80 protein-coding genes and 1 tRNA gene (1 of these 81 running past the window's edge) are annotated in these 115,343 nt (G+C 43.1%); 39 read left to right on the forward strand and 42 right to left on the reverse strand.

The window, feature by feature from the left end; genetic code table 11:
- Positions 1-355 precede the first annotated feature (355 nt).
- On the forward strand, positions 356-2,716 hold the full coding sequence (purL, locus tag NG798_RS17815) for a phosphoribosylformylglycinamidine synthase subunit PurL (RefSeq protein WP_261225042.1): 2,361 nt from the start codon (positions 356-358) through the stop codon (positions 2,714-2,716).
- Positions 2,717-3,013: 297 nt separating this feature from the next.
- Positions 3,014-4,504, forward strand: coding sequence for an amidophosphoribosyltransferase (purF, locus tag NG798_RS17820; protein WP_261225043.1), 1,491 nt, complete (start codon positions 3,014-3,016; stop codon positions 4,502-4,504).
- 70 nt (positions 4,505-4,574) lie between these two features.
- Here purF and NG798_RS17825 read toward each other — a convergent pair whose 3' ends face one another.
- From NG798_RS17825 to prfB, 4 genes are all read right to left on the reverse strand, one after another.
- Positions 4,575-5,186 carry a chorismate lyase gene (locus NG798_RS17825; protein ID WP_261225044.1) on the reverse strand — a complete coding sequence of 204 codons (612 nt, stop codon included), beginning with the start codon at positions 5,184-5,186 and terminating at the stop codon, positions 4,575-4,577.
- A 101-nt stretch (positions 5,187-5,287) separates the two neighbouring features.
- Positions 5,288-5,758 carry a hypothetical protein gene (locus tag NG798_RS17830; protein WP_261225045.1) on the reverse strand — a complete coding sequence of 157 codons (471 nt, stop codon included), beginning with the start codon at positions 5,756-5,758 and terminating at the stop codon, positions 5,288-5,290.
- 67 nt (positions 5,759-5,825) lie between these two features.
- Positions 5,826-6,803, reverse strand: coding sequence for a carbohydrate kinase (locus NG798_RS17835; RefSeq protein ID WP_261225046.1), 978 nt, complete (start codon positions 6,801-6,803; stop codon positions 5,826-5,828).
- 86 nt (positions 6,804-6,889) lie between these two features.
- Positions 6,890-8,009 (reverse strand): peptide chain release factor 2 gene (gene prfB, locus NG798_RS17840; RefSeq protein ID WP_261225047.1). Its coding sequence is split into 2 segments (ribosomal slippage): positions 6,890-7,936 and positions 7,938-8,009, totalling 1,119 coding nucleotides; the frame shifts between segments, so codons are not numbered across the junction.
- Between the two features lie 314 nt (positions 8,010-8,323).
- On the opposite strand from prfB, the gene NG798_RS17845 reads away from it, so the two are divergent.
- Complete coding sequence (locus NG798_RS17845; RefSeq protein WP_261225048.1) at positions 8,324-9,094, forward strand: RNA polymerase sigma factor SigF; 771 nt, start codon at positions 8,324-8,326, stop codon at positions 9,092-9,094.
- Between the two features lie 54 nt (positions 9,095-9,148).
- Here the strand turns inward: NG798_RS17845 and NG798_RS17850 are convergent, their stop codons facing one another.
- Entirely contained in the window at positions 9,149-9,568 is a 420-nt protein-coding gene (locus NG798_RS17850) for a DoxX family protein (protein ID WP_261225049.1), read from the reverse strand.
- 99 nt (positions 9,569-9,667) lie between these two features.
- Between NG798_RS17850 and NG798_RS17855 the strand changes: the two genes are divergently transcribed.
- Complete coding sequence (locus NG798_RS17855) at positions 9,668-10,843, forward strand: NAD(P)/FAD-dependent oxidoreductase (RefSeq protein WP_261225050.1); 1,176 nt, start codon at positions 9,668-9,670, stop codon at positions 10,841-10,843.
- Positions 10,844-10,858: 15 nt separating this feature from the next.
- Here the strand turns inward: NG798_RS17855 and NG798_RS17860 are convergent, their stop codons facing one another.
- Both NG798_RS17860 and NG798_RS17865 read right to left on the reverse strand, forming a co-directional pair.
- Positions 10,859-17,608 (reverse strand): CHAT domain-containing protein, encoded by a 6,750-nt coding sequence (locus tag NG798_RS17860; protein WP_261225051.1) that lies wholly within the window; start codon positions 17,606-17,608, stop codon positions 10,859-10,861.
- A gap of 221 nt (positions 17,609-17,829) precedes the next feature.
- Positions 17,830-20,706: a CHAT domain-containing protein gene (locus NG798_RS17865; protein ID WP_261225052.1), complete on the reverse strand. Its 2,877-nt coding sequence runs from the start codon at positions 20,704-20,706 to the stop codon at positions 17,830-17,832.
- A 269-nt stretch (positions 20,707-20,975) separates the two neighbouring features.
- Between NG798_RS17865 and rseP the strand changes: the two genes are divergently transcribed.
- The 3 genes from rseP (at position 20,976) to rpsN (ending at position 23,566) form a co-directional block, all read left to right on the forward strand.
- Entirely contained in the window at positions 20,976-22,328 is a 1,353-nt protein-coding gene (gene rseP / locus NG798_RS17870) for an RIP metalloprotease RseP (RefSeq protein ID WP_261225053.1), read from the forward strand.
- A 180-nt stretch (positions 22,329-22,508) separates the two neighbouring features.
- Positions 22,509-23,198, forward strand: a complete 690-nt coding sequence (gene nth, locus NG798_RS17875) for an endonuclease III (protein WP_261225054.1) — start codon at positions 22,509-22,511, stop codon at positions 23,196-23,198.
- Positions 23,199-23,263: 65 nt separating this feature from the next.
- Positions 23,264-23,566 (forward strand): 30S ribosomal protein S14, encoded by a 303-nt coding sequence (rpsN, locus tag NG798_RS17880; protein ID WP_261225055.1) that lies wholly within the window; start codon positions 23,264-23,266, stop codon positions 23,564-23,566.
- Between the two features lie 88 nt (positions 23,567-23,654).
- Here the strand turns inward: rpsN and NG798_RS17885 are convergent, their stop codons facing one another.
- Complete coding sequence (locus NG798_RS17885; protein WP_261225056.1) at positions 23,655-23,987, reverse strand: hypothetical protein; 333 nt, start codon at positions 23,985-23,987, stop codon at positions 23,655-23,657.
- A 179-nt stretch (positions 23,988-24,166) separates the two neighbouring features.
- Here NG798_RS17885 and NG798_RS17890 point away from each other — a divergent pair, with 179 nt between their 5' ends.
- Complete coding sequence (locus tag NG798_RS17890) at positions 24,167-26,287, forward strand: serine/threonine-protein kinase (RefSeq protein ID WP_261225057.1); 2,121 nt, start codon at positions 24,167-24,169, stop codon at positions 26,285-26,287.
- Between the two features lie 204 nt (positions 26,288-26,491).
- Here NG798_RS17890 and NG798_RS17895 read toward each other — a convergent pair whose 3' ends face one another.
- The 3 genes from NG798_RS17895 to NG798_RS17905 all read right to left on the reverse strand — a co-directional run bounded on the left by NG798_RS17895 (position 26,492) and on the right by NG798_RS17905 (position 29,758).
- Positions 26,492-27,922, reverse strand: a complete 1,431-nt coding sequence (locus tag NG798_RS17895) for a hypothetical protein (protein ID WP_261225058.1) — start codon at positions 27,920-27,922, stop codon at positions 26,492-26,494.
- A gap of 127 nt (positions 27,923-28,049) precedes the next feature.
- Positions 28,050-28,901, reverse strand: a complete 852-nt coding sequence (locus tag NG798_RS17900; protein WP_261225059.1) for a metal ABC transporter permease — start codon at positions 28,899-28,901, stop codon at positions 28,050-28,052.
- 41 nt (positions 28,902-28,942) lie between these two features.
- Positions 28,943-29,758 carry a metal ABC transporter ATP-binding protein gene (locus NG798_RS17905; protein ID WP_261225060.1) on the reverse strand — a complete coding sequence of 272 codons (816 nt, stop codon included), beginning with the start codon at positions 29,756-29,758 and terminating at the stop codon, positions 28,943-28,945.
- Between the two features lie 166 nt (positions 29,759-29,924).
- Here NG798_RS17905 and NG798_RS17910 point away from each other — a divergent pair, with 166 nt between their 5' ends.
- From NG798_RS17910 to serS, 4 genes are all read left to right on the forward strand, one after another.
- Positions 29,925-30,884: a metal ABC transporter substrate-binding protein gene (locus NG798_RS17910; protein ID WP_261225061.1), complete on the forward strand. Its 960-nt coding sequence runs from the start codon at positions 29,925-29,927 to the stop codon at positions 30,882-30,884.
- Between the two features lie 52 nt (positions 30,885-30,936).
- Complete coding sequence (gene modA / locus NG798_RS17915; protein ID WP_261225062.1) at positions 30,937-31,722, forward strand: molybdate ABC transporter substrate-binding protein; 786 nt, start codon at positions 30,937-30,939, stop codon at positions 31,720-31,722.
- A gap of 36 nt (positions 31,723-31,758) precedes the next feature.
- Positions 31,759-33,597 (forward strand): molybdate ABC transporter permease subunit, encoded by a 1,839-nt coding sequence (gene modB / locus NG798_RS17920; protein WP_261225063.1) that lies wholly within the window; start codon positions 31,759-31,761, stop codon positions 33,595-33,597.
- Positions 33,598-33,738: 141 nt separating this feature from the next.
- Entirely contained in the window at positions 33,739-35,016 is a 1,278-nt protein-coding gene (gene serS / locus NG798_RS17925; protein ID WP_261225064.1) for a serine--tRNA ligase, read from the forward strand.
- 159 nt (positions 35,017-35,175) lie between these two features.
- Here the strand turns inward: serS and NG798_RS17930 are convergent, their stop codons facing one another.
- Positions 35,176-36,927 (reverse strand): ATP-binding protein, encoded by a 1,752-nt coding sequence (locus tag NG798_RS17930; protein ID WP_261225065.1) that lies wholly within the window; start codon positions 36,925-36,927, stop codon positions 35,176-35,178.
- A gap of 241 nt (positions 36,928-37,168) precedes the next feature.
- Entirely contained in the window at positions 37,169-37,966 is a 798-nt protein-coding gene (locus NG798_RS17935) for a glutathione S-transferase family protein (protein WP_261225066.1), read from the reverse strand.
- Between the two features lie 104 nt (positions 37,967-38,070).
- Between NG798_RS17935 and NG798_RS17940 the strand changes: the two genes are divergently transcribed.
- From NG798_RS17940 to NG798_RS17950, 3 genes are all read left to right on the forward strand, one after another.
- The gene (locus tag NG798_RS17940; protein ID WP_261225067.1) at positions 38,071-38,676 is read left to right on the forward strand and encodes a fasciclin domain-containing protein; all 606 of its coding nucleotides are present in this window, start codon (positions 38,071-38,073) and stop codon (positions 38,674-38,676) included.
- 203 nt (positions 38,677-38,879) lie between these two features.
- The gene (locus NG798_RS17945) at positions 38,880-39,470 is read left to right on the forward strand and encodes a fasciclin domain-containing protein (protein WP_261225068.1); all 591 of its coding nucleotides are present in this window, start codon (positions 38,880-38,882) and stop codon (positions 39,468-39,470) included.
- A 128-nt stretch (positions 39,471-39,598) separates the two neighbouring features.
- Positions 39,599-40,174, forward strand: coding sequence for a fasciclin domain-containing protein (locus NG798_RS17950; protein ID WP_261225069.1), 576 nt, complete (start codon positions 39,599-39,601; stop codon positions 40,172-40,174).
- Between the two features lie 51 nt (positions 40,175-40,225).
- Here NG798_RS17950 and NG798_RS17955 read toward each other — a convergent pair whose 3' ends face one another.
- The 4 genes from NG798_RS17955 to NG798_RS17970 form a co-directional block, all read right to left on the reverse strand.
- A complete protein-coding gene (locus NG798_RS17955; RefSeq protein WP_261225070.1) occupies positions 40,226-40,783 on the reverse strand; it encodes an alpha/beta hydrolase in 558 nt (185 codons plus the stop codon).
- Positions 40,784-41,005: 222 nt separating this feature from the next.
- A complete protein-coding gene (locus tag NG798_RS17960) occupies positions 41,006-43,255 on the reverse strand; it encodes a serine/threonine-protein kinase (protein WP_261225071.1) in 2,250 nt (749 codons plus the stop codon).
- 425 nt (positions 43,256-43,680) lie between these two features.
- Entirely contained in the window at positions 43,681-43,869 is a 189-nt protein-coding gene (locus NG798_RS17965) for a hypothetical protein (protein ID WP_261225072.1), read from the reverse strand.
- A 142-nt stretch (positions 43,870-44,011) separates the two neighbouring features.
- Entirely contained in the window at positions 44,012-44,278 is a 267-nt protein-coding gene (locus tag NG798_RS17970; RefSeq protein ID WP_261225073.1) for a GlsB/YeaQ/YmgE family stress response membrane protein, read from the reverse strand.
- A gap of 428 nt (positions 44,279-44,706) precedes the next feature.
- Here NG798_RS17970 and NG798_RS17975 point away from each other — a divergent pair, with 428 nt between their 5' ends.
- Together NG798_RS17975 and NG798_RS17980 are read left to right on the forward strand one after the other, a co-directional pair.
- Positions 44,707-45,918, forward strand: a complete 1,212-nt coding sequence (locus NG798_RS17975; RefSeq protein ID WP_261225074.1) for a tetratricopeptide repeat protein — start codon at positions 44,707-44,709, stop codon at positions 45,916-45,918.
- 579 nt (positions 45,919-46,497) lie between these two features.
- Positions 46,498-46,674 carry a replication restart DNA helicase PriA gene (locus NG798_RS17980; RefSeq protein ID WP_261225075.1) on the forward strand — a complete coding sequence of 59 codons (177 nt, stop codon included), beginning with the start codon at positions 46,498-46,500 and terminating at the stop codon, positions 46,672-46,674.
- A gap of 141 nt (positions 46,675-46,815) precedes the next feature.
- On the opposite strand, the gene rlmN is transcribed toward NG798_RS17980, so the two are convergent.
- Together rlmN and NG798_RS17990 are read right to left on the reverse strand one after the other, a co-directional pair.
- Entirely contained in the window at positions 46,816-47,826 is a 1,011-nt protein-coding gene (rlmN, locus tag NG798_RS17985) for a 23S rRNA (adenine(2503)-C(2))-methyltransferase RlmN (protein WP_261225076.1), read from the reverse strand.
- Positions 47,827-48,004: 178 nt separating this feature from the next.
- Entirely contained in the window at positions 48,005-50,935 is a 2,931-nt protein-coding gene (locus tag NG798_RS17990; RefSeq protein ID WP_261225077.1) for an ATP-binding protein, read from the reverse strand.
- Between the two features lie 299 nt (positions 50,936-51,234).
- Between NG798_RS17990 and lgt the strand changes: the two genes are divergently transcribed.
- The 3 genes from lgt (at position 51,235) to NG798_RS18005 (ending at position 54,637) form a co-directional block, all read left to right on the forward strand.
- Positions 51,235-52,101, forward strand: a complete 867-nt coding sequence (lgt, locus tag NG798_RS17995; protein ID WP_261225078.1) for a prolipoprotein diacylglyceryl transferase — start codon at positions 51,235-51,237, stop codon at positions 52,099-52,101.
- A gap of 534 nt (positions 52,102-52,635) precedes the next feature.
- Positions 52,636-53,640 carry an RNA polymerase sigma factor, RpoD/SigA family gene (locus tag NG798_RS18000; RefSeq protein ID WP_261225079.1) on the forward strand — a complete coding sequence of 335 codons (1,005 nt, stop codon included), beginning with the start codon at positions 52,636-52,638 and terminating at the stop codon, positions 53,638-53,640.
- A 418-nt stretch (positions 53,641-54,058) separates the two neighbouring features.
- Positions 54,059-54,637, forward strand: coding sequence for a hypothetical protein (locus NG798_RS18005; protein ID WP_261225080.1), 579 nt, complete (start codon positions 54,059-54,061; stop codon positions 54,635-54,637).
- Positions 54,638-54,734: 97 nt separating this feature from the next.
- Here the strand turns inward: NG798_RS18005 and NG798_RS18010 are convergent, their stop codons facing one another.
- From NG798_RS18010 to NG798_RS18020, 3 genes are all read right to left on the reverse strand, one after another.
- A complete protein-coding gene (locus tag NG798_RS18010; RefSeq protein ID WP_261225081.1) occupies positions 54,735-56,027 on the reverse strand; it encodes a PrsW family glutamic-type intramembrane protease in 1,293 nt (430 codons plus the stop codon).
- Between the two features lie 111 nt (positions 56,028-56,138).
- Complete coding sequence (locus NG798_RS18015; protein WP_261225082.1) at positions 56,139-57,053, reverse strand: class I SAM-dependent methyltransferase; 915 nt, start codon at positions 57,051-57,053, stop codon at positions 56,139-56,141.
- 108 nt (positions 57,054-57,161) lie between these two features.
- Positions 57,162-57,665 (reverse strand): hypothetical protein, encoded by a 504-nt coding sequence (locus tag NG798_RS18020; RefSeq protein WP_261225083.1) that lies wholly within the window; start codon positions 57,663-57,665, stop codon positions 57,162-57,164.
- A gap of 281 nt (positions 57,666-57,946) precedes the next feature.
- On the opposite strand from NG798_RS18020, the gene NG798_RS18025 reads away from it, so the two are divergent.
- The 14 genes from NG798_RS18025 to rppA all read left to right on the forward strand — a co-directional run bounded on the left by NG798_RS18025 (position 57,947) and on the right by rppA (position 73,678).
- Positions 57,947-58,291 (forward strand): hypothetical protein, encoded by a 345-nt coding sequence (locus tag NG798_RS18025; protein ID WP_261225084.1) that lies wholly within the window; start codon positions 57,947-57,949, stop codon positions 58,289-58,291.
- 118 nt (positions 58,292-58,409) lie between these two features.
- Positions 58,410-59,918: an AAA family ATPase gene (locus NG798_RS18030; protein ID WP_261225085.1), complete on the forward strand. Its 1,509-nt coding sequence runs from the start codon at positions 58,410-58,412 to the stop codon at positions 59,916-59,918.
- Positions 59,919-60,059: 141 nt separating this feature from the next.
- Entirely contained in the window at positions 60,060-60,413 is a 354-nt protein-coding gene (locus tag NG798_RS18035) for a DUF1257 domain-containing protein (RefSeq protein ID WP_261225086.1), read from the forward strand.
- A gap of 108 nt (positions 60,414-60,521) precedes the next feature.
- Positions 60,522-63,953: a BREX-1 system adenine-specific DNA-methyltransferase PglX gene (locus tag NG798_RS18040; RefSeq protein ID WP_261225087.1), complete on the forward strand. Its 3,432-nt coding sequence runs from the start codon at positions 60,522-60,524 to the stop codon at positions 63,951-63,953.
- Entirely contained in the window at positions 63,950-64,123 is a 174-nt protein-coding gene (locus NG798_RS18045) for a DUF2283 domain-containing protein (protein ID WP_261225088.1), read from the forward strand. The genes NG798_RS18040 and NG798_RS18045 overlap by 4 nt, the downstream gene beginning before the upstream one ends.
- Positions 64,124-64,176: 53 nt before the next feature.
- Positions 64,177-64,461, forward strand: a complete 285-nt coding sequence (locus NG798_RS18050; RefSeq protein ID WP_261225089.1) for a hypothetical protein — start codon at positions 64,177-64,179, stop codon at positions 64,459-64,461.
- Between the two features lie 103 nt (positions 64,462-64,564).
- Positions 64,565-64,792 (forward strand): hypothetical protein, encoded by a 228-nt coding sequence (locus tag NG798_RS18055; protein ID WP_261225090.1) that lies wholly within the window; start codon positions 64,565-64,567, stop codon positions 64,790-64,792.
- The gene (locus NG798_RS18060) at positions 64,789-65,070 is read left to right on the forward strand and encodes a type II toxin-antitoxin system YafQ family toxin (RefSeq protein ID WP_261225091.1); all 282 of its coding nucleotides are present in this window, start codon (positions 64,789-64,791) and stop codon (positions 65,068-65,070) included. Before NG798_RS18055 ends, NG798_RS18060 begins: the two co-directional genes overlap by 4 nt.
- Before the next feature lie 58 nt (positions 65,071-65,128).
- Positions 65,129-68,398 (forward strand): helicase-related protein, encoded by a 3,270-nt coding sequence (locus tag NG798_RS18065; protein ID WP_261225092.1) that lies wholly within the window; start codon positions 65,129-65,131, stop codon positions 68,396-68,398.
- Positions 68,399-68,478: 80 nt separating this feature from the next.
- Positions 68,479-69,339 carry a 3'(2'),5'-bisphosphate nucleotidase CysQ gene (locus NG798_RS18070; protein ID WP_261225093.1) on the forward strand — a complete coding sequence of 287 codons (861 nt, stop codon included), beginning with the start codon at positions 68,479-68,481 and terminating at the stop codon, positions 69,337-69,339.
- Between the two features lie 272 nt (positions 69,340-69,611).
- Entirely contained in the window at positions 69,612-70,295 is a 684-nt protein-coding gene (locus NG798_RS18075) for a Crp/Fnr family transcriptional regulator (RefSeq protein ID WP_261225094.1), read from the forward strand.
- A gap of 117 nt (positions 70,296-70,412) precedes the next feature.
- Positions 70,413-72,197, forward strand: a complete 1,785-nt coding sequence (locus NG798_RS18080; RefSeq protein ID WP_261225095.1) for a M61 family metallopeptidase — start codon at positions 70,413-70,415, stop codon at positions 72,195-72,197.
- A gap of 217 nt (positions 72,198-72,414) precedes the next feature.
- The gene (locus tag NG798_RS18085; RefSeq protein WP_261225192.1) at positions 72,415-72,894 is read left to right on the forward strand and encodes a TerB family tellurite resistance protein; all 480 of its coding nucleotides are present in this window, start codon (positions 72,415-72,417) and stop codon (positions 72,892-72,894) included.
- Between the two features lie 76 nt (positions 72,895-72,970).
- Positions 72,971-73,678, forward strand: a complete 708-nt coding sequence (gene rppA / locus NG798_RS18090; protein ID WP_261225096.1) for a two-component system response regulator RppA — start codon at positions 72,971-72,973, stop codon at positions 73,676-73,678.
- A 124-nt stretch (positions 73,679-73,802) separates the two neighbouring features.
- On the opposite strand, the gene NG798_RS18095 is transcribed toward rppA, so the two are convergent.
- Together NG798_RS18095 and NG798_RS18100 are read right to left on the reverse strand one after the other, a co-directional pair.
- A tRNA-Ser gene (locus tag NG798_RS18095) sits at positions 73,803-73,887 on the reverse strand.
- Positions 73,888-73,928: 41 nt separating this feature from the next.
- Positions 73,929-74,891, reverse strand: coding sequence for a TIGR04168 family protein (locus tag NG798_RS18100; protein ID WP_261225097.1), 963 nt, complete (start codon positions 74,889-74,891; stop codon positions 73,929-73,931).
- A 154-nt stretch (positions 74,892-75,045) separates the two neighbouring features.
- On the opposite strand from NG798_RS18100, the gene nadA reads away from it, so the two are divergent.
- Positions 75,046-76,008 carry a quinolinate synthase NadA gene (gene nadA, locus NG798_RS18105; protein WP_261225098.1) on the forward strand — a complete coding sequence of 321 codons (963 nt, stop codon included), beginning with the start codon at positions 75,046-75,048 and terminating at the stop codon, positions 76,006-76,008.
- Between the two features lie 147 nt (positions 76,009-76,155).
- On the forward strand, positions 76,156-76,800 hold the full coding sequence (gene hisG / locus NG798_RS18110; RefSeq protein WP_261225099.1) for an ATP phosphoribosyltransferase: 645 nt from the start codon (positions 76,156-76,158) through the stop codon (positions 76,798-76,800).
- Positions 76,801-76,802: 2 nt separating this feature from the next.
- Here the strand turns inward: hisG and NG798_RS18115 are convergent, their stop codons facing one another.
- Positions 76,803-77,324 (reverse strand): GNAT family N-acetyltransferase, encoded by a 522-nt coding sequence (locus NG798_RS18115; RefSeq protein ID WP_261225100.1) that lies wholly within the window; start codon positions 77,322-77,324, stop codon positions 76,803-76,805.
- Positions 77,325-77,428: 104 nt separating this feature from the next.
- Between NG798_RS18115 and NG798_RS18120 the strand changes: the two genes are divergently transcribed.
- Complete coding sequence (locus tag NG798_RS18120; protein ID WP_261225101.1) at positions 77,429-79,276, forward strand: ABC transporter ATP-binding protein; 1,848 nt, start codon at positions 77,429-77,431, stop codon at positions 79,274-79,276.
- A gap of 62 nt (positions 79,277-79,338) precedes the next feature.
- Here NG798_RS18120 and NG798_RS18125 read toward each other — a convergent pair whose 3' ends face one another.
- From NG798_RS18125 to NG798_RS18140, 4 genes are all read right to left on the reverse strand, one after another.
- A complete protein-coding gene (locus tag NG798_RS18125) occupies positions 79,339-81,861 on the reverse strand; it encodes a PAS domain S-box protein (RefSeq protein WP_261225102.1) in 2,523 nt (840 codons plus the stop codon).
- Between the two features lie 590 nt (positions 81,862-82,451).
- Complete coding sequence (locus tag NG798_RS18130) at positions 82,452-86,264, reverse strand: PAS domain S-box protein (RefSeq protein ID WP_261225103.1); 3,813 nt, start codon at positions 86,262-86,264, stop codon at positions 82,452-82,454.
- Between the two features lie 225 nt (positions 86,265-86,489).
- Positions 86,490-88,760, reverse strand: a complete 2,271-nt coding sequence (locus NG798_RS18135; protein WP_261225104.1) for a PAS domain S-box protein — start codon at positions 88,758-88,760, stop codon at positions 86,490-86,492.
- Between the two features lie 147 nt (positions 88,761-88,907).
- Positions 88,908-90,719, reverse strand: a complete 1,812-nt coding sequence (locus NG798_RS18140; RefSeq protein WP_261225105.1) for a PAS domain S-box protein — start codon at positions 90,717-90,719, stop codon at positions 88,908-88,910.
- Positions 90,720-91,369: 650 nt separating this feature from the next.
- On the opposite strand from NG798_RS18140, the gene bchD reads away from it, so the two are divergent.
- The gene (bchD, locus tag NG798_RS18145; protein ID WP_261225106.1) at positions 91,370-93,397 is read left to right on the forward strand and encodes a magnesium chelatase ATPase subunit D; all 2,028 of its coding nucleotides are present in this window, start codon (positions 91,370-91,372) and stop codon (positions 93,395-93,397) included.
- Positions 93,398-93,672: 275 nt separating this feature from the next.
- Here the strand turns inward: bchD and NG798_RS18150 are convergent, their stop codons facing one another.
- Together NG798_RS18150 and holA are read right to left on the reverse strand one after the other, a co-directional pair.
- On the reverse strand, positions 93,673-94,176 hold the full coding sequence (locus NG798_RS18150; protein ID WP_261225107.1) for a DUF4168 domain-containing protein: 504 nt from the start codon (positions 94,174-94,176) through the stop codon (positions 93,673-93,675).
- 226 nt (positions 94,177-94,402) lie between these two features.
- The gene (holA, locus tag NG798_RS18155) at positions 94,403-95,389 is read right to left on the reverse strand and encodes a DNA polymerase III subunit delta (protein ID WP_261225108.1); all 987 of its coding nucleotides are present in this window, start codon (positions 95,387-95,389) and stop codon (positions 94,403-94,405) included.
- 37 nt (positions 95,390-95,426) lie between these two features.
- Between holA and NG798_RS18160 the strand changes: the two genes are divergently transcribed.
- A complete protein-coding gene (locus NG798_RS18160) occupies positions 95,427-96,212 on the forward strand; it encodes a DUF1868 domain-containing protein (protein ID WP_261225109.1) in 786 nt (261 codons plus the stop codon).
- A 264-nt stretch (positions 96,213-96,476) separates the two neighbouring features.
- Here the strand turns inward: NG798_RS18160 and NG798_RS18165 are convergent, their stop codons facing one another.
- The 11 genes from NG798_RS18165 to NG798_RS18215 all read right to left on the reverse strand — a co-directional run.
- Positions 96,477-99,743, reverse strand: coding sequence for a PAS domain S-box protein (locus tag NG798_RS18165; RefSeq protein ID WP_261225110.1), 3,267 nt, complete (start codon positions 99,741-99,743; stop codon positions 96,477-96,479).
- Between the two features lie 441 nt (positions 99,744-100,184).
- Positions 100,185-100,643, reverse strand: a complete 459-nt coding sequence (locus NG798_RS18170) for a response regulator (protein ID WP_261225111.1) — start codon at positions 100,641-100,643, stop codon at positions 100,185-100,187.
- 609 nt (positions 100,644-101,252) lie between these two features.
- A complete protein-coding gene (locus NG798_RS18175) occupies positions 101,253-103,157 on the reverse strand; it encodes a response regulator (RefSeq protein WP_261225112.1) in 1,905 nt (634 codons plus the stop codon).
- A gap of 145 nt (positions 103,158-103,302) precedes the next feature.
- Entirely contained in the window at positions 103,303-105,648 is a 2,346-nt protein-coding gene (locus tag NG798_RS18180) for a response regulator (RefSeq protein WP_261225113.1), read from the reverse strand.
- Entirely contained in the window at positions 105,645-106,040 is a 396-nt protein-coding gene (locus NG798_RS18185; RefSeq protein WP_261225114.1) for a response regulator, read from the reverse strand. Before NG798_RS18185 ends, NG798_RS18180 begins: the two co-directional genes overlap by 4 nt.
- Before the next feature lie 123 nt (positions 106,041-106,163).
- Positions 106,164-108,704 carry a PAS domain-containing sensor histidine kinase gene (locus tag NG798_RS18190; protein WP_261225115.1) on the reverse strand — a complete coding sequence of 847 codons (2,541 nt, stop codon included), beginning with the start codon at positions 108,702-108,704 and terminating at the stop codon, positions 106,164-106,166.
- 41 nt (positions 108,705-108,745) lie between these two features.
- A complete protein-coding gene (locus tag NG798_RS18195; protein WP_261225116.1) occupies positions 108,746-109,750 on the reverse strand; it encodes an aliphatic sulfonate ABC transporter substrate-binding protein in 1,005 nt (334 codons plus the stop codon).
- 51 nt (positions 109,751-109,801) lie between these two features.
- Positions 109,802-110,998: a response regulator gene (locus NG798_RS18200; protein WP_261225117.1), complete on the reverse strand. Its 1,197-nt coding sequence runs from the start codon at positions 110,996-110,998 to the stop codon at positions 109,802-109,804.
- A gap of 16 nt (positions 110,999-111,014) precedes the next feature.
- A complete protein-coding gene (locus tag NG798_RS18205; protein ID WP_261225118.1) occupies positions 111,015-112,379 on the reverse strand; it encodes a response regulator in 1,365 nt (454 codons plus the stop codon).
- 45 nt (positions 112,380-112,424) lie between these two features.
- A complete protein-coding gene (locus tag NG798_RS18210; RefSeq protein WP_261225120.1) occupies positions 112,425-114,428 on the reverse strand; it encodes a diguanylate cyclase domain-containing protein in 2,004 nt (667 codons plus the stop codon).
- Positions 114,425-115,343: the 3' portion of a PAS domain-containing protein gene (locus tag NG798_RS18215; RefSeq protein WP_261225121.1), read on the reverse strand. It continues 4,871 nt past the right edge of the window; 919 of the gene's 5,790 nt are visible here — the last part of the coding sequence; its start codon lies beyond the right edge, outside the window; it ends in the stop codon at positions 114,425-114,427. The genes NG798_RS18210 and NG798_RS18215 overlap by 4 nt, the downstream gene beginning before the upstream one ends.

Genomic DNA, 115,343 nt, shown 5'->3' on the forward strand with positions numbered 1-115,343 from the left:
TATAAAGGCGGTTTTCGGTGCTTGTAACCCAGCTACAGAACCGTTCCCAGACGTTAGAGCGCTCTGTGCGCTGTAATGTGGTCGTCATAGTTTTATGAGTGCTATTGATTTGTTAAGGTTCGGATGATGCTTTTATCTTAGGGGGATTTTTAAGTTTTGTAAAGGCTTGTTAATAACATTTAATATTATGACTCTCATAAGTCTGGCTTATCTTAAACCTAGGGACACGGCCCCCAAAACCTACCGGCCCCCAAAACCCACCGGCCCCATCCAAACCCGAATCCCCAGCCCAATGAGATATGCAGCCCACAGGAAGGTAAAATAGAGACCTTACAGGGATTAAAAAAAAGCCTCCATGTCTACCATCTCCCAATCGCCCTTTTCTCCAGAAGAAATCGCCTCAGAAGGCATAAAACCCGAAGAATACACAGAAATCGTCAACCGGCTCGGACGCCACCCCAACAAAGCCGAGCTTGGAATGTTTGGCGTTATGTGGTCAGAACACTGTTGTTACAAAAACTCCCGTCCCCTCCTCAAACAATTTCCCACCCAAGGCGAACGCATACTTGTCGGCCCCGGAGAAAATGCCGGTGTGGTAGACTTAGGCGACGGAATCCGACTAGCTTTTAAAATTGAATCTCACAATCACCCCTCCGCCGTCGAACCCTTCCAAGGCGCAGCCACCGGCGTTGGAGGTATATTGCGTGATATATTCACAATGGGAGCGCGGCCCATAGCCCTTTTAAACTCCCTGCGTTTCGGCTCTCTCGAAGATGCCCGCACTCGCCGGCTCTTTAGCGGAGTTATATCAGGCATCTCACATTACGGTAATTGTGTGGGAGTTCCCACCGTAGGCGGTGAAGTATATTTTGACCCCGCCTACACCGGCAACCCCCTCGTCAACGTTATGGCGCTGGGACTCATGGAAACCCCAGACATCGTAAAATCAGGCGCAGCAGGAATAGGCAACCCCGTCCTTTACGTTGGTTCCACCACCGGCAGAGACGGCATGGGTGGTGCAGCCTTTGCTAGTGTTGAACTCAGCGAACAATCCCTAGACGACCGGCCAGCCGTCCAAGTCGGCGACCCCTTCCTCGAAAAATCCCTGATCGAAGCCTGCCTTGAAGCCTTCAAAACCGGCGCCGTCGTAGCCGCACAAGACATGGGCGCCGCCGGCATCACTTGCTCAACCTCAGAAATGGCAGCAAAAGGCGGAGTTGGCATTGATTTTGACCTCGACAAAGTGCCGGCGCGCGAAACCGGCATGATACCCTACGAATATCTCCTCTCCGAATCTCAAGAGCGAATGCTATTCGTTGCCCACAAAGGACGCGAACAAGAACTAATCGACATTTTCCATAAATGGGGACTGCACGCCGTCGTCGCCGGCACCGTCATTGATGAGCCCATCGTCCGCATTCGCTACAAAGGCGAAATAGCCGCCGAAGTTCCCGCCACAGCCCTCGCAGACAACACCCCCATTTATGAACGGCAACTACTCAGCGAACCGCCAGAGTATGCCAAAAAAGCACATCAATGGCAATCTGACAGCCTGCCCGCTTGCAACAATAGCGGTATCCAAATAGGCGAACAGCAAAAAACCTGGAATGACATATTCCTACAACTGCTAGACACCCCCACCATCGCCTCCAAACGTTGGGTTTACCGGCAATACGATCACCAAGTACAAAACAACACCGTTATGCTACCCGGTGGTGCAGATGCCGCCGTCGTGAGGTTACGCCCTCAACTAACCGAACAATCAGACGGAGTACAGACGTTCTGGCAGAACGTCTCTACTAGCGCCGTAGCAGCCACCGTAGACTGTAACTCCCGTTACGTTTACCTAGATCCCTACGAAGGCGCAAAAGCCGTAGTCGCAGAAGCCGCACGCAACCTTAGCTGTGTTGGTGCTGAACCTTTGGCTGTTACAGATAACCTCAACTTTGGCAGCCCCGAAAAACCCATTGGTTACTGGCAACTAGCCTCAGCCTGTCGCGGGATAGCTGAAGCCTGCCGAGAATTTAACACACCAGTCACCGGCGGAAATGTTTCGCTTTACAACGAAACCCTCGACAGCAACCAACAACCAACCCCCATCTATCCCACCCCGGTTGTCGGAATGGTAGGTTTAATTCCCGACTTAACCCGAATTTGCGGTCAAGGTTGGCGCAACACTGGCGATATTATTTATCTGTTAGGCTTGCCTCCCACTTTGCCTGCTACCTTGGGTGCTTCTGAATATTTAGCCAGCATTCATGGGATTATTGCCGGTAAACCGCCTCAAATAAATTTTGACCTCGAAAGACAAGTGCAAAATGCCTGCCGAGAAGGAATCCGTCAAGGTTGGGTGCGCTCGGCTCACGATTGTGCGGAGGGAGGTTTGGCAGTAGCTTTAGCAGAATGTTGTATTGGCGGTGAACTTGGTGCAGAAATTCATTTAGGAGAAAATACCACAAACGCTCGCCTTGATGAAATTTTATTTGGTGAAGGTGGAGCCCGAATTGTCGTTTCTGTCAACCCTCAAAACCAAAATCAATGGGAAAACTTTGTTGAAAATCAACTAGGCGAACATTGCTGCAAAATTGGAATTGTCGGTAAGTCGGAAGAAAATTTACGGGTTTTCACGGTGCCGGAATTACCCCTAATAAACGTTAGCATTACAGATATGGGAGAACGTTGGCACAATGCCATAGAACGCCGGTTAGCTTTATAGCGATGTAGAGACATTTCTAGGGGCGAGGTTCGCCAAAATCAATGATCCTTCATACGATATTGGTATCCCCGCCCCTCCCCTCTAGGCAAAAAAACGACAAAATTTATTACACCAAACATCTCCCTTGCGTTACCTTAGAGGTGGAATATTAAGAACCCCTTAAGACTTCCTTATGTCTCTGTTTAAAGAGACAAATTTAACTTTCATCCAATCACCCCCACCCCTTCCACTCATCCGACCTAAAGCATGACTTCCAATCATCTCCAATTCTCTGTTAGTGAAACTTCGTCAAAGGTTATGGCATCTAGTGTTGACTCTGCGGTTGCCAAAAATGCCGATGTAACGGATCATCTTTTATCGCGTCCTGATAAACCCGAAGAAGCTTGCGGCGTTTTTGGTATTTATGCACCCGATGAAGATGTGGCGAAGCTTACCTATTTTGGATTGTACGCTCTGCAACACCGAGGTCAAGAATCAGCGGGTATTGCCACCTTTGAGGGCGATCAAGTTCATCTTCACAAAGACATGGGGCTGGTTTCCCAAGTTTTCAACGAAGGAATTTTAAAAGAAATGCCTGGGCGTCTTGCCGTTGGGCACACTCGCTACTCTACCACCGGCTCAAGTCGTGTGGTTAATGCTCAACCGGCAGTCGTCAATACTCGTTTAGGATTTTTAGCATTAGCACATAATGGCAATCTTGTCAACACCGCTGAATTGCGAGAAGACTTATTACGTCAAAATTGCAACTTAGTCACTACCACAGATTCAGAGATGATTGCCTTTGCCATTGCCACCGAAGTTAATAGCGGTAAAGATTGGTTAGAAGGGGCAATAAGTGCGTTTCATAAATGCGCTGGGGCATTTAGTTTAACCATTGGCACACCGGCAGGTTTAATGGGAGTACGCGATCCTAATGGGATTCGTCCTTTGGTAATTGGGACACTAGGAAATAGCCCAATGCGGTATGTTTTGGCTTCAGAAACTTGTGGGTTGGATATTATTGGGGCAGAATATTTACGCGATGTCGAACCGGGTGAGGTGGTTTGGATTACGGAAGAAGGTTTAGCATCGTTTCATTGGAGTGCAAAACCAGAGCGCAAATTGTGTATTTTTGAAATGATTTATTTTGCGCGGCCTGATAGTGTGATGCACGATGAAACATTGTACAGCTATCGGTTGCGAATTGGGCGCCGGTTGGCAAAAGAATCTCCGGCTGAGGCGGATCTTGTGATTGCGGTTCCTGATTCTGGGGTGCCGGCGGCGATTGGTTTTTCCCAAGCTTCGGGAATTCCTTATGCAGAAGGGTTGATTAAAAACCGTTATGTGGGGCGGACTTTTATTCAACCAACGCAAATGATGCGGGAATCGGGAATTAAGATGAAATTAAATCCGCTCAAAGATGTTTTGGAAGGCAAGCGGATTATTATTGTGGATGATTCTATTGTGCGGGGAACAACGAGCCGCAAGATTGTTAAGGCTTTGCGGGATGCGGGAGCAAAAGAAGTTCACATGAGGATTTCTTCGCCGCCGGTGACGCATCCTTGTTTTTATGGCATTGATACAGACAGTCAAGATCAATTGATTGCGGCAACAAAATCGGTACAAGAAATTGCGGATCAAATTGGTGTTGATTCTTTGGCTTATTTAAGTTGGGAAGGAATGTTAGAAACAACCCAGGAAGATACAAATACTTTTTGCTCGGCTTGTTTCACCGGCGATTATCCGATTGGCATTCCCGAAACGATCAAACGCTCAAAATTGATGCTAGAAAAAACGGCTAAAGTGTAAGTCTCTAGTGGCGCGAAAGGGGTTAATTCCTTCCCAGGCTAATAACTTGGGAAGGGAATTAAGCAGAAATTTAATCTTTTTGTGCCACCGGCCCTAAATACTTGCATAAATAGGGAGAAAAAACCTCATAAATGAGAGTGAAAGGTTTACCGTGATGCCAGAATAAATAATGCCGACCCCAAAATGGCCCCGGAAAACCAAAACCGGCTTCTAGCGCCGCTGAGTTGCCGTAATAAATACCTTGCACATCTCGATAAAGTTCTGTGCGGAGTCGGGCTAAACTGGCCCAAATAGGAATAGAGCGATTTTGTAAATATTCATCAACATGGCTGGCTTCCCACCAGGAAGTAGCGTAAGCTAAACGCTGGCCTGATGCGTTGCGAAGCCAGACTTGACGGCGGACTCTGGGCCCCGGTACAGCTTGAATGAGGGCCGGTGCGCTGTCAGTATCATTGCCGATGGGTGACATATCAATGACATCGACTTCAGTGGGAGAACCCGTCAGCAGTTGCAGGTGACGAGTGGGGGAACCATCACCCAAGAGCAAAATCTGCCAAGGAGGAGCCAGTTGGCGGTGGGGCAAACCTTGCTGGATGTGGGTTTCTGTACCTTCCCATAAGGGGGTGAGCCGGTGCCAGGTGGTGTGTGTAGTGGTTGGTTGCCGGTTGAAGGTTGCAGTCAAGAGACTTCACAAAAGTTAACATCTTTTCAATAATAGCTTGTTAAGAAGCAGGCAGGATGCCTGCTCCAGTTAAGATTAAGAGCGTAATATAAAGGTTGCTTTTACTCAGAGAGGGGATAGAAAAGATTGCCTTGCCGGTACCACCCTTTAGAGGCGGGATCTTTTTGTTTGCTCCATTGGCGGAAGTATTCATCGCTTTGGGATGAAGCTTGAACAACAGATTCAGGAGTGACACCAAGCCGTCTGGCTAAGTCGTTGCGGGTTTGGGGACGTAATACGGGAGTTGGCGGTGTAACGGCGGGGCGTTTGCCCGGTGAGCGGTTTGATCCGTTGATAACGGCGGTTTCTAAAACTGCCATGCGCCGGCTTAGTTCCGCGAATTCCTCTTGTAACTGTTGGATGGCTTCGTTGTCGAGGTGTGCCGTTCCATCTGAGGGGCCGTCAAAAAATTGTTTTATGATCCTCACGAGAGCCGCACTTTCAGTGAGGGACTGTTTTTGCATATACTCTCGGAGTTTGCCGTGATAGTCGGGTGGCAAATACCCGACGATGCGAATATTTTGGGTAGCCATTGATCAGGGAGCGCGTCGGTGTCACTTTCTAGCATACTTTATTGTGACGGTCGTGGCATCTTTATCATTAAGAGCCGCTGGATTTCAAAAAAGCTTGTACTTCTGAATGCGTTGGTTGTGATGCAATAGCGCCGGCTTTTGTGGTAGTCAATGCACCGACTGCACTGGCATAATTTATGACTTGAGCCGAGATTGTTGGATCTTTTAAACAAGAAATTCCCTGTAAACAAAGCTGGTGAATAAATCCTGCCAAAAATCCATCGCCGGCGCCGGTGGTGTCTACAACTTCAACGGAAAACGCCGGCATTTTTCCTTCTTGTTCTCCCAAACAATAAGCGCATCCCCCAGAACCTGCTGTTACTAAAACTCCCTCCATAGAACTTAAACGATAATTAATAGCACCGGCATCGGTTGTATCAAATAACCATTCGGCTTCCTCTTGGGATAATTTTAAAAAATCAATGTGTTTTAATAAATCTAAAATCAGCGGTTTAGCCTCGCTGAGTTCCGGCCAAAAAACCGGCCTCCAATTGACATCTAAAACAATTTTAACATCATATCTGTTTGCCAATTTTAAGGCTTTATAAATTGCCTCTCGACTGTCGGGATAAGCTAATTCTAAAGTTCCTATAACTAAAAAATCTGCGTTTTCAAATAAAGCCAAGGGCAACTGGGAACCTTGTAAATAAGTATCGGCAAATTCGGTGGTTTGAAACTTGCCAAATCCTGCAAACTCGCGTTCGCCGGTGGAGGAGCGCACCACATAAACTTGCCTTGTCGGGGCGGTGGGATGACGTTGGATAGCGGTGGTATCCACGCCAATATTGCCTAATAGCTGCACAAGATCATCGCCAGAGGTATCCCCACCTACACACCCGATAAACGCCGCTGATGTGCCTAATTTTACTAGGGCTGAGGCAACATTGGCCGGTGCGCCGCCGGGGTAAGGAGTCCAAGACTCAACGGTTTCTAAAGATCGCCCTAACTGATCGGCCAGACAATCAAACAAAACTTCACCCAAACAGAGAACACGGGGACTGTTCATAAAATTTTCTCGCCTAAAAAAAAGTGGGTTATGCAATAAGCGTAACCCAAGCAGGTAGAGAATTTAGTTAAAAATTTGTGTTGAAATTAAGCCGGCACAGTGGCAAGCTGATTTTCTTGCCGCAGAAAAGTCTCAATATAGGGGTCAAGATTGCCATCCATGACATCGCTGATATCCGTAGTTTCCACACCGGTACGCAGATCCTTTACCATTTGATACGGGTGAAATACATAGTTGCGGATTTGGTTGCCCCAGGCAGCCTCTACCATATCTCCGCGAATTTCCGCAATTTCTTTAGCGCGTTGTTCACGGGCAATAATTAACAATTTTGCTTTCAAAATTGCCATTGCTTTTTCTTTATTTTGGAGTTGGCTGCGTTCTTCGGTGCAGCGCACAGCAAGGCCGGTAGGGGTGTGAACAATACGGACAGCAGTTTCAACTTTGTTGACATTTTGACCGCCTTTACCACCGGCACGGGATGTGGTAATTTCTAGGTCTTTTTCTGGGATATCGAGGGTTACGGAGGCATCCAAAATTGGCATTACTTCCACACCGGCAAAACTGGTTTGGCGTTTACCATTGGCATTAAAAGGCGAAATTCTAACGAGGCGGTGAGTGCCTTTTTCTGCTTTTAAATAACCATAGGCATAACGTCCGTCTATTTCCAAAGTTACGGATTTAATACCGGCCTCATCACCTTCGGAAATTTCGGCAATATGCACTTTATAACCGTGTTTTTCTCCCCAGCGAGTGTACATACGCATCAGCATTTCTGCCCAGTCTTGAGCATCGGTACCACCGGCGCCGGCATTGATGCTTAAAACGGCTCCACTTAGATCATAAGGGCCGGAGAGTAATTGCTCTAACTCCCAGCGGTCAAGCGATTGAGAGAGTTGTTTAAGATTAATTTCGGCTTCTTGGAGTAATGCTTGATCTGCTTCAAGTTCAAGCAATTCGACAACAGCTTTGGCGTCTTCTAAGGTAGCTTTCCACTCCTCGAACTGCTGTACATGAGACTTTAAGGAGTTGAGTTCTTGGAGAGATTTTTGGGCAGTTTCTTGATTTTCCCAGAAAGCCGGTTGTGCGGCTATTTGCTCTAAATCGTGAATTTTTGCCGTTAATGCCGGTAAGTCAAAGATAGTCCTGGGTAATACCCAGGCGCTCAGACAACAGTTCTGCTTGACGTTTTATTTCTAGGACATCCATTGTGATCGTTTCGTATTTTTTTTAGGCTACTTAATTAAGTTTAACGTTTATTGTCCTTTGTCAATAGTCAGAACGTTAATGGTGTTGAGTGATCGCTGGTGGCCTTGGGAAGGATGAGGGCTGGCCCATCTCCGTATTTCCCCGTAGAAGAGGAAAACGCCATGATAAGAAATTCCGTATAAAAACGATAGTAGTAATCTTTGTGCAACCGCAAAATAGGATTAAATCAAAAAAAAACTAATTACTGCATCTCGCCTGTCTGCTTATTCAATTTTTTGAAATTAAGGGGTTTATACCCGGAGGGTTTTGTAAGGATGGCAACTTTAACTTCTGTTCGCTCTCGTTGTTTAGAGCTTTTAATTTCTTACCACCGCAATCCGTCTATTGCCATTCGCAATCAACTGGTGCAAATGAATGCCGGTTTGGTACGCAAAATTGCTCACCGCGTCTGCCATCAGTGTGCGGAACCTTACGAAGATTTAGAACAAATTGGCTATCTGGGTTTAATTAGGGCTATCGAACGGTTTGATCCTTCTCAAGGATGTGCTTTCAGTTCGTTTGCTGTGCCTTATATTCGCGGTGAAATGCTGCATTTCTTGCGCGATAAAAGCAGTGCGGTAAAAATTCCGCGCCGGTGGCAAGATTTACAGCGCGAAGGTCAAAAAATTAAGGAAGAACTTACCAATAAACTTGGTTATACTCCTAACGAGGCGATGATTGCTCAAAAACTTGGTGTTTCTGTGCAAGAATGGCGCGAAAGTTTAATGGCTTCTCAAAATTCTACGCTTTTGAGTTTAGATGCTACTGTGGGTCAACAAGTTGATACGCCGATCACTTTGGGCGATACTTTGTTGGATACAAATTATCAAGCTTTGCAACGTTCGGAAGAAGAACGCCAACAATTGCAAAGTGCTTTGAGTCTGTTGGAAGAAAATACACGAGAAGTTATTGAGTCTGTTTTTCTCAATGAAATTCCTCGCAAAGATGTTGCTAAAACAATTGGCGTAAGTCCGATGACTGTGACTCGCCGGTTGCAAAAAGGTATTGATCAATTGGTGACGCTGATGGCTCCTCAAATTGCATAATTTAGCAATGGGAAATCTGGGAATTTAAGAAAAGGTGATTTATGAAAAAATTACTCAACCTAGACGGGGATTTGAATTGTGCGTAGTGTTGCGTTCGTCTATGCTGAGGGGCCCGGCACCGAAGGCGGCTATCATTAATAAGCCTCCTATTAAGCCTAGGTTTTTTAAGAACATAATTTCTTGGATGCGATTAGAAAAATCTGTATGAAAAATAAGGGTAGCAGGAATTAAAAAGCCAATTAAGGCTAAGGCTCCATAACGTGCTTTGAAACCAAACAAAACTGATAAACCACCGGCTACTAATACAATAATGGTGGGAATTAAGAGGATACCGGCGAGGGGAATGCCTTTTCCTGTCATGGTGTCTTGGGTGCCGGCGGGGTCTAGTATTTTATCGATGCCGGCTTTGATAAATATTGCGGAAAGAAAAATTCGGGCTAAGAGGGGTAGAAATTTTTGGATTTGGTTTTCCATTTTTGCCTCGCTTTTGGTTTTGGGTAGGTGGCTAAGCCCAGATAAAATCATTAAAATCATTATAAAGATTTTATTAAAGTTACACCACTCCGTCTCCGTATGATCAATAAACAGGCTCATATTTGCATTCTTGGGGGAGGGTTTGGGGGCGTTTTTACGGCGCTTTACCTCAAGGGTTTGGGGTGGCGTACTTCACCGCAAATCACGCTGATTGATGAAAAAGACCATTTTTTATTTACGCCGTTACTTTATGAACTGGTGACGGGTGAGTTAAAAACTTGGCAGCTTGCGCCTTTGTTTTCTAAGCTTTTGGGGGGTAGGGGTATTAATTTTAAGCAAGCAAGGGTAGAAAATGTTGATCTGCAAAATCGCTGTGTGACTCTCGATGATCAGACAATTTTGAGTTATGACCGGCTGGTGATTGCGACTGGTAAGGAAACGTTGCTGGATGTGGTAGCGGGTGCTGCTGAGTATGCGATTCCGTTTCGGAGTTTAGCAGATGTGCGGCGGTTGAGGGAGAGGTTGAGATTTTTAGAAACAAGTGAATTGACAAAAATTCGGGTGTGTATTGTGGGGGCCGGCCCGAATGGCGTAGAATTGGCTTGTAAATTGGCAGATCGTTTAAAAAGTCGGGGAGAGATTGTTTTAATTAGCCGGCATGACAAAATTCTGAAAAATTTTGCTTTGGCTACTCAAAAATCTGCGTTGAGATGTCTGGGTAGACGGGGTATTTTGTTGGAGTTGCAAAGTAGTGTGGAGTCTGTTGATAAAGATTTTATCACGGTGGTTAAGAATAATCAACGCTGTCTTCAAAAAGCTGATTTAGTGGTGTGGACAACCGGCACTAAAACGGCTGATTGGGTTAAAAATTTGAGCCAATATCAAATGCAGCAAAAGGAATTAATGGTGCTTCCGACTTTGCAATTAATGGAGTTTCCAGAGGTGTTCGCGTTGGGTGATATTGCGACTGCAAATGTTAGCAAGGATGCGGCACCGGCGACGGCGCAAGCGGCGTTTCAACAAGCGAAAGTTGCGGCAAAAAATATTCGTGCTTCTTTGATGGGGAAAAATTTACAAAAATTTCGTTACCGGCATTTGGGAGAAATGTTAACTTTGGGGATTGGGGTTTCGGCTATTTCGAGTTTTGGTGTACATTTTTCGGGACGGGTGGCCGGTGTTTTTCGCCAGTGGTTTTATTTGTTGAGAATGCCTACTTTCCGTCACCGTTTTAAGGTGGCTAAGGCTTGGATTTTACGGCTTATTTCTTCCCCCTAAAATTATCAAAATACTTTACCAAGGGCTACCAATCATGGTAAATCCTGACCAAAAGTAAGGATGGGATAAATCAAGGTTTTGTTGGATTTTAAAGCTTGTGGAAAGATTATTTTCGGAAGCATCTGTAGGCTGTAAATTTTTATTTTGAATACCCACTTGTCCGCGTAACATTGCTAGTTGTGCTTGTCGCAATGCTTCGGCTTTGATGGGTACATTTTCTAAGTTTTTATAAAATTCACTCATTAATCCTAATGTGCCTTGATCGCTGACATACCATAGAGATGCTAAAGCTGATTTTACACCTGTTCTTACTGCAAGGCCGGCAAATCCTAATTCGGCTTTTTCATCGCCTACAGCGGTACGACAGGCGCTTAAGACTAATAACTGAACTTGGGGTTGATTTAAGCGTAATTGCCGCAAATCATTGAGGGGTAATTGTTCATCCCATAACTGCATAAATGAATTGTGGATGTCGTCAGCTATAAACTCGGCGTGGGTGGCAAAGTGTACAATTTGATAGGGGTTGTTTTGGCGCTGAGTTTGGATATTTTCGCGGGTGAATCCTTCATTTAAAAATACTTTTCCGCCTTGTTGTTGGGTGATTATAGCGAGTTCCACCGGCACTGAAGGTAAGGGACTAAGAGTTTGAAATTCTGAGGCTCCCATTGCTAAAACTGGTGAGTTTTGGATGCTTTGATACCGGCTATCCATTAAGCTGACGGATGGTATTAATCCGATGCTGTATTTTTCGATTAAAAATTGCTTGCCATCATGTAAAGCTGCTATCGGTAATCCTCGTAAACCGCTATCCATACTGAATAAAATGTTGTTAATTTTTTGGTTTTGTAATTCTGCTTCTATGGGAGAAATCAACCATGTATAAAGTTGTTTAGAACTTGGTAAATAACTGTTATTTCGTCTTAGGGGATCGGTGAGGAATAGACGAAAATTTAAAACTGTGATTAAGAGGTTTTCTTTATCTACGCCTGGAATGGTGCGGCGCACCGGCTCGCCTTCTGGTGTAAATAAGATTAGTTCTAATTCATTGTCTAAAGTTGTAACGTAAATAATACCACTTCGGGTGCCGGTTGTGGCAGCTATTTTGCTAAGGATATTACGGATGTTGTCAGTGGTGACTGGTTGAGTAGCGATGTCTTGGCCAAAATAATTGGTGTATTCTTCGGTACGATTTCTTTCTATTTGTTCGATTATTTGGTTTGTGTTTGTGGCGATTTGATTGTTGTTTCGGTTGGGGTTTGCTAATCCATTTAAGAGGTTATTTGCGGTGTTATTGTTGGAATTTTCTACTTTTGATGCAAAGACTTTTTCTGGTTTTAATTCTGAGTTTTGGTTGTCTGTTTGAAGGATTGTGCTGTTTTGATTTCCGCGAGAAATTACGGTGCCGGTGGTGATGCCGGTTTTGGAAGAAAGTGCAATTTGACCGGCTTCTCCAAGGTTAGCAAGACTTTGAATATCACCTGTGTTAACTGCGCCTTCTCTGCTGGTAACGGTGATGTTTCCGCTGTTTTGTTCGCCTATAGAACTTATGTTGCCGGTGGTTACGTTTTGTGCGGCTTCTACTGTGATATTTCCGCTGTTTTGTTCAGTAGAAATTGAGGTGATGTTGTTGGTTGTGACTGTTCCTTGTTGACTGGTGACGCTAATATCTCCTGAGTCGGTTCTGCCAGATGAAAGAATGTTTCCTGTGGTGGTGTTTCCTTGGGCGGCAACGTTGATGTTTCCAGAATTTCCTTCGGTTGAAACTGAGGAAAGATTGCCAGCGGTTAGGGTGCCATTTTCGCTGGTTAGGCTGATATTTCCGCTGCCGGTGTTGCCTGTGGAATTTATATCGCCGGTTTGGATATTTCCACCGGCATTAATAGCGGCGTTACCAGAGTTGCCTTGTTGGGAAATTATGGAAATGTTGCCGGTGTTGGCATTGTTGCCGGCATTTACTGTGGCGTTACCAGAGTCTCCTTGTTGGGAAGTTGTGGAAATATTGCCGATGTTTGCATCGTTGCCGGCATTTACTGTGGCGTTACCAGAGTTTCCTTGTTGGGAAGTAATGGAAATGTTGCCGGTGTTTGCATTGTTGCCGGTATTAATAGTGGCGTTACCAGAGTTGCCTTGTTGGGAAGTAATGGAAATGTTGCCGGTGTTTGCATTGTTGCCGGCATTTACTGTAATATCGCCACCGCCGCTGTTGCTTGAAGTTAAAATGTTGTCGGTTTGAATGTTATTAACGGCATCAACAAGTATATTTCCAGCAGTTCCTTGATTGGCATTTGAGGAAATGATATCGGTTTTAATATCGCCGCCACTGTTAACCGTTACATTGCCAGAGTTAATATTTCCAGCAGTGCTGATGTTGCCGGCATTTATATCATTACCGGCAGTTACGGTGGTATTACCAGAAGTGCCGGTATTTGAAGTTGAAGAAACATCGCCGAGGTTGGCATTGTTGCCGGCAGCTACGGTGGTATTTCCGCTGTTGTCAGTTGCGTTGGAAGAAATATCACCGGCATTTATCTCGTTACCGGCAGTTACGGTGGTATTACCAGAGTTGCCGTCATTTGCAGTTGAAGAAACATTGCCGGTGTTGGCATTGTTGCCGGCATTAACGCTGACATCTCCGCTGTTGTTACCTCCGTTGGAAGAAACGTCGCCGGTATTCACATCTTCATCGGCATTTACTATTACATCGCCAGAGTTTCCATTGTTAGAATTAGAAGAAACTGTTGTGCTAAAAACATTATTGGCGGAATCTATGATAATATTTCCTGAACCTTGAGAACCAGAAGATGTGATATTAGTGGTGGTAATGTTGCCGGAAGTTGTGAAGGTATTAAGGGTTATATTCCCAGCGGTTCCATTGGGTGCGAGGGTTTCTATTGCGGAGGTGGTAATGGCACCATTGTTGCTAATAATTGATACGTTTCCGCTTTGAGTTGGCCCCTCTGTGCGGATATTATTGGTGTTAATATTGCCGGTGCTTTGTAAGGTCACATCTCCGCCAATGCCGATGTCAGAATACGAGAGGATATCTTGACTAGCATTGATAATTCCCCCACTGTTAATATTGACATTTCCTGCGCTAATATTGACATTTCCTGCGCGTAAATAACCGTACAAGGAAAGGCTGCCTGTCGTGATATTCCCAGCCGGTGCGCTTAGTGTGATATTGCCGCCATTTGCGTTGGAAGAAAAGGATGTTAAAGCCGGTGAGCCTTCATTATTGATAAGTGGGATATTTGTATTAATATTGCCGGTGTCACTGGTAAGGCTAATAGATCCCGCCGTCCCATCATCAGAACTATTATCTATCACACTTACTTGAATATCGCCACCGGCATGAAGGGCAACATCTCCTGTCTTTCCAAAGAAAGTATAAGACGATATACTATAACCGGAGGCATCAATTTTATCGCTGGCGGTAATGTTAATATTTCCCCCTCTGGTGGAGATGAAATTTGAAATATTAATGCTTCCATCTGTACTGGTGAGACTAATATTTCCGCTATTGCCCCTACTAAAATCTGTATTAATTGCTTCTGTGATATTAATATCGCCTGCCGCTTTTAAAGAAATATCTCCCTTTCTAAGGCTTCTAATTCCTTCTAAAGAATTAGATGCACCTCCTATAGTAATTCCTTGGGTGGGAGAATATAAAAATACTCCACCATAATCGGTTTTTGCTTCTAAGTTATTGATGTTAATTTGCAGGGGAGATGCCTCACTACCAATTCCTCCTACATTACGGGTTTCAAAAGTAGCTGTATTGGCATTAATTAAAGAATTGCTATCAGTTTGTAAAATATTGCCGCCATTGGCATTTATGCTAACACTACCAGTAGTATTTAAGTTGTTGAGGGTGATATTTCCTATCTCTCCCAAGTTACCGAGTTGGAGGTTAATATTACCACTACCGGCATTTAATGATGTGCCGGCTGCCATTGTGATATTTCCGGGGCCGGGATCTCGTCTTGTGAAGAAGAGAGCGTCATTATTTGCTAGTAAACTGATGTTTCCGGCAGCGGCAGAGGTGTCGATATTAGCATTGATATTAATGCTGCGACCGGCTCGTAATTCTAAGCTAGAAATCGTAGAACTAATAATGGGTTCGCTGATGGTAATATCATTATGAGCGCTTAAGGACACTTGGCCGGTGGCATTATTAATAGTGCTGGTATCGGAGCTAATATTTCCACTAGAAGTGTTAATAAATGGGTTGTCACTTCCACCATCTACCAGGTTAATATTTTGGTAAATATTACCTAACAAAATACTTCCTGTATTGGCATTTATCAATAGTTTACCGTGTTGTCCACTTGTTGAATAGGTATCAATTATCCCATTGCTTGTATCAACATTCCCGTTAATACTGGTAAGGGTAACATTTCCAGCAATAGTTTCAGCGTAGGTAATAATATTTCCTGTTTTGAGACTATTTTGAGCAGTAATACTGATGTTTCCAGACGCACCACTGCCAGACAAAGAATTAATTTCAATATTTGCTGCATCTATGCTACCTTGCTGGCTGGTAATATTGATATTGCCTCCTTGCAAGTTACCGTTAGACCAAAAATAGCTATAACCTGTAGTGTCACTATTAATGTCACCAGCAACGTTGACATTAATGTTACCCCCCTGGTTCGCCCATGAATAAGAGGAGATGTTTGTATTATTAATACCTCCATTCCTGCTTGTTAAATTTATATTTCCGCCGTTGCCCATAGAGGAGTTAGACGAGAAAGAACTATTATTTAGATCCCCAGCAACGTCAATGGAAATGGCACCGCTATTTCCTTCGTTTGCGCTGGTTGTTATATGGGTTGTCAAACTGCCATTGTTACTGTTAACAGTGATATTTCCGCCTGCTGAACCTTGAGTTGAAGATGAATCAATGGAAGCTGCATTAATATTTTCCCCTGCATTGATATTAATTTGTCCGCCATTTCCTAAAATAGAAGAAGCCTTTATTCCCCCTGTCTGAAGTGCTCCACCGGCATTAAGTGTAACTGTACCACCGGCACCGGCACCTTCTGAATAGCTGTTAATATTGGCAGTGGTAATATCACCGGCACCATTGCTGGTATTTAAATTAATTTCTCCGCCATTATTTACTGAACTTGTATCAATATTTCCTGCTGTTATTGAAGCGGCATTTATGGAAATATTTCTCCCTTCAGCGCGGATAGTATCAGTGGAATTCATTGTGAAACTTCCCACGCCATCAATATCTGCATCTGCGGTAAAAGTTACTGTGCCGGTTCCCGGTGCAAAGGTTAATTTTCCATCTGTTAAAGGTTCGATTGTGATGTCGTTAGTGGCTTCTAATTTAATATTTGCTGTTCCGCTTAAACTTTCTAAAGCATTTTGGGAAATGGTAAAAGTGCCGGTGCCTTCACTAAATAATATTTCTCCGTCTGCAATTTCGCTATCTTCTGGTGCGCCACTTCCGGGGACAATTACTATATTTTCTGGATCTAATAATAGCGTTCCTGTGTTACCATTCTGTGCAGATAAATCAACATTACCCCGAAAAATTAGGTTTTGTTTCCCAGAGATTTCTACAAAACCCCCGGCTGTATTTCCCCGCGCATTAATATTGCCATAAAATTGCGTTGTATTATCTGCCCAAACTATAACTTTTCCGCCATTTCCTATTGACAAACTATCGGCATTTATGGTACTGTTTTTGCTGACAAATGTGTTAAAAGCGTTGGGAACTGTCCCTAGTCCCCGATAGTCTCCGCCGATTAAAATTGTACCGGCACCATAATTTCCCGATGCGTTTATTTGAGCGTCAATTACTGCTACATTTGTCCCCAGAATATTAACAGTTCCTCCCTGCGTTTGGGATGACGCATCTATATTTCCTGATGCTATGGATGTTGGCTGAGTAGTAGGAATTTTAACGTTATTGCTTAAAATTACTTCCCCTTTTTCGTTAACTGTTAAACTGTTGGCTTGTTCACCAAAATTCGCGCCGGTGAGTAGTTGTGGTAGTCTTAAAGGGTTAATTCCTGTATTTTCTGTTGTGGGTGTTATTTCTAAGCTTAATAAATGGCCGGTTTGGGAAATTTTAACAGAATTATTACCCGGAATTGATGAAATGGTAAGATTTCCGCCAGGGGAAGAAAGAGTGCCGGTGTTGATTACGTTTCCGCCTATTAAGGTTAAGTTATTGCCAGGATTTAAACTTAAGTTGCCGGTGTTGACAATTGAGCCTGGTTGTGAAACTGCAAAGTTAAATCCGCTTGGTGTTCCTACTAAAGCAGTATAATTATTGTTGCCAAAAGCGTTGAAAAATCCGTTAGTAAAACCTATGCCGGTGGCGGTGGTAACGGTGAAGGATGCCGGTACGTTTAAACTCGCATTTTGTCCGAACATTATGCCGGCAGGATTCATTAAAAATAAGTTAGAATTACCACCAGTTATTTGTATTAAACCGTTGATATAAGAGGGATTTCCGCCGTTAATTCTACCTAAAATATTGAGTATATTTGGATTTGAGGTAAAATTGGCTATTTGATTTTCCGAGAGATTAAACTGCGTAAAACTGTGGAATAAATTAGCGCCGTCTCCAGAAAGTGTACCGCCGGTGATGTTAATTTGGTTATTGTGTGGAGTAATGAGGGTGCCGGTGCCGTCAAGGGAGGGGGTAATAGGTTGAGCAAAAGAGGGGGAAATGAAGATAGCTGTGGTGGCAAGAATAGTGCCGGTGAAAGTTACTGTAGAAAATAGGCTTTTTACAAAGTTCATTTTTTTAGCCCTAAATAAAGAACAACGACCGGCCAACAGCAGCCTTTAAAAAACATCTTTTTTACATATTGTCACACCCCCAGCTAACTGTCATCCCCCTTAATAAAACTTCAAAAACTTAGATAATTATTAGATAATTATTTGTGGCGCAGGCATCTTGTGGCGCAGGCAACATGAGCTGCGACATGAGGTGTAATTTGCCATTGCCCGCCCTAAAATATTTACCAAGGACTACCAATCATTGTAAACCCTGACCAAAAATAAGGATGTGATAAATTAAGGTTTTGTTGTTTAGCTAACCCCGCCGGCAATACTATCGCCCCACGAGAATTTGTACCCCGCAACTCGCCATTTTCTATCCGCACTTCTCCTCGCAACATTGCTAACTGTGCTTGACGTAATGCTTCGGCTTTTATCGGCACATTTTCCAACTCTTTATAAAATTCACTCATTAATCCTAATGTGCCTTCATCGCTGACATACCATAGGGATGCTAAGGCTGATTTTACACCACTTCCAACTGCCAGGCCGGCAAATCCTAATTCGGCTTTTTCATCACCTACCGCAGTTTTGCAAGCACTCAAAACCAATAACTCCACCGGCGGCTGATTTAATCGCAAAGAGCGTATTTCATTAAACCCTAATTTTTCATTCCAGAACTGAATATAAGAATTATCTGCATCACCAGAAGTAAATTCAGCATGGGTGGCAAGATGCACTATTTTATAATCATTATTTTGACGTTGGTTAACGATATTATCACGGGTAAAGTTTTCATTTAAAAATGCCTCTCCTCCTTGTTCTGCCGTAATTGTTTTCAACTCCAAAGGCACTGCCGGTAACGCATTTAATTCTCTAAATTCCGATGCACCCATTGCCAAAACTGGCGATTTTTGGATATTTTGATAACGCGCATCCATTAAACTTATACTCGGAACTAAGCCCAAGCTATATTTTTCTACTAAAAATTGTTTTCCATCATGTAATGCTGCCACTGGTAAGGTGCGTAAACCGCTATCCATACTAAATAATAATGTATTGATTTTTGCCTTAATTAAATCAGCTTCTAGCGGGGCAATTATCCACTGATAAAGTTTTTGAGATGACTCTAAATAATTGGTGTTGTTGCGCTTAACTACATTGGTAAGAGATTGAGTAAATTTAGATGCTGTCTGCAACAAAATTTCTTTACCGGCATCTGGAACTGTCAGCCGCACAGGTTCACCCTCTGGGGTATATAAAATCAATTCTAATTCATTCGGTAATGCTGTTACATAAATGATCGCTGTTCGGTTTCCAGTTTCTTCTAAAATCTTGGTCAAAGCATCTCGCAAATTTTCCACGCTCATCATTTTAAAATCTGCTTTATTCCCAAAAAAGTTATTATATTCTTGGCTACGATTTCTTTCAATGGTATTGATAGCATCTCTCAGGTTTATTCCTGCGCCTGGTGGTGGGTTTGAGGGTAAATTTGCTAAACCGGCTATACGATTTTTATCTATGGGCTCAGCCGGTTTTTGTTCGCCATTTCTGTCTGGTTGCGAAACTCTTTCACCGGCTTGATTATTGTTAGAATTATTGTTAGAATTATTGTTAGGATTTCTCGGTTGAGGCTCATTAGGAGAATTGGCAGGAACGCGAACCCCCATTTGGTTTTGAGAATTTATCGCCCTGACTGAAACATTACCCCCTTGATTTATCACTATATTTCCAGGGTTCCCATTAGCGGGATTTGGAATATTTCCCGGTTGATTTATCCCTATATTTCCAGGGTTTCCATTAGCAGCCGGTGGAACATTACCCCCTTGATTTATCAGTATATTTCCAGGGTTTGTATTAACAGCAGATTGAAAATTACCCCCTTGATTAATAATGTTATTTCCAGGGTTTGTCTGGGATTCAATGGTTAAAATATTACCCCTTGCAGGACTCACATTTCTCGCCGCAATATTTCCAGCCGAATTGAGGGGATTGCTAGTTTGTATTGCTATATTTGTTTCTCGTGTGGGTGCCGGTAATGTACCACCCGAATTGATGTTATTATTAGGGTTAGCAACTTCTAGGATTATGTTGCCGGTGGCTGAGGTTCGGGTAACGTTTGATGGAGGTGGAGTTTCACCGGCCTGCTGAGCGTTTATTTGCTCTACATTGTTACCTAAAATATTTACATTACCGTTGCCATTTTCTGATAAAACGTTTAAATTACCAGGGGCAATATTTATCGGTGAATTTGCAGGAATTACAATATTTTTCTGAGTTAAAATCACATCGCCATTTTCATTCACGATTAAGCCTGTAGCAGAGTTAACAGCGTTTGAGCCGGTTAATAATTGTGGTAAACTTAAAGGCGTAATCGGTGCAGGAACTAAGCCAGAATTGGGGACAATTTCTAAATTTAAAATTCGTCCTTGTTGAGAAATCCTCACAGAATTATTGCCAGGAACAGCAGTCAGAGAAATATTACCGCCAGGGGAGGAAAGAATGCCGGTATTAATAACATTTCCCCCAATCAACGTAAGATTATTTTCAGGTCTTAAACTTAAGTTGCCGGTATTGACAATTGAGCCTGGTTGTGAAACTGCAAAATTAAAAGCGCTGGGAGTTCCAACTAAAGCCCCATAATTATTACCACCAAAAGCATTGAAAAAACCGTTATTAAATCCCATGCCGGTAGCGGTGGTAACTGTGAAGGATGCCGGCACATTTAGACTGGCATTTGAACCGAACATGATGCCGGCGGGATTCATTAAAAATAAATTAGAATTCCCGCCTGTTATTTGTATTAACCCGTTAATATAAGAAGCATTACCGCCGTTGATTCTACCTAAAATATTGAGGATATTAGGATTAGAGATAAAATTGGCAATTTGCCCTGGTGATAAATTAAATTGAGTGAAACTATGAAAAAGGTTTGCCCCATCGCCAGAAAGACTTCCGCCGGTGATATTAAATTGATTATTCTGAGGAGTAACAAGAGTGCCGGTGCCGTCGGGGGAGGGGGTGATAGGTTGAGCTAAAATAGGACTAGCGAACGTGCCGGCACCAGCAATAAATGCTCCGCAAGTTAGGGCAATAACCACCGTATCAAGAGAATTCATTTTTTTGAACCTTAAAAACAATAACCGAAGCTAAAATTATCGGCGTTCGCTACAGAAAAAGCTTACCTGTTCAATATTTGGCAAATTCTGCCCTTGTTTGTATGCTTCACTTATAATATTCCCGAAGAGCAGTAATATAAACACCCTTGGCAGTGGTGTGATGTTTCTGATGGCGGTTTTCCCTCTGAATGTGGGATTTATTACCATCTTAATTTCTTGCCATAATAATAAAAGTAGTAAAATAAAACACCAAAAGCAAAAAACCCTTCATGTCAGTATTAGCAGCCATCGGCGTCTTAGCCCTCCTGATCGTCATTCACGAACTTGGCCACTTTTTAGCAGCCAGACTTCAAGGAATCCACGTTAACCGCTTCTCTGTCGGCTTTGGCCCTATTTTGTGGAAATATCAAGGCCCGGAAACCGAGTATGCTTTGCGTGGTTTTCCCCTGGGAGGCTACGTCGGCTTTCCTGACGACGACCCCGAAAGCACTATCCCTCAAGACGACCCCAACTTATTGAGAAACCGGCCAGTCCTTGACCGCGCTATCGTGATCAGCGCCGGCGTTATCGCTAATCTAATCTTTGCCTATTTTCTCCTTGTCGCCCATGTTGGCCTGGTTGGCATCCAACAAATGCAGCCCGGAGTCCAAGTTTCCCAGATCGCCAACAGTCTCAGCGTCGCCGCCGCCGCTGGCATTCAACCCAAAGATATTATCCTCTCTGCGGACGGCCAAAACCTCGCCACCTCGCGTCCGGGTGTCCAAACTTTCCAAAAAATTATACAATCCAACCCCAACGAACCGATTACCCTCACAATTGAACGAAACACACAAAAACTAAGGCTCACAATAGTCCCCAAAGCAGATAATCAAGGAATCGGGCGGATCGGTGTTATCCTGAAACCGAATGAAACCGGCCCTGGTGTGACGGTAGATCAACTCACACCGGAACTCAGCCTCACTAGCACAACACCTATTCAGAAAGGCGACATCTTGGTTTCTGCCAATGGGCAAAGCTTAAGTGAATCAACCACCGGCCTGCAACAATTGCAGAAAGTTATACAAGATAGCAACAATCAGCCGGTGGAAGTTGTAATTAAGCGAGGCGATGAAAATCTCACAACTCAAGTGAGACAAGAAGGCGACCAAAGCAAGAAGCCGGTGGTTTTGCAACTGGCTCCTAATGTTCAGAAAAAGAAAACCAGTAATATTTTTGAAGCCTTTGGTGCCGGTGCCGAACAATTTGAAAAAATTGTGGTTTTAACTGTTCAAGGTTTCGGACAATTGGTGAGTAATTTTAGTTCTACTGCTGAACAAATTGCAGGGCCGGTTAAAATTGTCGAACAAGGTGCCAAACTCGCCGAAAACGATATTACAAATTTGTTTTGGTTTGCGGCTCTGATCAGTATTAACTTAGGTGTGCTGAATATTCTGCCTTTACCAGCCCTCGACGGCGGGCAACTTGCTTTTCTTCTCATCGAAGGTTTGCGCGGAAAACCCCTGCCTACTCAGATCCAAGACGGTGTTATGCAAACCGGCCTAATGCTGCTTTTGGGATTGGGTATTTTCTTAATTATCCGCGATACCACCCAACTTGAATTTATCCAAAAATTGTTTCAGTAGGGCGATGATCTGCTCACAATTTATATTATTTTTGTGGGCAGAGGTTTTGTTTTTTGAGGCTGGATCTGTTTTAGATTTTGTCTTTTGAGGTTATTCTTTTAACCGCAGCCTGTAGCAGGCAAGATGCCTGCTCCACAAATAGATTATTTGTTGTGTGCCGGATTTAGTATATAAATAGCAATGATTACTACGAAAAAACGTAAGCCTAGTCTTAAACAAAGAACTCTGGAAATACTGATTCGACTTAAAAATCTTTACCCAGAGGCTAAATGTAGTCTTAATTATGAAACTCCCCATCAACTGCTTGTCGCTACTATTCTGTCGGCGCAATGCACGGACGAACGAGTTAATCAAGTTACTCCTGCTCTTTTTGCTCGCTATCCTGATGCTGCCAGTCTAGCAGCAGCAGATATTACGGATATTGAAACGTTGATTCGTTCCACCGGCTTCTACCGCAATAAGGCAAAAAATATCCAAGGTGCCAGCCGCATGATTGTGGAAAAGTACAATGGCGAAGTGCCGAAGCGTATGGAACTACTGCTGGAACTCCCCGGAGTTGCTCGCAAAACTGCTAATGTGGTTTTGGCCCACGCCTACGGAATTAATGCCGGTGTGACGGTGGATACTCACGTTACTCGGCTTTCGCGTCGCTTGGGATTGACGCCACAGCGAGACGCGATCCGCATTGAACGTGATTTGATGCCGCTTTTGCCCCAAACTGACTGGGAAAACTTTTCAATCACTATCATCTATCACGGACGGGCTATTTGTACGGCCCGTAAACCGCTTTGTGACAGTTGCGATCTTGCCGATCTCTGCCCCAGTGCCGGTTTACCTTTGGCTCAAATGCTGGATGCAATTGAAAAATAGCTATTGCCACCGAAATGTAATATGATGGGAAATAGTGACTTTAATTCTAACTAGAAAAATTTTTCATGGCTAAAAAGAGCATGATTGAGCGTCAGAAAAAGCGCCAAGCACTGGTGAATAAATACGCTCAAAAGCGTGAAGATCTAAAAATCGCCTTCGAGCAAGCGGAAGACCTCGACGACAAAATCGCAATCCACCGGGAAATTCAACAACTGCCCCGTGACAGTTCGAGAACTCGTTTGCGGAACCGTTGCTGGTTGACTGGACGCCCCAGAGGCTATTACCGTGATTTTGGCCTCTCTCGAAACGTGATCCGCGAAATGGCACACCAAGGGTTACTCCCCGGCGTTGTCAAATCAAGCTGGTAGTCTCAACACACAATGAAGATTTGGCTTTTAGAAGACGTTGCATCTAAAAGCCAAAATCTCAACTTTTTGTCAAGGATAAATATTAAATTTATTGACCGCAACAGCGTGGGTTGATATCAAGACTTTGGAGCAGAAGATCACTCACAGCATTAGCGACGGCAAATTCGCCAAAAAAGCTTTTAGAAAAATCAAAGGCTTGCATTTCGGTAACGATGGCGATGACTAATTGGCCAACGTCATTTTCGCCTTCCATGCGATGTCGCACAAAAATTTGCGCTGCACGTTCGGCAATTGTCTCATTGACGGGCTCTGGGAGGAATTCTTGATCGAGCCATTCGTGCAGAGTTTTTTGTAACCATTGCCCTTCTTGTTGAGGGTTTTGGGCCGGTGGTAGTGTGATGGGTGGAATTGGCTCAGACATTTGCTCAACGCCAGAGGAAATCAAAGGTTAGGAAATATTTTAGCAGCCGGTGGGGAATTTTTTTTTGTGTTCAGTATTCTGGGGCTTATGCCGGTGGGCAGAGCAACGGCCTCCGGGCTATGTAAAAATGATTAATTGCAAGACGGATTGCTATTCAACCAAATACGGCACGAAATCTCATGCTGCAAACAACTCTTGGTGGACGCTATCAAATTATCAATCATTTGGGAGGAGGCGGTTTTGGGCAAACTTATCTGGCGGAAGACTTGCAGTTACCAGGCAACCCCAAGTGTGTTGTTAAAAAACTTCAACCGCAAGCAAGTGATCCGGCGACGCTAGAGACGGCTAGGCGGTTATTTGAAACGGAAGCACAAATGCTTTATAAGTTGGGAAGTCACCCGCAAATTCCTAAACTTTATGCTTATTTTGAGGAAAATAACGAGTTTTATTTGGTGCAAGAGTTTATTGAGGGGTGTAGTTTAATTGAGGAATTTAAGGGGAATGCTGGATGGGAGGAAGCTAAGGTTATTAGTTTGTTGCGAGAAATTTTAGAGATTTTAGAGTTTGTTCACAGCCAAAATGTGATTCACCGTGATGTTAATCCTCATAATATTATTCGCCGGGCAACGGATGGGAAGTTAGTTTTAATTGATTTTGGTGCGGTGAAACAAATTACGACGCAATCATTTAATGCTTTGGGGCAAACAAATTTAAGTGTGATTATTGGCACGCCCGGTTATATGCCAAGTGAGCAAGCAAATGGTTTTCCCAAACCGAGTAGTGATATCTATGCGGTAGGGGTTTTGGCAATTCAATCGCTGATAAATATTTACCCAAATCAGTTTAAAACCGATGCGAATACTCTGGAAATTATCTGGCGCGAGGGCGTTGGGGTGAGTGATGAGTTAGCGGTGGTTCTTGATAAGATGGTGCGCTATGATTTCCGCCAGCGTTATGCGTCGGCGGGGGAAGCTTTGCAGGCTCTTCAAAATATGAAATCTGGCAAGTTGCCAACAATGCCGGTGGGCGTTTCTTCGCCGGCTAAACTCCAAGTTAGGGGGAGGATGTTGATTAAGGCTTTGTTGGTTTTGGTGCTGGGGTTTGGGGTGAGTGCGGCTGGTTATTTTGCTGTTCAAGTTTTTAATAATTCTAGTGCCACAGGTTTATATAATCAAGCCAATACGCTGTTAAAGTTAAAGCGTCAAGAGGAAGCTATTAAGCTTTTGGAAAAGGCGGTAAAGCTGAAACCTGATTATGCGGAGGCTTGGGAAATTCAAGCGCAGGCATTTTATGGTTTAAAACGTTATAAAGAAGCGCTGGAGGCTTTTGATAAAGCTATTTATTTTCAGCCTGAGTTTTTAGAGGCTTGGGTGGGGCGGGGTTTGGTTTTGGCGCAGCTAAAAAAATATAATGAGGCGATTGATGCTTTTGAGCAAGGGTTGAAAATTCAGCCAAATTCTGCAAAAGTTTGGTATGAAAAAGGGGAGTTACTTTTGCAGTTGCAGCGTTATGATGAGGCTGTGGTTTCTTATGAGAAGGCGTCAGAATTTCAGCCTAATTTCTATGAGGCTTGGGAACGTCGCGGCTGGGCTTTACATAGTTTAAGGCGCTATGAAGATGCTGTAAATTCTTATAAAAAAGCGGTTGAAATTAAGCCGGATTATGCCAAAGCTTGGTATAATATGGGCAATTCTATGGCTCGTTTGGAATGGAAAAAAGAGGCGGTTAATGCTTATGAGAAAGCGGTAAAATTTGACGATAATTATTATTTGGCTTGGAAAAGTTTAGGGAATGCGTTAAGTAATTTGCGGGAATATAAGGAGGCGCTTGAGTCTTATCAAAAAGCGGTGAGTTTGAGGTCAGATGATGCGGAAAGCTGGTATCAGTTGGGCTGGGGATGGCATCAGTTAAGCCGGTTTGATAAGGCGCTTGAGGCTTATAATACGGTGCTAAATTTGCAGTCTAATTATCCGGGGGCTTGGTATAATCATGGCAATGTTTTATATACTTTAAGGAGGTATGAAGAGGCGGTTAAGTCTTATGAGAATGCGGTTGATTTGAAGGCGGATGATTATCAGGCTTGGTATAGCAAGGGTAATGCTTTGTTTCAGTTAAAACGCTATGAGGAGGCGAGAGTTGCTTATCAAAAAACGGTGGTGATTAAGCCGGATTTTAAAGAAGGAAAAGATGCTTTGTTGAAAATTGAAAATTTGTTGAATAAAGAGGGGGATAAGCAGGCTTTTAAGGATAATAAAAGCTGGTCTGGTTTTAATTTAGACTTGGGCCGTTTTTTTGATTGATGCAGGATTTTTTAAGAGACTGGTTGAGAAAAAAATGATTGCTTAGTCATTTGGCAAGATAAAAAAAAATGTGGATTGTTTGCGCGGCAATCAGGCGGGGAGATGGGAACTTTATATCTGTAGCGTAGGCGATGAAATTCCTTGAGGGGGTATTGATTTTTGGTTTCGGTTTTCGATGGGTGAGGAGGGGGTTTTGGCGGTTAATTAAGGGAGTGCTTCAGTCGGAGGAATGCGGCGTCTGGGGTTGGTGAAAATTGTTAAAGGATCGCCAATAGTTGTAATTTTCCAAGGTTCCATTTCAAGCTGACGAACAGCGATTAAAAAAGGCGAGGAACGCTGCAAACGCCGGGCAATTAATTTGGGGGGAATGAAAGCGGATAAGTAGGGTTCGTGAACGCTGCCAGTATAAAGATAAGCGCCATTTTCTAACCAACGACCGGCGATGGTATCTTTATCATCGGGAGTGGTGGCAGACCAACTGTGGAGAAAATGAATGGCGGAGGGATAATTGAGTTTGGGGATGTCTTTGACGGTGGCGTATTGTTGAGCACCGGCATTAAAATTTGTGGGACTGCCGGAGGAATTAACTAAGATTAAATCATATTCCCATTTTTTGGCGGCTAAACTTTGCCATGTTTCTAAATCAGAGGCCGGTCTTTCTACCATTGTGACATCAATTCCCATTTTTTTTAGTTCTTGGGCGGCTTCGATCATTTCATATTTTTTCCAGTTTCCTTGTTTGGGATAACTGTCATAAAGAATGGCGGTTTTTGGTTGCAAGAATATGGCAGACATGGCTTGATATACGCTGCGGGCCGGTGTTCCGTAAATCCAGCCAACAATGGCCCAGCGGCTCTGATTTAAATTTCGACTTAGGCCGTCTGTTACTGATAAAAATTCGCTGCTTTTGTTGGGAGATTGATATTTAACGGCGAGGCTACGGACAAGGGTGATGGTATCAATGGAGTCTGCCTGATCTTGATAGGAGTAGCCGGTGGTTTCTACGCCTTGTTTAATGGCATTTTCTAAGGTTTCCCACTGTTCGGTTGTGAGGGTGTCGTTAGGGTTGCCAAAATCATCTTCTAAAAACACTAAAGGCTGTCCGCGATCTGCTGCTAAGGCAACGGCTGCCGGCCATGCGGGGTCTGTGGGGGAGGTGAAAACTACCCCTGGCGGTTCCCAGCCTAAATCATCCCATTTTTTTTTCAAGGATGTATTATCTGTTGCTTCCCATGCGGTTGCAACGGCTTTTAACATGGCTTCTGGCAAGTTTTGATTGGGGGGAGATTGCACTGCCGGCATTTTAATAATTTGGGCCGGTTTAAATTTATTAATAAATAGGCGGGTGTATTGTTTATCTTCGATTAAAATTGGCCAGCGGGCTTTTAAACTCCATTTGTTAATGGCTGCTAAAAAGGTGGTTTCGTCGGGAACTATGACGACGCGATCTAGGGTGGGAATGCGCTTATTTAAAGTTGCTATTCGCCGGCCGGTTTGGACGGCCCAAGGTTCGGAGGCATCGGCTTCTAATCGGGCAAAAGGTTTGTTTAATTTTGGTTGCGTTTGTATTAAAATAATCGCCAGGGAGACGATTAAAATTATTACAAAGAATCCCCCAAATAAACGTTTTCCCATAACTGCCTCTATTGTTGCCTTTTGTTATTATACCCTTGGTTTTCTGATTCCCACAACTTTAAAAAGCCGATTTCTCTCAGAAACCGGCTTTTTATTCAGGGTTTAAATTGAGTTGTAGGGCATAGTTTTATTTGCTATTGGCAAAAAGTTTTTGCGTAAAAACTCCATAACTGGGGCTAAAAAATAAAGCTAAAACAAATAATCCTGAGACAACTAAGACAATAGCTGGGCCAGAAGGTAGGTTATAAAAATAACTGAGGTACATTCCGGCAATGCTAGAAAAAATGCCAAGAATTGCGCCTAAAAACATAACTTGATGCAGGCGAGGGACGAGTAAATAAGCTGTGGCACCAGGGGTGATTAATAGGGATAAAACTAGCACCACTCCGACTGCTTTCATGCTGGCAACAACGGTGAGGGCGATTAATACCATTAAGCCAAAATTTAGCCAATTAACCGGCAATCCGACGGCTTTGGCACCGGTGGGATCAAAGGTGTAAAACAGCAGTTCTTTATACAGAAAAACTACTACTAATAAAACTAAACCGGCGATTAAGGCTGTATCTCTAACTTCTGCCGAAGAAACGCCTAAAATATTTCCAAACAAGAAATGATTAAGGTCAATTTTATTGTCTTTTTGCACAAGGGTAATTAAGGTGATTCCCAAGGCAAAAAACGCGGATAAAACAATGCCCATTGCGGCATCTTCTTTGATAGGTGAATGGGTGCGAATCCAAGCAATGGCAACGGTGCTGAGGATACCGGCAATAAAAGCACCGATGAAAATATTTCCCCCTAAAATAAAGGAAATTGCCAGTCCTGGTAAGACAGAATGACTAATGGCATCGCCAAGCAAGGCGAGTCTTTGTACCATTAAATAACTGCCGACAACAGCACAAGTTAATCCCACCAAAATTGCAATAATTAGGGAACGCTGCATAAAGCCGTATTGCAATGGCTCAATTAAGGATTCTAACATAATAGGGAGTGGGAATTTTTGAATGGTTGATGGGGATAATTTTAGGCAGCTTCTGAGAAAAACATGACATGACCACCATAGGCAAGGTAGAGGTTTTCTGGGGTGAGGACTTGTTGACGAGTGCCGGTGGCGATGACTTCTTGATTGAGTAAAATTAAGTCATCAAAATGGGTAATGGATTGGCCTAAATCGTGGTTAACAACTAAGACAATTTTTCCGGCTCCTGCTAGTTCTTGAAATATCTTAAAAATGATGCTTTGGGTTTTTTGATCGATGCCAACAAAGGGCTCATCAAAACAGAAAATTTCGGCTTCTTGAGCGAGGGAACGGGCTAAAAAGACTCGTTGTTGTTGTCCGCCGGAAAGATCGCCTATGCGGCGGTTACGATAGTCGAGCATTCCGACGCGAGATAAAGCATTTTCGGCAATTTTGCGGCTGACTGTGGAAAATCGGCGAAAGAGGCCGGTTTTTCGGACTCTGCCCATCATCACGACATCCCAGACGGTGGCGGGGTATGTCCAGTCTATTTGTGAGCGCTGGGGAACATAGGCGATGCGGTGGAGTTGTTGTGAGAGCGGTGCTGTATCGCACAATACTTGGCCGGTGTGGCTAGAAACTAAGCCTAGCATGGCTTTGAGGAGGGTACTTTTACCGGCCCCATTCGGCCCAATGATGCCGGTGAGCCGGCCACTACGGATAACACAATTAACATCGCGTAAGGCTTCGACGTTGCGGTAGTTGACTCCCAAATGGCTGACGGTGATGCTGGGTGCCGGTTCTGCTGTGTCAAAGGCTTGATAACAATGGGTTTGCCAAGGGTGGCATTTGGTGTGTTTTAGTTGTTTGGAAATGTTCATGGCTAGTGGCTAACTTATATAAAGTGCTTTTTTTGGGTGCGATTTTAACCGCTGCTGTTTGGAAGATTTGGGCAGTTGGGTTGACTTTTTTACCAGCATACCCCAAAAATGAAAGAAAAATGAAAAAATCTATAGACCGGCTTAATCCGATAGATAGAGGTAGCTTATGATTATCAGTCAAAATAGAAGAAACCTTTGGAGAATAGGATTTTTAATTGTTTTGTCCGTCTGGGTTGGTGGGTGTATTCCGCAATCAAAAAATGAGCAAAACACAGCAGGAAATAAGCCGAATGTCGTAGCAACTAGCACAATTATTGAGGATTTGACAGAAGAGATTGCTGGCGATGAAATTAAGCTAACCGGCATTTTAAAACCAGGGACAGATCCTCACGTTTATGAGCCGGTGCCGGCGGATACGGTAGCATTAGAAAAAGCCCAGCTAATTTTGTACAATGGTTATAATTTAGAGCCTGGTTTAATTAAGTTGATGAAAACGGCGGGAGGCAATGCCAAACAGGTGCCGGTGGGTGAAGTTTCCCAACCGTTGCAATTAGAAAAAAATGGCGAAAATGTACCCGATCCGCACGTTTGGGGAGATGTAAAAAATGCAATTAAAATGGCAAAGGCGATTCGAGATGAGTTAATAACGCTTTCTCCAGAAGACAAAGATAAATTTACACAAAATGCAGCAAAACTAACCGCAGAATTGCAAAGTTTAGATGAATGGATTAGCAAACAAATTGCTACAATACCGCCAAATCAACGGCGATTAGTGACAACTCACGATGCTTTTCAATATTATGCTAATGCTTATAAATTGGAAATTATCGGAACATTAATCGGAATTAGCACAGAAGAACAACCAAGCGCACAAACCGTGAAAAGATTAGTCGATTCTATTAAATCTGCACGAGTGCCGGCTGTTTTTGCAGAGACAACAATTAACCCAACTTTAATTACAACCGTAGCAGAAGAATCCGGCGTCAAATTAGCACCAAAACAGCTTTATTCTGATTCGGTTGGGGCAGCCGGCAGCGAGGGTGATTCTTATATTAAAATGATTGTGGCTAATACGCGAACTATTGTCGATGCTTTGGGGGGAAAATCTCAGCCGTTTATGCCTTAAGTTTTTTGAGTTATGGTAAAATTTTCCTTTGTTTAAGATTAACATTGTTAGCATGACTCAAAAAAATCTGCTTATTATTATTTGTTTGGTTGCCGGTTTTTTCTTATCCCTGGTGGTGGGGAAAACCTGGTTTTTATCACCGGCACCCCAACGAACAAATTTAACGGTATCCGCTGCGATTAGTCTCACAAATGTTTTGCAAGAAATTCAGCCTCTTTATCAACAAAGTAAGCCGCAAGTTGGGGTTACTTATAATTTTGGGGCTTCCGGTGCATTGCAGCAACAAATTGAACAGGGGGCGCCGGTGGATGTGTTTATTTCCGCTGCTACAAAACAGATGGATGCTTTAGAGAAAAAAGGGTTATTGGTGGAGGATACGCGGCTTAATTTGCTGAGAAACAAGCTAGTTTTAATTACCCCAAAAAACGGCGCTGCAATTAGCAATTTTAAGGATTTAAGCCTGTCAGATATTAAGCGGATAGCAATTGGTGAACCTAAAAGCGTGCCGGCGGGGCAATATGCTCAGGAAGTATTGACAAATTTGGGTACATTTAATCAACTTAAATCAAAGTTAATTCTCGCTAATAACGTCCGGCAAGTTTTGACTTTTGTTGAAACCGGCAATGTCGATGCTGGCATTGTTTATTTAACCGATGCAAAGGAATCAAATAAAGTCCAAATTCGCGCCACAGCCCCGGAAAACTTGCACTCTCCGATTGTTTATCCGGTGGCGGTTTTAAAGAATAGCAAAAATGTTCAAGCCAGCAGAGATTTTGTTGATTTTATGAAAGGCAATAAGGCAAAAGCTGTGTATGAAAGGTACGGATTTGGCGTTTAAATAAAGGCTGGTTTTATTGCGATAGCAAATTAAGTAATGAGGCCAAAAATTGCCTTATTTCAAGGTCAAAAAGCTATGGAAAGTCAATTTGATTTCTCTCCCTTATGGATATCTTTTAAAACAGCCACAACCGCAACAATTATTACTTTTTTCTTAGGAATAGCTACTGCAAAATGGATGCTAGAATATCGCGGCAAAGCCAAACCTGTCATCGAAGGTTTATTGATTTCGCCTTTAGTTTTGCCGCCGACAGTGGTAGGATTTTTGTTGCTATTGTTGTTTGGCAAAAACGGGCCGGTAGGGCAATTTTTATCACCAATTAACATTAATATTATTTTCTCATGGCCGGCCACAGTCATTACAGCAACGGTGGTAGCATTTCCTTTAATGTATAAAACTGCTTTGGGTGCTTTTGAGCAAATTGATGCTAATTTGTTGAGTGCCGGTCGCACATTAGGAGCATCAGAATGGCGAGTTTTTTGGCATATTATGTTACCCTTAGCATGGCCTGGAATTTTAGCTGGGACTATTCTATCTTTTACCCGCGCATTAGGGGAATTTGGCGCAACTTTAATGCTTGCCGGCAATATTCCAGGGCAAACTCAAACAATCCCAATGGCAATTTATTTTGCTGTAGAAGCAGGAGATATCCGACAAGCTTCTCTGTGGGTAATTATTATTTTAGCTATTTCTTTAAGTGTTCTCACAGCCATTAACTTATTGCCAGCAAAAATCAGCCGTCCCCAGGTTATTAGTAAGGTTGAAAAAAATCACTTTATCCCTTCGTTACCTCTGAGCAATAATGATTTTCTGAAAGTAGAAATAGAAAAAGAATTAACCGGCTTTTCTTTAAAAATTGCCATGAATGCCGGTAGAGAAACCTTGGGAATTTTAGGCGCATCTGGGGCTGGCAAAAGTATGATATTGCGCTGCATTGCCGGTTTAGAAACTCCCAGCCAAGGCAAAATTATCTTAAATAATCAAGTTTTATTTGATTCACAGCAAAAAATTAACCTCCCCCCCCACCGGCGCCGCGTTGGAATTGTTTTTCAAAATTATGCCTTATTTCCCCATCTCAATGTCGCTCAAAATATTGCTTTTGGCTTGCATAATTTGCCCAAAAACCAACGAAACCAACTTGTTAGGGAAAAAATCACCCAAATGCAATTACAAGGCTTAGAAAACCGCTATCCGCATCAACTCTCTGGCGGGCAACAACAACGAGTCGCCTTAGCAAGAGCCTTATCCACAGAACCGGCAGCCTTATTATTAGATGAACCATTTTCAGCCCTTGATACTTATTTACGGCATCAACTCGAAAAACAACTAAAAGAAATCTTGATAAATTATCAAGGAGTAGCCTTATTTGTTACTCATAATCTTGAAGAAGCCTATCGCCTTTGTCAAAATTTAATGGTGGTTGATAAAGGAAAAATTGCTGCTAAAGCACCAAAACAAAATATCCTTGAACGTCCTTCTAGTTATGCCGTTGCGCTGTTAACCGGCTGTAAGAATTTTTCCCGAATTAACAAGCGCGGATCTGATTGTGTGGAAGCCCTCGACTGGGGCTGTACATTGCGGGTTAGTGGGCCGGTTTCGGAATCTTTAATTTTGGTGGGAATTCGCGCCCATCACTTAATTTTAACAAAGAATTTCAAAGGAGAAAATATCTTTCCTTGTTGGTTAGCGCAAAGCAGTGAAACTCCATTTAGGATGACACTTTATTTAAAACTTCATTTTCCCGCCACCCATTTGCAAGACTATCATTTGCAAGCAGAATTATTTAAAGAAAAATGGGAAAAAATCAAAGATAAGCCGTTTCCTTGGTATGTAAAATTAGAGCCAAAGCGGTTGATTTTGATGGCAGAGAAGTAAGGGGGGACTAGGGACAGAATGCGTTACCATCGCAGTTGAGTTGTCTGGCACCGGCTTTTTACCCATCCCCACACATTGCCCAACCCCCACAGGATAAGATAATCTAATAAACTGCCAACTACACAATTACAGCAAAATCTCGTGCTCGATCTCAAACAAATCCGCGAAAACTCAGAAGCAATTCAACAACGCCTCAACCTACGCGGCGGAAACTACGATTTACAGCCAATATTACAACTCGACATCGAACAAAGAGAACTCGAAAAAAACCGCTCTCAACTGCAAGCACGCAGTAACGAAATCGGTAAATTAGTCGGCCAAAAAATGAAAGCCGGCACCAAACCAGACGATCCAGAAATCATTTCCCTCAAAGAAGAAGGAAACCAACTCAAAACTCAACTCGCAGAATTAGAACCCCAAGAAAAACAACTCAAAGAACAAATTCAAACCCAACTCCTCACATTTCCCAACCTCCCCAGCGCCACAACTCCCACCGGCGCCTCCGAAGACGAAAATATCGAAATTCGCCGTTGGGGAGATGAATATATCCCCCAAAATTCCGTTTTACCTCATTGGGAAATCGGCGAAAAAATGGGGATTTTAAACTTTGAGCGTTCTGCCAAAATTGCCCAAAGCAGATTTGTAACTTTAATGGGGGCCGGTGCAGCCCTAGAACGTGCTTTAATTAGTTTCATGTTAGACCGGCATATCAAAGCAGGTTACACCGAAGTTATCCCCCCAGTTTTAATCAATACCGCCTCCCTCACCGGCACAGGACAATTACCTAAATTTTCCGAAGAAAGTTTTAAATGTGCCGACGATGATTTATGGCTCGCACCCACCGCAGAAGTACCCGTCACAAACCTCTACCGAGATGAAGTTCTCGAAGCAGAAAAACTACCGATTAATCACTGTGCTTATACTCCTTGTTTTCGCCGCGAAGCCGGCAGTTATGGCAAAGATACACGCGGTTTAATTCGCCTCCATCAATTCAATAAAGTTGAGTTAGTTAAATTTGTTTCCCCAGAAACTTCCGAAGAAGAACACCAAAAACTTGTAGCCGATGCTGAAGCAATTTTACAAGCTTTAAAGTTGCCTTATCGTGTGATTGAACTCTGCACCGGCGACCTTGGCTTTAGTGCTGCGAAATGCTACGATTTGGAAGTATGGCTTCCTTCGGCTGGGAAATATCGTGAGATTTCCAGTTGCTCAAATATCCATGATTTTCAAGCTAGACGTGCCAATATCCGCTTTAAAGAAGCCGGTAAAAAAGGAACTCAATTTTTACACACACTTAACGGTTCTGGTTTGGCTGTTGGACGCACTATGTCGGCAATTTTGGAAAATTATCAGTTAGCTAATGGGACTATTCGTGTGCCTGAAGTTTTACAAGTTTATTTGGGGCGCGAAGTTTTGTAAGATTTAACCGCAGATAAACGCAGATAAACGCAGATGGGTTTTCTGTTTTTATCGGCGGTTAATTGTTTTTAGTGGCGCAGGCGTCCCGCCTGCGATTGCGATGAGTACACAAATGCGTTTATCCGCGTTCATCTGCTATAGGATGCGGTTAATTATTCTCTAAAATCCTAGGTCATATTTGGCTGCTTCTGCGGCTGCGATTAGTTCTTCTTCTGGCATTTGTTCATAGTCTGGATCGCCGATTTCTGCGTAAAATTGCTCATCATAGGGACGAGTTTGGACTACTACCGGCATCGGGACTGCATGACCTAATATTAATGCTTGTTGTTTAGAATCGAGTTTTGCTAATACTGATTTTAAGCTATTTCCTCCAGACACGCCGGTGAAAATTGCGTCAATGTCTTTATTATCATTTAATAATGCTGTGATCCGTGTTCCAATTTGCGACATTACTTCGTTATCAATTCCTGATGGACGTTGATCGACAATTAACAGCGTTACAAAATACTTTCGCATTTCTCTGGCAATTGTGCCAAAAATTGTAGACCTCACACAAGCTGGATCTAAAAAACGGTGTGCTTCTTCAATCGTAATTACTAGCTGTCGGGGCCGGTCATTGATGCTTTTTGTTTGCAAATATAACTCTGATTTCTTGACATAGCTTTCATGGATGCGCCGCGAAATCATGTTTGTTGCCAACATATAAGAAAGCATATTTGACTGGGTGCCAAATTCGATAATAACGTGCTTTCCTGCACTCAAACTTTGTAAGATTTTATCAATATAATTAGTCTTGCAAGAAGGCTGTAAATATTTGAGTTCATTCAACTTCATTAATTTGCGTTGCAACGCCATGATTGAGGATTTATTCCCGCGTTTCTCTTCGCAAAAAATCTGGATTTCTTCATTTTCCATTGCCAAAAGTTGATTAATCCAAGATGACTGAAATTCAGCCCGCAAAATCCGGGCATTTTCTATCGCCGCATCGGAAATATTTAACTCGCGTTGCACTAATTCCACATCTTCAACGTCAATATGATCGTAGCTGAGATACAATTCTTGAGCATCTCTGACACCCCGCCGGCGTGTTGATTCTGGATCAAGGGTATAAATTTCTACCAAACTTGGAAATAATTGTCGCAAACCTTTAACTGTACTGCCTTGTTTTGCTTCTGTCATAGCTTCCCAGCCATACTCAGAGTGCATATCAAAAATTAAATTTACCGCCGCTTGTTTGCGAATTACACCCGAAAGTAAAAGGCGAGTTAAAAAAGATTTGCCGGTGCCAGATTTGCCAAAAACGCCATTACTACGCTCTACAAATCGGTTTAAATCTATGCACACCGGCACGTCCATGTCAAGCGGTTGACCGATGGCAAAGTTTTTACGCAGGGGGTCATCTTCCCAGCCAAAAACACACCTAAAATCGCGCTCTGTGGCATCAAAAACCTGGGAAAAATGGCTGGGAATTGTTTTCACCGGCATTAACTCCATTTGTTCACTACTCGCGGCTTTATAGGAAGCCAAAGCAGAAGAATTTTGCCCAGATTTCTTTTTGGATTTTTTGCTTTCTGTTTCTAAAATCGTGCTAGGACTCCAGCCATTATCTGCAACTTCTGGAGTCAGCATCAGCATCGGTGAAAGTTCAATGGTGCCATAGGTGCCGCTTCCTGCTAAAACGGCTTGCAAAAAATCATCTTCCGGCAAAGGTGGGTTTGCCATAATTCGCGGACTTGATGTGCCTAAAGAAACATCCGTCAGCATACAAAAAAAGTGCGAACGCACGCCGCGAACTACCAAAAATTTACCGACGCGCATATCTTCGACGGAAACATCCGGGTGAAGGCGTACTTCTAACCCTTCACTTAACGAGCCTTGAATTACTGAGCCTAACGGCTTGTCTGCACTCATGCCACACTTTATAAACTCTTTTGATCATCTTAAGATGATTTTTGCATCAACAGCAAAAATTACTTAAGGCTAAAGCTTGCAAAGGAGGTTCCCAGGTAGAAACCCAGGAACCAAAAATATCTAGGCTGCGGGACTTAGACACCGGCCCAGAAAAGGTTTTTTAGCAATTTTCCGGGGTTAACCCCAGTATTTTTGTCAAAAAACCCGCTTTCTAACATCGCTTAATTCCTAGAAAAGAGAATTAATCGATTTGAATTGAGGTCGGTCTGCTGCTTGACGAAGAGGTAGTTGTGGGAATTAGCGGTTGCCTGTATTCTGCATACAACCGATCTCGCCAGTTGAAAAAGATTTCATAGTCTGGGTTATCCGCAATTCCGGCAACGCCTTTGCCGCGCAGGGTTTCCGGTAAGTCTAAATACGGGCCGGTGGGGAATTTTAACAAGATTGACAAACCGGCCACTGCAAAATCAGCCACCGTTGGGGTATTTCCCAGCAAATAGGGGACTTCTTTGAGGATCGTGCAAAGTGCCTCCAAACTTTGTTTGATGCTGTCGGTGGCGCTGCTAACCGCTTCTGGGGTTGCGCCGAGTCCGATACCCAGGGTTTTGAGGATATCCGAGGGGACTGCTTCGACCAAGTTTTTCAGAAAATCTGGTGTCGCGGCGGGGAGTAAGGCGCTGCGGAAACGTTGGTCTTGGCTGAGGCCGCTAAATAAAACTTTGCGGCTTTTTTGTCCGATGGATTCGTCGGCCCATTCTTCTAAAATTGTGGTGAGTGCTCGCTCTTTGGCATCGCTGGGATAGAGGGGCCGGTCGGGATATTGCTGGTCTAGGTATTGGGCGATGGCGGTGGAGTCGGCAATAACGATGTTTCCATCTTTGAGCACGGGCAGTTGCCGCTGGCCGCTCAGCCGGTAGACTTCCAATTGTCCTACGCCTGGGGTAACTTCGATTTTTCGGTATTGCAAACCTTTGTAGTCAAGGATCAGCCGGACTTTTTCGCTGTAGTGCGACAGTTCAAATTGATAAAGTTCTAACACTGTGGTTCTCCTGTGAGGGGTTTGTCCCCTTCTGATTAGTTGAAGTGTGTCATATTGTTTAATATATCTTTACAATCTCTTCACACAACCAGGAGATCACCCCAGTGAAAAATCAAAATTTGCTTAGCTTTGGCAAAAAAGTTGCGGCTGCTGTAACGGTAGCAGGCACAATGATGTTGCTGAGTGTGCCGGCGGATGCTAAAAATTGCGACAGCCACAGCGCTGATAAAGCACCAAGTGCCGGTGAGACTCAACCTGTGGCCGGTGGGCCTTCGGGGGCAACTCAGCCATCCAATATTGTCCAAATTGCCAGCCGCAATGCTTCTTTTAGTACGCTGACTCGTGCTGTGAAAGCTGCCGGTTTGGTGGATACGCTTTCTGGCCAAGGCCCGTTTACGGTTTTTGCTCCCACTGATGCTGCTTTTGCGGATTTAGAAAGACAAGCACCCGGAACTTTGGAGACGCTTCTTAAACCCGAAAATAAGGCTAAATTGGTTCAAATTTTGACTTATCATGTTGTGCCTGGTTCTGTGAAGTCTACTCAGCTTAAGGCCGGTAATGTCAAAACTGTTGAGGGTAGCGCGGTGGCTGTTAACCTTGATGGCGGTAAGGTGATGGTTAATCAAGCCAACGTTATCTCTGCGGATCTCGAAGCAAGCAATGGCGTTATTCACGTTATTGATAAGGTGATTTTGCCTCCTAACCTTTAGGGCTGAGTTAAGAAGAATTTAAGCGATTTTAATCTACCCCGGTTTCTGGCTGGAAGCCGGGTTTTTAACGTCGGCTCTGGGATTCGACATCTCAGCAATGGCAATGGTACACTGACATAAAGGTTTTAGTTGGGTTTTTTCATAAGCACAAATTCACAAAGACAATGCTTTTTATTGAGCTTTGCAGCTAAGGGAAAACAATAATGATTATCAAAAATCGGAAAAATAAGTTTAAAAATTTGGGATGTGTGATGGCAATTTTGGCCGGTGCTTTGGTGGGGGGGCCAGTTGAAGCACAATATTATTACGGGCCGAGTATTTTTAGCCCGGTTGTTTATTCGCCGACTCGCGGGACGTTGTTGGCTCAACTCAAGCAAATGGATTGCAAGAATTTGGTTTCTGTGTTAGAAAAAGCTCCGAAGGAATTGGTAGATCGCATCAATAAAGGCGAAGCTCTGACTATTATTGCTCCCACAGATGCGGCTTTTGCAGAATTTGGCTCTGAGCAAATTGAAGAGTTAATGAAACCGGAAAATAAAGATAAGTTGGTGGAGTTTTTGTCTTATCATTTGGTGGCCGGTCAAATCTCTGAAGCGGATATTAAGGCGGGGGAAATTAAAACGCTTTCTGGTGTGCCGGTTCGCTTAGAGGCGGAGGCGACTTCCCAAGAATTTAAGATTAATGATGCAAAATTGGCCGATCAGCCGCTTCTGCTCAAAAATTCCGAGAATAGTGATGTGGTTGTGGTAATTGTTGATAAAGTGCTTGTACCACCGGCAAGGCAATCAAAATAATTTTAAGGGCGGGTAAGTTTTCTGCAATTACGAGGAAAACATCAAGGCTCTGGAACTTAAATTTAAGGAAAAGCGTCTTGTTGATTTTAAATGTTTGATAATTTCTCCCAAACATATCCGAGGTATTTATGCAGGCCAGATATAAAAATTTAATGCTCAAAGTTGCTGGCTTTGTGGGAGTTGTGGCGGTGAGTCTGGCAAATAGCGGGGCGGTGCTGGCTCAGTATTATTATGGGCCGAGTTTTTTTAGTCCGGGGGCTTATTATCCTGCAAGAGCAGGTTCTTTGATTGGGCAGTTAAAACAGTTGGGTTTTAGTAGGTTGGCACGAGTTTTAGAGGGTTCTCCAGAGTTAGTTAATACGCTGAACCAAGGCGGGCCATTTACTATTTTTGCACCCACTGACGAAGCGTTTGATGCTCTGCCGGCCGGCACTTTAGAGCAGTTAATGAAAGATAAACCGCAATTAGCAAAAGTTTTGTCTTATCATTTGGTGCCAGGAAAAGTCACAGAAGCCGATATCCAAGCGGGACAGGTGAAAACTTTGGAAGGTAATGTAGTGAATTTGGGCGTGAATGCGGCAACAAACCAAATTACTTTGAATAATGCGAAGCCGGTGGATGATTGTTTTAATATCAAAAACCGCAGCGATAATACGATTACTTTTGTGGTAATTGATAAGGTTTTGTTGCCCCCACAACGTTAAGATATAGGCGGGGGAAAGCCTAGCAAAGATTTGGTTTTTTCCCCCCGCCGCTTAACGAAAAATCTCAGGAACTCTCCGCATAGCTTCCTTCATTCCTTCACTTAACCGGCCCAATTTTTCTGAAGCTTCCACAATCCGATCTCCCTCAACGTGCAATTCGGAAGAGGGATAATTTTCGATTATTTCTAAGAGCGAAACTTGATTATCTTCGCTTGCAGAAAGCACAATTGCCGAGCGCAAAGCGACGCGGTTTGCAGTGGTTGTGGGGGGATGAATGACTACAGAAATTTGATCGAGGAGTACCCCTCCCAAGGGATGATTGAGGGCTTTATCTGCAAATAATAAATCCACCGGCACTTGTCTTGTTAGTGCTTTGCGTGTTTGTTCGCTATCTCTTTGGGAGACACGCAAAACATCTTCCAAGGCGGGGGAAACTTCGCCGGTTTCGGCAAAATTTTGCAAGTCTTGCAGGGGGATAGATGCCTGATGAATGCCGGCATTAATCACTACTTTTTCGGCTGCGTTTGCCTGCAATATTCCTCCACCCAAACCAACAAAAAAGCTGGGGAGGACAAGAAAACAAAATGTATGTAATTTGGATAACTTCATGGTTGCGATTCGTGGTTAGGGGTTGGGTATTGGAGACTGGGAAAATAGGTTTTTTGTTTCTACATTAATTTTATGTTTGTTTGGTGATTTTAACCTCTAACCAATGGCTAATATCTCCTCTGGCTGGGGCAACCACACAAGTTTTTTTCCCTATCAGAAGGGGGGGATTTTGAGTATTGACAAATGTGGGGGCTGTGCAAGAGAGTCTGTACTGACAAATCGTTAATTTAACTTTTGCTGTAATTTTTTGCGAGCAAGGATAGCCGGTTGAAACGTCGGGTCAAGTTCAACAGCTTTGTTATAAGACTTGAGGGCTTCTTCATAGCGCTGAGTTTGTTCTTGAACCAAACCTCTATTTAGCCAAGCAGCCGGATCTTTGGGTTCAATTTCCACTGCTTTATCTAAACCTGCCAATGCTTCATCATTGCGTTTCAGTTCAGCAAGAGCAAGACTTCTTCCCACCCAAGATTTACTATCTTTTGGCTCAATTTTTACAGCTTGATTAAAAGCAGAAAGAGCCTCAACCGACCTTTTTGTTTGTAATAAAGCAAAACCTTTCTCGCGGAATGCTGGATAAAACTGGTCTTGAATTTGTAGGGCTTTATCGTAGGATTTGATAGCTTCATCAAAGCGGCCATTAGCAATCAACAGTGAGCCGCGATTATGCCAAGTTAGATAAGATTTAGGCCGAATTTCTAAAGCTTTATCAAAGGCTTTGAGGGCTTCATTTGGCCGGCGTAAAAGCATCAGTGTATTGCCTTTATTAATCCAAGCCGGGAAAAAATCGGCTTTAATACCAATGGCTTCATCAAAAACTTTCAGGGCTTCTTCGGGACGTTGCAACTTATTTAAAATCCGACCGCTATTAATTCGAGATTGGAGATTGTTGGGGTCAAGTTTGAGCGTATCATTAGAAGAGGCGAGGGCTTCTTCGTAGGCTCTTTGGGCATCTTGCCGGCGTTGCAAATATTCCAAAGCTAAACCGCGATTTTCCCAGGCTTCGGGGTCATTCGGTTTAATTTGCCGGGCTTTTTCAAAAGTATCCAGGGCATCTTGATACTTTTGGAGGCCAATAAATGCCAGGCCGATTTTGTTTAAAGCCACCACATTATTCGGGTCAATTTCTAAGGCTTTTCTATGGGCATTTAAAGCATCTTGATATCGTTGCAAAATATAAAAGCTTTCGCCTTGATTGTTCCAAAATTTGGGATTATTTGGCGCAAGTTCACTAGCTTTTTGATAGGCGGATAAAGCTGATTCATAGCGTTCTAAAAGAAATAAGGCATCGCCGCGAATTTTCCAGGCTTGAGCATCGCGTTCATTTTGAGCCAGGGCTTTGTCAGCAACGGTAAGGGCTTCTTCGGGTTTTTCGGCATCCAAAAATTGATTGGCAGCCGTTAAGTTATCTGTACGAGGGAATAGAAAAAAACCTCCAACCACGAAGCCGGTTAGGATCATCAATGCCAAAAGATAGCTAAATTTTTTATTTTTAGATGGCGGAATCAGACTATCGACAACGGTTTCTTGTGAAACGGTGGATGCGGCTGCTGGAGTTGTCAAATTTTGGGAAACTGTGGAAGTATGGGGCGGTAAAGTCAGGGGAAGGCTATCGTTGAGAGAATCGCGCTTAATTTGAGTTTCCTCTGTGAAAAAACTTGATATCTTAGCTAAATCAAGGAGAACTTCACCGGCAGATTGATAGCGTTCAATAAAATGATAACGCACCATTTTGTCTAAAATATTGGCGAGAAACTCGTTAATAGAAACTTGAGGACGCCACAGCGGATCGCCGGTTTGGGCATTTTGGGGAAGTTGTGAAGGTAAAATGCCGGTTAAGGCTTGAATACTCATCATTCCCAGCGCGTAAATATCACTGTTTGGGCGCGGTTGACCGGCCAGTTGTTCGCTAGGCATATAACCGGGCGTGCCAATAGCAACTGTAAAACCGTCGTTGACTCCTTGACTGGTGACTTGTTTAACTGCCCCAAAATCAATTAATACTAATTTTTTGTCATAAAAGCGGCGAATAATATTAGAAGGTTTGATATCGCGGTGAATAACATTTTGTTGGTGAACAAAGGCTAAAACGGTTAAAATATCTTGTAAAATTGCTATAACTTCAGTCTCGCTTAAACAGTTGCCTTTTTTGATTTCCTGACAAAGAGGCTGGCCTTCAATACAATCTTGGACTAAATAAAATTCTCCATCTTCTTCAAAGTGAGCGAAGAGGCGGGGAATTTGGTCATGTTTCCCTAAGCGATGCAAAACTGTTGCTTCGGTGTCAAACAATCTTCTGGCGGTTTCGAGGGTTTGCGGATCTTGTGTTTGGGGTTTAAATTGTTTGACTACACACCGGGGGTTGTCTGGCAGTTGTAAATCTTCCGCAACATAGGTTTGACCAAAAGCTCCTCCTCCCAAGGCGCTTAAAATTTTATACCGTCCAGCCAGTATTTTTCCGAGTAGAGTGTCCATGTGTTTGAGGGGTCGAGCCTGCCGGCCACAAGGCTTTAGCCAGCAATAATTTAAGAAGCTTCTGGGGCTTCGTCATTATTTACTTTATCTTGAATTTTGATGTTTTTGGGAATGCCGGCCGGTGGGGGAAGGGTGAGCCGGCTTGTTTGAAGTTTTTTTATGAAGTTTGATACAATACGCGCCTATTGCCGGTTTCTCTGAAAAATCACAGTTTTAAACTAGACAGCCACTTCAGAAACCCAATTTCTAAGCTCGACACTAAGAAGTTGAAAAAAAGCGTTAGCAAGTGCAGTGGCAATATCGGCCCTCATACATAAAATAAACCCGGCTTATTTTAAAAACCGGGTTCCTGTTAATTTTATTTAATTTTAAATCCCTATTCAAAACCGGATCTAAATTTTATTAAACCGCTTTATTGGCGCGGTTTATTGCTTGATAGAGATTCCTCGGCGACTTCCCCATTCTTCAGCTTTAGAAATCGCTATCCGAATGGCTTTTCCTTCGTCGTAATGCTCCTCTTGCAACAAAGCATTAGCAATTTCTATCGCTTTTTCTCTCACTTCGGGGGAGAGATTTTTCATTGAAGCAGGATACTCTTTTTCAGTCCAAGGCATTGTTACCGCCTTTCCTTATTGGAACGAATCAAAAAATGATTGGGGGGAGAATGGTATCTTTGGTTTCGAGGCTGTTATTCGGGTTCAAAATTTTTCGTTCACCCGCTAACCTTTCCCCCCAGCCCATTGTTTTTTCCAGCGATTAAGCGCGTTGAGTTAACAAACCCCAAATGAACAAAATCAAAACAGCACCTAAAACCGCAAAAGCAATACTAGGAATGCTCAACGCTGCATAGGATGCACCCCCACTCGTTCCTAAGAGCATACTACCAAGATAGCCACCTACAACTGCACCCAAAATTCCTAAACCGGTTGTGGCAAGAAATCCGCCACCTTGATGACCTGGATAAATTGCTTTGGCAAGGGCGCCGGCAATCAGACCTAAAATAACCCAAGCTAGAATTCCCATCTCATTTCCTCCAGTAACTTAAACTGTTTTGTTGTTGTTTGTCTTATCTTTCTACACAATATCAGCAGTTTTATACGATTAACCTCTACCACAAGTCAGAAATCAAAAGAAATAATGCTTTGAATATTATTCACAATAAAAACTTTCACCGCTCTGCCAAAAGATAGAGCAAAAATGTCGCGGTTTCTGATAGAAGAATTTTTTGGCTGTTTTTCTAAGCTTTCTATCTATTTTAGAGCAGAAATTATTATTTGATTGAGCAGCGACTCTTAGGAGTTTGTTTAGTTTGCACGTCTGGCTTATTGGCGCAGGCTTCTTCCCTGAAATCCGCGCTTTCTGTGGTAGATATGGCTGAATTGAATTTCTGAGTCCGTTTGCCTTTACAATGACAAAAATACTTTTATCTCTCACCAAAACAGCGACTAAAAATGAAACTAAGCCTTTGCATGATTGTCAAAAATGAAGAAGCCACACTACGCGATTGTCTCCATAGTGTTAAAGATGTGGTAGACGAAATGGTGGTTTTAGACACCGGCTCTACAGATCGCACGGTGGAAATTGCCCAAGAATTGGGAGCCAATGTCTATTTTTTTGAGTGGTGTAATGATTTTGCTGTTGCTCGCAATGAGGCGCTGCGTTTTGTCACCGGCGATTGGGTAATTGTACTGGATGCAGATGAAAAACTTAAACCAGAAATTGTGCCGCTGATGAGACAAGCCATGCAAAATGAGCAGTGTATCCTCATTAATTTAATTCGTCACGAAGTCGGCGCCGCTCAGTCTCCTTACTCGATGGTGTCGCGTTTGTTTCGCCATCATCCCGAACTTTATTTTACTCACCCCTATCATGCAATGGTTGATGATAGTGTGGCGGAACTGTTAGAAAAACAGCCTAACTGGCAAATTTTAGAACTCGCAGAAGTTGCTATCTCTCACGAAGGTTACACCGAACAAGCAATCGGTGCCCAAAATAAATTTAACCGGGCTGCTTCGGCAATGGAAGCTTATTTATCTCAGTATCCCAATGATCCCTACACTTGCAGTAAATTGGGTGCTTTGTATGTCAGAAGTGGCAAAATTGAGCGGGGAATTCAATTACTAGAAATTGGTTTGCGCGGGGTTCCTTCTTGGCGAACACGAAAACCTGTTGAGGTGCCGGTGCTTTATGAACTCCATTATCATTTAGGCATTGCTTACAGCCGCATTGGGAAAGCTTCTCAGGCAAAGTCTCATTATTTAGCCGCAATGGAAATGCCGGTTTTACCTTATATTAAACTGGGAACTTATAATAATTATGGCAATTTGTTGCTGGAAACCGGCGACATCACCGGCGCGATAATTGCTTATACAACGGTTTTAGAACTTGACCCGACTTTGGCAACGGCTCATTTTAATTTAGGCATTGCTTACAAAGATAAAGGCCAGTTACAAGATGCCATAAAGTGCTACCGGCAAGCAATTGCTCTCAATCCCAACTTTGCTGAAGCTTATCAAAACTTAGGCGTTGCTTTACTGAAAGCCGGCAATGTTTTTGAAAGTTTAGACACTTTTCGAGAAGCCATAACTCGCTATGAAGAACAACAGTCACCCGCAGCCGCTAAGTTGCGCCAAAGCTTAAAAGAAATGGGGTTAAGAATTTAAGAATTAAAAACCCGGTTTATTAAACAAATCGGGTTTTAACCACAACTATATCGCCCAGTAAAAATCTTTTTCCCTAGAGAGTCATGTACCCCTTAACATAGATTTATCGGTGTAGCCTATCTTGTTCTCCAGATACTTTAAGAATTTTTCAAGCTTCTAAACCCGCCACCTTTGGCGAACTGTTGCCTCGATTTTTATAGCTTAAACCTCAATCCCTGAGAAATTAAATCAGCATTTTTTCAAAGGCTGATCAATTTTTGGCCGCCCTGGCGGGTAATATTTAACATTTTCTTCCTTGTTATTTTCGTTGTTCTCTGTATTTCTCAACAATCACCCCAAATAGCTTTGGAAGCGGGATCACCCCTAAAAGCACGATCCCCAGCCTGTAGATTTGACACTCATTAAAATCATTGACATAATAAAAAAAAGATAAAGCTCAGCTTTGCCGAAGCAAATTCCTGTGAAAATCACTTTAAAGTTAAATTCTTCAATTCAGGGTGCAAATACTTGTAAATTTGGCTACTTATTCTTTTTTGAGTTGCCTTTCCAAAAAACCTAGCAAAACATAGAGAGTTTAAAATGAACAGCGAAAAAATTCGTTGCCCCAACTGTGGTGATCATGCTGAGCGAGATTACGTTCTTGCTCATCATTTAAGGCGCACTCAATGCAATAGCTGTGATTATTTAATGATTACTTGCTCACTCACCGGCAAAGTCATCGAAGCCTACGCCCCCGGCATCAAAGCTAGTCGGTAACTCGATGACATCGCTTTAAACCAAGTAGAATAATATCTATAGCTTTTTAAATACTTAGCTATACCAAAAACCCGGTTTCTGTAAAAAACCGGGTTTTTAAAAGCTGTTAAACTGTACTTTAAAAATAGCAATCAAACCGGCCTAAGATTTCATAGCCCGTAATTGTCCGCACGCCGCATCCGCCTCTAAACCGCGAGAATAGCGTACACTCACCGCCACATTATACTCCTCCAAAACCTTCACAAACTGATAAATACGGTCTTTTGATGGTCGCTGATAATCCACCTCATTAATAGGATTATAAGGAATCAAATTCACATGACATTGAAACCCCCGCATAAGTTCAGCCAGTTCTTCTGCGTGTTCTGGCAAATCATTTACACCCGCCAGCAAAATATATTCAAACGTTAATCTTCGCCCCGTAATCTTCACATATTCCCGACATTCTGCCATCAACTCATCCAGCGGATAACGCAGCGCACTCGGAATTAATTTTTCCCGCAAAACTTGATTAGAAGCGTGTAAACTTACCGCCAAAGTCACTTGTAATTTATGTTCTGCCAATTCCAGAATGCGGTGGCGAATTCCCACAGTCGAAACCGTCATATTTCGCTGGCCAATTCCCACATCTTCATTCAAAGAACGTAACGCCACCAACACATTCTCAGTATTAAGCAACGGTTCCCCCATCCCCATAAACACAACATTACTCACCCTGCGGCCAAAATCTTCCTGTACCGTTAACACTTGATCGACAATTTCATGGGCAGCCAAATTGCGTTTAAAACCACCCTTGCCGGTGGCACAAAAATCGCACCCCATCGGACAACCAACCTGCGAAGAAACACAAACCGTCAAGCGTTTTTCTGTAGGAATTCCCACCGCTTCAATAATTTGATTATCCGCCAACTTGAGCAAATATTTTACCGTTTCATCGCCTGCTTGCGAACGATAATAAATACTCGACCGGCCAATCGCCACCTCTGCCATACTTTCCCGCCATTGCTTAGGAAATACCGTAATGTCTCCTAAAGATCGCGCTCCTTTTTGATATATCCACTGGTGCAACTGCTGCCCCCGATAGGCCGGCTGTCCTTGTTGTTGCACCCATTCTTTTAATTCCGGTTGAGAAAGACCTAATAAAGCCACCATAGGATTTCTGATTTTAGATGTTAGATTTTCAATTTTATTCAATGGGGAAATGGTGATTTTTTTGTTCCCATTTTTTTTTATTTTAGCATCACCTGTAGGGTAGTTGATAGGCTAATAAAACTTTGCCGGCCCCCTGTGGGCAACACCGGCCATTTCAGAGTAGTCAGACAGCCTTACATTACTTTACTTTTTGGCTGATAGGAATCTCAATTTGAAACTCAGAACCTTCTCCCGGTTGAGAAATACATCTCAAAACACCGCCATGCTTTTGAGCTACAATTTGATAGCTAATTGATAATCCCAATCCTGTCCCTTGACCCACAGCTTTTGTGGTGAAAAATGGATCAAACAACCTTGTTTTTACAGCATCAGTAATGCCCGTGCCGTTATCTTTAATACAGATTATTACCCGATTTTTATCTATCAACTGCGTCTGAATCCAAATCGTAGGCATTACAGCCGCACTTACGTTAAAATTAGCATCAGCGTTCTCAGGAATATACCCCATGCGATAAAAATCACTTTTTTCTTTTAAAGCATCAATTGCATTACTAATCACATTCATAAACACCTGATTTAGCTGGCCGGCATAACACTCAACCTCCGGTAAATCTCCATATTCTTTAATTACTTGAATTCCCGGAAAATCAGCCTTAGCCTTGATCTTGCTCTGCAAAATTACCAGCGTACTCTCAATACCCTCGTGCAAATTAACCGGCTTCATTTCCGCTTCATCAAACCGCGAAAAATTTCGTAAGGTTTTAACAATTTGACAAATACGTTCTGCTCCTATTTTCATAGAAGAAATAATTTTTGGCAAATCTTCCACCATGAACTCCAAATCCATATCTTTGATGTAGGCATCAATCTCTGGATTTTTCTGATAATATTTTTGATACAGTAGAATTAAGTCCAGTAAATCCTGACTATAATTGCTGACATAATCCAGATTGCCATAAATAAAATTGACAGGATTGTTAATTTCGTGTGCTACCCCAGCCACCAATTGTCCCAAACTAGACATTTTTTCAGTTTGAATAAGCTGGGTTTGAGTTTCCTGTAACTCTTTCAGCATTTTGGCAAGCTGTTCAGCTTGAGCAAGCGCCGTCTCAGTTAATTCTTCCTGCCGGTCAAGCGCTGAACGCAACTCTATTTCTGCCTGTTTTCGCTGAGAAATATCCCTTAAAATAGCCACATATTCACAACCAAACTGGTGAGAACGGTCGGAAATCGTCACTTCAATAAACAGTGGTTGAATAATATTATTTAAAGTTTGCTCACACCGGCTCGGCCATTGAGCAGGCAAAGCCGGCAAATTTGGTAAAAACTCACTCACCAAGCGACCTACCAACCGATGAACCGGAAGTTTAAATAACTTCTCAGCCGCTGGATTTACCTGACTAATTAAACCGTTTTCATCCAGAACCAAAATAGCATCCAAAGCAATTTTAAACAAATGCTCAGATTCTTGCTGCATTTCAACAATAGACATCACCTGCGGCAAACTTGTCCAGCAAGCAATTGCCACCCCCACAAAAGCCATTGTTATCATTAGCACAACAAACAAATCAATACTGACATTCCAAGAAATGCTATAAATTTGCCCCCTGACAAACCAACCAATTGCCAAAGCCGAACACAATAAAAATAGCAAAACGCTCACTTGAAGCAAAACAAAATCTTCCATTTTGCTGCGGGAACGAATTTGATATAATTCATTCCACTTCTGAAGGCGAAACCAAGGAGAAGACGAGCGACGAATAAGAAAATCCGCCCCCAAAATAAACAGCGGCAAAGACAATCCCAACAGCAAATATTGCCAGCCCCAAGCTAAACCGCCCACCCCTAAAACAACAACTTCTATCGCCAAAAAACCCAAAGAAAAGTTAGGCCAAAGAACATGACGCTGGCGACGGTTTAACCACAACCCGAAATGAATGGCAATCATACTGCACAGATAGCCGGTGCCCGTCACCATCACAATATGAGACACATCGCCCCAGACAAGACAAATTAGACTAGCAGCAAAGCTTAAAATTAAAGCCGGCCCAAAAACCCCGCGCCGAGAAACCGCCGTAAACACCGGCGCCAAATAACCATCAAGCCCAAGTTGATATAAAACACGCGGCGAGTTAGAAACCGCCGTCGCACTACTCAGCCAAGCACCCGCCGCCAGCAAAAACGTCACCAACAAAGAAGCCGATTTTCCCCAAAAAGGCAAAGAAGCATTCACCAAGTGCAAAAATGTGTTGTCGCCTAAATTCGGGCCCGTCGCTAAACGCATCAACACCCAAGAACCCAAAACATAAACCGGCACTATCAGCCAAGCCGCAAAAGAAAGCCCATTCAGAGTATCGCGAGGCCGGCGGCTATCTGCTACAAACGACGAGGCAGTTTCGCAACCATAAACCGCGTAAACAGCTAAGAAAAACCATTTTGCCCACTCAACAAAATTAAACTCCGGCCAACTTGTTGGCAACAACCCCCCAGAGGACGGCGAAAAAGCCAGCCAGCCGGTGCCTTGAAAGCAAAAAGCCAACAAAAACCCAATCGCCGGCACAACAAAACACAAATGCAAAATTCCTAACGCCCGAGTGCCGCTAAACGCCACAATATAAGGCAAAGCTGTGAAGCCAATTTTTAACAAAGTTTCTGGGTAAAAAAGACCCAACGGCTCCAAATTCGCTTTAATCAAGTCAGATAAAATAATTGCATTCATTGCAGGCACAGAAACCCACCCCAACCAATAGCCCAGCGCCCCATACCTCGCCAACAGCGGATATTTTTTCAGCAAACGGGCAGCATAATTTGGTGTTCCCCCAGAAATATTAGGCCAGTGAATCCCTAAACGTCTAACTTGCAAATTCAGCAAAATTCCCACAATCGCCCCAGGCAGCCACACATACATAGCCGCAGCCCCCAAAGCCGAATGTGCCGCCGGTGCCGGCCCCAGCCACAACAGCAAACCGCTCAACCCAAAACCCCAAGTTTCTAAAGAACTTAAACTTCTTTGCAGTCTCAAGGGCCATGCCTTTGTGTCTTCCACCGTTTTTGCTGCGCTTGGGCGAATTTTATAGTTAATTGAGTTGTTTTCTGTGAGTTGTTCCATATTTTTTTATCCCCTCTTTAATAATTCTTATCGCAATTATTTTTAATAAAGGTTGCCTTACTGTCCCGCTTAGTTATTAAACTTATCTATCGAGTCTGCCTTGCCGATGACGAATTTGGCAAGCTTTTTTCACCCTGACTTATTATTGCTTGTTCTACTATTCCCACCCAGAAAGCCACTAGACTCAAAAACTTTTCAACAACTTCGAGCTCGCTCGCAAAATTTATGGAAAGTTTCTTGTCTGCCTGTATCCTGTTACACAGTTGTTTCTCGTGTCAATCCCCGTTGTGGAGCGATGAATGGAATTTACAAATTTTCCCTTAGCATTTCAATTTCAATCTCCGGGGCCGATTATTTTTGAATTAGGGCCCTTAGCAGTTCGCTGGTACGGTTTACTAATCGCCTCGGCTGTGTTGCTGGGCGTAAGCGTTTCTCAGTATCTAGCAAAACGGCGCAATTTTGACCCCGAACTGATCGGAGATTTAGCGATTTGGTTGGTCGTCGGAGCAATTCCTTGTGCTCGTCTGTACTATGTTTTGTTTCAATGGCCACAATATGCCAACAATCCCGCTGATATTATTGCGATCTGGAAAGGTGGTATCGCTATTCATGGTGCAATTTTAGGAGGCATCGCCGCCGCCTTAATTTTTGCCTCTCTACAAAAAGTTTCTTTTTGGCAATTGGCAGATTTAGTGGCACCTTCCTTGATTTTAGGCCAAGCCATAGGCCGGTGGGGTAATTTTTTTAACTCCGAAGCCTTTGGCCGGCCTACAGATTTACCCTGGAAACTTTACATCCCTCTCCAAAACCGTCCCCTCGCCTATAAAAGCTTTGAATATTTCCATCCCACCTTTCTTTATGAATCGTTGTGGAATTTAGGCGTTTTTGGGTTGTTGCTGTTTTTATTTTTTCAAGATTTAAAAGGCAAATTGCCCCTCAAACGGGGGACGTTGTTTTTGGTCTATTTTTCTGCCTATAGCGCCGGAAGAGTGTGGATAGAAGGTTTACGCACCGATAGCCTCATGTTAGGGCCTTTGCGTGTCGCCCAGTTGGTGAGTCTTTCTGGCATGGTTTTAGGATTATTGGGTTTAGCTTGGCTTTACTTAGGAGGCCGATTCTTACCCGATGTCGTTTCTGCTCATCAAAACAAAGAACACTCCCCATAACAACTAATCGGCCTTTTTCAAGCGTAGGGCCACAGCCCTACCTCCCCCCATCTCCACCGGCCCGATCCCAAAACCCAATAAGTTTATTTTGGCGTCTGGTTTATACGGCAGGTTTGTCTCTCCAAAGGTACGGACATTACTATGCGTTACATCTGCCTACAGAGGGATTGTCAAGCCATTATATAAGAAAGCAACATTAAAGAATACAACTCGTTTAATGCAAACCGCTTTCAGGGCCACTGAGATCGCTCTCGTAAAAATTTAGGGAAAGCTTAAGAATATCAGACTTGAGAATGAACCTTTCAGCCTTTACGAGAGTCTAAAATTAGAATACGATAAAAGAAAAACGAACTCATCCTGAAGCACCAGTTTTTCACATCTTCCATTACATTAGGTCGGTTGCTAGTGGGCAGACGCCTGGCTTTGCCAGATTAAAACCCACCCCTCAAAAATCAACTGACCGAAATCCGAATCCTGCCCGATCAAATGGGTAGGTGTATAGATATTCACTGTTGAATTAGTCAAGAGTCACCCATGCCCACTGCAAAAAACCGTACCATGACCGCCAACCCCACATACATGGGCGCACGGCCCTCCGCACCGGCAGACATCGTGCGAACCTATCTGCACGAAATTGGGCGGGTGCCACTGCTCACCCACGAACAAGAGATTGTCTTGGGTAAGCAAGTGCAGCAAATGATGGCACTGCTCGAAGCCAAAGAAGTCTTAGAAACCCAGCTTAACCGCGAAGCCACTCCGCAAGAATGGGCTGAACAAGTCAAGCTTCCCGAAGCCGAGCTAAACCGCATCATGCAGCTTGGGCAGCGTGCAAAACAAAAAATGATTGAAGCCAACTTGCGCTTAGTGGTTGCCATCGCCAAAAAATACCAAAAGCGCAACCTAGAACTGCTTGATTTAATTCAAGAAGGCACGCTGGGATTAGAGCGAGGCGTCGAAAAATTTGACCCAACACGGGGCTATAAATTCTCCACCTACGCTTACTGGTGGATTCGCCAAGCCATTACCCGCGCCATTGCCCAACAAGCTCGGACAATTCGCCTGCCTATCCACATTACCGAAAAACTCAACAAAATCAAAAAAGTTCAGCGCGAACTAACGCAGCAATTTGGACGCAGCCCAACGCCGGCAGAAATCGCCAAAGCCCTTGAGCTAGAACCGGCCCAAATCCGCGAATACCTGACAATGGCTCGTCATCCAATCTCCTTAGATATCCGCGTTGGCGACAACCACGACACAGAACTGCAAGACTTGCTCGAAGACGAAACCGAATCGCCGGAAATCTACACAACCCAGGAATTACTGCGAGCAGACCTCGACAGCCTCCTGGCCGAACTTACCCCCCAACAACGGGAAGTAATTACCCTGCGGTTTGGCCTCAAAGATGGACGTGAGTTGTCTTTGGCAAAAGTCGGCGAACAACTCAACCTTAGCCGTGAGCGCGTCCGCCAGCTTGAACATCAAGCCCTTGCCCAACTGCGCCGCCGCCAAGCCAATGTCCGCGAATATCTTGCCAGTTAATAGCGGTAGTAACAGTTAACTGAAATCAAAACCCGGTTTTTCTAAAAAGCCGGGTTTTTGTTATTAATAGACAAAAAAGCCAACCTTTTAAGCAGCTTTGCTCAACTTTTGTAAAGCCCACACGAAAATTTGCCCAGCATTTCAAATTTTTTCCAAAACCTTTTTTATGCCACCGGCCGGTCTTCCCTGCTCACACTCTACAACGTTTGCTTAAACTCGAAACCTATTTCTTTGGATTGCGGAACCCTCTAAAGAGCCGCTGTAGCTAGGCGTATGACACTCAGCCGTCAATATCAGTCTCTTGACCGGTAGTTCACAGAGGACAAGACCCGATAAGATTTTTCTCAATAAGATACAATCGGTGGTCTCGTGGCCGACGGTTGAATATTGTACCCCCCGCCAACCTCCCAAAATTATCATGTTTAATTCACCGCTTCACCCAGAATCTTCTACAGAACTCGACTTGCTGGAATCATTGCTCTTAAGTGACAATGCCTATCCCTGGAATCCAGCAGAACCCCATTGTCAGGAATATTTCACCGACCGAGAAGACGAATTTATCCTAGATGACTGGCCGGTAGATGAACTAACTTCTCGTTCCCAAGCTTTTTATAAAAAATTAGAAAACCTCTGGTCAAAAGTTGAACCTAAATCTGCACTTTTGCAACCTCTGCAAACTTCTTTAAAACAGCACTTTGCTTTAACTTTACCCCCAGATTGGTTATCTGTTATCGCCACCGGCACTGTTTCTTTACTTGATAGTCCTCTCTCCTTGGCTGAAAAATTAGTTAAATGTCTTCACCCCCTCCTCCCCAATTTTGCTGAAGAAGATTTACAAGTTTTAGCTCGTCCCGTCGCCTATGCTATGCGCGGACATGACTCCCTCGATACTCCTCAAAAACCTTGGTCTGATTTATCGGATATTGAAAAAGCTCGTTTGGGTTTGGCTGTTGTTCGTTTTGCTTTGGATCAAGTTGAAGATACTTCGGGCCGGTGATCTAAGCTTTTTTTACAATTTAAGACGCACAAGTTTTCGCAGAGGGATGCAGAGTGTTCTTTTGTGAAGACTTTTGTGCTTTTTTGTCTTGAAAATATCAAGATAACCTCGTTGCAAAATTTTGGGCACGGGTGGGAGAAAGCGCTCTGGCTTTTAAAATCGCTGCTGCTAAAAAGGCATAGGAAACAACCCCAACAAATGCTAACATTAAAACATTCACTGTCCCCGCCGCATTCCACAGGGCATGAAGACCGGCAGCACTCAAGTATCCTACAGTTAAAATTATCCAGCCTTTTTTCGGTTTCAAGGCACTTAAACCAATAAAATATCCCAAATATCCACTATAGGCAATGTGACCGGCTACTGAGCCTAAAATTCGGGCAATTAATAGCTGTAATCCTAGCAATTGTGCGATTTCTTTTCCTCCTTGTAAGGTGACGTTATGAATGATTTCGGGGACGTATTGGCCTAGGGTTTCTAGTAAGGTAAACCCTACTGCTGAGGCGGTTCCTAGTAAGATTCCATCTAGGGGTTCCCATACGCCTAGGTTTTCTCTCCATGATGCCGGTGCAAAGCGTCCTAGAAGATAGGCAAAAAACACTGGTAAGGCTTTGAGGAGTTCTTCCATTAGGCCGGCTCCAAAAAACATCCTTATTAGTAAGGCTGGAAAGGTTAAGTTTTCTCCCGGTAAAGGCAATTTTCCTGGTAAAATTTCTCTAAATATTGTGACAAATAAGGGTAATAGTGGACTAATTAATATTAAAATACAAAGAAAACACGCCGTCAGTAACCACCACCAAGGTTTGCGTTTTCCACACAATTGATAAACAAAAAAATAGGCTAAACCGGCAATATAGGCGGCAATTAATAAGTTGAATAACAAGGGCCGACCAATGGCTGCAAATAAGAAGACAACAAAGGCTACGGTTATGCTGGCCGGTATTAAGTAGGCTTTTTTTCTCAAATCTCTGCCGGTGGAAATTATCGGAAATAATTGTGTTAATGTTAGGTCATTTTGGCCGGGATTTGTGATTTGGGAGGATGGTTTGGTGGTGATTTCAAAAATAAAGGCGGGGCCATTTATTCCTAGTCCTATTTTGTCGCCAGTTTGCAATATCCGGCTACCTTGCAATCTCTGGTTATTAATATAAGTGCCGTTGGCGCTGTTTAAATCGCAAATTTCCCAGTTAAGTTGTTTGTTGGCTATTGGACGAATGGCTGCATGACGTCTCGATACTCCGCCATATACTTTCGAGTCTAATACTATTTGGCAGCTTGGTTCTCTCCCAATAAGAGTTTCAAAGCTTTCTGAGAGGATATAGGCTGGCTGTTTTGCATTACCGCCGTTTGTTAGTCGCAAAAAGGCTTGTTTTTTATTGTTGCCGGTCATGGGTTTTTCGGCTGCTTTTTATAACCGTATGCTGGCTTATGCCCACCATTATAGGCATCATTAATGAACCGGTGGGCATTATCTAGGAATCAGTGGGATCTCGCGCACTTTTTAAGATTTTGCTAGGACTGTTCGGTGGCGGTGTGTGTTGACTTTTATTTGTGGTTTTTCAAAGCCGGCTTCTCTAAATGCTTGCTCAATATCTAGGCTGAAATATTCGTCTAGGTAAGGTTCGGTGCTTTTCAGCAAGGTTAAAATATAAGGCGGCATTTTGGCATATATTTCTGATTGGGGGTTCATATCCATAAATGCCACATAGCCACCCGGACGTAATAATCTTTTGGCTTCTTTTAAAACTGCTTTTGCGGCGGTTTGGGGCAGTTCATGGAACATTAAAAACACGGAAACTAAATCATAACTAGCTTCGGTTAGGCCGGTGTTTTCTGCTGCTGCATGAACCCATTTAAAATTTGCTTGGTTTTGGCTTGATCTTAAGTTGGCTATGGCTAAGAAATAAGGCGATAAGTCTACGCCGGTTATCTTTGCTTGGGGATAAGCTTGCTGGATGGCAAAGCTACTCATCCCTACGCTACATCCAAGATCGACTATATTTTTGGGTTCGATGTCTATTTGTGCTTTTAAGATGTTGTGATAGCTTTCTCGGAGTTTGCTATCTCCTTGCGCCCCCTCTTCTGGCCAAATGCCGGCATGAACTGCTTTTGCTGCTACTTCTACTTCTGTGGCTGCTTCCCAGCTTAAGTTTCCTTTTTCGTAGGCGTGAAATGAGGTTAAGTAATATTCGGGGTATTTTAGCTGCGGGTTTTCTATTTTGGCTTTTTCTGTTTCGAGGTCGTTTTCTCGCAGGGCTTTTGCTTCTTCTCTCCAATAAACTCCGATTTTTGCGGCCCGTTTGATCATCATCTCACGGGCTTGGTGTTTGGCGAGGTCTGCTAGGGGTTTGATGGAGAGTACGCCATTCACTAAGCGTGATCCGAGTCCGGGTTTTTTGCTGGCTGCAACGGTCATAACTGGTTATGGGTTAAAGGTTTTTGTTGTTTGTTTTACCCAATAGTAGTTTATCAGGGGAGGGAACCTTTTTTTTAGGGATTGGCTGGCCGGTGATTGGCGTATTTATTAGGGTTGCGGGTTGATTTTGTATTGACCGGCCAATCTATAGAATAAGGGGTAATATTCACTGAATCTCTGGTTGGGTGTCTGTGCTCTCCAGTTGTATTGGATGTCTGCTGTCTTTAAGGTTAGGGTGATGGAACTTATTTCTGTTCCTATTTCTACTTTAAGGTTGCCGGCGGTTCCTTGTTGGGTGCTGAAGTTTTGTTTTAATGGTTCTGTTTCTTTGGCAGGGTATTGTTTGGCTTGTTTGTCTTCCTGCTGTCTATTACTTGCCCATCCCCGGATCTGAATGTCTGGGTTTTTTGGTTCGCTGAATGCTTGTCCGTCTCGGTTGGCCGGTTCTGTGTCGGCTATCCATTCCGCCGGATAGGGAAACTCAAAGTTATATCGCTTATTGCGGTATATCTCGAACCGGCTCATCTTTTTCGGCGAGGATGGCCCACACGCAGACAATACCACTGCGATGACGATTGCTGTCACGCCGTAACTCTTTATTAATGTCCCCACAATCTGTCTGCCTCTTGTTTAATAAATATTTGCAAGGTTTGGCTGTCTCAAAGCTTATGCTGGAGAAGCTTTAAAGATGTTTTACCCCTGAATTTAAATTTTAAATTTTTCCCGAATAAAGGCTTTGTTGTTTCAATTTTCAAGACAATTTGGGGCTTTACTGAGGGCTAATTGTAAAGATATATTACAAAAATGCCGTTAAAGCAGCATAGCATCTTGACAGCTTGAAAAAGGGCAGCTATCGTTAGATACATACCCGGGTAAACAACTTAAAAACCAATATGCAAGACAAGCAGAAAGTCACACTGTATCTCCCACCCGAATTACACCGCCGGCTAAAAATCCGTTCGGCAGTTGACTCGGAACCGATGTCAGCCCTTGCAGAAAAAGCCATAGTATTTTACTTGGCACATCCAGAGGTAGTTGAAGAGGTTGAGGCAGCTTACGGCAATACGCATAGGGTCTACAATTGTCCCGAATGCACAGCCGGGGTAGTGATGAGAGAAGGTGAACTGGTAGCTCTGAAAAATCAGCCCGGAGTGCTGACAGAAGAGGGGTTGCCGGTAGAGAGGGTAAAGGTAAGTTCCAGCCCTGAACAAGGCGAGCAAGAATTGGTACCCTGCTAATTCATTGAGCGCTTTTGAAGAGAACAGAAAGCACGAAGTTTATTGTGCACAAGTTCACTGAAAAAGGGGCATCCGAATCTAGCAATGTTTGCGCCGTTTCTAAAAAGGTCGATTGGACATGAAAGAAGAGCTAAGCATTCTCATACAAGCTCAATATCCTTTAATCTACCTCGTGACCTCTGAGGAAGAACGGTCAGAGCAAGCAATTGCGATGATAGCTCAGAGCAGACCACAACAAAAGGTTTTTGTTTGGACGGTCACGCATGGTATTGTCGAATACGGTCAGCCCCGAAATACAACTCAGCACAATACTGTTTCTCCGGAAGCAGCGGTTGAGTGGGTGATTCGGCAGAGAGAACCAGGAATATTTATATTTAAAGACTTACATCCGTTTATCGATTCACCGGCCACAACGAGATGGTTACGGGATGCGATTGCCAGCTTCAAAGGAACGCAAAAAGCGATTATTCTGATGTCGCCGGTGCAGACAGTACCCATTGAGTTAGAGAAGGAAGTGGTAGTTTTAGACTTCCCCTTACCGACAATGGCGGAGTTGAATTTAGTTTTGTCTAACCAGCTTCAAGAAAGCCGCAACCGGAAGATTACAACCGAGACGCGAGAAAAGCTTTTGAAAGCAACGTTAGGCTTAACGAAAGATGAAGCGGAAAAAGTTTATCGGAAAGCTTATGTTACAACCGGCAAGTTAACAGAAGCAGAAGTTGATATTGTACTATCTGAGAAGAAACAACTAATCCGCCGTAATGGAATTTTGGAATACATCGAAGAAGATGAAACCATCGATTCTGTTGGGGGTTTGGATGAGTTGAAACGCTGGTTGACGCAACGCTCGAATGCTTTTACAGAAAGAGCAAGAGAGTATGGTTTACCTCAACCGAAAGGTATGCTAATATTAGGTGTACCAGGATGTGGAAAATCACTGATTGCGAAAACGACCTGCCGCCTATGGGGTTTACCTTTGTTGCGGTTGGATATGGGGAGAGTTTATGATGGGTCTATGGTGGGCCGGTCGGAAGCAAATCTCCGTAATGCGTTGAAGACTGCTGAATCAATTTCACCGGTAATTTTGTTTATCGATGAATTAGATAAAGCGTTTGCCGGCACATCAGGATCGGCTGACTCAGATGGTGGCACCTCAAGCCGGATTTTTGGTTCTTTCTTGACTTGGATGCAAGAAAAAAACTCGCCGGTGTTTGTGATGGCAACTGCCAACCGCGTTGAGCGCTTGCCTGGGGAATTTCTCAGGAAAGGCCGGTTTGATGAAATCTTCTTTGTGGACTTACCAACCAGCGAAGAAAGACAAGAAATTTTTAAAATTCACCTCCTTAAACGCCGTCGTGAAATTGATCGATTTGATATCGAACAATTGGCAAAAGTATCCGATGGGTTTTCTGGAGCAGAAATTGAGCAAGCCATCATCGCTGCAATGTACGATGCCTTTGCTCAAGATAGAGAGTTTACGCAGCTAGATATCATCGCCGCGATAAAAGCAACGCTGCCATTGTCGAAGACAATGACAGAGCAAGTCACCGCCCTCCGCGATTGGGCGAGGCAGCGTGCGCGACCGGCTGCGGCTTCGGTAGCTGAATATCAGCGACTGGAGTTTTAAAAGCTTCCCCTTGGTTCCCAACAAGGGTAAGACTGGCTGATAAGGCCAGTAGTTTCAAAAAAAGCCGCTAACTCATCAAGGCGGCGCTGTTCAAACCAAAACGTTGTCGATTTCTTTTAATCCTACTAGGAGGATAATCCAATGTCTCACTTTAGCACTCTCCGCACCAAAATCACCGATGCCGAAATCTTGAAAGCTTCTCTGCGTGACCTGGGTATCAGCGTTAAGAGTGAAGCTGATGTGCGTGGCTACAATGGTCAGCGTGTGCGTTCTGACATCGTTGCAGTTTTGGAAGGCGAGTATGACTTGGGCTGGTCTCGTAACGCTGATGGCAGCTTTGATTTGATTGCTGACCTCTGGGGCGTTGCCAAAAAGCACAACCAAACTGAACTGATCAATTCTATCAACCAGAAGTATGCGGTTAACAAGACCTTGGCAGAAGTTCGTCGCCCTGGTCTGCAAAACGCCAATGTGAAACTGGTTGTGCAGAAGTAAAACCAGTGCGTTCCCAACTACAGCGGGTTGACCAACGGGTTAACCCGTTTTTTTTGTGGGTTTAAAAGGTTGATATAATTGGAAATTATTTTTAATTAGGGCTTTTTTATGCCTCACCGGCTTCTCCAACTTGACGATGTTCGTAATATTAATAACCCGGATAAAATCGCTTCACTTTTTCAAAAACTGGGTTACAATGCCGCTGCACAATCTTTAAATGTTGAAGATTTACAATTGCCGGTTCGCTGTGCTGATGCTATTAAGGATGTGTATTTGATTGCAGATGAAGGGAATGCCGGTTTACAGGTTTTGCTTTTTCAATTACACGCTGAGGAATGGGTTTCTCCGAGTGTTGCTAGTGGGAGAATGAAGGCTATTGCTAATAGTATGGGTCGCCGGTCTACGCATTTTTTGCTGTTAGCGACGCGGGATTTTAATCAGTTGATGTTGGTCAATCCTCGCAAGAGTTTTGATGCGGAGATGAATCTTAAAACTAGCATTTATAATCTGCTGATTGACCGCAAAAACCCGACGAATTATGACCGGGATAGGTTAGAGGCTATTGCGGCTTTTAATTTGTCTCCTGATGAAATTTACGCGGTTCAGTGTGATGCTTTTGATGTTGAGAAGCTGACTAAAAGTTTTTATCGGGGTTACAAGGATTTATTTGATAGGGTTGAGAAAACGATTAAAGAATATAATGATTGTTCTTATTTTAAGGATGCGGGCCGGCTTCATCAGTTTTCTCAACGCTTTTTAGGGCGAATTATGTTTCTCTATTTTTTGCAGAAAAAGGAGTTTTTGGCGGGGGATAGAAATTTTTTGAGTAATCAATTTCGTAAACATCTTAGCTACACGAATAATCCACCGGTTGAAACCGGCGTCTACACGAATAAAGTCCCCGGAGGGGACTACACAAATCAATTGCGGGGTGGGGTTTGGGATGATGCGGAAATAAGTTATTATTCTCAGGTTTTGGAACCTTTGTTTTTTGAGACTTTGAATCAACAACGACCTAATTTAGAGTCTCGTTGGGGGAAAATTCCTTATCTAAATGGGGGGTTATTTGAACGGGATTATGGGGAGGGAATTAGAGATGCTGCCGGTCGGGAAACACCGGCCCAAATTTTGCTTCCTAATTCAATTTTTGACCCTGGTTCTAGCAATAGTATTTTAGGCTTTTTTAATGGCTATAATTTTACAATTGCTGAGAATGTTTTGGGAAATGAGGATGTGGCAATTGACCCAGAAATGTTAGGGAAAGTATTTGAAAATATGCTGGCTGCTGAGGAACGGGGACAGTCGGGGACGTTTTATACGCCACGCGGTATTGTGCAGTTTATGTGTGCTGAGGTGTTGGGCCGGTATTTGGTGGATGCTACGGGGATGGAGTTGGAGGCGGTTAATGGGTTGATTAATTATGAGGATGATTTTTCAACAGAGTTATTAATAACGCCTCAAGAAATTAAGAAGTTGAAAAAGGCGCTTAGCGGTTTTAAGGTTTTAGATCCGGCGGTTGGTAGTGGGGCTTTTCCTTTGGGGATGATGCAGGTTATTTTGAATGTGAAACAGGCGATAGCTAAACGGGAAGGAATGACGATTCAACGGGGGAGTTTAAGGATTAGTGAATGGAAGCGAGAAATTATTGCCAATAATTTATATGGGGTGGATATTAAGCCAGAGGCGATTGAGATTTCTAAGTTAAGAATGTGGTTGTCTTTGGTGGTTGATATTCCTAAAATTGAGGATGTGGAACCTCTGCCAAATTTGGATTATAAGTTGATGTGTGGCGATTCTTTGATTAGTACGATTAATGGCGAGGTTTTGATTCCAGATCCGACTAAGGATGTTCAACAGTTGTCGTTGTTGGTGACGCCGGTTCAACAGGCTATTCAGCCTTTGTTGGAGTTACAAAGGCAATATTTTGAGGCAGATTCGAGTTTGAGGAATGAGATTCGTGGGCAAATTTTGACGGCGGAAAAGGAGGTTTTTAAAACTGCGATTGCGGATAGAATGAAATATTGGGTGGAGGAAAAGCGGCAAATTGAGGAGAATATTAAGCGGCTGAAAAAAAGCAGTAAAATACAGGAGAAACGGGTAGGAGAAATTGCGGGTAAAATTGCGGAGTTGGAAAGCTTTGCTTTGGCGGTGGAAGGTGGAGAAAGGGCTGTTAATTTCTTTCAATATTATCTACATTTTCGGGATGTTTTCGAGGAAAAAGGCGGTTTTGATGTGGTGATTGGTAATCCGCCTTATGTGCGACAGGAGGCGATTAAGGATTTGAAACCGGCCCTACAATTAGAGTATGATTGTTATACCGGCGTGGCTGATTTGTATGTTTATTTCTATGAACGTGGTTTCAATTTATTGAGGAATGGCGGTTATTTAAGTTATATTTCTTCTAATAAGTATTTCCGGGCCGGTTATGGGGAAAAGTTGCGGAAATTGTTGGCAGAAAAGGCAAAAATTGAGTATTTGATTGATTTTGGGGATGCAGCGGTTTTTGAGGCAATTGCTTATCCAAGTATTATTTTGGTGAGGAATGATTCACCAGAAAATCATCGGGTTAAGGTGTTGAATTGGCAGGAAGATAAATCAATTGCTGATTTTAATAAAGTATTTTTGCAAGATTGTTTTGAGATGGAACAATCGCAGTTAACGGCGGATGGTTGGCGTTTGGAATCTTCTGCGGTTTTAAATTTGTTGGATAAGTTACGCAAGAATGGAACGCCTTTAGGGGAGTATGTAAATGGCCGGTTTTATCGGGGAATTTTAACTGGTTTTAATGAGGCGTTTGTGGTGGATAGGGAGACGAGAGATGGTTTAATTGCTGAAGATTCTTCCTCTGCTGATGTTTTGAAGCCGTTTTTACGCGGACGGGATGTGAAAAGGTGGTGTGTTGATTATAAAGATTTATGGTTGCTATTTATTCCTTGGCATTTTCCATTACATAATGATAGTTCAATACAAGGTGCTTCTTTAGCTGCGGAAACAGCGTTTAAAAAGCAATATCCAGCGATATACAAGCATCTTTTGAAATTTAAGGATCAGCTTTCATCACGCAATCAAGCTGAAACTGGAGTTAGATACGAATGGTACGCTTTACAAAGATGTGCTGCAAGTTATTGGCAAGAATTTGAGGAACAGAAAATTTTTATACCCGCAATTACTCAAAATGTTGAATATGCAGCCGATTATATTGGTTATTTTGGCAATGATAAAACCTCCATTTGTGTAACTGATAACGTAAAATTTTTACTTGGTTTACTGAATTCAAAAATCTTAGGCTGGTTTATTCGTCAGATAGCCCCTACTAAACAAGGTGGTTTTTATGAATTTAAGCCTACTTATGTGACGCAAATTCCCATTCCCACCGCCTCTGAATCTGAGAAACAAAAGATTGAGAGTTTAGTGCAAAAATGCCTGGATGCGAAAGGGCAAGGGGTGGTAGAATGGGAGGCAGAAATTGATGAGATAGTGGCCGGTTTGTATGGGTTGACGGAGGAGGAGATGAGGATTATTTGGGAGATAAATAAATGAAACTGGGAGTCCACAAAGAAGATGATGCTCTCTATTTGCGATTAGATGATTCGGCGATTGTGGAATCTGAGAAAGTCAGCAATGGCATTATTTTAGATTACAATCTTGAGGGTAAAATTGTGGGGGTGGAGGTGCTGTATATAAGTAAAAAATGGCCCAAAAAGCAGTAGATGAATGATATAATTAGACAAGAAAAATTGATAAGAAGAGGAAAGAAAAACCAATGACACTAAAACTTAACCTCACACCAGAATTAGAATCCTGCTTAATAAAACAAGCAGAAATAGAAGGCGTTTCCGTAGAATCTTATGCCGTAGAAATTTTAACCAAGCATCTTTTCGCAGATGAGCGTCGAGAAAAACTGGTTGATTTACTGCAAAATTGGATAGAAGAAACAGAACCCCAAGAGCAACAGGAAACAGGAGAATATTTAATCAAGGCTTTAGATAATGATCGCTTAAGCGATAGACAATTATTTCCAGATGAACTAAAGGGGGTAACTTGGTAACTCAAATTATCTTACTAGATGCCGGCCCTCTGGGGATAGTCACCAACCCCAAACTAAAGCGAAACCAAACTCTAATAGCAAACAGTTATTACAGGAAAAAACCATGAATCACATTACTGAAAAAACTTCCAATTTTGCGGAAGCGTTAGAAGTGATAGAAACTCTCTCATTGCCAGAACAACAAACCTTGATAGAAATTATCCAAAAACGGATATCTCTTAAACGTCGAGGGGAAATAGCTGCGAGTATTGCAGAGGCGCATGAGGAATACAAAGCAGGGAAAACGAGACGAGTTACAGTAGACGAATTGATGGCAGAATTAGAAGAATGAACTTAGTTTTATCTACATCTTATCTTCGTGCTTTAAAATCAATAGTGAAAAAAAATCCCTCACTAAAAGAGGCCATTCAGGAACGCTTAAAAATACTAGAAAGTGATCCGTTTAATCCTGTATTGCGAAGTCATAAGTTAAAAGGCGAATTAGCCGGTGCATGGTCATGTACAGTAGCTTATGATTGTCGGATTGTTTTTAATTTTGTAATGAATGAGGAAACAGGAGAAGAGGAAATATTGCTGATTAATATTGGCACCCATGATGAGGTGTATTAGGAATAAACCCGGTTTCTGAATTCGACCGTTAATATCCATCCTACAAACAAATAAAAAAATGCCCCTCCCCGACTACATAGACAACTCGCAGCACAAACTCGAAAACCTGCTTAACATCCTCATAGAAGACGAAAAACAAGACAGCCTAGATATCGCCACCGGCTTTTTTCGCATCGAAGCCTGGTTACGCCTAGAAACCGCTATGAATCAACTTAAAAGCCTGCGGTTACTGATAGGAAGAGATCCCGCCATACGCCCCGCCGAACCGGCCAACATCGACCTCATCAAACACTTTCGCCACGACATCCAACAACAACTAGAAACCCAAGAATTCAACGCCAAATACAAACAACAAATTGACCGCATCATCACCTACCTTTTGCAAGATAATATCCACGTCCGCCTTTTTGGCGCACAGGGAAATACCCCCCAATTTCTTCACGCCAAAGCCTACATATTTGACCACTATAGCATCGTTGGTTCCAGCAACTTCACCCCCGCCGGCATTAATGGCAATACCGAGCTAAATTTGCTTAACAAAATCGCCGCTGTAGCCCACGACTTGCGATATAATTGGTTTGAAAAATTCTGGAATCACCCAAGCGTAGACCTAGACTACAAAGCCAAATTAATTGACACCTTAAACGCCTCAAAATTTGGCAGCAAAGCCTACACACCCCACCAAGTATTTCTCAAAGCACTTTACGAACTCTTCAAAGATGACACCCTCACCGCCGAAGCCGAACGCACATCTTTAGAACTTGCAAGTTTTCAACAAGAAGGCTTTGCCAGAGCAGTAAAACTCATCGAAAAACACAATGGTTGTATTGTAGCAGATGCGGTAGGACTCGGAAAAACTTTCATCGGATTACGCCTACTTGACTATTATTTAATCCGCGAAAAACGCCCCGGTAAAATTCCCCGTGCTCTTGTACTTTGTCCCGCCCAACTACGCGATTTAGTCTGGATAAAAAAACTCGATGAATTTGGCATCAAAGCCGACATTATTTCCCACGAAGAAATTAGCCGGCAAACCTTTAATATCCAAAAATATAACAACTATGACATCATCATTGTTGATGAAGCCCACAACTTCCGAAACAGCGCCACAAACCGCTATCAAAACCTCCTCAAATTAGTTAGCACCGGCAAACGAACTAAACGCCTCGCCCTCCTAACCGCCACACCCATTAATAATAGCATTTATGATATTTATCATCAAGTTTTACTACTAACTCGTGGCAATGAAACTTACTACCACGACTGGGGAATATCTAACTTAAAAACCTATTTTAAAGCCCTCGATAAAGGCGGTGTAGAAATCACAGAATTGTTAATGGAAACAATGGTAAGACGCAGCCGGCAAGACGTGATTAGAAGACAACAAGCCGGTGAGGAAATTCGCATCAATGGCAAAATCATCAAATTTCCTAAACGCCAACTCGAACAATTTACCTATAACTTTGAAGAAACTTTTAGCGGTTTATATTCTAACCTTGGCGAACTCATAGATCAACTTAATTTATCTCCCTATAACATCAAAGCCTTTAAAAAAAGCCCAGAAAAACAAGATAACAACGAAATCAAACGAAATCAAGCCTTAACCGCCTTACAAAAAACCTTATACTTCAAACGTTTTGAAAGTTCCCTCATAGCATTTAAACGCAGCATCCAAATGCAGCGAGACTTCCAAGAAAAATTTTATCAAATTCTCAGCAAAGAAAACAAACTTTTAGACAGCAAAAACTTTCGCAAGCTAATCATAGCCGCCGCTGACGAACAAGAAGAAAATACCTCTATTGATGAGATTATTAACACCCTGACAGAAGTTGACCCCAAAGACTATGATATCAACCAAATCAAAGAGCAAATTCAAGCTGATTTAACTCTTTTAAACAACATCCTTACCACCTTAAACAAAATCGAATCCTCAGCCACCGACTGCAAATTAGTAAAATTTAAAAACCTGCTTAAAACAGAATTAACAGGCCAAAAGCTTATCATATTTACCTATTTTAAAGACACCGCTGATTATCTCTATAACCAACTGATACAAGATTCCGAATTTATCAGCCAAGTTTCTACAATTGACAAAATCACCGGCGACACATCCCCCAAACAAAGGGAAGAAAAAGTTAAACGTTTTGCCCCAAAAGCCAACGCCCAAAGTGCAGAAGAGTTAAGCCAACTTCAACAAAAACCCATCGATATTTTAATTTGTACAGATGTCTTATCCGAAGGTCAAAACTTACAAGATGCCGGCATTTTAATTAACTACGATTTACACTGGAACCCCGTTAGAATGATTCAAAGGGCCGGTAGAATTGACCGTTTAGGCACAGATTACAATGAACTATTAATTTATAACTGCTTTCCTGAACAAGGCTTAGACGACTTATTAGGATTAGTAAAAAGACTGCAACAACGCATCGCCACCATTGACCGCGAAGTTGGATTAGATGGTAGCGTATTAGGGGAAATAATCTCAGAAAAATCTCTCGAAGAACTCTATAAACTCAAACACGCTGACAGCGATGCCGAAAAACAAGCCATCCTTGACGAATTAGAACAAACCGCCGAATTAGTTTCTTTAGATGAGCTCAGACTCCCCCTCTTAGAATTTCTCCAAAACGACAACAAACAAATTATCGAAGATATCCCCTTTGGTATTCATAGCACTTGGCAAAAAACAATTTATCACCCTCACCAAAATGTAACAGAAGGCGGAATTTTCCTTGCATTTCGAGCCAGAGATAGACACTTTTGGCATTTTTACCCGTGTATTGATGGCTTTATTTCTCTTGATGCCAAAAATTTAATCACAGACAAACGCATGATTTTTAATTGGCTAAAATGCAAAGCCTCGGATTTTCCCCCACCCGACACATTAAGGCCGGTGGAATTTGATTACCGCATTTTTTCGGTTTTAGAAACAGCCGTAAGCAACCTCTTAAACATCTTGCAAAAACAACAAACCGGCAAAAGCGTAAAACCGTCAATGACAAAATTACTCCAAAAAATCAACTACGCACTTATTCAACCGAATTTATTTCAACAAAACCCAATTCTGGATGAAGACGCCAAACAACGAGTATTAAAAATCCTCACTACTGTTAACTCCCGTAGCTATGAACGAGATATTAAATTAATTTGGGAAGCATTTACTAACCACAAAAACCTTAGCTTACTGCTAACAAAACTTGATGAATACTTTTTAGAAACGGGCCACTACTCAGAACTAGACGAACCAACAGAAACTAGGCCGGTGCAACAAAGCATCAAAAAACAAGACATCCAACTCATTTGTTATCAATGGTTTAAACCTTAAAAAAGCCGGTTTTGTGCTTAGTTAGCCGGTTTCTCTAACAACCCTTAATATTTATCCCCAAATCCTATAAAATAGAACCTATGAAACTTTTATCCGCTGAAAACGAAGAAAAAATTCGCCGCATCATCCGAGACGCCGGCCAGATCGCCGCCAAAATGGCGACCGAACAATTCCAAGTGTCGCAAAAAGGCCCAGGCGACTACGTTACCAGCATAGACCGCTGGCTTGACCGCTATCTTTCCAGCGCATTTAGCGAATTATTTCCCAACGATGGCATCATCACCGAAGAAAACGAACAGTCCCGCCAAGCATTCCACGCCGAATATAACCGCTTGTGGTTTATTGATCCCCTCGACGGCACCGAAGACTTCATCAAAGGCGAACCCCACTACTCTTTAATGGTAGGATTACTCTGCTCTGATCAACCCCAAGCCGGTTGGATTTATTCACCATCTCAAGACAAACTTTATTATGGGGGTAACGACTGGGGATTATTTGTTTCCACCGGCACCCAAACACCCGAAAACTTGCCCGTCAAACAACCACCACCCCCCTCAAAATCATTTTGTCCTCTCATTATTGGCACCAAAGATGAGCAAAACTTTGGCCAAGCGATCTTGCAACTTATCCCCGAAGCTCAATTTTACTCTCTGGGAAGTTTTGGCCTCAAAGTATTAGAAGTTATCCAAGGACGCGCCGGCATTTATGTTTATTTCAACGGTCGCGTTAAACTGTGGGATACCACCGGCCCCCTCGCTCTTGCTCAGACTGCCGGTTTGACTTGTTGCGACTTGCAAGGCCGGCCTCTCAGCTTTCACCCCAAAGCCATCCATCCTGATACATTGATTCATAACCAATCAATTATCATAGGCTGGCCGGACTATGTAGAAGCCTTGTTACCAAAGCTGCAAACAGCTATTCTTCATACATCCAAGGCTTAAAAACCCTCTCAACTCAACGGAACTTTTAAATAACTTTGTAGCAATGAAGCCCAACCATCACTATATAACTATCTAGCATATAAAGCGAAAGAACTCTGCTAAGAGCAAGTAAAAAGTCGGTGTTGTAGCCGGTAGCAGAGATAAATTTTTGTATCAAAAACTAAGAGACAAAGTTAAATTTACCGATCACAAAGGTAACGGCAACACTATCATCAATAAAAGAGGGAACTGTGACAGCCCCTCCTACAGAATTATTACCTTAACGCGCCCTCATGCAAACAGAAGCTTTTAGAGAGCTTTTCCCCCTTTTTAGCTCAGCAAACCCAGAAACCCTAGAGTGGTTATTAGCAGTTTCCGATCAACACGAGTATCCCTCAAACCGAGCCGTGTTGATGGAGGATGCTTGGGGAAATGCGGTTTATTTTTTGGTATCTGGATGGGTGAAAGTCCGTCGGCTATCAGGCGACAATGTTTTTACCTTGGCTATTTTGGGACGCGGTGATTTTTTTGGAGAAATGGCAATTCTCGATGAGTCCCCCCGTTCTACTGATGTTATCGCACTCTCGCCGGTGCAACTGCTCAGCGTTTCCGCACAAAGGTTCATCCAAACCTTGTTTAAAGATTCCCAGTTGCATCATCGAATGTTGCAATTAATGGTGAGACGTTTGCGCCAAACAAACTTTCGTTTTCAACTGCAAAACCGGCCCCCCGCAGTCAAACTAGCCAACACCTTAGTCACCCTAGCCCAAAACTACGGTCAAGCAACCGAAAAGGGTACAATAATTTATAACATCCCCTTTAAAGACTTAGCAGATTTGACAGATATTAGTACCGAAGATACGAGGAAAATTATGCAAAAACTCCACGAAAAAGGCTGGCTAAAAATTGACGCAACCAAGCAACTTATGTACTTAACTAATCTCAAGCATTTAACGCATTTAGCTGGACATCAATAGGTATTTTTGAAGGAGGAAGAGGAGAAAGATTTAATTAATTTTTAATTCCCAACTTCCACCTTTCAATTTTCAATTTTCCACTTTCCACTTTCAATTACCAACTACCAATTACCAACCATGACAGAAGCAACTCAAATTTCACCCACGCGGATCGCCCAAACAACACCGGCCATACATTATTTCGTGGCCATGTCTCAGCCAGAAACCCATTTATTTGAAATAACCCTGGAAATAACTGGCTGGAAAAAGCCGATTTTAGATTTAAAAATGCCGGTGTGGACACCAGGCTCTTATTTAGTGCGAGAATATAGCAAACACCTGCAAAACTTCACCGCACAAACAAGCAATGAAACCCCCCTAGAAGCCCAAAAAATCAGTAAAAATCACTGGCAAATTCAAACCAGCGGCACATCAGAAATCACCATCAAATATTGGATCTATGCCAACGAATTAAGCGTTCGTACCAACCACCTCGATCATACACACGGATACTTTAACGGTGCCGCCTTATTTTTCTATATTCCGGGGTTAGAAAAACACCCCCTCCGCGTCACAATTCAACCGCCGCAAAATTGGCAAGTCACCACCGCTTTACCACCAATTGCCGGTCAGCAAAACACCTTTCTTTTCCCCGACTTTGATACCCTCGTAGACACTCCCTTTGAAATTGGAACCCATCGCTGCTATACCTTTGAAGTCTTAGGAAAACCTCACGAATTAGCCATTTGGGGACAAGGCAACGACAACCCAGAAAAAATTATTGACCATACCGCAAAAATCATCCGCTTTGAAGCAGAAATGTTTGGCGGTTTGCCCTACGAACGCTATCTCTTTTTGCTGCATCTTTCGGCAAGCGGTTTTGGCGGTTTAGAACACAAAGATAGCTGCACTTTAAACTATAACCGGTTTGGATTTCGCGCCAAAGATAAATACGAACGTTTCATGCAATTAGTAGCCCATGAATTTTTCCATTTGTGGAACGTGAAACGTATTCGTCCCAAAGCTTTAGAAGTCTTTGATTACGAAAACGAAAATTACACAACTTCTTTGTGGTTTTCGGAAGGAACAACAAGTTTTTATGATTTGATTATTCCGTTTCGGGCCGGTATTTATGATGCCAAAACTTATTTAGAAAACCTCAGCAAAGAAATTACCCGCCTGCAAACAACCCCCGGACGAAACGTACAACCGGCCTCCGAATCAAGTTTTGATGCTTGGATTAAACTTTATCGACCCGATGCTAATACCAACAACTCGCAAATTTCCTATTATTTAAAAGGGGAAATGGTATCGTTGTTGCTAGACTTACTAATTCGCAACCGGCACAACAACAGCCGCAGCCTTGATGATGTAATGCGCCTGATGTGGGAAAACTTTGGAAAAGCCGAAATAGGGTTTACACCGGCCCAATTAAAAGAAACCATTGAAACTGTCGCAAATACCGATTTAAGCGATTTCTTTAAACGCTACGTTGATGGTACCGAAGAATTGCCCTTTGATGAATATTTGCAATTTTTTGGGCTGAAATTAATTAGCGGTGAAAATAACGCTTTAGTCCCCTTTACAGGATTGACAGTTAAGGCAGAAAATGGTAAAGAAATGATCAAATTTGTCGAAGCCAATTCACCGGCCCAAAAAGCAAGTATCAATCCGGGGGATGAACTTTTAGCCATCAACCAAATCCGAGTAACCGCAGAAACTTTAAACGACCGTTTAAAAGACTATCAACCAGGAGATAGCATTGAAATAACAGTGTTTCATCAAGATGAATTACGAACAGTGCCAGTGATTTTAGCATTACCGCGTCCTTCACGTTTTACTGTTGTGCCGGTGGAAAATCCAACGCCAGAACAGGAAACAAAATTTGCCGGTTGGCTAGGAATTCCTTTGTCAAAACTGTAAAACATTGTTTTGAGAGTCAAAAAACCTAACCCCCTACCTGAGAAGGCAAGGGGGAAGACTCTTTTTTAGCTCACAGTTTGGGGAAGATGAAAACCTAACAATTTTTTAATTTAATTTTGGCGGCTATAACTTAAAACAAAGATAAAATCAAAAAATAACCGCCTTCGGTGGTTTTAAAAAGCGAAAATCCCAAATAGCAAATCCAAAATCCTATATGATTCAACCACCCCCACCCCCATCTATTACCCCCCATCAAATGAATTTGTTACGAGTTGTAACATCTATGGCTTGGGCTGATGGCGAACTAGCTCAAGAAGAAGTTGATTTAATGCTCGACCGGCTCAGTGGGTTATTTGCCAAAGAATCGACTCAAAAAGAAGCCCTCAGCCAAGAATTGCGGGATTATTTAATGCAGAATATCCCCCCAGAAGAATCGATAGCAAAATTAGTAAGCCAAGAAGAAAAAGAACTGGTTTTGCAGTTAGGCTATGAAGTAATTGCCGCTTCTGCACGCACACCAGACGAACCAAAGATTAACGCGGAAGAAGCCGAAGCTTATAAAAAACTGGTGAAACTGTTAAACTTGCCAGAAGAAGCCGTGAAACGAGTTGAAAAACAAGGAAAAGCCGGGGAAAATTCAGACACCAGCCTGGTTGATAAATTAACTGAAAAAATGGAGAAATTTATGGGAGGTTAAGACTGTTTGGTGGGCAAAGCCCACCAAGATTTTTTTATATTATAAATTTAACTTTATTGACGCAAATTATAAACTAATGAAAATTTTATTAGTAGATGATGAAGTAGAATTAACCGAGCCTGTGAGTCGAGTTTTGAAACGAGAAGGCTATCAGGTTGATGTTGCGTATGATGGAGAAAAAGGCAGTGAATTAGCGGCAAAAACCGAGTATAATTTATTGATTTTAGATTGGATGCTGCCTAAACAAACCGGGCTAGAAGTTTGCCAAAAATTACGAGCCGAAGGGCGCTTAACGCCGGTGTTATTTTTAACAGCAAAAGATACAATTGATGACCGAGTGCGGGGTTTAGATGCGGGGGCTGATGATTATTTAGTAAAACCGTTTGAATTGCGGGAATTATTAGCAAGAGTTCGGGCTTTGTTGCGGCGGGGGATGGTGTTAGAGTCGGGGATTTTAACGGAGACAGAAAAGCCGGTGTTGTTGCGGGTGGGAGATTTGGAATTAGATACAGAAAATAAATTAGCGTATCGTCAAGGCCGGTTAATTCAACTGTCAGAAAAAGAAAGTCAATTACTCGAATATTTAATGCGCCACCCCGGACAATTATTATCACATACGCAAATTTATAAGCATTTGTGGGGAACCGATGAAGAACCGCCTAGCAGTAATGTTTTAGCTGCACAAATACGACTTTTGCGGCGCAAAATTGAAGCCGAAGGCGATGCGCCTTTGATTCATAGTGTGTATGGTAAAGGTTATCGCTTTGCCGGTGTGGGGGAATAAGGGTAGCAACCGCAGGTGTCCCAGTGGCGCAGGCGTCTCGCCTGCGATGAGCGATCACCGGCCCCCACAAAGCGGGAAAACTACAGAGGGATTGCCCCTACAAGATGATTATTATGTTTTAAAACGGAGAGGGTGGGATTTGAACCCACGGAACCTTTCGGTTCACTCGGTTTCAAGCCGAGCGCATTCGACCACTCTGCCACCTCTCCACCGGCGCACAGTATCATCATAACCGGCACCTGCCATTTTGTTAATAGCTTTCACCAAAACCGGCCCCTACCACAGCACCGCTACCCCCATAAAGCACCTCCGACGACACCACCCCCAAATTATCCGCCACCCAAACCAGCGTAATTTCTGCAACCACACCCCCACACAGCGTCACTATCGAAAAATTCCGCCGGCACTCTGTCTGAGTTTTGATAATACGCGGAACTCTAGCAGCATTCAAATACACCGTCCCCAACTGATCCAGATGAGTTGCTCGCCGCAACCGCACTCCTGTATGACGCAAGTTGTGGTGCATATGACCAAAAGCCACCAAGCAAACCTGTTTTCCCATCGCTTGCGTTTCCATGATCGCTTCTTGAAAATCTGGATCGCCATAGTCGCCACCGATGGGTTTCCAATCTTTCCCACAGGGATCTTCTGGTAAATCTCCCAGGCCGGTTGGCCCATTATGTCCCAAAAAAATCACCGTTTCATAGCTTGTCCGCCGAGCCGCCGCCACAATTCGACGAGCCGAAGTTTCAAAACCACTGACTCCAAACCGGCGATAAAAATCTGCATATTTCCACACCGGCCCGCCCCAACTAAAAGGCCGGCTACCCACCACACTCAACCCTAGTTTGGGGAAATCTAACTTGCCATAACCGACATGAGTATCTCCCAACAAATCTAACTGTTCTTGCAGCCAGTCTTCAGTTTCCCGGTTATAAGGACACTTGCTGCGCCCCCAATCAGTCGCCGTGTACCAGCCATCGTGATTTCCCAAAATCACAGCCTTCGGGATATCTAAACCGGCAATTTGTCGCACCACCGGCACCGACTCATTACCCAAATCTCCCACAAACAAAACCAAATCTACACCCAGTTGCTTGAGAGCCAAGCCGTCGGCCTCTTCCCATTGATCATGGACATCGCCAACAACCGCTACTTTAATCAAATTTTCCTTACTATTCTCAGTGATAATCATGCCCACTATCCTTTCCATCTTTCTCCAGCATAGGAGGCTCTGGGCCGGTTGTGGTAGGAATTTGCGATGGCTGCGGGGGTAGGACACACAGCACCCCCTGACATTTTTGGTAAAAACTACTATAATTTTTTCTACCCATACAGTTTATCCCCGATTCAGGAAAGGCTGACCTGTGTTTACGACTACCTTAAAACCCCGCCCAACCAACCGCACCCATGATTTGTTTTCGGCGATTAATGAACTTAAAAAGAAATTAAACGCTGTTGTTCTAGCGCATTATTACCAAGACGGCGATATTCAAGATATAGCTGACTATATCGGCGATTCTCTTGAACTATCTCGCAAAGCCGCCACAACCAGCGCGGATGTGATCGTATTTGCGGGCGTCCACTTTATGGCGGAAACTGCCAAAATTCTCAACCCAGATAAATTGGTACTTTTACCAGATTTAGATGCCGGTTGCTCATTGGCGGATAGCTGTCCCCCCGATCAGTTTGCTGCTTTTAAAGCGGCTCACCCCGGTCATTTGGTGGTCTCTTATATCAATTGTTCTGCCGAAATTAAAGCCCTCAGCGATATCATTTGCACGAGTTCCAATGCAGTCAAAATTATTAACCAAATCCCAGAAACTCAACCAATAATTTTTGCACCAGACCGCAATTTAGGCCGCTATGTAAGTGAACAAACCGGCAGAAATCTTGTGCTGTGGCAAGGTAGCTGTATGGTTCACGAAAACTTCTCGGAAAAGAAACTTGTCGAGCTAAAAATTCAACACCCCACAGCCGAAATAATTGCTCACCCAGAATGCGAACCGGCGGTTTTACGCCATGCTGATTTTATTGGCTCAACGAGTGCATTGCTAAACTATACCCAAAATAGCAGCAATCAAAAATTTATTGTGGCAACAGAACCGGGAATTATTCACCAAATGCAAAAGCGAGTGCCAAATAAAATTTTTATTCCTGCACCGCCGGTGAATAATTGTGCTTGCAATGAATGCCCGCACATGAGGCTAAATACCCTGGAAAAACTCTATCTAGCTATGGAAAATCGCGCCCCCGAAATTACCATGTCTGAAGAAATTCGGGTGGCGGCGCTTAAACCAATTCAGCGGATGTTGGAAATGAGCATTTAGGGTCAAAACAGCCGTTTTTTTAAGGCAGAGTAACACAAAGGAAATTCCCCGCTGCGTTACTCTGCGGAATTTTTTGCGATCTCTAGGTTGGAAAAAAAGCCGGTGCTGGTATAATTAGGGCCGGCCTGATTATTTGCTTAAATTTTTATGCTTACTGTTGCACTGCCAAAAGGCGCTCTGCTAAAAGATTGTATTAAATTGTTCCAATCTGTAGGGCTTGATTTTAGTGCCTTTTTGGATTCGTCAAACCGGCAATTACAAATTACTGACCCTACCAATACGGCGCAAGCGCTTTTGGTTCGCACCCATGATGTGCCGGTTTATGTGGAATATGGGCAGGCTCAACTTGGTGTGGCCGGCTATGATGTGCTGAGAGAGAAGAACCCAAAGGTCGCTCATTTAGTGGATTTGGGGTTTGGCCGGTGTCGGATGTCGGTAGCGGTGAAGGAGTCGAGCCCCTATCAGCGGGCGGTGGAATTGCCGGCTCATGGGCGAGTTGCTTCTAAGTTTGTTAATTGTGCGCGAGAGTATTTTGATAGTTTAGATTTGCCGGTGGAAATTGTGCCGCTTTATGGTTCGGTAGAGTTGGGCCCGATTACAGGAATGTCTGAGGCGATTGTGGATTTGGTATCAACAGGCCGCACTCTCAAAGAAAATGGTTTAGTTGAAATTGAGGTACTTTATGAAAGTACGGCTCGTTTAATTGCTCATCCTTTAAGTTATCGTCTTAATTCTGATAATTTGGATGAGATTATTTCTCAGATTAGAAATACGAGTTTGGCGGCGATTTAGGGTTATATGTTTGGATATTTTTCTTGAAATTTGGCACGAGAAAGGGCATAATAAACAACATTTGTGTTATAATAAAAGGCTTCTTTCTCGTATTTCATGCCGAGTTTTTCCATGACGTGCCGGGAGGCGGTGTTTTCGGGGTGGGTGATAGCAACAACTCGCTCAAGGTTCACAATTTCAAAGCCATATTTTAAACAGGCTAAACCGGCTTCGGTTGCATACCCTTGGCCCCAAAATTCTTTAAAAAAAGTGTAGCCAAGTTCAACTTCTGGGGTGTTATCGAGATAAATTAACCCACACCGGCCTAACAATTGCTGATCGCTTTTACGAATAACTGCCCAGAAACTAAAACCATGTTGGCAGTGGTCGATCATTTGCGATAATCTTTGTTCTGTTGCTTGACGGGTTCTGACTCCACCCATATAGTGCATGACGTCTGGATCGTTGAATAATCGATAAAGTTCTTCTATGTCTTGGGGGGTAAATTTTCGCAAAACTAAGCGCTGGGTTTGTATCTGGTTCATAATCACAGGGTATTGGTGAAATTTTATAATCTAAACTCTATTATCGTAGGGTGGGCTATGCTCACCGGCCTTTTAATATTGGCGAAAGCCCAACATACTCATCAATGACTGCAATTTCTCCAGAGCCTAAAACAACGCGCCAGCGTGAAAATGACTGGCGACTTTTCCTGAAGTTAGTTCCCTATGCTCGCCGTAGTGGCAAGCTGTTGGCAGTTTCTATTTTGTTGTTGATACCGCTTTCGATAGCCGGTGCAATTCAGCCGGTGGTGATTGGACAAGCTATCTCTCGCATTCGTTCGGAAGCGGGTACCTATGAATTTTTGATGAACCGGTCTGTCGGGGAGGCTTTAAATTTTTTAGCCGGTTTGTTGTTTTTAACAGTGGCTATTCGGTTAGGTTTAGAGTCTACCCAAAGTTTTTTAGTGCAGAAAGTTGGTCAGCGCATTACTGCGGATATTCGCAATGATTTATTTGATCATGTTACGTCGTTGGCGGTGCGTTTTTTTGATAGAACTCCTGTGGGCCGGTTGATTACTCGCCTGACAAGTGATGTGGAAGCTTTGGGAGAAGTTTTTTCTACCGGCGCTATTGGTATTGTCAGCGATTTATTCTCGATAGTGGTGATTTTAATTACCATGTTTTTGCTGAAATGGCAACTGGCATTAATGCTTTTATTAATGTTGGTGCCGGTGGCGGCGGTGGTGATTTATTTTCAGCAACAATACCGCAAGGCTAATTATGAGGCGCGAGAAGAACTTTCCGCCTTGAATTCTAATTTGCAAGAAAATATCACCGGCATTGGTGTTGTGCAATTGTTCCGCCGCGAGAATTTTAATTCCGAATTGTTCCGCACGATTAACCAACGCTATATCGAAGAAGTTGATAAAACAATTTTCCACGATTCTGCTGTTTCGGCAACTTTGGAATGGATTGCTTTAGTGGCAATTGGGGGGGTTTTGTGGTTAGGTGGCGGGGCGGTTTTGCAGGGAGATATGGATTTTGGCAAGTTATCTTCTTTTATTTTGTTTGCTCAACGATTGTTTGACCCTTTGCGACAATTTGCTGAGAAATTTACGGCCCTGCAAGCCGGTTTTACTGCCGTTGAAAGAATTAGCGATTTGTTAAATGAGCCGGTGGAAATCCGAGATCCAGAAGTTTCTAAGAATGAGAAAAAGCAGAGTCTCTTGTTAGATTCTGTGGCTGAGGCTGGGAACGAGGGGAAAGGGGAGATTATTTTTGAGGATGTCTGGTTTGCCTACAAAAATGATGATTATGTGATTCAAGGTTTGAGTTTTAAAATTAAACCAGGCGAAAAAATTGCTTTGGTTGGGCCCACCGGCGCGGGGAAAAGTTCAATTATTCGTTTATTGTGCCGGCTTTATGAACCGACAAAAGGGCGAATTTTAATTGATGGCGTTGATATTCGCCAAATGCGACAAGCGGAATTACGCCGGCATCTAAGCGTTATTTTGCAAGATGGATTTTTGTTTGTTGGTGATGTGAAAAGTAATATCACTTTAGGCGATGATTATTCTTTGGAAGAAATTAAAGAAGCGGCTGAAAGCACAAATGTAGCGAGTTTTATTGAACAGTTACCCCAAGGTTATGATACTTCTTTGCGAGAACGGGGAACGAATTTGTCGGGGGGACAAAAACAATTGCTGGCGTTTGCGAGGGCGGCGATTCGCAATTCTCAAATTTTAGTTTTGGATGAAGCAACTGCAAGTTTAGATGTGGGAACAGAGGCTTTAATTCAAGATGCTTTAGACCGGCTTTTGGTTGGACGGACAGCGATTATTATTGCTCACCGGCTTTCGACGATTAGAAATGTTGACCGCATTTTTGTTTTAAAACGTGGGCAACTTATTGAGTCGGGTAGCCATGAAGAATTGCTGCAACAAGAAGGGCTTTATGCGAGTTTCTATAAGTTGCAAATGTTGGGGACTCGCTAAGCGGAAAACTCTTCCCAGTGACACCGGCACCATTGGGAAGGTTTTATGCCGGGATTCGCCAATTACTGCTTTTGTTGCAGCGGAATTTTGATAATAAATTCGGCACCTTTTCCTGGGGATGAAATACAGCGGATATTGCCTTTGTGTTTTTCGACAACAATTTGATAGCTGATGGCTAATCCTAAGCCTGTTCCTTTGCCCACCGGCTTTGTGGTAAAAAATGGGTCAAATAACCTCGTTCGCACGCCTTCAGGCATTCCGCTACCATTATCTGCAATGCGAATCACGGCACAATCTAAAGCGGAACAAAGTTTAGTTTCTATAGTTATAATTCGCGGTTTTGGCTGATTTTCAATTGCATCAATTGCATTGGTAATCAAGTTCATAAACACTTGGTTGAGGGAGCCGGCGTAACATTCCACTTCCGGCAATTTACCATAATTTTTAATAACTTGAATTTCGGGATTTCCTGCTGTCTCTTTGAGCCGGTTTTGCAAAATCATTAGGGTGTTATCTATGCCTTCGTGAAGGTTAACCGGCTTCATTTCTGCTTCATCTAGGCGCGAAAAATTCCGCAAACTCAGAACAATTTCTTTAATTCTTTGAGCGCCCATTCTCATAGAAGCAAGCAGTTTGGGTAAATCTTCCATGACAAAATCTACATCGATTTGGTCGGCAAATTTTTCTATTTCTGTAGTTGGTTTGGGATAGTTTTTTTGATAAAGTTCTATCAGCGTTAGCAATTCTTGAATATAATCTGAGGCCGGTTGAATATTGCCATAAATAAAGCTAACGGGGTTATTAATTTCGTGGGCTACACCGGCCACCAACTGACCAAGAGATGACATTTTTTCGCTTTGAATTAATTGGGTTTGGGTTTGTTGGAGTTGGCGCAATGTTTGCTCAAGTTGTTGAGTTTGTAGGCGCAGTTGTGCTTCTGAGTTGCGTAATTCTTCTTCGGCTTGTTTGCGGTCGTCAATATCGACGCAGACGCCCACCCATTCACGGATGCTACCATCTTCTGCCACCACCGGCACCCCACGAACGCTGAAAAATCGGTAAGTACCATCAGCGGCGCGGATACGATACTCGATGTCAAAAAGAGTTTTGTTGCGAACGGCCTCTGCCCAAACGAGGGCAGTGCGCTCGCGGTCGTCTGGGTGGACAGCATTTAACCAGCCCAGTCCGCGCAGTTCTTCAAGGGTTTGGCCGGTGTAGGTTCGCCAAGCAGGGATATCAATGGTTTGTCCATTAGCATCAGTTATCCACACCATTTGTGAAGTAGCTTGCACGAGAGAGCGATAGCGTTCTTCACTTTCTTGGATGGTTTTTTCTGCCTGTTTACTATCAGTAATATCCCGACAAATACCGATTAAACCGATAATATTTCCGTTGGCATCTAGCCAGGGATATTTTCTTGTTTGTATGGTTCGTAGTATTTGGTTATCAGGAATATTTTCTTCATAAACAAGCAATTTGCCGGCGTTGATTACAGTTTCATCGCCTTGAATAATTTGTTGAGCAATGGGGGCTGGCCACAATTGGTTGTCGTGTTTGCCAACAATTTCAGAGAGGGGTTTTTTTAGCCAGTTAGCGACAGCCAAATTTCCCAGCACATAGCGTCCTTGAGTATCTTTGACAAATACTACATCAGGGGTAGTATCAATCACCGAACGCAAAATAAGATGGTTTTTTGAAAGTTCTTCTTCGGTGCGCTTGCGCTCTGTAATATCTTCTATTAAGCACAGCAAATATTGGGCTTCACCGGCTTCGTTGTAAATGGGTACTTTTTTGGTGTGAAGAATTCTTAAACCTTTGTGTGAGGTTTGCATGGTTTCTTCGGGAATGTCTATGAGTTGGTTGTGGGCAAGGGCTTCTCGGTCTTTGCCTGTAAAAAATTCCGCTTCTTCGCGGCTAAACAAATCAAAATCTGTTTTTCCTTTGACTTGTTGTTCGCTAACACCGCTGATTTCTTCTAGAGCTTTGTTCCAAAACGAAATACTCAAGTCTTTTGCTTCTTTGAGACAAACACCGATAGGCATATTTTCTAAAATTGAATTGAGCAAAATTTGCGTTTTTTTTAATTTTTGATCCGCTTGTTTTCGCTCGGCAATTTCGGTTTTTAAACGCTCAATCATGTTTTTTAATTCCGCGTTGCGCTGTTCCACATCAGTCATATCTTGAACCAGGGCAACTAAAGTATATTTTTTACCTTGGTGGATAAGCTGCCAGCGAATTTTTACGGGATAAATGCTGCCATCTGCTCGCCGCTGTTGTGTTTGAAGTTCAATTTTTTCTTGGGGATTTTTCTGTAAAAAATCAATTATTTGCCGAAAGTATTTTTCATCGAGTTCGGGCTGCATAGCAAAAAGTGTCATGTTCCGCATTTGCTCGCAAGAATAACCCAAATTGCGTAGGGCTTCGGCGCTGGCATAATTGCAACAAAGGGTTTCCGTATCAAAAAGATATAATTCGCTTAATTCGGCTTCAATTAAATTGAGTAATTGCAAGCGCTTACCTTTGAGAATTTTCTCGTGTTTACTATCAAATTTTAGGTTACTTGTTTTTGGGGATTGGCTGGTCATTTTAGTATTTTCCGTATTTTTTAAGGGACAGCATCCGCAACTTTGTTATGTGGGTAGCGGTGCCGTTGCCTGCATTTTATAGATTTAACCGGCTATCTTATGAGGGCAACCTTAAAAGCTGACCCTGTTTAAAAGTTTTTTCCAACTTGCCAAAGTTGGGTACTTTTCGCAGATAAGAATACCACAAAAAGTGCTGTCTCACTTCTTCTAGTTATTGGTAAGTTAGCCGATTAAATGGCTGTTTTTTATCTTAGGTTATAAAATAATCTTTTTTGACGAAAAAAGTTAAAGATTAGTAATTTTTTTCTAAAGTTTGTGTAAAAAAGCAAGTTTCCTTATAAAAATCGCTTGTTTTTATGAGTGTAGAGACACTTAAACCCAAGCTGATGTTTATGGAAAAGTCAATTCTAAGCAGGGGATCGAGTTGACCCTTAACAAAGTAGATTATCTATGGGAAGAAGGGCAAGGAAAATGTATAACAAAATACAAAATTTTGCCAGAATTAAAAAATATATAAAACCGCCAAAAAAGCAGGCCGTTGGATTGATCTAAAAAATAAATTTTTTTAAATAAAAGACGGCCTAAATTTTTTAGACAGAGCCATAAACTTGGCGTTGGGGAATTTCGATAATAAACTCTGAACCTTGTCCGGGCGTTGAAAAAGCCCGCAGTTTGCCTTGGTGTTTTTCTACAACAATTTGATAGCAAATAGCTAATCCTAAACCGGTGCCTTTGCCTACCGGTTTAGTCGTAAAAAACGGGTCAAAAATCCGCTTGCAAACCTCATCGCTCATCCCTGGCCCATTATCAATAATAGACACCGCCAACCAGGGGAGATGCTGAGGATAATTCAAATAATTTAAAAGAGGACAAGAAACCTCACCAGAGCAAGGCTGCATTTTCAAATAAGTGCGAATAGTAATCCGGCTAGGATTAGCTATAATTTCTTCAGGAGAGCGGCTTAAATTAAGCTCATCAAGCGCATCAATTGAATTAGAAAGCAAATTCATAAACACTTGATTGAGCGAACCGGCATAGCATTCTACAAGGGGCAACTCGGCAAATTCTTTAACAAGTTCAATCGCCGGATGACCAGGTTTTTCTTTGAGCCGGTTTTGCAAAATAAGCAGCGTACTCTCAATACCCTCATGGATATCCACCGGCTTCATTTCCGCCTCATCCAAGCGCGAAAAATTCCGCAGAGATGCGACAATTTGACAAATACGATCAGCCCCCACCTGCATTGAACGTAACAACTTCGGCAAATCTTCGATCAAAAAATCTAAATCTATCTCCTCCTTTGCCTCTTGAATTTCGTCAGGCGGTTGAGGATAATACCTTTGGTAAATATCAACCAAATGCAATAAATCTCGTGTGTAGTCGTTGGCGTAAATCAAATTGCCATAAATAAAATTAACCGGATTATTAATTTCATGGGCAACTCCCGCCACCAACTGCCCCAAGCTAGACATTTTTTCTGTTTGCACCAGTTGGGCTTGAGTTTTTTGCAATTGATAAAGAGTTTTTTCTAATTGAGTGGCTTTTTCGCCCAAATCTTTTTGCGATTTCCGCAAAGCTTCTTCTGATTTTTTCCGCTCATTAATATCCCGCACAATACAAACCAAACCACCATTTGCAAAAGCAGAAAGAGAAACCTCTTGCGAAAATGTCGTACCATCCCGTCGCTTACCCAGAGCTTCCCCTCGCCAGTGTCCCAAACTCGCAAAAACCGGCATAATTTCTGTGGCAAAACGATTTAATTCTTCGCTACTGTACAGCATTTCCCAATGTTGACCGAGCAATTCTTGGGCGGTGTTGTACCCGTAAATTTTAGCGTGAGCGTCATTGACGTAAATGTAAGTTTGATTTGCATCTAAAATTGCAATGCCATCCATCGTTGCAGCAATAGCGGCTGACTGTTTTCGCAGGGTGGCTTCGACTCGCTGGCGCTCAATAGCAATCCCCGCCAGGTGCGTTGCTTTTCCGATTAGTTGCAAGTCGCTTTCTGTCGGTGTTTGAATGCGGTCATAATACATCGCAAATGTACCCAAAACCGCTTGATCTGAACTGAAAATTGGTGCAGACCAACAGGCTTTTAAATCATATTTAAGCGCCAAATCTCGAAACGCTGCCCAGCGCGGATCGCTGGCAATATCTGACACAATGGCTGCTTGTTTTGTGTAAGCAGCGGTGCCACAAGAACCCACAGCAGGCCCAATAGCAATGCCGTCAATAGCGTTGTTATAAGCCTCTGGTAAACTCGGTGCAGCCCCAAAAAGTAAATGTTTACCTTGTTCATCAAGCAGCAAAAAAGAACAGCGCATTCCCACAGATTGGGCTTCAATATAGTGAGCAATTGTATTTAAAATATCTTCCAAACAAGCGCCTTTAGCAATTAATTCCAGCACTTGATTTTGGCTTTCTAAAAGAGCAGAAGTTCGTTTGCGTTCGGTTACATCCACGCCAATAGCCCAGCTTTGCCAACCGACAATCGGAAAACGATGAGAAATATTTGACCAAGCAATAGTTTTAATGCTGCCATCTTTGGCCTTTAAATCAATTTCCCAGTTGCGAAAGTTATTGCCGTGAGCTTGCCATTGTTCAGCCTCATGCAGCCCCGGATTGTTGAGTTCCCATACTTGGGAATTCCCCACAAGTTCTGTGGCGCTGTAACCAGTCACTTGTTCGCATTCTCGATTCCAAACGGCGATGTTTCCATCGGGCCCAATGGCTTTAAGCATCACCGGCATATTTTCTAAAACACTTCGCAGCCGGCGTTCGCTGTTTTGCAGTTCTATTTCTGTTTTTTTCTGTTGACTAATATCTCTGCAAATTGTCGAGAGAAATTCTACTTCTCCCCCTGCTGATTTATGAGAAAGAATAACTTGCGATACAGGAATTTCTGGCTGGTTGCCGTACTGCAAACTAGATTCGCCGCTCCACACTCCCTCTGTGATGGCTGTTTCCAGCATTTGAGGCAACTGAGTTGAGGAAAAAGGCGAGCCGATAAAATCTCTAATAGATAGTGGAGTGATATCTTCCTTTTCCCCTATTCCTAACATTTTGCGACCGGCTTTATTCATGTAAATCGGGTGGCCGCTCATATCAGAAATTCCCACCAAATCCGTCGTGTTTTCTAAAATTTCCCTCAGTCTTGCCCCTGCGGATTCAGCGATTTTTCGCTGGGTGATATCCGTGCCGGTGCTGATGATTCCTATCACTTCTTGGCTGCTATCTCGCAAAAGCGAAAGCGAAATATACACCCAAATTTCTTTGCCGGTTTTGCTGCGAGTTTGAATTTCTATTTGGTGCGTCCCTTTGGCTAACACTTCCGAAATTAGCTGCTCTTCAAAAAAATCAGGCTGATTTGCACCATAAATAAAGTTAAGATTCTCACCGAAAGCTTCATCTGCTAAATAACCAAATAATCGCTCCGCTCCTTTATTCCAGCCGATCACCATTCCTGTTAGATCAGTGGTGATAAGAGCGGCGTTTACTTGATTAATAATTTGGGCAGAAGTCCGCAAAGTTTCTTCAGCTTGTTTGGCAAGGGTGATGTTTTGCGACATTGCCAAACCGGCATAAATTTCGCCTTTTCCGTTTTTTACCGGCAATGTATGTAGCTGATAAACATAACCATTCATGGCAACTTCAGACGCACTAGCAGTTCCCGCCAAAGCCGCCCTATACATCGGTTCCAGCGTCTTACAAACTTCTGGAGAAAAAACTTCATGCAGAGTTTTTCCTTCGAGCATTTCTTTAGAAAGACCAACTTTTTTTAATTCTGTCCCTTCAAAAATCAAATACCGCAATTCACTGTCAAATAATGCTACACTCCCGTTAGGAAAATTGCTGGCTAGGGTTCTATAAAGTTTTTGTTGCTTTTTAAAAAATTCTACTAATTGCTGTTGGGAAGCCACCTTTTCTTCAAGCTTTTTGCGCTCTTCAATATCCTCAAAAACCGCCAGTAAATATTTTGGTGTCGAAAAAGTGCCATCGGGAACGGCTGAAAGCGTTAAATTCACCCACACAGGCTTTTCATTTGCACCCCCCAGCAATTTTTCAAGGCTCAGCGTCGGAATTTCCCCAGCGAGGAGGCGTTGATATTCCCCCACATTAAAGTCTGCTCCGCTGGCTGCCAACATCTCAGAAAATGACCGACACAGCAGTTCTTTTTTGTTAGATCCTAACAGCCGGCAGAGTTGCTCATTAACTTCCAACCAACGGCAATCAACAGTTAAATAAGCCATCGCTACACCCGCCCGCTCAAAGCTCAGGCGGAAAAAATCTTCTCTATTTTCTGAACTCGCTTGATAATTGTTGTCACGCTTAGATGTGTGAGTAAAATTACTTAATTTTAGAGGCTCTTTGTTCGGGTTGGGTTCAGGTTTTAAATCAGCCACGCTTTGATTACCTTTAAATATTTTTACATCTCAACATATACTTTCAATTTTAATCAATCAACCGTGATATTGCTGATTTTCGCACCTCCCCTACCAAACAAACCTCAAGAACAAAAAAATACCGTCCTACCCCCCCCAGGCGAGAGGGGTAGGGCGGCAAAGTGAGATCAGCCTACATACAAAAACGAGAACCCCCCATCTCCATAACACCCTAATTTAATTGTTTTAAGATTTGCAAATGGGAATTTCAACGGAAAACTCTGTTCCCTCACCTGGTGTCGAATTACAAATTAAATTACCGCCATGTTTATCAACAATAATTTGATAACTAATCGACAAACCTAAGCCTGTGCCTTTCCCCACCGGCTTCGTTGTAAAAAACGGATCAAATAAACGCTTTTTAACGTTTTCAGGAATTCCAGGGCCGTTATCTTTAATACGAATAATAACCGAGGGAGTGGCAAGCATTTGTTCTTTTTGCACAATTTCCCCCCGCTGAGTTTGAATAATAATCTGACGAGGGAGCGGTTGTTTTTCAATAGCATCTATCGCATTGGTAAGAATATTCATAAACACTTGATTGAGCGAACCGGCATCACACTCAACTTTCGGTAGATCCCCATAATCTTTGATAACTTCAATTCCCGCTTGTCCGTTTTTTGGTTTGATGCGGTGTTGCAAAATTAATAATGTGCTATCCAGGCCGGCGTGAATATCCACCGGTTTTTTTTCTGCTTCATCCAACCGCGAAAAATTCCGCAGCGATAACACAATTTCCCGAATTCGCTCAGCCCCCACTTGCATAGAATGTAAAAGTTTCGGCAAATCAATCATTAAAAATTCTAAATCTATCGCCTCACATTCTTCTTGAATTTCCGCAGAAGGCTCAGGATAATTTTTTTGATAAAGATTAACTAAATTCATTAACTCTTCAATGTATTGAGTTGCGTAGGTCAAATTTCCATAAATAAAATTAACGGGATTATTAATTTCGTGGGCTACCCCAGCCACCAACTGTCCCAAACTAGACATTTTTTCCGTTTGCACCAGTTGAGTTTGAGTTGCTTTGAGAGAGCGCAAAGCTGCTTCTAATTGAGCAGTTTGTTCGCGCAAACGTCCTTCCGATTTTCGCAGCGCTTCTTCTGCTTCTTGACGTTCCGTAATATCTTCAGAAGTTAGCAAAATTCCTACCACATTACCCTCCCCATCATGCAGAGGAATGCGATTTTTATCTAGCCAAACTCGCTGACCATCCGCTTGAAATTGACTTTCAATAATATGATATTCAGGCAGATTAGTTTCCATAACCCGGTGGTCAGAATTCCTTAAATAATCAGCCTCCTGAGATTCCCAACCCAACTGGGAATCTGTTTTGCCGATAATTTCTTCAGGACAAGACAACCCAGCCACCCGCGCCATACTTTGATTACAACCCAAATAAACAGAATTGCGGTCTTTCCAAGCAATTAACTGCGGAATATTATCCATCACCAATTGCAGCATTTCTTGAGAATTTCGCAACTTTTCTTCTATTTGTTTGCGCTCAGCAATTTCGCTGTGCAATTGAGCAATTGCGTGACGAAAAGCAGCCGTTCGAGCTTCCACACGCATCTCTAATTCTTCGTTAGCTTGTAGCAGCGAATCTTGAGCAGTCCGGCGAATAGTAATATCGCGGATCGTGCCGGTCATGTGGAGCGGGTGGCCGGTGGCATCGCGTAAAACTTCACCACTACACGCAACCCAGCAAATACTCCCATCAGGTCGCAAAATACGGTGTTCAATTTTTAACTGTTCTTTAGCCTCAACCGCCCTCGCCATCGCCAACATTACCCGACTGCGATCTTCAGGATGAATCAAATTAATATAGGCATAATAACTCCGGGGTAACTGAGTCATCGACTGACAGAAAACTAACTCAACCGCCTCTGACCAAGTGATTTTTCCCGATAAAATATCCCAGTCCCAAATTCCGATCCCCGCCACTTTCAGCGCCATTTTCAGCCGCGAAAAATTATCTCTCAACGCCACCATTAACTCAGTACCATGTGGCGATTCTCCCCTCCAAACGCTTGTTTCTTCTATTTCCAATTGCTGCGTTTCACCGGCAATAACATCATTATTTTGCACTTGAGCAACGGCGTAAATTAATTGCTCTTCAGGCACCGCCTTTGCATTCCACCGCAGAGTTTTATAAGTACCAGTTGCAGTCCGAAACCGATGTTCAAAACAAATTGTTTCGGAAATATTGGCGTTGATAAGTTTTTCCAGCGCAGTTTGTGTGCTGTGACAATCTTGCAGATGCACAAATTCCAACACACTTTTACCCAGCAATTGCTCGGTTGTCAAACAAAGAATTTTTTCCCAGATTGGATTAAGCTGCTTAAAGGTGCCATCAAATCCAATCGCAGCAAGCATCTCATGGGAGAGACTGAAAAAATGATTTGGCCCGTTCGTTGTCTTGAAATTGTGCAGAATGGCTGTTTCTATTGTTTGCATTTTCAAGTTTTACACACCTGATTTTACCACATCGACAGCCTACCATCTCTGCCATCTGTCTTGCTCCGTGACGCAGACAGCAAAAAATATCCCCCACTGTGCCCCAAGCTGCGCTCGGCTACTCAAAAAAACCCTTTCCCAAGTCATTCAGACAGAAGTGCTTAAACCACAAGGCTGCAAAGGAATTTCAATCACAAATTCCGCACCTTTTCCGGGTTCGGAAATACAGCTAATTTGACCGCCGTGTTGTTCGACAACAATTTGATGAGAAATAGACAAACCCAAGCCGGTGCCACTACCCACCGGCTTAGTCGTAAAAAACGGATCAAATAAACGCTTTAACACATCCTCGCTCATACCCTGGCCGGTGTCTTTAATACTAATAATAACCTGAGAGTTTGACTCCTCCCCAGTTTTCTCCCTCAAAAAAGTCCGGATCGTAATAATGCGTTTTTTGCCCCAATTTTCCAAAGCCTCAATAGCATTTGTAAGAATATTCATAAACACTTGATTTAAAGACCCCGCATAACATTGAACTTTAGGCAACTTGCCAAAATTCTTAACTACTTCAATGCCACTCCAATTTGCTTGAGGTTGCAGCCGGTGTTGCAAAATCAACAGTGCACTTTCAATACCTTCGTGAATATTCACCGACTTTAACTCCGCCTCATCATGCCGAGAAAAATTGCGTAAGGAAAGAACAATTTGCCGAATCCGATCAGCCCCCTGTTTCATAGAAGCCAGCAGTTTCGGAGCATCCGCCCTAATGAACTCAATATCAATTTCTTCGCAAGCTTTTTGAATTTCTGGCAGCGGTTGCGGATAGTGAAATTGATACATTTTTAGCAATTCTAGCATATCGTGCATATAATAACCGGCATGATCCAAATTCCCAAAAATAAAGCCAATGGGATTATTAATTTCGTGAGCAATTCCCGCCACCAACTGACCCAAACCCGACATTTTTTCTGAATGTACCAATTGAGCCTGAGTTGAGCGCAACTCGTGCAAAGTTTTTTCGAGTTGACTTGTTTTTTGCCTGAGCGCCTCCTCAGCTTGTTTGCGCTCCGTAATATCTTCCACCACCGAAATAAAATACTTTGGTTCCCCAGAAGGCCGGCGTACCAAAGAAACCGTTAAAGTCGCCCAAACCACACTACCATTTTTGCGAATATACCGTTTTTCCATCGAGTAATTTAACAAATTACCCGCCAACATTTGCCCTTTGGAATGCAAATCAGCCTCAAGATCATCAGGATGAGTAATATCTTGAAACCTACTTGCCAGCATTTCTTCCCGACTGTAGCCAACAATATCACACAAACGCTGATTAACTAACAACCAGCGCCCATCCGTTGCCACTTGCGAAATACCCACAGCAGCTTGATCAAAAATACCCCGCAAACGCTCTTCACTTTCGCGCAATTGCATTTCAACTTCCTGGCGAAAAACAATTTCAGCTTTTAACTTATGAATAACATTTTTAAGCCGAGCCGTTCGCTCTTGCACTCGCAATTCTAAAACCTCATTCGCCTGACGCAAAGCCGCCTCTGCCTGCTTGCGTTCCGTGACATCACGAGTCACCTTAGCAAAACCCCGCAATTCCCCGCATTCATTTCGTAAAGCAGTCACCGTCACATTTGCCCAAAAACGAGATCCATCCGCACGAACTCGCCAACCTTCCCCCTCAAACCGGCCCTCTGATGCCGCCTGTTGTAACTCCAATTCGGGCAACTTTTCCTCAATGGCTTCGGCAGTAAAAAAACAAGAAAAATGCCGGCCAATAATATCCTGCGCGCCATAGCCTTTAATACGTTCTGCACCGGCATTCCAACTCACCACTAGCCCCTGAATATCCAGCATATAAATAGCATAATCTTCGACACTTTCAACCAACAGCCGAAAGCTTTCTTCATTTTGGCAAAGATGCCCAATTGAAGCTTTAATATCTGATGCCATAAATCCACCTCAGTGAAGAACCCTAGAAAGATGTTTTGTTGAAAAAGCAACTAAGAAAATACAAGTAGCCGACCCGCTAAGTAAGTCAACTTAATTAAACTCTGGATGTAATGTAGGTTGGGTAGAGGAACGAAACCCAACAGAGGCTTTGATGGGTTTTGCTTACGCTCTACCCATCCTACAAATAATTAAGTGCTTCTACTTAACAACCGGCATCCATTTTTTTAGTTAGCCAAAAAAACCTCAATTTTTTACGATAAAAAAACTTAGATTACTCCCCCTTACCAACCTCTAAACTTGCCAACCATCAATAGACAAAAACCTATTGTTGTTATCAATAGATGCAGGGTTCACAAAACTGCCTTTCTATCCATTGGAGAAGTCTTAGGTCAAGGATAATTAAGGTTAGTATCAGTATTATGAAATATTTTTGATCTTTTTTTTTCAAATTATGCTTAAATTTTGTTAATGAGACAGTTTTAAAAATCCCCTACATTCCCTTATCCCACCTTCGGGTTGCTGTCGGCAAGAACCATCTCTACCCCAGATAGAAAACCCTACTAAGCAGTTAGCATCTTGAGAGTCCACCAGTAAGGTATGCTAGAAAGCTGCGGCTTACCGCGTGACTATAGCCAAAAGTTTTAAATAAAATGCCCGTACCTGTTAGCCCCATGAGCCAAACGGCCTTTCCCCTCAGCGCCGTAGTCGGACAAGAAGCCATCAAACTTGCCCTATTGCTGGCATCAGTCGATCCAGGTTTAGGAGGAGTAGCCATAGCCGGCCGGCGCGGCACAGCAAAATCTGTCATGGCGCGAGCCATCCACTCTTTACTCCCTCCCATCGAAGTTGTCAAAGGCAGCATCGCCAACGAATCCCCCCTTGAATGGCAACAACACACACCTAACGAAACCCCCACCCCCGAAATAATCCCTGCACCTTTTGTGCAAATTCCCTTGGGAGTCACTGAAGACCGGCTCGTAGGTTCCGTTGATGTTGAACAATCCGTTAAACGCGGTGAAACTGTCTTCCAGCCGGGATTACTCGCCGAAGCCCACCGGGGAGTCTTATACGTCGATGAAATCAACCTCCTCGACGACAACATCGCTAATTTGCTTTTAACAGTCCTGACCGAAGGCCGTAATCGCGTTGAGCGCGAAGGCATCAGCATCGAGCATCCTTGCAAACCCCTGCTCATTGCCACCTACAACCCCGAAGAAGGGCCCCTCCGTGAACATTTACTCGACCGCATCGCCATCGCTTTATCAGCAGATGGAGTCTTGGGATTAGATGACCGCGTGCAAGCTGTCGAACAAGCCCTTGGTTATTCCAACTCGCCCCAAACTTTTTTAGAGCAATATTCCGAAGACATCGAAAACCTCCAAACCCAGATAATTTTGGCTCGTGAATGGCTCAAAGATGTCCAAATATCTAAGGAACAAATCAGCTATCTGGTAGAGGAAGCGATTCGCGGTGTGGTTCAAGGCCACCGGGCTGAGCTTTTTGCTGTGCGCGTTGCAAAAGCCGCCGCTGCTTTGGATGGCCGCACGGCTGTCAATGCAGATGACTTGCGCCGTGCGGTGGAATTGGTGATTGTGCCCCGCGCAACGGTAATCACTACGCCACCGGATCAACCGCCGCCGCCACCGCCGCCGCCACCGCCACCGGCAGATGAGCAATCGGAACAGGAACAAGAGGAAGAAGAGGAACAAGAGGAAAATCCCAATCCCCCGGAAGAGGAAGAAATGAGCGTCCCGGAGGAGTTTATGTTTGACCCTGAAGGCGTTTTGATGGACCCGTCCGTGTTGTTTTTTGCTCAGATGGCGCAACGACGCGGTAAGTCGGGTAGTCGAAGTTTGATTTTTTCTAAAGATCGTGGCCGGTATGTGAAGCCGGTTTTGCCTAAAGGTCAAGTCCGCCGTATTGCTGTGGATGCTACGCTGCGCGCTGCTGCACCCTATCAACGTTCACGCCGTGCCCGAAATCCCCTACAGGGGCAAGCTGAACAACTAGAGGCGGATCGTCGCGTATTTGTAGAACAGGCGGATATTCGGGAAAAGCGCTTAGTACGAAAGGCCGGTGCTTTGGTGGTTTTTGTGGTGGATGCTTCTGGTTCAATGGCTCTCAACCGGATGCAGTCGGCAAAGGGTGCGGTGATGACTCTTTTAACAGAGGCTTATCAAAATCGGGATCAGGTTTCTTTGATTCCTTTTCGTGGTGAGGCGGCGGAGGTTTTGTTACCGCCTACTCGTTCTATTACTACTGCTCGCCGGCGTTTGGAAAGATTGCCTTGTGGTGGTGGTTCGCCGCTGGCACACGGGCTGACTCAGGCTGTGCGGGTGGGGGTGAATGCTCAGCAGTCTGGAGATATTGGTCAAGTGGTGATTGTGGCTATTACTGATGGTCGTGGTAATGTGCCGCTGGCTCGTTCGTTGGGTGAGCCGATGGAACCGGGGGAAAAGCCGGATATTAAGGCGGAGTTGTTGGACATTGCCGGCAAAGTTCGGATGTTGGGGATTCAGTTGTTGGTAATTGATACGGAGAATAAGTTTATTTCTACCGGCTTTGCTAAGGAGTTAGCAACAACGGCGGGCGGCAAGTATTATCATTTGCCAAAGGCTACTGATCAGGCTATTGCTTCGGTGGCTATGGGCGCTATTGCTGATATGAAGTCTCGCTAGGTCGGTTGTTAGCTGTTGGGAGCACTGGGGGCCGGCATACAGGCGGGACTTCTGCGCCAAAGAACGGCACGGCCCCTACATTTCTTGGTTAATATTTTTTCACCTCTTGAAGGGAAAAATTATGATGGAAGACTTGGAAACAAAACAAGTTAAAGGCAAGAGTTAATCTTGATATTTAGTAATTCACTGAAGATGATTTTCCTTAAAATCAGGCCGGTGTCGAAAGTATCTGATGATGGATACTTGCTTTTGGGTGACACCGGCAGCAGGGAAAATTATTTTACAAATTTAGTTAAGGCTTTTTGCAACCTCGTAATTTCATCTTGAATGCGCTTTTGCAGAGCGGGATTATTTTGTTGGCTGGCTGTAATCGCATTAAATTTAGTAGAAGTTAAGCCATTTGTTTCGACAATTTGTTTTGAGGAGTTGCAATAATTGATCGCAATAGGACGAACCTCAGCGTTTAAAGCATTGAGTGTTTCGGCTTGATTGCAAACAATATTTGGGATATCTCCAGAGCCAATTTTTTGCTTAATATCATCATAGGCTTGTAAACGGACTTGTTCTAACTTCAATACAGTACGAGCGTAACTGGTAATTTCCTGGTCGCTAAAATTTTGGGCAACAGCCACGCCGACGCCTAGAAGCGGCTGTTTTTCAAGAAAACTCGGCACTGCACCGGCACCCACACCGACACCGGCCAGCAGACAAATCAACACAGGTTTTGATAGCCACTGGTTAAGTTTCATTTTTGACTCACAAGCAACAAGTCTCATCATAACTCACCCACACAAAGAATAAAATTAAAGGTTTCAATTGTTGAGAACAATTTTATAATAACTAAGTTCCAAAGTCGCCACCGACTGCATAATAACTCAGCATTAGTTGGGATCTATTTCATAGAAACCTCCTGAAAGGCCGGTTTATGCCTCGTATAAAAACTATCTATGTTTCTTGATAATTTTTCTTATCTGATTTTGAGACTAGCGCAGTTGTGATTTTTGCTTAAGTAAGCACTTGACAAAGTTTAATCACTGCTGTTTGCAAAGCTGGTAAATCTTCTGCACCACGCTTGAGACTCACCTCCAACTCTAACAACAGCGGCAGCACCCTCAACAATTTCTGAGTTGATAAATGACGAACTTCTTGCTTTAAAATATAAACTCGTTTGGGATTTCTCAACTCCACCGCTTGCGCGATACGGTCTTCGCGTTCGCCGGCTTCTAGTAACATTTTTACCCATAACCACAAGCGAAATTGCCCCACCAAAGTCGCCACAATTCGCAAAGCCGGCTCATTGCGAGCAATTAAATCAGACACCAACCCCACAGCCTCTTGCACCTTTCTGTCTCGAATTGCCTCCGCAAGCTGGAGACTGTTTTGAGTATTGCCACCCACCAAAGCATTCACATCTTGCTCATTCAGCGTCCGTCCGCCGTTGCCGGTTGCATAAATTTGTAATTTTGTCAACTCTGCATCAAGGGCGCGGGAATTATTTCCAAGGGATTGAGCCAAAACAGCAACAGCCATTTCAGTCAAGCGAAGCTGTTTTTGTTGAGCCACCTCGCGGACGCGATCAATCAAGTCCTCGGTTTTCCAAGGAGGAATAGCGGCAAATTCGCGGAAATTTTCACCGGCATACTTTTGTAACAACTTGGTGGATTTGAGCCTGCCATCCGGTTTAGAACGAGTGGTTAACAACAAAACCGACTCTGAGGGAATAACCGGCAAAGTGCGTTCCAACTCTTCAATAACAGCAGGGGGACAAGAGGAGCAAATGGCAGTATCTGCAAGCCAAACTAAACGACTACCGGCACCGAAAGGAGGAGTCATGGCTTGATTGAGGGCAAAAATCAGGCCATCGGGTTGATCGGGCTGTATTTTATCATAATTGAAACTCTCCCAAGCTGAATCTAGGAAATGATCCCGCAAAGAAGTAACCGCCGCCGAAATTGCAAAGTCATCGTCACCCCAATAGAGGTAAATTGGCATAAAGAACACCTGCTTGAAAATACGAGGCAATTGACAATTGGACGATAATTATCAGGTTTACTTAAATCGCGTAGCAAGGCTGACCCTGCTGGAAGCTTATCAGTCTGGCGTGCAACACATACAAGAATCACCCAAATTTAAGCCTAATGCCAGCGGCATCAGAGAGCCGGTACCTTTTCCGGGTTATACCATCATTACCCCGCCTTGGGAGGAAGATACAAACAACCATCGATTTTATAAAAATTTACAAGACTGTCAGCAGGAACTTGTCAAAAAATTAGAACCTGAGTTATTAGTGCCGGTGACGCCTGAAAGCTTTCACGTCACGTTAGCCGATTTAATTTGGGATGATGGCTACCGGCACGCTCAGGAAAAACCCGATTTTGATGAGTTACTTCGCAATCAAATTGCTCAAAGTTTTGAGGTGTGCCGGTCAAATTTAACCAGCCACAAACCGATTCGCTGGCAATTGCTGGGACTGATAGTAAGGACTCGTGCGCTGGGGGTTTGTTTAGCTCCCAAAGATGAGGAATCTTACGAGCAAATTGTGCAATTGCGGCGAGCGATTTATCAAAATCACGGCTTAATGGGCTTAGGAATTGAACAGCACTATCATTTTACAGCCCATGTGACGTTGGGTTATTTTGGTGAAATTAAACCGGATCTCGATGGCCAACGTCTCAGTCAAACTTTGTATGATTTTAATTTGCGCTGGGTGGATGCTGAACCGCAAGAGTTAATCATTCAAAGAGCCGAATTGCGATTTTTTGAGGATATGACCAAGTATCTGCGAGGCGATAACTGGCCGGTTGTGGAGTTTTAAGCAGGGGATAGGGGATTGATGGTTGGAAGGTGAATATTTTCTGCTTCTACCTATTTTCTTTTATCGGTTTTGTCAGGGTGATTATTTATTCCCCGTTCCCTAGTTTCCTTGTTTATTTTGGCATCGTTTAAAGGTTGGTAATTCTCCGGGTTGCCCACATTCCTAGATCCCCCTTACTCCCCGTCAATTGGCGGGAGGAAAGGGGGGTAAATTTTTTGTGGCAATGCTTATTTTTGATAGCTTTGTTCCACAGTTTCCAGAGATTTAATAGTTTCGGTTTTGCCGCTCGGCAGCGCGTTTGATAGCGTTTAATAATTTGGGTAAGTCTTCAATGATGTAATCGAGGTTGAAGTGGTCGTAATAATCGAGAATGGCTGGCGGCGGTTCGGGAAAATATTGTTGATAAAGTTGAATTAAATTCAGTAAATCATCACAATAGGAGATGGCTGGGGAAAGATTGGCGGAGATAAAATTAAGGGGGTTCTTAATTTCGCTGCTAACATCTGTTCCCTCATTATCGACGCTATCGAGACTTACCCACTGTTTGATAGGGGCTATTTGTTTAGTTTGTAAAAGTTTGGCTTGGGCTTTGTGTAAGTTGTTGAGGGCGATTTCTAATTGCAGGGTTTGGGAACGCAGCCGGGTTTCAGATTCTCGCAAGGCGGCTTCGGCTTGTTTGCGTTCTATAATTTCGGTTTTGGCTTTTTCAAAAAGTAGTGATTGTTGTAAGGAAATGGCAATTTGGATGCTAATTTTTTGCAAGCATTCTATTTGACTGGCTTGCCAGTTTCGGGCGGCGGTGCAGTCTTGGGCGATTAATAATCCCCAGAGTTTTTCACCTTGCAAGATGGGGACTGATAAGTTGGCTTTGACTTGCAATTGGGCGAGTAAGTTTTTGTAAGATTCATTCACTGAAGAATCGTTAATGTCTTCAATTGCGATGATTTTTCCTTTTCGATAGAGGGGGAGATAATTGTCTTTACACCCATTTATTTGAAGGTTTAAACCTACTATGGGGAAGGTGTTATGGCCTATGGATTCAACTACGACTAAGCCACTGAAGTCGGAGTTAAAGCGATAAATTAGGGTGCGGTCTGTTTGTAAAAATTCTCGGACTTGTTGGACGGCGGTGGTGAGGACTTCTTCGAGGTTAAGAGAGCAGCCAATGCGCTCAAACATTTTGCCGATAATTCGCTTTTCAGCAAGTTCTTGATGAAGGGCAATTTCTGCTTGTTTGCTCTCTGTAATGTCTTTGTGGGTGCCGGTCATACGCAGGGGGTTGTTTTGGGTGTCCCACTCACATACTTTGCCTTGGGCTAATATCCATTTCCATTCGCCTGTTTTGGTTTTCATGCGAAATTCACGTTGATAAAGGTCGGTCATACCGGCTAAGTGATCTTGAATGGCTTCAACGGCTTTGGGGAGGTCTTCGGGGTGAACTAATTTTGCCCAAGATTCAAAGTGGTTTTCGATTTCTTCTATTTGGTAGCCGAGCATTTTTTTCCACTGTGGGTCATAGTAGGTTTCGCCGGTGGCTATGTTCCAATCGCATAGTCCGAGGTCGCTGCCTTCGAGGGCAAGTTGCAGCCGTTTTTGACTGATTTGTAGTTCCAATTCGGCTTTTTTTTGTTCGGTGATGTCGCGGGCTACGGCGTAGGCGCAGCCTTCTTCTGCGTAGGGTACGGATACCCAAGATAGCCATTTATAGGTTCCGTCTTTGCATAAGCAGCGGTTTTCAAAGTAGGTGATGTTTTCCCCGCTTCGGAGTTTTTTGGCGGCTTTTATGGTGTTTTCTTGGTCGTCTGGATGAATTAATTCTATTAGGGGTTTGCTTTGCAGTTCTTGTTCTGTGTAGCCAAAGATTTTTTGACAGGCTGGGTTTAGGCGTAATACAGTTCCGTCCAAGTCGGCGATGCAAAGTAGGTCTAAGGATAGGGTAAAAAATCTATCGCGGTCGGCTTGGGTTTGTTTTAATTCGGTGATGTCTATGATTAAGCCGTCCCATAAAATATCGCCGTTGGGTTGGGTTTGGGGGCGGGAGGCTGCTTTTGTCCAAATGTGTTTTCCGGTGGGGGTGATGTGTCGCCATTCGTATTGCCAGGGTTGCTGGGTGGTGGCAGATTGAATGATGGAGTTTTCTAGGCCGGGCCGGTCTTCTGGGTGGATTCCTTGAAAGAGTGTTTCTGCGTCTTGGATGATTTCTTCGGGTTCGAGTCCATACAGTTCTCTGCTGCTGGGGGAAACGTAGGGAAATGATTTTTTGCCTTCGGTTGTTAGGCGGAATTGATAAAGCATTCCGGGGGCGTTGGCGGCGAGTTTTTGAAATTTTTGTTCGCTGTTTTCTAGGGCTGCTAGGGTCTGTTTATAGTGGGTGATGTCTCGCATGATGCCGACGATCATTTTACTGCCGTCTGGGTTGATGAAAAGGGTTTTTTTTGTGGAGACTATGCGCTGGTTTCCCTGGGTGTCGGTGATGATTTCTTCGTTTTCGTTTTCGATGCCGGTTGTTAATACGAGTTCGTCTTTTTCCCAGAATATATCTGCTTGTTGTTTGGGTAAAAAGTGGTGGTCTGTTTTTGAAAGGATTTCTGTGCGTGGTTGACCTAGCAGTTGACAAAAGGCATCGTTGACTTTTATCCAGCGGTGTTGTGCGTCTTTGACGAAAAGGGGGTCACTGATGGCGTTGAGGATGTGGTTAAGGAAGTCTTTGGAGGCTTTGATTTTTTCGTTGGCGATGACTTGGGTGGTGATGTCGCTGAGGGTGCCGGTTGTGCCGGTGAGGGTGTTGTCTAGGCTGTGGGTTTGGCGCACTTGTACTTCTAGCCACCGATAATTACCGGTTTTTGTTCGGTAGCGGGTGGAAAACCGGCATTGTTGTTTTTTGTTTTGAATTAAGGCTTGAAAGTTTTCTCGGTTTTTTGCTTGGTCTTCTGGATGGATGTAGGTTAAAAATTCTGTTCCTAAGCTTTCGGCAACGCTAAAGTTGGTGATTTCGCTCCAGGCTGGGTTTAAAAATGTCCAGTGGCCGGTGCAGTCGGTTTGAAAGACGATTTCTTTTATATGATCTAGGGCTGAGCGATATTTTTCTTCGCTTTGTCTATTGGTTGTTTGGAGTTTTTGTCTTTCGATAGCGCAGCGCAGGGTTCGTTTTAATAGGGGGCTGTTGATTTCTTCTTTGCTGAGGTAATCTTGGGCACCGGCAGCGATGATTTGAACGGCTATTTCTTCTGTTATCTGGCTGATTAAGATGATTAGGGGGATGTTTAAATAGTGTTCTTTTATTCTGGCTATTGTGTCTGTGCCTTGGCTATCTGGCAAGGTAAGTTCTAATAAAATTACATCAAAATTTTGACTGCCTAAAAGGTTGAGGGCTTCGCTGAGGCCACCGGCTTTAAATACGGAAAAGTTGAAGTTTTCTGTGTTATTTTCTAAAATTAATTTTTCTATTAAATTTGCTTCGCTGAGGTTGTTTTCTACTAAAAGAACTTTTAAGCTAGTGCGGGTCAGCGGGGAGCTAAAAACTGTTGTCATTGGGCCGCCTCTCTATAAGTTATTTTTAAGTTAGCGCATGGGGGAGGGCAAACCCAAGCCGGATATTATTGTGTTTGTATCTTAGGTTTGCGGTGGTGTTTCGGGGCTTTGGGTGTGGGTGTGGGTTGGGTAGTGCCTCCAGCTTGATTTGCCCCTGCTGATGCTCGGATGTTGTTTCTATTTTAGGGTAATTTTGTTATTTTGGTAGAGTTTTTATAAAATTTTTTTGGCTTTTTTTCTGGCTGATAGGGGAGAATATTTTTTTGTTTAGAAAGGAAAAAAAATCAATTATTTACTGGTTTAAATGGGGCGATCCTAAATAAAGGTTTTCCCTAAAATGCGCTTTGTTCGTGTTTTGTGAGGGAAATATTATTGCGGAGTATGATGGGGGTGTGGTGGAAAGATGCCGGTTGAGGTTTGTATTTTTCAATCTAAGTTGGGTTAATCTTCTGGCAGTGGGGGAAGGATGACGGTTTGAAACCAATATTGACATATCCTTTTGAGAAATTCAACTAATGTGTCAAAGCTGAGGGGTAAATTAATGAAGGAGTTGGCTCCTGCACCGTAGCAGTGTGAAAGGTCTCCGTCTTGTTGGGATGTTGTCAAGATGAGAACAGGAATTTGTCTCAATGTTGAATCTGATTTAATTTCTAGGAGGGCTTCGCGCCCATCTTTGCGGGGCATATTTAAGTCGAGTAATATGAGGTTGGGGCGCGGGGAAGTTTCGGGAGATTTGTAGTGATTGCGCCTGTATAAATAATCCACCAATTCTTCGCCATCTTTTACACAGAAAAGCTGAAGGGAAAGGGGAACTTCTGTGAGGGCTTCTTCTATCAAAAATTGAACTTCTTTGCGGTCATTAGCAAGCAAAATTTTATAGGTGTTTATTTTAGGATTCATGGGAGTTGTTTTCCCCGTCAAAGTGTTAGTAATTTGGTGCTGAGGTTCGCAGATGGGGAGGGTTTGCTGGTAAACAGGTATCCGATCCGAAGTTTGGGAAGCCTCTCGATTAAATACGGCGGTTAAGTTTATTATGATGGAAAGGGTGCTTTAAGTCATCCGCTAAAGGGCTTAAATGTATCTGGAAAGCGGGCGGGAATACATGAGCGAGTGGGGTAAGATCTTTTGTTTAAGAAGAGGTAGATTATAACATATGGGCGGAAAATTTTCTTAGTAAATTTTCAATTGAAGGATGAGGATGGGCGATTGAGGAGGGGGGGTTTGATAGTTAGGCAAAGGATGGGGAAATGTGTAGATGTGAGGTTTTTAGCTGATTTTTATGAGGAATTTTGGGGGTGGGTGAAGTAAAAGGTTGAGCCTGGATCGGGTTGGGAGTTTACGCAAATTTGGCCGCCATGATGTTCGATGATTTTTTTACAAATGCGGTTACAGGGTTTGATTTTAGATTAAGTTCTTTAGTAAGGGGTTTTTTAAGGTGAAGATCATCCCTAAATGGGCTTACTAAGGGGAATTTTATTAAGAATAATTGGGGGGTATGGATATTAGCTTTTACCAGGAGTCTATGGTTGTTTTAGTTAGGCGAACGAGGATGTCTAGGCGGAAGTCTTCAAGGAGTTCTTTTAAGGCTTCTGCCAGAATTTGGGCGGTTTTTGGAATTTGGTTGATTAGTTGGGCTATAAGGTCTTCGTTGACTTCGTTGGCTGCTTGATAAAGTTGCTTTACCCAAGGTTGGGGCATTTGGGCGAGAAGGGGTAAGAAAAAGCTGTCGGGGCGTTGGGTGGTGCTGTTGCGTTTTTTAACACCGGCTCCTCTAAATTGAGGTAATTCTTGGTAGATATAGCGGATATCTAAATATTGGGCAATTTTTTCAAAAATGATGTCTTCAATGAAGGGTTTGCGGATAAAATCATTGCACCCTGCTGCTAAAATTTGGGGGTGATGTTCTTCAAAGGCGCTGGCGGTGAGGGCGATGATGGTGGTGTAAAATTTTGTTTGTTTTTCTTTGAGACGAATTTCTCTGGTTGCTTGGGTGCCACTCATCACCGGCATTCTTGTATCCATCCAAATTAAATGGGGTTGCCATGTTTCCCAAATGCTGATGGCTTGAGATCCGTTTTCTGCTTCTTTGACTTCAAAGCCGACGGGTTGAAGTAGTTTGAGGAGGAGAAGGCGGTTTTCTTGGCTGTCATCAACTACTAATATTCGATAGGTGCTGCCGGTGGGTTCTATGCCGATGACGCGCCGCTGTATTTGATTAGTAATTTCGCGTGGGTTTGCTTCTTGGAGGGGGATATAAAATTTAAAGGTTGTGCCTTTTTTTATGCTGCTATTGACGGTGATTTGTCCGCCGATGATTTCGATAAATTTACGAGTAATTGTTAAACCGAGGCCGGTTCCTTCGGCGGCTTTTTGGCCTGATTCTGTTTGGACAAAGGCTTGAAATAAGTTAGCCATTTCTGCGGGGGCAATGCCGGTGCCGGTGTCTTGTATTTCAAAGCTGAGGATATGGTTATTTGGGGCGAGGGTTTCTTTTGAGACTCGGAGGGTTACGCTGCCGGTATGGGTAAATTTGATGGCGTTTCCTAACAAGTTTATGAGGCTGGCTCGGAGTTTTTTTTCGTCGGTTTTTATGTATTGGGGAACGTGGGAATCAAGGATGAAGTTAAGGTGTAGTTGTTTTTTTTCGGCTTGGAGTTGAAACATTTCTTCTAGGTTATCGGTGAGCCGGTAGAGGTCAAAACTGGTTTCATAAAGTCCGATGATGCCGGCTTCGATTTTGGAAAGATCGAGGATGTCGTTAATTAATTCGAGTAAATGTTCGCCGCTGCGGTTAATGATTCGGAGATATTCTAGCTGATCGTTGGTGAGGGAAGATTCACGAATTAAAACTTGGGCAAAACCCAAAATGGAGTTGAGTGGGGTTCGCAATTCGTGGCTCATGTTGGCGAGGAATTGGGTTTTGGCAGTTGAGGCGGCGAAGGCTGCTTGTTCTGCTTTTTTGCGTTCGATTATTTCTTGTTCGAGTTGTTGGTTTTGGGTGAGGAGTTGCTGTTGTAATCGGCGGATGGTTAGTTGGTGCTCGACGCGAGCAATTACTTCTTCGATTTGAAAGGGTTTTGTGATGTAATCTACGCCGCCTTTACCAAAGGCTTGTACTTTGTCGAAGACTTCATCGGAGGCGCTAATAAAGATGACGGGAATTTTTTCGGTTTGGGGATCGGCTTTGAGTTGTTGACAGACTTCGTAGCCGTTCATTTCGGGCATTCGGATGTCTAGTAATATGAGGTCTGGTGGGGAGTGATGGATGGCTCTGAGGGCCATTTTGCCGTTAGTTATGCCGCGAACTTTGTAGCCACATTCGTTGAGGGTGGCTGATAATACTTGTATGTTTTCTGGGGTGTCATCGACGATTAATATATTGCCGTTATTTTTATTATTTTGATGGTCTGACATGGTTTTGTTGATAGTGGTGGGGGTTTAACCTCTCGATCCCACATCCAACCTAGCGGGGCAAGCACTGGGAGGCGGGCGGTTTTTTAAGGGTTATTAGGTTTGTTTGTTCTCCGTGCAATCGAAGGCGAAAAAGAGGCTCGGCTGGTTAGGTTGGTGATAGGGGTTGGGAGTTTTTATATTCTTCTATTAAATCAAGAATTTGGTCGCAACGAAAGTTTTCAACTAAGTTTGTGATGGCTGTGGCAAGAGGTGTGTGGTGGGGGGGAAGTTCGCTGAGGAGTTCAATAATTTTTTCGTCGTCTATGGAGAGGGCGGCGTTATAAAGTTCGTCGATCCATTGTTCGGGGATGTTGTTTAAGGAGGAGGCTTGGAGGGTAAATGAGGTGTTGGTGGTTTGGGTTTGGGTGTTTGGTTGTGTGGTGTTTTGTGGGGCGTTGGTTGGGGTTGGTTGTTGATAGGTGTATTGAACTCCGAGATATTTTGTCATTTTTTCGAGGATGACTTCTTCTCTGAAGGGTTTGGCGACAAAATCTTGGCAGCCGGCGGATAGTACGATGGATTTTTCTTCTTCAAAGGCGCTGGCGGTGAGGGCGATGATGACGGTGGCTTGTCCTTTTAAATGACTTTTGATTTGTTTGGTGGCTTCGTAACCGTCCATGACTGGCATTCTCATGTCCATCCAAATTAAATGGGGTTCCCATTCTGACCAAATTTCGATGGCTTTGAGGCCGTTTTCTGCTTCTTTGGCTTTAAATCCGAGGCTTTCTAATAGTTTGACGAGTAAGAGGCGACTTTCGAGGCGGTCGTCTACGACTAGGATGCGATATTCTGGTTGGTTTGGGGCGATGCTGATGGCTCGTTGTTTGGTTGTGGTGGCTTGAATTTCGATGGAGTGTACTGGTTCTGTTTGGATGTGAAATTTGAATATTGTGCCTTGATTAAGGATGCTGCTGACGGATATATCGCCGTTCATTAGTTTAATAAATTGGCGGCTGATGGGTAATCCGAGGCCGGTTCCTTCTTGGGATTTTCTGCCGCTTTCGGTTTGGATGAATGGTGTAAATAGTTCTGTGATTTCGTCGGTGGCGATGCCGGGGCCGCTGTCTTCTATTTCAAATAATATGGTTAGTAACTCGGCATAATTTTGGGGGGATGATTGTTTTTTGGCGCGGAGTATTACGCCGCCTTCTGTGGTGAATTTGATGGCGTTTCCTAATAGGTTGAGGAGGATTTGGCGGAGTTTGCTTTCGTCGGTGTTTATGTATTGGGGGAGGTCGGGGGAGAGGTCAAAGATTAGCTGGAGGTGTTTTTTTTGGGCTTGTAAGCGGAGCATTTCTTCGAGGGTTTTGAGGAGTTGGTAGAGGTCGAAGGGGTTTTTATCTAGTGTGATTAACCCAACTTCTATTTTTGACATTTGGAGGATGTTGTTGATGAGGTTGAGGAGGTGTTCTCCGCTACGGCTGATGATTTCTAGTTGTTGTTGGTGTTCGGGTTTGAGGGTGGTGTCGCGGGTTAAAAGTTGGGTGAATCCTAAAATTGCGTTGAGGGGGGTTCGCAATTCGTGGCTCATGTTTGAGAGGAATTGGCTTTTGGCGCGGTTGGCTTTGTCGGCTTCTTCTTTTGCTTTTTGAAGGGCGATTTCTGTGATTTTTCTTTGGGTGATATCTTGGCTAACGGAAATGACGCAGGTTTCACCGGCTATTTCGATGATTTCTGCGGAGAGTAGGCCGGTTTTTATTTGGCCGTTTTTGGTGCGAAAGTCGAATTCATAGTTATGAATGGAGCCGTTTTTTTGTAAGGCTTGAAAAAGACCTATACGGTCTTTTAAGTTGACCCAAAAGCCTAGTTCAAGGGCTGTGTGACCGATGAGTTCTTGGGGGGTATAACCGAGGTTTTGGCAAAAGGCGTCGTTGACTTCTAAATGACAGCCATCGCTGAGGCGGGTAATGGTAATTGGGTTGGGGGAGTTTTTGAAGGCTTTGGCAAATTTTTCTTCGGAAAGACGGAGGTCTGCTGTGCGTTGTTCGACTAGGTTTTCTAGTTGTTGATTGAGCCGTTGGAGGGTGAGGTTTTGTTGGGCTATTTGCTTTTCTTGGGCGTAGCTGCGGAGGGCTTCTTTGACGGTTAGGGAGAGGTCTTCGGGTTGCCAGGGTTTGGGGATGTAGCGGTATAGTTTGGCGTATTTGATGGCGTTGCTGACGGCGGCGAGATCGGCTTGGCCGGTGAGTAAGATTTTGAGGGTTTGGGGGGAGCAATTGTGGACTTGTTTTAAGAATTCATCTCCTTTGATTCCGGGCATGAGATAGTCGGAAATGATGACGGGAATTTCTCGCTTTTCTTGCAGGAGTTCTTCGAGCAAGTCTAGGGCGTCTTGGCCGGTTTCGCAGGTTTCTATAAAGTAGTTTTCTGAGAGGTTTTTTTTGAGTTCTATTTTTAAGCTTTGTAAGATGGTGGGTTCGTCGTCTACGCAGATAATTATGGGTTTGTTCATGGTTTTTCTAGGCCGTTTTTTATGGTGTTGACTAATACTTGGTTGTCCCAGGGCTTATGCAGGCAGGCGTAGAGGTTTGCTTGTTCTTTTACTCTTTGAATGGCGCTTTCGTCGGCTTGGCCGGTGAGCATTACTTTGATGATGTTGGGATATTTTTCGTGAACTTTTATTAGAAATTCGTCGCCTTTTATTCCGGGCATTAACCAGTCGGAAACGATGACGAGGATATCGGTTTGGTCTTGTTTGAGTTCTTCGATGATTTCTAGGGCTTCGTCGGCGCTTTCGGCGACTTCGTAGAGGTAGGCGTTGCCGAATTCTTTTTTGAGTTGGATTTTCAGGCTATTGAGAATGACTGTTTCATCATCGACGCAGAGGATGGCAGGTTTGGGCATCGTTTTTGTGAGTGCAGTGTTAAGGGGGTTGGCTCGGTTTTTTGGTTTAAGGAGATTTTAGCAAATGGTTGGAAAATAAAGGGTTTTGTGGGATAGTTTTTTTGTTTTGCTGCTTAACGGGGGTTAGATGGGCAACCAAATGGTAAATGTGGTTTGGCCTGGTTGACTTTCGACGGTGATTTTTCCGCTGTGTTTTTCGATAATTTTGCTAACAATATCTAATCCTAAACCTGTGCCTTCACCGGCCGGTTTTGTAGTGAAAAATGGCTGAAAAATTTTCGGCATAATTTCTGGGGGAATTCCGGGGCCATTATCGGTAAAGCTGATGGCTATATTTTGGGCTTGTTTTTGGATAGCAATTTCCAAGACTCCTTTATAGTCCATTGCTTGAATAGCATTGTGAATTAAGTTTGTCCAAACTTGATTTAGTTCGTCAGGGTAACACAAAATTGGCGGCAAATTTGGTTCATAGTTTCGGATCAGTTCTACTCCTTTTTTTAGGTAGTTGGAATATAATGTCAAGACTGTTTCTATGCCTTCGCTAACAGGGATGAGGGTTTTTTCTTCGGAAGAAGAAGAACGGCTATAAGTTTTTAAAGCAAAGACTATTTTGGCGGCTTTGTCTGTGGCTAAAAGAATTGTATCTGTGCTTTTTTGTAAGGTTGATATTTCATAAATTTTTTGTAAAATTTCTGGGCTTTCAGGTTGCTGTAAAAAAGGCAAAAATGAGTCTAGTTTGTCATAACAATTGAGGTCTACGAGGGTATCGGCAACGATGTCTGAGTTGGGGATGCTGTGGTCTTCAAGGCGGGAGATTAAAGCTTTTCTGAGTTGGCGTTTTTCTTTGGTAGAAAGCGGTGGCGAGATTTGGCGAGATTGTTCTAGGATAGCTGAGAAGTAATATAAATTTTCTGATGTTATCTCTTGAAAAAATTCGGGCAATTTCAAGGAATTTTTTTGAAAGAAATCATCAATATTTTGGGCGGAGGATCGAATTGCTCCCAAGGGTGTATTGACTTCATGGGCGACACCGGCCACAACTTGACCAAGGGCTGCCATTTTTTCTGATTGAATTAGTTCTTGTTGGGTTGTTTGCAAGTTTTCTAGGGCTTGGGATAATTCTTGGGTTCGTTCTGCAACTTGCTGTTCTAAAATACGGTTATATTCTGCTAATAATTTTTCGGCTTTTTTGCGAAGGGTGATGTCTGTAAATGCGGCAATGGCATATAAAACTTCGCCTTGTTCATCACAAATCGGAGTGGCCCAAACTTCAAGGGGAATACTTTGATTTTTTTGGCGAATTTCCATATCTTCAATGCGTGTACATTGTCCTTTTAAGGCACAAAAAAGGGGGTCGTTTTCTTGGGGATAAATTTCTCCTGTTTCAATATGATAGGCTTGATAAATCTCTCGTAAGTGGTCATAATTCTCGTCTTTGGTAATGCCTCGACCGAGTAATTCTGTAGAGCGAGAGTTAGCGTAGTAGGGATTGCCGTGTTTATCAATAATAAAGATGCCTATCGGCAAGGCTTCTAAAAATTGCCTGATTTTCTGTTCGCTTTGTTGTAATTCGTTAAAAGACTCTTGTAGGCGTTTTGCCATTTCGTTAAAAGAATCGCCAAGGGTTCCCAGTTCATTTTTTTTGCGAATTTGGACGCGAGTATTCAATTGCCCGCTACTCATTTGGGAGGCTGCTTTTGTTAAAAATTGGAGGGGAATTATAATAGATTTAGCAAAAGCCAGGCTGACAAAAACTGCTAATAATGTGCTAAAGCCGGTAGCGCTAACCATCACTAAAATCATTCTTATAACCGGCTCATAAGCTTCTTTTGTGGGTAACTCTACGACAACTAACCACTGCATCCGCCGTACTAGGGTTGCACTTCCCAAAACTTGTTTACCATTTAATCCTTGATAAATTATTGGGGGTTGATTGGTTGCAGAAACGGCAGTTTGAAATAAGGTTTTAACAAAAGGTTGATCTTTTAAAGTTTGGGTTTTAAAGTTGTTGAGATTGGTGTCTTTTTTTGCGATCAATACGGCGCGGTTATCGAGAATGTATGTGTAGCCGGTTTTGCCGACAAGGGTTCGAGAAAGAATATGATCAAGAAAATTGAGATTTATTTTGCCAAACAAAACGCCGGCAATTTGGGAATTGCGGTTGCGGATAGGAACGGCTAAGGTTACAGTTGTTAGGTTAGTTTTTGGATCAAATTCTACAGGACTGATGTAGTTTTGGCCTTTAGTAAAGGTCAGATTAAATAACTTTGAATCTGATAAAATTTTAGTAATTTCTGGACTTGCTAAAGACAATGGCTCATAGGGCGACATGGCCTCAATAATTTGATTTTTTTCGTTTAAAATTCCCGCCATTTCATAAGCGCTATTGCTATTTACTAAGCCTTCTAAAATCCTGCGTTGGGTGTCTTCATCAAACTCTGCCAGCCCATTCAACTCTGATAAATAATTAAGTTGACGTTGTAATCTATCCAAATAAGCTCTAATTTCTCCGGCGGCTTTTTCTACGGAGGTTTGTTGCAACAGTTTTGTTTGTTCCGCCTGTTGTTGCCATGAGAGATATGTCAGCGCACCTCCTACCAAAAGCACGCTAAAAACTGTGAGGGATACTAAACCATAACGCAATTGATTGGTAATGGAGCGCATTTGATTTAACCTGTTTTTTAAAATTTTTGCTGGATTTATTGTTACTCACCCCAATTATTTAATGTTTGCTTCCACACGGCATCTTCAACCCAAATTCGCTTAGGTAAGAACCCCAAACGATAAAAGGTTTCGGCAATGCGTTGCTGCTCTTCGACGGCGCGATATTCCATCGGTAAGGCTTCAAATCGACGAGCTTTTGTTAATTTTAATGCAATATTCGGTTCAATCTTAGCGTTGCTGCTGAGAACTTCTGCTGCGGCTTCTGGCTGTTCGGTGGCCCACTGGCCAACTTGGCGCGATTCTTCCATAATAATTCTGATGAGTTGACTTTGGTTTTCTGCAAAAGATCGGCTGGCTAAATAAAAGTTTTTGTCATTCATCAATCCTTGAGAATTGGTTAGCAAACGCACCGGCATGGTGTCTTGTAATTCTCCTAAAAAAGGGTGCCAGCCAATCCAAGCATCAACCTTGCCTTGTTTAAAAGCTTCTTGGCCTTGCAGCGGTGGTAAATCTACAAAATTAACATCATTTAAACTTAAATCGGCTTTAAGTAAGGCGCGAATTAATAAATAATGACTCGCAGTTTTTGCGGGGGCTGTAATTTTTTTGCCTTTGAGATCGGCTAAGGTTTGAATAGGAGAATTTTGGCGGACTAAAATCCCAATACTATCGGGCAAAGACGGATCGTAACCGATATAAACTAAGGGAATATCGTTAGCTTGAGCAAAAATTGCTGGCACAACACCGGCATACCCCATATCAATTTTTCCCTCTCCCAAGGCTGCCAAAATCGGCGGGCCGGCGGCAAATTCTGTCCATTCCACAGAATAACCCAATCGGGAAAGACGTTTTTCTAAATTGTGGCTGATTTTTAAATACAAAAAAGTGCCGTGTGGTTGATGACCAATACGGACAACTTTCGTGAGTGCCGGTGAGTTGCTAGGGGTTGTTTTAGAGTGATTTTGCTGGAAAATTTTGGGAATAAAAATCAAGCTGAAAGAAAGAGAAACTCCAACAACAAAGGCAATAAACCGTCGTTTTTTCATATAAAAACACTTAAAAATTATGCGTTTTTGGTGGGCCTAGCCCACCCTAATTTATCCCGGCAGGGTGAAATAAAAAGTTGAGCCTTCACCTACTTGAGATTCTACCCAAATGCGACCTTGATGGCGTTCGACAATTTTCTTACAAATTGTCATACCGATGCCGGTGCCGGGATACTCATCATAATTGTGCAAGCGCTGGAAAAGTTCAAAAATTTTATCAAAGTTTTGAGTTTCAATGCCAATGCCATTATCGTGAATGCAAAACACCCACTCGCTTTGTTTTTGTTCTGCCGATATTTTGATTTTTGGAGAAACATCAGGCCGGTGAAACTTAATACCATTGCCAATTAAATTTTGAAATAACCGCAGCAATTGAGTTTTATCAGCCATCAAAACCGGCAATTCCGAATAATCAATAACCGCTTGATTACCCGCAATTTCTTCCTGCAAATTCTCCAAAACTTCTTGCAAAACCTGAAGACAATCTGTTGGCTCAAACTCTGATTTACCTTTGCCAACCCGCGAATAAGCAAGCAAATCTTCAATAAGCTGTTTCATCCGCATACCGGCAGCAACAATTTGATTGATATAACGCGAACCTTTATCCCCTAAAATTTCACCATATTTCCATTCCAACATATCCGCATTGCCCACAATCACTTGCAAAGGCGACTGCAAATCATGGGAAGCAATATAAGCAAATTGTTCTAACTCAGCATTAGAGCGTTTTAACTCCTCATTCGCTTGCAACAATTCCTGCTGAGCTTTTTTGCGGGCATTAATTTCTTGTAAAAGTTGTAAATTTTGCTGCATCAATTGCATATTTTGTTGACTAATGCGCTGTTGTTGGCGTTGAATGGTGAGTTGGTTTTCAACTCGTGCCAAAACTTCTTGAAGATGAAAAGGCTTTGTAATATAATCCACCCCTCCAACTTCAAAAGCTTTTACCTTATCCATCGCCGTATCAAGAGCGCTCAAAAAAATCACTGGAATTTGGCGAGTTTTCGCATCCGCTTTCAGCTTTTCACACACCTCATAGCCGCTAAGATCCGGCATCATAATATCAAGTAAAATTAAATCCGGTGGATGAGAAGAAGCTGCCGTAAGTGCCAGTTTGCCATTAATTGATTTTCGCACCTGATAGCCTTGCTCGGTGAGCATTGTTGATAAAAGCCGCAGGTTATCGGGGGTATCATCTACCACTAAAATATCTGCTTTAGCAGTGAGGTCAGAAAGATATTCACTCATTTTTTTTCCCAAGAATTTATTTGATAAGTTTGTCCACATTCAAAGGAAGAGCGATTTTAAACTCTGCCCCTTGTCCGGGTATTGAAAAACAGTTTAACTGACCGCCATGAGCTTCCACAACAATTGAATAGCTAATAGACAGCCCCAAGCCGGTGCCACGCCCTACAGGCTTTGTAGTAAAAAAAGGGTTAAAAATTTGGTTTTTTACCTCCTCACTTATTCCCATACCATTATCAGAAATATTTACCACAACTAAATCATTTTCCTCCAACTTAGTACAAACTGTAATCAGGGGGTTTTTATCCACAAAAAAGCCCTTTTGTATTGCTTCTTCCAGGGCATCAATAGCATTAGCTAAAATATTCATAAACACTTGGTTAATTTCCGCCGGATAGCAAGTAATTCGGGGTAGTTCAGCAAAACGCTTAACGACCTGAATTTTGGATTTTCCCGACTCATTAATCAGGCGACTTTGCAGCAAAATTAAAGTGCTATCAATTCCCTCATGGAGATCCACCGGCTTCACCTGCGCCTGATCCAGCCGCGAAAAATTTTGTAGTGATCGAATAATATTGCGGATGCGTTCTACCCCGACTTTCATTGATTCAATTATCTTTTCCAAATCTCCCTTCACATAAGCTAAATCTAGCAATTCCAAAGCTTCCTCAATGGCTGGAGTTTGGTGCGGATATTCCACCTGGTAAAGCCCAATCAAATCCATCAAATCTTGCATATATTGATAAGCATGGTTAATATTACCCCCAATAAACGTAACCGGATTATTAATTTCGTGAGCCAGTCCCGCCACCAACTGTCCCAAAGACGACATTTTTTCAGTTTGTACCAATTGCGACTGAGTGCGTTTTAGTTCTTGTAAAGCTTCCTGAAATTTCTCTCTTTGAGCTTTTAACAAAAGCTCGGTTTCCTGGCGTTCTTGAATTTCTTTTTGCAGCCAAATGTTTTGCGCTTTTAATTGTTTTTTTTGTTGCAAAATCGTCAATTGATTTTCCACCCGTGCCATCACTTCTTTAACTTGAAAAGGTTTAGTGATATAGTCAGCCCCACCGCAATCAAAAGCTTTCATCTTATCAGCCACATCATCCAAAGCACTTAAAAAAATCACTGGAACGTCACAAGTAATCGGCGAAGCCTTCAACTGCTGGCAAACCTCATAGCCATCCATTTCTGGCATCATAATATCCAGCAAAATTAAATCTGGAGGATGAGAAGCAGCCGCCAGCAAAGCTAATTTACCACTAATCGCTTTCCGCACTTCATAGCCCCGCTCATTCAACAAATTGGACAACAAACGCAGATTAATCGGCGTATCATCTACAACTAAAATATCCATTTTGTCCGCATTTACTTGATTATTAATCATAAGCTTTATTGTATTAAAATTTTATCAAAATAAGGTCATAAAAAACTATCCAGCATCGGGGGTAAATTCGATAGCTATCACTTGATTGCGCCCCTGTTGTTTAGCCCGATAAAGCGTCCGATCAGCAACTTCTATTAACTCAGTTAAATTGCCTTGCGGCTGAGGAATCGTCGTCGCAACACCCACAGAAATTGTCACATATTCGCAAACAGAGGAATCAGGATGAACAATCATCAAACCCCTAACGTGAGCATGAATTTTTTTAGCCACCTCTAACGCTTCCGGCAACTCAAACGGCAAAATCACCGCAAATTCTTCGCCGCCAATTCGCGCCGCTAAACCCTCCGGTTTGTGCGCTGCATCAATTGCCCCGGCAATATTTTGCAAACACTCATCTCCCGCCTGATGACCATAGGAATCGTTATAACGTTTAAAAAAATCCACATCGCATAAAATCAAAGACAGCGCCTTTTGATTAAGTGTTTGTCGCAACCATTCACTGGCCAAATATTCATCAAACCGGCGTCTATTTGCCAAGCCGGTTAAACCATCCAAATTAGAAAGACGCTGCAACTCAAAATTAGCCGCCTCAAGCTGCCCCAACAACTCAGCTTGCTCAATTGCAATCCCCACCTGATCCGAAAGAGCACAAAGAAACTCAATTTCCCAAGGTTGCCAATTTCGCTTTGTTTCGCACTGTTGAGCCACCAGTAACCCCCATAAAAAACAACTCGGCACCACCTCAGAATTTTCTTGCCAAAATTTAAGTTTTCTTTGAGAGCAAGCTACCTCCGCTTGACTCTGCCGCGCAAAAGCAATCGGAATCGCAAGCTGAGATTGTACCTCCCACTCTTCCAACCAACTTTTTACCCCCCCCGATAGCCCGGCAATGTTAACATCTTCAATCGCTCTAATATCCAGCGAACAGCAATTTTCTAAGCACCCCGCCATCTCGATCAACAACGATTGATTTACCGACGTTCCTAACATTTTTATTGCATCATTAGAGCTTGCTTCCACAACAACTTTATAAAGCTCTTTCCCATGCTTTCGATAAATTAGCACGCGGTTTGTTCTGAGAAACTGACGAACTTTTGTCACCGTCGTATGCAGAATATCCTCTAAACGTAAAGACTGACGAATTTGCTTAACAATCGAACTAAGTAAACGCTCTTGTTCATTTTGCAACCACAAATTTTGCTCCGCCACCAAACGCTCAGTAATATCCGTTGCCACCCCCAATACACCGTCTGGTTTTCCGTCCAGCGACAACAGCGGTTTTTTGATAATTTGAAACCAGCGAACTTCGCCGGTGATAGAAGTAAGCGGCTGTTTATAAATTATTTTTGGTTCCGTCATTTCGCTCACTTCTAAATCCTCTTCAACCAACCATTCCAAACACGGTTTATTAACCTTTAAATCAGCATCCGTTTTGCCGACAAATTCTGCAACCTTCATTCCATAAAAATTTGCTAATGCTAGATTCACCAGGCTGTATATCCCCTCATTATTTTTTACGAAAATTAAATTTGGATTCGTATCAATAACCGCCGCCAAAAACTCCTGATTTCTGTGCAAGGCAGACTCAGCATTTTGCCGCGCTAAAATTTCCTCTTGAAGCCGCGCATTTCGCTCACTCAATATATTTTTTTGACGCACTATCGTTAACTGTGTTTCAATTCGGGCTATCACTTCTTCAACCTGAAAAGGCTTTGTAATATAATCTACGCCACCAACTTGAAAGCCTTTAATTTTATCAACAACATCATCCAAAGCACTCAAAAAAATTACCGGAATTTCCGAAGTATCGGGCGAAGATTTTAGCTTTTCACAAACCTCATAACCACTAATATCCGGCATCATAATATCTAGCAAAATTAAATCGGGCGGTGCAGAATGAGCAGCACTCAACGCCATTTTGCCATTTGTCACCCGGCGTAATCGATAGCCGCGACTCTGCAAGATGCTCGCAAGTAAACGCAAATTTTCTGGCACATCATCTACCACTAAAATATCCGGTTTCTTGACATTCCCTGAATTATTGTTCATAACACTCGTGGTCTAGTTAAATCTATAATTGTATCCAAGCGAAAATTATTTACCAAATCCATGAGACTTTCCGCAAGGTAGGAATGTTCTTTCGGGATTTGCTCAAGAAGCACAAAAATTTGCTTTTCAAACGCTGATTCTGCAAAGGCGTGCAATTGTGCCAACCACTCCGCCGGCATCACTGCCAAATCCTGCTCAGTCAGAGAGCGGACGCATTCAGAATTAGCCCCATCAGAGTGATTCACCTCCTCATAGATATAGCGTACCCCTAAGTGATGGCGTAACTTGTCAAAAATTATTTCAGAACGAAAAGGTTTACTAACAAAATCATCACAGCCTGCCGCTAAAATCAAAGAGCGATCCTCTTCAAAGGCATCCGCCGTCAAAGCAATAATCACCGTCGCCTCACCCGCCGCCGTTGCCTTAATTTTTTTAGTCGCCTCATAGCCATTCATCACCGGCATCCGCATATCCATCCAAATCAAATGCGGCTGCAAGCTTTTTGCCAACGAAACAGCCTCAACACCATTGCTCGCCTCACACACCTCAAAGCCGACATCCGCCAACAAATTCCTCAACAAATACCGACTTTCAAAACCATCATCCACCACCAAAATCCGATACAGGGGCTGATCTTTAGCCAAACTAATAACTTGACGCGGCACACTCTTTTCTTCAATCTCTACCTTATCTGCCGGAGAAAACGGGATATAAAACTTAAAAATTGTTCCCACACCCTCCTGGCTACTAACCATAATATCCCCTTTCATTAACTGCAAAAACTTGCGGCTAATTGCCAAACCCAACCCAGTACCCTGCTGCGATTTTCGACCGGCTTCTGTTTGTCCAAATGGTTGAAACAACAAAGGTAATTCCTCTGCCGCAATTCCGGGGCCGGTGTCTTCTACTTCAAAC

It is taken from the genome of Ancylothrix sp. D3o, assembly GCF_025370775.1.
Classification (GTDB): Bacteria; Cyanobacteriota; Cyanobacteriia; order Cyanobacteriales; family Oscillatoriaceae; genus Ancylothrix.

Bases quoted from the DNA above. Each gene is read 5' to 3' on its own strand.
- purL (WP_261225042.1), top strand. From the start codon at position 356: ATGTCTACCATCTCCCAATCGCCCTTTTCTCCAGAAGAAATCGCCTCA.
- purF (WP_261225043.1), top strand. From the start codon at position 3,014: ATGGCATCTAGTGTTGACTCTGCGGTTGCCAAAAATGCCGATGTAACG.
- NG798_RS17830 (WP_261225045.1), bottom strand. From the start codon at position 5,758: ATGGCTACCCAAAATATTCGCATCGTCGGGTATTTGCCACCCGACTAT.
- NG798_RS17835 (WP_261225046.1), bottom strand. From the start codon at position 6,803: ATGAACAGTCCCCGTGTTCTCTGTTTGGGTGAAGTTTTGTTTGATTGT.
- NG798_RS17845 (WP_261225048.1), top strand. From the start codon at position 8,324: ATGGCAACTTTAACTTCTGTTCGCTCTCGTTGTTTAGAGCTTTTAATT.
- NG798_RS17850 (WP_261225049.1), bottom strand. From the start codon at position 9,568: ATGGAAAACCAAATCCAAAAATTTCTACCCCTCTTAGCCCGAATTTTT.
- NG798_RS17855 (WP_261225050.1), top strand. From the start codon at position 9,668: ATGATCAATAAACAGGCTCATATTTGCATTCTTGGGGGAGGGTTTGGG.
- NG798_RS17860 (WP_261225051.1), bottom strand. From the start codon at position 17,608: ATGAACTTTGTAAAAAGCCTATTTTCTACAGTAACTTTCACCGGCACT.
- NG798_RS17865 (WP_261225052.1), bottom strand. From the start codon at position 20,706: ATGAATTCTCTTGATACGGTGGTTATTGCCCTAACTTGCGGAGCATTT.
- rseP (WP_261225053.1), top strand. From the start codon at position 20,976: ATGTCAGTATTAGCAGCCATCGGCGTCTTAGCCCTCCTGATCGTCATT.
- nth (WP_261225054.1), top strand. From the start codon at position 22,509: ATGATTACTACGAAAAAACGTAAGCCTAGTCTTAAACAAAGAACTCTG.
- rpsN (WP_261225055.1), top strand. From the start codon at position 23,264: ATGGCTAAAAAGAGCATGATTGAGCGTCAGAAAAAGCGCCAAGCACTG.
- NG798_RS17885 (WP_261225056.1), bottom strand. From the start codon at position 23,987: ATGTCTGAGCCAATTCCACCCATCACACTACCACCGGCCCAAAACCCT.
- NG798_RS17890 (WP_261225057.1), top strand. From the start codon at position 24,167: ATGCTGCAAACAACTCTTGGTGGACGCTATCAAATTATCAATCATTTG.
- NG798_RS17895 (WP_261225058.1), bottom strand. From the start codon at position 27,922: ATGGGAAAACGTTTATTTGGGGGATTCTTTGTAATAATTTTAATCGTC.
- NG798_RS17900 (WP_261225059.1), bottom strand. From the start codon at position 28,901: ATGTTAGAATCCTTAATTGAGCCATTGCAATACGGCTTTATGCAGCGT.
- NG798_RS17905 (WP_261225060.1), bottom strand. From the start codon at position 29,758: ATGAACATTTCCAAACAACTAAAACACACCAAATGCCACCCTTGGCAA.
- NG798_RS17910 (WP_261225061.1), top strand. From the start codon at position 29,925: ATGATTATCAGTCAAAATAGAAGAAACCTTTGGAGAATAGGATTTTTA.
- modA (WP_261225062.1), top strand. From the start codon at position 30,937: ATGACTCAAAAAAATCTGCTTATTATTATTTGTTTGGTTGCCGGTTTT.
- modB (WP_261225063.1), top strand. From the start codon at position 31,759: ATGAGGCCAAAAATTGCCTTATTTCAAGGTCAAAAAGCTATGGAAAGT.
- NG798_RS17930 (WP_261225065.1), bottom strand. From the start codon at position 36,927: ATGAGTGCAGACAAGCCGTTAGGCTCAGTAATTCAAGGCTCGTTAAGT.
- NG798_RS17945 (WP_261225068.1), top strand. From the start codon at position 38,880: ATGATTATCAAAAATCGGAAAAATAAGTTTAAAAATTTGGGATGTGTG.
- NG798_RS17950 (WP_261225069.1), top strand. From the start codon at position 39,599: ATGCAGGCCAGATATAAAAATTTAATGCTCAAAGTTGCTGGCTTTGTG.
- NG798_RS17955 (WP_261225070.1), bottom strand. From the start codon at position 40,783: ATGAAGTTATCCAAATTACATACATTTTGTTTTCTTGTCCTCCCCAGC.
- NG798_RS17960 (WP_261225071.1), bottom strand. From the start codon at position 43,255: ATGGACACTCTACTCGGAAAAATACTGGCTGGACGGTATAAAATTTTA.
- NG798_RS17965 (WP_261225072.1), bottom strand. From the start codon at position 43,869: ATGCCTTGGACTGAAAAAGAGTATCCTGCTTCAATGAAAAATCTCTCC.
- NG798_RS17970 (WP_261225073.1), bottom strand. From the start codon at position 44,278: ATGGGAATTCTAGCTTGGGTTATTTTAGGTCTGATTGCCGGCGCCCTT.
- NG798_RS17975 (WP_261225074.1), top strand. From the start codon at position 44,707: ATGAAACTAAGCCTTTGCATGATTGTCAAAAATGAAGAAGCCACACTA.
- NG798_RS17980 (WP_261225075.1), top strand. From the start codon at position 46,498: ATGAACAGCGAAAAAATTCGTTGCCCCAACTGTGGTGATCATGCTGAG.
- rlmN (WP_261225076.1), bottom strand. From the start codon at position 47,826: ATGGTGGCTTTATTAGGTCTTTCTCAACCGGAATTAAAAGAATGGGTG.
- NG798_RS17990 (WP_261225077.1), bottom strand. From the start codon at position 50,935: ATGGAACAACTCACAGAAAACAACTCAATTAACTATAAAATTCGCCCA.
- lgt (WP_261225078.1), top strand. From the start codon at position 51,235: ATGGAATTTACAAATTTTCCCTTAGCATTTCAATTTCAATCTCCGGGG.
- NG798_RS18000 (WP_261225079.1), top strand. From the start codon at position 52,636: ATGCCCACTGCAAAAAACCGTACCATGACCGCCAACCCCACATACATG.
- NG798_RS18005 (WP_261225080.1), top strand. From the start codon at position 54,059: ATGTTTAATTCACCGCTTCACCCAGAATCTTCTACAGAACTCGACTTG.
- NG798_RS18010 (WP_261225081.1), bottom strand. From the start codon at position 56,027: ATGACCGGCAACAATAAAAAACAAGCCTTTTTGCGACTAACAAACGGC.
- NG798_RS18015 (WP_261225082.1), bottom strand. From the start codon at position 57,053: ATGACCGTTGCAGCCAGCAAAAAACCCGGACTCGGATCACGCTTAGTG.
- NG798_RS18025 (WP_261225084.1), top strand. From the start codon at position 57,947: ATGCAAGACAAGCAGAAAGTCACACTGTATCTCCCACCCGAATTACAC.
- NG798_RS18030 (WP_261225085.1), top strand. From the start codon at position 58,410: ATGAAAGAAGAGCTAAGCATTCTCATACAAGCTCAATATCCTTTAATC.
- NG798_RS18035 (WP_261225086.1), top strand. From the start codon at position 60,060: ATGTCTCACTTTAGCACTCTCCGCACCAAAATCACCGATGCCGAAATC.
- NG798_RS18040 (WP_261225087.1), top strand. From the start codon at position 60,522: ATGCCTCACCGGCTTCTCCAACTTGACGATGTTCGTAATATTAATAAC.
- NG798_RS18045 (WP_261225088.1), top strand. From the start codon at position 63,950: ATGAAACTGGGAGTCCACAAAGAAGATGATGCTCTCTATTTGCGATTA.
- NG798_RS18050 (WP_261225089.1), top strand. From the start codon at position 64,177: ATGACACTAAAACTTAACCTCACACCAGAATTAGAATCCTGCTTAATA.
- NG798_RS18055 (WP_261225090.1), top strand. From the start codon at position 64,565: ATGAATCACATTACTGAAAAAACTTCCAATTTTGCGGAAGCGTTAGAA.
- NG798_RS18060 (WP_261225091.1), top strand. From the start codon at position 64,789: ATGAACTTAGTTTTATCTACATCTTATCTTCGTGCTTTAAAATCAATA.
- NG798_RS18065 (WP_261225092.1), top strand. From the start codon at position 65,129: ATGCCCCTCCCCGACTACATAGACAACTCGCAGCACAAACTCGAAAAC.
- NG798_RS18070 (WP_261225093.1), top strand. From the start codon at position 68,479: ATGAAACTTTTATCCGCTGAAAACGAAGAAAAAATTCGCCGCATCATC.
- NG798_RS18075 (WP_261225094.1), top strand. From the start codon at position 69,612: ATGCAAACAGAAGCTTTTAGAGAGCTTTTCCCCCTTTTTAGCTCAGCA.
- NG798_RS18080 (WP_261225095.1), top strand. From the start codon at position 70,413: ATGACAGAAGCAACTCAAATTTCACCCACGCGGATCGCCCAAACAACA.
- rppA (WP_261225096.1), top strand. From the start codon at position 72,971: ATGAAAATTTTATTAGTAGATGATGAAGTAGAATTAACCGAGCCTGTG.
- NG798_RS18100 (WP_261225097.1), bottom strand. From the start codon at position 74,891: ATGGAAAGGATAGTGGGCATGATTATCACTGAGAATAGTAAGGAAAAT.
- hisG (WP_261225099.1), top strand. From the start codon at position 76,156: ATGCTTACTGTTGCACTGCCAAAAGGCGCTCTGCTAAAAGATTGTATT.
- NG798_RS18115 (WP_261225100.1), bottom strand. From the start codon at position 77,324: ATGAACCAGATACAAACCCAGCGCTTAGTTTTGCGAAAATTTACCCCC.
- NG798_RS18120 (WP_261225101.1), top strand. From the start codon at position 77,429: ATGACTGCAATTTCTCCAGAGCCTAAAACAACGCGCCAGCGTGAAAAT.
- NG798_RS18125 (WP_261225102.1), bottom strand. From the start codon at position 81,861: ATGACCAGCCAATCCCCAAAAACAAGTAACCTAAAATTTGATAGTAAA.
- NG798_RS18135 (WP_261225104.1), bottom strand. From the start codon at position 88,760: ATGCAAACAATAGAAACAGCCATTCTGCACAATTTCAAGACAACGAAC.
- NG798_RS18140 (WP_261225105.1), bottom strand. From the start codon at position 90,719: ATGGCATCAGATATTAAAGCTTCAATTGGGCATCTTTGCCAAAATGAA.
- bchD (WP_261225106.1), top strand. From the start codon at position 91,370: ATGCCCGTACCTGTTAGCCCCATGAGCCAAACGGCCTTTCCCCTCAGC.
- NG798_RS18150 (WP_261225107.1), bottom strand. From the start codon at position 94,176: ATGATGAGACTTGTTGCTTGTGAGTCAAAAATGAAACTTAACCAGTGG.
- holA (WP_261225108.1), bottom strand. From the start codon at position 95,389: ATGCCAATTTACCTCTATTGGGGTGACGATGACTTTGCAATTTCGGCG.
- NG798_RS18165 (WP_261225110.1), bottom strand. From the start codon at position 99,743: ATGACAACAGTTTTTAGCTCCCCGCTGACCCGCACTAGCTTAAAAGTT.
- NG798_RS18170 (WP_261225111.1), bottom strand. From the start codon at position 100,643: ATGAATCCTAAAATAAACACCTATAAAATTTTGCTTGCTAATGACCGC.
- NG798_RS18175 (WP_261225112.1), bottom strand. From the start codon at position 103,157: ATGTCAGACCATCAAAATAATAAAAATAACGGCAATATATTAATCGTC.
- NG798_RS18180 (WP_261225113.1), bottom strand. From the start codon at position 105,648: ATGAACAAACCCATAATTATCTGCGTAGACGACGAACCCACCATCTTA.
- NG798_RS18185 (WP_261225114.1), bottom strand. From the start codon at position 106,040: ATGCCCAAACCTGCCATCCTCTGCGTCGATGATGAAACAGTCATTCTC.
- NG798_RS18190 (WP_261225115.1), bottom strand. From the start codon at position 108,704: ATGCGCTCCATTACCAATCAATTGCGTTATGGTTTAGTATCCCTCACA.
- NG798_RS18195 (WP_261225116.1), bottom strand. From the start codon at position 109,750: ATGAAAAAACGACGGTTTATTGCCTTTGTTGTTGGAGTTTCTCTTTCT.
- NG798_RS18200 (WP_261225117.1), bottom strand. From the start codon at position 110,998: ATGAGTGAATATCTTTCTGACCTCACTGCTAAAGCAGATATTTTAGTG.
- NG798_RS18205 (WP_261225118.1), bottom strand. From the start codon at position 112,379: ATGATTAATAATCAAGTAAATGCGGACAAAATGGATATTTTAGTTGTA.
- NG798_RS18210 (WP_261225120.1), bottom strand. From the start codon at position 114,428: ATGAACAATAATTCAGGGAATGTCAAGAAACCGGATATTTTAGTGGTA.